The organism is Psychromarinibacter sediminicola (assembly GCF_029168335.1).
Classification (GTDB): Bacteria; Pseudomonadota; Alphaproteobacteria; order Rhodobacterales; family Rhodobacteraceae; genus Psychromarinibacter; species Psychromarinibacter sediminicola.
Map to the genome: position 1 here is coordinate 1 of NZ_JARGYC010000007.1, position 101286 is coordinate 101286.

Below are 101286 nucleotides of genomic sequence, written 5' to 3' on the forward strand. Positions count from 1 at the left end.
TTCTTCGGTTCTTCGGTTCTTCGGTTCTTCGGTTCTTCGGTTCTTCGGTTCTTCGGTTCTTCGGTTCTTCGGTTCTTCGGTTCTTCGGTTCTTCGCGTGGTACTCTACATAGGGCTATGTAGAGATACTGTCAAGGGCGGCATTCCCAGCGAACAAGCGTAGGATGGGTGCTCGCACCCATCACCCTGGCCGGCAAGCGTAGGGTGCGTGCTCCGCACGCACCAAACCTCACAAATCATCCCAAATGGTGCATGACACCACGCCCCCGCCGTCTCGTCCCGGCGATCCGACATCCCCGGCCCGCCCCGTAGGGTGGGCAATCTGCCCACCGCCCCGGACCGGGCGCAGGCCCGGCCGCTCAGCGCCCGAACAGCCCCGGGGCCTTCTTGCCGTTCGGCTCGGGATGCCGCGCCGCGCCGAGCCGGGGCGTGCGGCCCTCCTGCGTGCGCGAGGTGAAGCTGACCGGCTCCTCCTCCTCCGCCGGGGCGTGGCTGGCCGAGCGGAAGGCCGGCAGCGACACCGGCTCGTCCCCGGCCGGCTCCGGCGCCGCGTCGGCCGGCGGGGCGGCGCGGAACGGCACCGGCTCGGGCGGGCGCACCGGCTCCGGCGCGGCCGTCTCCACCGGCTCCGGCGCGGGGGCGGGCGCGGGCGGCTCGGCCACGTGGGCCGCGGCGATGGCGTCGGCCGTGGGGGCCTCGGCCGCCTCCGTCGCCCGGCGGAACACCAGCATGTTCTGGAACACGGTCGTCCGCCCGGTCAGCCCCGAGCGCTCCTCGCAGGGCAGGGTATCGGTGCGCTGGTACTCCCAGCCGTCGGCGCCGTACCGGTTCATCAGCGTGGCCAGCTCGTGCGCGAACCGCGCCTCCGTCCCCTTGACGCCCTTCACCTTCCCGGCCTTCTTCGGCGCGGGCACGACCTTGTATTCATAGCGCGGCATCAACGGCCCCCTCGGATTCGACGCGCTCGACCGTAGCAAACCGCCCCCGAAAGGGGAAGCGCAAGGCTGCCCCCCGGGGCGGGTCTCCGCCGGCGCCGGCCCGGCCCCGTTGGCGCCGGCCCGCCTCCGGGGCAGGGGGCGGCGCGCTGCGGCCTCCGGCCGGGACGGTCAATTCGGCCCGGACACACCCCGGACAGTTACCGCTACCGATAACGAAATCAACGGGTTGGCCCCCCGTCCAACCTCGGACGCTTACAGGCCGAGCTTTGTCTGGACGATCTCGTTGACCGCCTTCGGGTTGGCCTTGCCCCCCGTCGCCTTCATCACCTGGCCCACGAACCAGCCGGCGAGCTTGGGGTTGGCCTGGGCCTTCTCCACCTGCGCCGGGTTGGCCGCGATCACCTCGTCGACGGCGGCCTCGATGGCGCCGGTATCGGTGACCTGCTTCAGCCCCTCCGTCTCGACGATCTCGGCCGGGTCACGGCCCGAGGTATAGGCGATCTCGAAGACCTCCTTGGCGATCTTGCCCGAGATCGCGTCGGCCTGGATCAGCTCGATGATCTGGCCCAGCTGGGCCGCCGAGATCGGGCTCTCGGCGATCGAGTGATCCTCCTTCTTGAGCCGGCCGAAGAGCTCGTTGATGACCCAGTTCGCCGCCAGCTTGCCGTCGCGGCCCCGGGCCACCTCCTCGAAGAAGGCGGCGTTCTCCACCTCCGCCGTCAGGACCGAGGCGTCATATTCGGTCATCCCGTAATCGGCCACGAAGCGGGCCTTCTTCTGGTCGGGCAGCTCGGGCAGGGCGCCGGCGATGTCGTCGACCCAGTCCTGCTCGATCTCCAGCGGCAGGAGGTCGGGGTCGGGGAAGTAGCGGTAGTCGTGCGCCTCTTCCTTCGAGCGCATCGACCGGGTCTCGCCGCGGTCGGGGTCGTAGAGCCGGGTCTCCTGGTCGACGGTGCCGCCGCCCTCCAGGATCTGGATCTGCCGCCGCGCCTCGTAGTCGATGGCCGCCTGGATGAAGCGCATCGAGTTCATGTTCTTGATCTCGCAGCGGGTGCCCAGGACCGAATGATCGCCGGTCTCCTGGTAGCGCTCGTAATCGCCCGGCCGGCAGACCGAGACGTTGACGTCGGCCCTCAGGTTGCCGTTCTGCATGTTTCCGTCGCAGGTGCCGAGGTAGCGCATGATCTGCCGCAGCTTGCCGACATAGGCGGCGGCCTCTTCGGGGCCGCGGATGTCGGGGCGGGACACGATCTCCATCAGGGCGACGCCGGTGCGGTTGAGGTCCACGAAGGTCACGTTGGGGTCCATGTCGTGGATCGACTTGCCGGCATCCTGCTCCATGTGGATGCGCTCGATCCGGACGCGGCGAGCGATGCCCGGGCCCATGTCGACCAGCACCTCGCCCTCGCCGACGAGGGGGTGGTAGAGCTGTGAAATCTGGTAGCCCTGCGGCAGGTCGGGGTAGAAGTAGTTCTTCCGGTCGAAGGCCGAGGTCAGGTTGATCTTCGCCTTCAGGCCGAGGCCCGTCCGGACCGCCTGGGCCACGCAGACCTCGTTGATGACGGGCAGCATGCCGGGCATCGCCGCGTCGACGAAGGCGACGTTGGAGTTCGGCTCGGCCCCGAACTGGGTCGAGGCGCCGGAGAAGAGCTTGGCCTTGGAGGCGACCTGGGCGTGGACCTCCAGCCCGATCACGAGCTCCCAGTCGTGCTTGGCGCCGGGGATGACCTTGGGTTTCGGAGGCTCATAGGTGAGGTCGAGCATGGCGTCTGTCCCGCTGCTTGGATCGGGGTCGTTCTAGGCGAGCGGGCGGGGCGGGGCAAGCGGGTTGCTGGCCGGCCGGACTCCGGGTGTCCGAGGTTGGACGGGGTGGTAAGGTGTTGGTTTTGTTGGCGGTAGCGGTAACAGGCTTGTAGGGTGCGTGATTTCACGCACCGCTGTTGTTTCCGTCGCGACGCTTGCCGTCGTGGTGCGTTTTCCCGCGAAAGGTGCGTGCAAGCACACACCCTACGCCTGGATCCGCACGACGCGACAGACTCGGGCTTGGCGGGGGCGAGCGGAGGGGGCAGGCTGAACCGGACGACAGGCGGAGGGTGCGGATGGGACGGCGATGGTTGGTATGGGGGATGGGGCTGGTCCTGGCGGGGTGCGTGTTCACGGAGCGGCCGGTGCTGGACGAGAGTAACAGCGTGACCATTGAAAACTCCCCGGCGGTGCAGGCCTTTCTGGCGGCGGCCGACGGGTATAGCTGGGGGCCGGACGGGGCCCAGCCGGGGCCGGGGGGTGCGACGCTGTTCTCGGTGACCGACGGCCGGGCGCCCGACGCGATCCGGGTGCGCGAGACCGAGGGCGGCATCGTGCTGGTGCAGGAGACCGCCGCGGGCTGCGGGCTGCCGATGTGTACCGCCTATTACGGGGTGCGGGTGGGGCCCGACGGGACACCGCAGCTGTGCCTGTTCGACGCAAGCGGGCCGTGGGAGGCGGTCGTGGCGCGCGCGGCGCCCTTCGGCGTGACACTGGTGAAACAGGAGGAGACCGAGGGACTCATAGACGTGCCGCCGGTGGTGACGGTGGCGGGGGCGCCCGGCGATATCGCGGCGTTCCTGCTGGCGCATACGGATGAGGAGTTCATGCGGTGCCGGACTCCGCCGGAGCGGTGAGGCCCGGCATGGCGGCCGGAGCCCCCTTCCCCTTGAATGGGCCGCCCGTTTGCGGAATAGAACGGGGCACGGGGCGGGCGATGGCGTCGCCGACGCGGCTTTCGCGTGGCCCCGTTCATCCATCCTGAACGCCGGGATCTTGCTTTTCCGCTGCCGCGGCGAAGGGAGAGGACCGCGCCGCGCCGCACAGACGAGGAGGACCGTTCCGATGGATCGTCCAGACTACTACCGGTTCCACCAGGGCGCGCGCGTCCTGCCGTTCGATGCCGCCGAGTACGACGCCCGCCTGGCCGGCCTACGCGCGCGCATGGCCGAGGCCGGGGTGGAAGCCTGTGTCTTCACCTCGATGCATAGCGTGGCCTATTACTCGGGCTTTCTCTACTGCGCCTTCGGCCGGCCCTATGCGCTGGTGGTGACGCCCGACGACAGCGTCACGATCAGCGCCGGGATCGACGCGGCGCAGCCCTGGCGGCGCTGTCACGGCGACAACATCACCTATACCGACTGGCGGCGGGACAACTTCTGGCGCGCGATCCTGTCGGTGACGGGGCCGGGCCGCGCCATCGGTTACGAGGCCGACCACCTGCCGGTGGCGCAGAAGGCGCTGCTGGAGGCGTTCCTGTCGCCCGCGGCGGTGACCGACATCGCGCCGGCGGCGATGCGGCAGCGGATGCACAAGTCCGCCGCCGAGATCGCGCTGATCCGGCAGGGCGCGGCGGTGGCCGACATAGGGGGCTGCGCCATCCGCGAGGCGATCCGGCCCGGCCTCCGCGAGATCGACGTGGCGATGGCCGGCCGCGACGCGATGGAGCTGGAGATCGCCCGGCGCTTTCCCGAGGCCGAGTACCGCGACACCTGGGTCTGGTTCCAGTCCGGCCCGAACACCGACGGCGCCCACAACCCGGTGACCGCGCGGGTGCTGGAGCGCGGCGATATCCTGAGCCTCAACGCCTTTCCGATGATCTCGGGCTATTACACGGCGCTGGAGCGGACGATGTTCGTGGGCGAGGTCGACGAAGCCTCGCGGGCGATCTGGGAGGCGAACGTGGCGGCGCACGACTACGGCATGCGCCTGCTGAAACCCGGCGCGCGCTGTTCGGAGGTGACCGAGAAGATCAACGCCTTCCTCGCCGCGCGCGACCTGCTGCAGTACCGGACCTTCGGCTATGGCCACTCCTTCGGCGTGCTCAGCCACTATTACGGCCGCGAGGCGGGGCTGGAGCTGCGCGAGGATGTCGACACGGTGCTGGAACCGGGCATGGTGATCTCGATGGAGCCGATGCTGACCATCCCCGAGGGGCAGCCGGGCGCAGGCGGCTACCGCGAGCACGACATCCTGGTGATCACCGAGGACGGCAACGAGGACATCACCGGCTTCCCCTACGGGCCGGGGGCCAACGTGGTCTGACCCGGCACGGCGCCGGGCGCGGCGGTCAGGTCGCGTCCGGCTGTTCCGGCGGCGCGGCCTTGCGGAACGGCTCCAATTCGTCCAGCGCGGCGAAGATGCGCTCGATCGTGGGGTAGGGGGAGCTGTCCACCTTGAAGCGGCGGTTGTTCCAGATCTGGGCGTAGAGGCAGCAGTCGGCGAGGCCGGGCGTGTCGCCGTGGCAGTAGCGCCCGGTCTCGGGGCTGTCCGCCAGCAGGGCCTCCAGCGGGCGAAAGGTCTGGTGAACCCAGTGGTTGAACCAGGCGGCCTTGCCCTGGTCGTCCTGGTCGAACTGCGTGGCGAGGTATTGCAGGACGCGCAGGTTGTTCAGCGGATGCACCTCGCAGGCGATCATGTAGGCCAGCGCGCGGACCCGGGCGCGGCCCCTGGCGTCGGCGGGCAGCAGCGGCGGGTCGGGATATTCCTCTTCGAGATACTCGATGATGGCGAGCGACTGGGACAGGGCGGTGCCGTCGTCGAGCTCCAGCACCGGGACCAGGCCGGCCGGACTCCTTGCCAGGAAATCGGGCGTCTGCGTCTCTTTCTTGAGCAGGGCATAGGCCTTGTAGTCGTAGTCCAGCCCCTTGAGATTCAGCGCCGCGCGCAGCCGCGTCGACGTCGAGGAGCGGAAATAATTGTGCAACGTCAGCATGGTGGCACCTCCTGGGGGCGGAGTGTCGCGCGGCGCGGCGGCGATGGCAACGCGAAAGGCGGGGGTTGGCGGCGACCGGTTCGGGACCTAGGTGGCGTGAGGTCGATCAAAAGGGGCGGCCGCGCCTGCCGGTGGCGGGGCGGACCGGCCGGTCAACACGGAGGTACGTGAGATGAAGCGGATGATGGCCGTTCTGTGCATGGGTGTGGCGCTGCCGGCGGCGGCGCAGGAGAGCGACGGCGTGGTCGCGATGTGCCTGGCGCAGGGCGAAAGCGAAGAGGTCTGCGGCTGCGTGTCCGAGACGCTGATGGACGAGATGGACGACAGCTATGGCGAGTTCGAGGCATTCGGCGCCGCCTATGCCATGAAGGTCGAGGACGAGGGCATGGGCCCGGTGACGGCCTGGGGCGCGGCGCTGGACGAGGTCGGCATGGGCCGGGTGCAGGCGAACCCGATGGGCGACGCCTATCGCAGCGCGGTGGCCTCCTGCGAGTAGTGTCGGGCGCCGCGGGCGCCTGCCATATCTTGTGGACGAGCCCGTAAGCTGCCGGGACGAATGGGGGATTCCCGCCGATGCCGGGCGCGCGGGCTGGACGGTCCGCGCGGAATTTGGCACGGGATTGTCGGCCGGCACGGGCCGGTGCTGCTGAAGAACCTGGGACATGCTGAAATCCGCTTTCTGGGCCGCGGTCGTCGCCGCGGCATTCTCTGCGGCGGGGTGCGCGAGCAAGCCCGCCCCCGACACCGCGCAGGTGCCGCCGATGCGCTGGGACTTCCGGCCGGAGGCGCGCGAGTGGACCCTGTCCACGATGAACGCGCTGGAGACGCATGGCGCGGTGCTGCCGACGCTGACGCCGTCCGACATCGACGAATGGTGCCCGGCCTATCGCACCGCGCCGGTCGACCAGCGCAAGGCGTTCTGGGCGGGGCTGTTCTCGGCGCTGGCCAAGCACGAGAGCCGCTGGACGCCGGACGCCTCGGGCGGCGGCGGGCGCTGGCTGGGCCTGTTGCAGATCGCGCCGGCGACGGCGCGGGGCGTGGGCTGCCGGGCGCAGACGGCGGCGGCGCTGTTCGATGGGTCGGCCAACCTGTCCTGCGGGGTGCGGCTGGCGGCGCACGAGATGCCGCGGAAGAACCGGATCCTGGGCGGGCCGGGCCGCTGGGGCGGCGTGGCGCAGCACTGGGCGCCGTTCCGCTACCCGGACAAGGTGGCCGACATGCGCAACTGGCTGCGGGCGCAGCCGTATTGCGCCGCGAAGTAGCCGGGGCGCGCCCGACGCGGCCGCCGCCGCCCTGACCGGGACGCGGGCCGGCGCGGCGTTCAGTCGTCGCCGAGGATGCGGCCCACCATCTCGGTCGTGTCGCGCGACAGTTCGGGCGTGCGGGCGATCCGCCGCAGCGCGTCGCGCATCAGGTCCTGCCGGTCGGCGTCGTAGCGGCGCCAGGTCTCGAACATCGTGGTCATCCGCGCCGTGGTCTGCGGGTTCACCGGGTCGAGCCGGATCAGCCAGTCGGCCACCAGCTCGTAGGAGGCGCCCGAGGGGTCGTGGAAGCCGGCCGCGTTCATCGCCAGCGCGCCGATCACCGAGCGGAAGCGGTTGGGGTTCTTCCAGTCGAAATCCTTGTGCCGGGTCAGCGCCTGCGCGGTCTCGGCGGCCCGGTGCGGCGCGGCGTGGCTGGTCTGCAGGGCGAACCACTTGTCGATGACCAGCCGGTCGTGTTCCCACTGCCGGTAGAAGCGGCCGACCTCTTCCTGGCCGGCGCCGATGGTCAAGAGCGCGCCGAGCGCGCCCAACTGCTCGGTCATGTTGTCGGCGTCGCGGTACTGCTTGGCCGCCGCCTTGCCGTGATCCAGCCGCGACAGAAGCCCCAGCGCTGTCTGGCGCAGGGCGCGGCAGCCGGCGGCGCGGGCGTCGGGCGCGTAGGGGCCGGGGATGTTCATCGCCTCGTAGAGATCCGGCAGGATTGCCGAGAGATGCTCGGCCATGGCGAGCATCAGCTTCTCGCGCGCGGCGTGGATCGCCAGCGGGTCGGGCGTGACGCCCGCGTCGAACAGCGTCTGGGCCATGTCGTCCTCGGACGGCAGCCGCAGGGCGAGGGCGCGGAACGCCGGGTCGAGCCCGTCGTCGCGCGCCACCCGCTCCAGCGCGTCCAGATAGGCGGGCCCGGGCGCGGCGTTGTCGGTGACCATGCGCGCCAGCACGTCCTTGGCCAGCGCGCGGCCCGCCTCCCACTTGTTGAACGGGTCGGTGTCGTGGGCCAGCAGGAAGGCGCGTTCCTCGGTCGAGGTGGTCCGCTCCAGGATCACCGGGGCGGAGAAATCGCGCAGGATCGACGGCACCGGCCGGGCGGCGAGGTTCTCGAAGGTAAAGCTCTGCTCCGCCTCGGTCATCTCCAGCACCGTGGTCGGCACCACCTCGTCGCCATTGGGGTTCAGCAGGCCCACGGCGATCGGAATGACCTGCGGCGCCTTTGCGGGCTGGCCGGGCGTGGGCGGCGTTTCCTGTTTGATGTGAAGCGTGTAGCACCCGTCCTTGAAGTCTTCGGTGACGTGCAGGCGCGGCGTGCCCGCCTGGGTGTACCAGCGCCCGAACTGGGTCAGGTCGCGGTCGGTGGCGTCCTCGAACACCTTCAGCCAGTCCTCGATGGTGGCGGCGTCGCCGTCATGGCGGCGGAAGTAGAGGTCGAGCGCCCTGGCATAGCCCGCGTCGCCGACGAGGCGCTTGAGCATGCCGATCACCTCGGCGCCCTTCTCGTAGACCGTCGCGGTGTAGAAGTTGTTGATTTCTATGTAGGAGGACGGCCGGACAGGGTGCGCCAGCGGGCCGTTATCCTCGCGGAACTGGCGGGCGCGCAGCGCCAGCACGTCGCCGATGCGCTTCACCGGGGCCGAGCGCATGTCGGAGGAGAACTGCTGATCGCGGAACACGGTCAGCCCCTCCTTCAGGCAAAGCTGGAACCAGTCGCGGCAGGTGATGCGGTTGCCCGTCCAGTTGTGGAAATACTCGTGGGCGATGATGCCCTCGACGTTCTCGTAGTCGCCGTCGGTCGCCGTGTCGGGCGAGGCGAGAACGTATTTGGAGTTGAAAATGTTCAACCCCTTGTTCTCCATCGCGCCCATATTGAAGTCGTCGACGGCCACGATGTTGAAAATGGCCAAGTCGTATTCGCGGCCGTAGACGTCCTCGTCCCATTTCATCGAGCGTTTCAGGGCGTCGAGCGCATAGTCGCATTTGCCCTCGTCGCCGGGGCGGACATAGATGCCGAGTTCCACCTCGCGGCCCGACTTCGTGGTGAAGCGGTCCTTCACCGCGCGCAGATCGCCGGCGACCAGCGCGAAGAGATAGGCGGGCTTGGGCCAGGGGTCGGACCACTCGGCAAACCCGTCGCCCGCCGCGCCGCGATTGCCGTTCGACAAAAGCACCGGCTGGTCGGATTCGATGCGCACGTCGAACGGCGCCATCACGTCGGGGCGGTCGGGGTAGTAGGTGATCTTGCGGAAGCCCTCGGCCTCGCATTGGGTGCAGTACATGCCGTTCGACATGTAGAGACCTTCCAGCGCGGTGTTGCCGGCGGGGTCGATCTCCACCTCGGCCTCCCACAGGAAGGGGCCGTCGGGCAGGCGGTCGGCCGGAATCGTCAGGCCGGTTTCGCTGTGCGCACAGACGCCGTCCTCCAGCGCCGTGCCGGCCACGGCGGCGCGGATCAGCCTGAGCTTCTCGCCGTCGAGGCGCAGCGGCTGTCCGGGCGCGGCGGCGGGGTTGGGGCGGAATTCGATCCGCGACAGGACGCGGGTCGCCGCGGGATCGAGCCGGAAGACGAGCGAGACGCGGTCCACGAGATAGGCGGGCGGCGTGTAGTCGGAGAGGAAGACCGCCTGCGGCGCGCTGTCTTTCATGAAGCTATCCCGGATAAGTAATTGGAACTCGTCGCTCCTGCGGGACGTTAGGCCGCTAAAGGGCGGTGTTCAATGCCCGCCCGAAGGGAAAGGAGCAACGCATGTCCGCGCCGAATACGAATATGGAGCGTCAGAAACGCCACCACTGGGCCCCGCTGGCCGGGATCGCCCTGGTGATCCTGTTCGCCGTGGCGATGGGGGCCTATTACCTGGGCTACCTCGCCGCCGAGGGCAACGACCCCGGCGAGCCGGCCGCGCATATCGACGGCCGGACCGGAGAGGTCGAGCCGGTGGAATAGCATCGTCCCACATTGTGGATCGCGGCAGGCCGCTCCCGAGGGGGCGGCTTTTGTCGTCGGCGCAGCATTCTGCGGCGGATCCGGTTGTCGTTGCGGCCGGTAATGCCTATGCAGGCCCGGGCGCCGGCAGCGGCGATGACGAAAACAAGGGGATCGCATGGGACGGGTTACACGGGCCGGGCTGGATGTTGACCGGGAATTGGCGGAGTTCATCGAGGGCCGCGCGATTCCGGGAACGGGCGTCGAGGTGGATGCATTCTGGGCCGGGCTGTCGCAGCTGATCCACGAATTGGGCCCGCGCAACCGCGAGCTTCTGGACGTGCGCCAGGCGCTGCAGGCGAAGCTCGATTCCTGGTTTGCCGAGCGGAAGGGCGCGCTGCCCGACACCGCCGAGCAGGAGGCCTATCTGCGCGAGATCGGCTATCTCGTCGACGCGGGGCCGGATTTCGAGATCGCCACCACGAATACCGACCCCGAGATCGCGGCGCTGCCGGGGCCGCAGCTCGTGGTGCCGGTCACCAACGCGCGCTATGCGCTGAACGCGGCGAATGCGCGCTGGGGGTCGCTCTACGATGCGCTCTACGGCACGGACGCGCTGGGCGCGGCGCCGCAGGGCGGCGGCTACGATCCCGAGCGCGGCGCGCAGGTGATCGCCTGGGCCAAGGCGCATCTGGACAAGGTGGTGCCGCTGGCGGGCGGCTCCTGGGCCGACGTGTCCGGGCTGAGCGTGCGCGACGGCGTGCTGTTCGTGGCCGCCGAGGGCGGCGAGACCGGGCTGGCCGACCCGGCGCAGTTCGCCGGCCACCGGGAAGAGCCGCGGCTTTTCCTGTTGAAGGCCAACGGTCTGCATATCGAGATCGACGTGAACCCGGGAACTCCGGTCGGCCAGCAGGACCCGGCGGGGATCGCCGACATCCACGTGGAATCGGCGGTCTCGGCGATCATGGACTGCGAGGATTCGGTGGCCTGCGTCGACGGCGAGGACAAGACGCTGGCCTATTCCAACTGGCTGGGCCTGATGAAGGGCGACCTGACCGAGGAGGTCGAGAAGGGCGGCCGCAGCTTCACCCGGCACCTGGCCGGCGACCGGCACTATACCGCGCCGGACGGCAGCGAGCTGGTGCTGAAGGGCCGGGCGCTGATGCTGGTGCGCAATGTCGGTCATCTGATGACCAACCCGGCGATCCTGGACCGCGACGGGGCCGAGGCGTTCGAGGGGCTGATGGATGCGGCGGTCACGACGCTGATCGCGATGCACGATCTGGCTAAGGGCGGCGGGCCGCGCAACTCGGTAGCCGGCTCGGTCTATGTGGTCAAGCCGAAGATGCACGGGCCCGACGAGGTTGCCTTCGCGGACGAGATTTTCACCCGTGTCGAGAAGATGCTGGGGCTGCCGCAATACACCGTGAAGCTGGGGATCATGGACGAGGAGCGCCGGACCAGCGTCAACCTCAAGGAATGCATCCGCGCGGCGCGGCACCGGGTGGCGTTCATCAACACCGGGTTCCTGGACCGCACCGGCGACGAGATCCACACGGCGATGGAAGCGGGCCCGATGATCCGCAAGGGCGCGATGAAGAACGCGGCCTGGATCGCGGCCTACGAGGATCGCAACGTCGATATCGGGCTGGCCTGCGGGCTGAAGGGCCGCGCCCAGATCGGCAAGGGGATGTGGGCCATGCCCGACCTGATGGCCGACATGCTGGCGGCGAAGATCGGGCATCCGCAGGCGGGCGCGACCTGTGCCTGGGTGCCGTCGCCCACCGCGGCGACGCTGCACGCGACGCATTATCATGCGGTCGACGTCTTCGCCCGCCAGGACGAGATCGCGGCCGGCGGGGCGCGCGGGACGCTGGCGGACCTGCTGACGGTGCCGGTGATGGCGGGCGAGACCCTGTCCGACGACGACATCGCCGCCGAGATCGAGAACAACGCGCAGGGCATCCTGGGCTACGTGGTGCGCTGGATCGACCAGGGCGTGGGCTGTTCCAAGGTGCCCGACATCCACGATGTCGGGCTGATGGAGGACCGCGCGACCTGCCGGATCTCCAGCCAGGCGCTGGCCAACTGGCTGCATCACGGGGTGGTCAGCCGCGAGCGGGTGATGGACGCGCTGAAGAAGATGGCCGCCGTGGTCGACCGGCAGAACGCGGGCGACCCCGCGTACCGGCCGATGGCGCCGAAATTCGACGGGATCGCCTTCCAGGCGGCCTGCGACCTGGTGTTCAAGGGCGTGGACCAGCCGTCGGGCTATACCGAGCCGGTGCTGCACCAGCGGCGGCTGCAGCTGAAGGCGGCGGAGTGAGGCAAAATCTTCCAGAAGATTTTGAAGGCGCAGGATTTTCTAGAAAATCCTGAGGGGCACGATCTTCTAGAAGATCGTGTCGGGTCCGGTCGGGGACCGGAGCCGTGGAGAGGCGAGGACAGGAGGCCGGGATGGCAAACATAAGCCTGCGCAAGGCGCGCACGATCATTCGCAAGACGCTCGAAAAGGGCCGGGAGATGGAGCTGAAGCCGCTATCGGTGGTGGTGCTCGACACCGGCGGCCACGTGGTGGCCTTCGAGCGCGCCGACGGCGCCGCGCCGGGCCGCTTCGCGATCGCGCATGGCAAGGCCTACGGCGCCGTCATGCTGGGCATGGCAGGCCGCGCGCAGATGGCGCGGGCCGAGCAGCAGGCCTATTTCATGGCCGCCGTGAACGGCGTCTATGGCGGGCAGGTGGTGCCGGTGCCGGGCGGCATCCTGCTGCGCGACACGCGCGGCGCGCTGGTGGGCGCGATGGGCGTGACCGGCGATACCAGCGACAACGACGCCGAGGCCGGGCTGGCCGGGGCCGCCGCCGCCGGGCTGGAAGGCGAGGCCTGATATCTGCCGCCGCCGTGCCGGAGCGGCGGCGCGCCTGCCCGTTTCGCGGGCATGTGCCGTTCCGAAGGGGCGACTGTGCGGGCGCGCGACTCGACGCAAGCGGCGCGAGGCGCTAGATTCCGGGACGCGCGGAATGGAATGAGCAGGACCGGACCCATGGAACGCCCCATCGTCGGGATCATCGGAAACAGCCACCTGATCAACGACCGCTACCGGGTGCATGGCGGCGGCTATCACAACTCGCAGGCCGTCTCGAAAGTGGCCGGTTGCACGCCGGTGATCATCCCGGCCGATCCCGAGATCGTGGGGATCGAGGAGTTGATGAGCCATTTCGACGGCTTCCTGCTGACCGGCGGCCGCGCCAACGTGCATCCCGAGGAATACGGCCACGAGCCGACCGAGGCGCATGGCGCCTTCGACCGCGAGCGGGACCGCATCACGTTGCCGCTGATCCGGGCGCTGACCGAGCGGGGGCAGCCCTATTTCGGTGTCTGCCGCGGGTTCCAGGAGGTCAACGTGGCCTTCGGCGGCACGCTGCATCCCGAGATCCGCGAATTGCCGGGGCGGATGAACCACCGGATGCCGCCCGACGGGACCGAGGAGCAGATCTTCGAGCTGCGCCAGCGCGTCACCTTCACCGAGGGCGGGCCGTTCCACCGGCTGCTGGGCGACACCGAGGTGATGACCAACACGCTGCACGGGCAGGGGGTCGACCAGCCGGGCGCGCGGATCGTGATCGACGGCTGGGCCGACGACGGCACGCCGGAGGCGCTTTATGTCGACGGGGCGCCGGGCTTCACGCTGTCGGCGCAGTGGCATCCCGAATACAACGCCGCGCACGATCCCGTCAGCCGGGTGCTGTTCGGCGCCTTCGGCGACGCGGTCCGCGACTGGGCCGGCCGGCGCGGGCGGCCGCAGCTGAAGAGCGCCTGAGACGCGTGGTGAGCGTTTGCGACGCCGCCGTGTCCCGGGGCTGTCGGCGCGGCCCGGCGGTCATGGAGCCGGGCGCGGCCCGGCCTTGCGCATAGGCCCCGAGCAAGCCCCCCAAGCAGCCCACATGTTCGACCTGGATCACCCGTTCTTCCGCCCGCTCTGGATTCGCCTCGCCGTGGTGGTCCTGTGCTTCGGCTGGGCCGCGGTGGAGCTGTCGGGCGGCTATACCGGCTGGGCCATGCTGTTCGGCGGGCTCGGCGGCTATTCGGCCTGGCGCTTCTTCGTCACCTTCGACCCCCGCGACCCGGAGGAGTGAGGCCCTCTATTGCCGCGGCATTCCCGGCTGGCGCATGAAGCGGCGCTGCGCGGCGATGCGGAACGGGGCGTTCGGCGCGCCGTAGCCGGCATAGCCGCCCTTGCGCTGGACGATCTCGAAGAAGATGCCGTCGCCGAAGCTGCGCGAGTAGATCTGGAAGAAGGCGCCCTCGGCATCCTCGTCGTAGAGGATGTTGTGCGCCCGCAGCCGGTCGACGAAGGCGTCGTCGAGGCCGAGGCGGGCGGCGAGGTCGTCGTAGTAGTTCTCGGGCATCGGCAGCGCCTGGAACCCGCCGGCCGCCAGCGCCTCGGCGGTGGCGAAGATGTCGTCGGTGGCGAGGGCCACGTGCTGCACCGAAGAGCCGAAGCTGTCGGCGATGAAGCGGCCGGCGAAGGTGCGGTGGGTGTCGGCCCCGTTCAGCGTGACGCGCAGCGCGCCGTCGGGCGACTCGATGGCCTGGCTGCGCACCAGCCCGCCGGGATCGACCACGTCGACGGTGGCGAGCTTGTGCGTGTCGAACAGCGAGAGGTAGAACAGCGACCAGGTCAGCATCTCTTCGTAGTTCATCGTCTGGGCGATATGGTCGATCCGGGTCAGGCCGGCGCCGCGGGCGCCGTCGTCGCCGACCGGCTCGAACTCGATCTCCCAGACCTGGGCAAGGTCGCTCTGCCGGTCGATGAAGTGCAGAAGGCCGCTGCCGACGCCGCGGATCGCGGGGATGTCCAGTTCGCCCGGCCCGACCGGCTGGTGGAACGGCGTGGCGCCGAGCGCCTCGGCGCGCGCGACGGTGGCCGTAGCGCTGTCCACCGTCAGGCCGATATCGCAGACGTTCAGCCCGTGCGCGATATGCGAGGTATGCGCGAAGCCTTCGGGATCGGTGTTCAGCACGATCCGGATGTCGCCCTGGCGCCAGACCGCGACCTGCTTGGAGATATGCTGCCCGGCCTTCTGGAACCCCAGCGCGGTCAGCAGCCTGCCGAGGTCCTCCGCCTCGGCCTCGCTGGCGGCGAATTCGACGAAGGATACCCCTTCGGCGCGGATGCGCGGCGGGATCTCGGGGACGGCGATGGCGATGTCCGGCTCGGCGCGCTTGACCTGGTCCATCAGGTAGACGAGCGAGCGGTGGCCGTCGAGCGCGATGGCCCGGGGCGAGCCGCCGCGGAACTGGTCGTTGAACACCTCCAGGCTGATCGGCCCGTCATAGCCGGTGGCGGCGACGGCGCGCATGAAGCCGGTGACGTCCAGGTCGCCCTCGCCGGGCATGTTGCGGAAGTGGCGCGACCAGTAGAGCAGGTCCATCTCGATCATCGGCGCATCGGCGAGCTGGACGAAGAAGACGCGGTCGCCCGGGATCGCGCGGATCGAGTCGGGGTCGATGCCGCGGCCCAGCGTGTGGAAGCTGTCGAGGATCAGCCCGATGTTGGGGTGGTCGGCGCGGCGCACCACCTCCCAGGCGTCGCGGTGGTCGTTGACATGGCTGCCCCAGGCCAGCGCCTCGTAGCCCACCCGCAGCGCGCGGGCGGCGGCGCGGTCGCCCAGCTCGGCGAAATCCTCGGCCATCCGGTCGATGCCGCCCAGCGCCTTGGGATGGACCGAGGAGCAGACCAGCACCAGGTCCGTGCCCAGCTCCTGCATCAGGTCGAACTTGCGCTCCATCCGGTCGAAGGCGCGAGCGCGCTCGGGCTCGGGCAGGCCCTCGAAGTCGCGGAACGGCTGGAACAGCGAGATCTCCAGCCCGTGGTCGCGCACCATGGCGCCCACTTCGCGCGGGGACGCGTCGAAGGTGATGAAATCCTGCTCGAAAATCTCGATCCCGTCGAAGCCGGCGGCGGCGATGGCGGCGAGCTTTTCCCGCAGGTCCCCGGCGATGCAGACGGTGGCGATGGCGGTCTTCATTGCGTACCTTTCCTTGGCCGGCCCGCGCTCGGTGCGGCGGGCCGGCGGGGCCGTTCCTGGATACGATCCTAGCTAAAGGAGTCGAACGCGTCCTGCATCCGCTGAATGTCCGGCGCGCGGCCGGTGAACAGCTCGAAGGCGCGGACCGCCTGGAACAGCGCCATGCCTGAGCCGGGCAGCACCGCGCAGCCCAGCGCGCGGGCGGTGGCCAGAAGCTCGGTCTCCAGCGGGAAGTAGACGATGTCGGCGACCCAGTGGTCGGGGCGCAGAAGCGCGGCCGGCAGCGGCAGGCCGGGATGCTTCGCCATGCCCACGGGGCTTGCATTGACGATGCCGTCCGCCTCGTGCGCGGCGGTGGCCACCTCCGTCGCGGGCACGGCGCGGCCCGGGCCGTGATGCGCGGCGAGGCTTTCGGCCAGGTTCCGGGCGGTGTTTTCGTCGACGTCGCGGATCAGCAGCCGCTCGACGCCTTCGTCGAGCAGCGCGTGCGCCACGGCGCCCCCCGCGCCGCCGGCGCCCAGCAGCAGCACGCAGCGCCGGGCGGCGCCGGGCAGCCCGCGCCGCAGGCTCTCGCGAAAGCCCCAGTGATCGGTGTTCTCGCCGATCCGGCGGCCGCCGCGGAACTGCACGGTGTTGACGGCGCCGACCTTGCGGGCGGCGTCCGACAGCTCGTCCATCAGCGGCAGCACGGCGCGCTTGTAGGGGTGGGTCACGTTCAGCCCGTCGAAGCCTTCGGCCTGCAGCAGGTCCAGTATCTCGCCGGTGTCCTGCGGCAGGTCGCGCGCCTGCGCGTCGATCAGGCGGTAGTCGTAGGAGATCCCGGCCGCCTCCGCCGCGGCCATATGCATGCGCGGCGTGCGCGAGGCGCCGATTCCATGGCCGAGCAGGCCGATGGTGATCGGGCCGCCGGCGGTCGCGGCCGGCCGGACGGGCGATGGCTGGGCCACGGCCGGGCTCCTTCCCCTGGGCTGGTTCGGGTTCTGGCGCGAAAGGTGTTCCGAACGGTCGGGCCTGTCAACGCCGCGGCGGGCGATCGGCGCGACGGACCGAACGGGATGATTGGAGGCGAGTACCGGAATCGAACCGGTGTACACGGATTTGCAATCCGCTGCGTAACCACTCCGCCAACTCGCCAGAGTGTTGCATTCCTTAGGTTTCGTGCTCGCTGCCGTCAAGCGGTTATCACTCCGGTTATCAGGTTTCTGTTCTGTGCCTGTTCCGTTCACTGCCGCTTCTCCCAGGCTTGCCGTGCGCGCATCATCTGCCGCGCCTCTCCGGCGTACTTTCGGATCATCTCCTTGGAGCTGTGGCCGCTGTAGGAGGCGATCTCATCGTCGTCGCAGCCCGCCCAAGCGAGCTCCATGACGCCGCGGTAGCGCAGCGCGTGGAGGTCATAGGCCATGAGGTCGAGACGCTTGCGCTCCCGCGCCATGACGCGCGACATGTATCGGTAATCCATCGGGGAGCCGTCCGGCCGGGTCAGGATCGTGAGCCCGTTCTTGGATGCCGAGTCGAGCGCGGTTTTCAGCTCGGCCGTACAGGGCAGCCACAGCGACTTGTCGGACTTGCCCTGGACGATCCGCAGGCTCTCGCCGTCGTAGTCGTTCCAGCGAAACAGGGTCCAGTCGCTCGGTCGCTGGACGCTGCCGACTCCGATCTCGAAGATCAGCCGGGGCAGGGGGCTCGCCTCTGCGCGCCACTTCTTCACCGCCCAGTCCGGCCACGGGATATGAGGCTGTGCGCGATCCTGCGGCACGCTCAGGCGCCGAACGCCCTTGGCGGGGTTGTCCTTCATCCAGCCGAGGTCGATGGCGTGCTCGAACAACACAGACATGACCTGCGGCACGTAGTTGGCGAAGCGGGTCCGGTGCCGGTTGGCCTCCATCGCGGCAATCACGTCCTTGCGGATCGTGCGGGTCGCGTCCCGGTTGCCGTTCTTCTCTTCGATGTAGATCAGCACCTTCTCATAGTCGCCGCGCGTCCTCACCTTGAGGCGCGTCCAGCGGTCGGATCTGCGGTAGGAGGCGATCAGCGCACTCCAGGAGGTTTTGCACTCCACCGCGCGGCCGGTGAGGATATCCCAGTACTGGCGATCGAACTCGGAGCTGGGGTAGGGCGCCGTGATGCGGCCGAGGTATTTCCCGCCCTTTCGGACATAGACGAAGCCCGGCTTGGTCTCGATCAGGTATTTCTTGCCGCCCCAACGGTTCACCATGTCATGCCCCCGCCTTCCATCGCGTCGCCGCGGGCGATGCGCTGCAGCTCTTCCACGTCCCACCGCTCAAGCCCGCCGAGGTCGCGCGGACCGGGCAGGTGCCCCGCATCCACCAGCCGACGAAACTCGTCCCGCTTCATGCAGAACAGCTCCGCAGCGGTCTTGTCGTCGGCAAAGAGGGGGGCGGGGCGGGTGGTCATGTCAGCTGCTTGACCCCACGCGATATACTTCATCCAGGACTGCAGATGGATCCAGGCCCAAGCGTGTGCACACCTTGTTGAAGACCTTGGAAACATTCACAGCGATGAATGCCGAAGGATCGCCAGTACCGCCGACATTAACGGCGCTTAGAGGGATTTTCCCGTCCGTGATCGCGACTATTTTTGCTTGTTCGCCAAAGATCAGCATAAACGTTTCACCGTGCTGGTGGTGATACGGCATGGCGATTTTCCGGTCGGGTTCTGCCGGGTCGTCCCATTCCGCGTAGCCGGCCGGCCCTTCACCGAAATGCGCAAACTCTCTGGCCGCCGAGAATGCCTCCTGCGGTGTCGCGATTCCGAGACGCAGTACGGCAGCCGCCACGGCAAACTCCATCAGGTTCTCCCAGGAAAACAGCCTCGCGCGTCCTTTTCCGCCGCCGCCGCTGTGGCCAACGATCAACCCACGCGCCGCCCAGTTCTGAACCGACTTGTGGGTGAGATCGGTCGCGTCTGCGACTTGCTGCGATGTAAATTGCCGCGTGGTGAGCTGCATGTGCGCCTCGCCGTTTTTTATCTCATGGTAAGATATCGCGGCGGCGAGGCGCTTGCAATACAAATCTCACCGAAAGATATTGCTAGCTTCGCGGCTTCGCCCAAAGACCCCGCTTGGCGTCGCGCTCCAGCCCCTCTGTGCCGCTGAGCACCACTTCCATGAGCATCGCGGCCACTTCAAGCGTACGTTCGATTGCGCCGGCGCGCTGATCAGCGTTCACGGATCCATCCATGGGGTCCAGCGCTAGCCGGGCGCATAGAATCAGCCCGTCCACGTCGTAGGCGACCGCGTTCGCCACGTCTCGGCAGTCAGCCTTTACGATGTCGTCCAGCCGTCTCATTCCACCACCTCCGGAAAGTTCACGCTGTCGAGTTCGATGTTGAGGCTGTGCGCCATCTCGGTTGCGACGCCGATCAGCACGGTCTTGCCGCCGGCGCAGGCGGACTCGTTGTCCAGGAAGTCGATGGCCTCCATGATCCCGAACAGCTTCATGGATGTGTTCTGCGCTCTGTTCAGGCGCTCCTTGAGCGAAGACATAGCGGGGCCGTTCCCGCAAACGGGGTCTTTGGTCATTGTCAGGGTCTCCTGATTGGGGTATCAACAGTATATGTTGATAGAGGAACGACGCGGCCCGCGTCAACAGAAAATGTTGATATGACACCAGCACAATGTCGGGCGGCACGCGCGCTCATCGGAATGACACAGCCTGATCTAGCCAAAGCGGCCGAATTCGGTCTGTCCACCATCGTGGACTTCGAAAGGGAAAGGCGGGTGGTTTCTACCGTCGCGCAAGTCAGAATGCGCGAAGCCCTCGAATCCGCCGGCGTCGAGTTCATCGAAGAGAATGGTGGCGGAGCGGGGGTCAGGTTGAGAAAGGAGACCACAGAATGAAGGTCAAACTCATTGAAAGAGGTTCGAGTGATCAGGGCGGGATCGCGGATCTTGAAACCAAGCATCTGCCCTCAGTGGGGGACGAGATTTCCCTCGATTTTGGCGCCGGTCACTCGTCGCACTACGTGGTTACGAAGCGCATATTCCGGGCCTACGCAGAGAAGGGTGACATCGGAACCGCTTTCATTGAGGTGGAGAGGCGACAGGACAGTCCGCACTCGTGGATGGACAATTTGTAGTCTGCTCCTCTTCCCAACATGCCCGGTTGATTTGGAGGTGTCCGCCGCGAACTGCTTGTTTCCGCGACCAGTCGGTAAAGTGGCGCAACTTGCGCCACTTTTTTTCGTGCACGGGAGGTTTCGGGACAAATTGACCCGAAACCCAAAGGGGGGGCGACCAGCCAAGCGCGGCAAAATCGAGTGGTTCAAGTTGAGCCACCCGAAATTGGGTACAAGAAGCCGCCGCAGCCTCCGGAGGTGGCCGAAAGACTCCAAAGCTTCCATTTTGTGGATGTGAAAATTTGACACCCCACGCCGGTTCCCTGATCAAAGCCATGGAGATCAACCCACCCCCTCCGGCTCGGCTGCAAACCGACCTGCTGGTCCCGGTCAACGTCCTTCAAGCGATCCAGGAATGTCCCTGTATCGAGGATCGTTCCCCGGATAATTTCGCGGGCTTCGTCGCAGACCTTGTCGGCTCGGGAGACAGCGCGGTTGATGGTGGTCTTGTTGACGCCAGTTGTCTTCGCCGTATCGCTCGAAAATTCTTTTGGTCGACCTCGCGAACGATTTTCGGTGCAAGTTGCACCACTATTCCGCGCCTCCCACAGTTCCTTGCGCTTGGCAAAGTGAAAGAGGATGGCGCCCGTCCGAAAGTCCAGACGCGGACGGATGCGGCCCGCGAAGCGGGGCCAAGTAGAAAGCTGGCCCCGCTCGAAAACTCACTTATTGGAGCCGGTCCAACCGCCTTCTTGTAGCGCTTGTCCATATGGTTGGTTATCTTTTACGGCATCACTCTGCGCTGGGCCGAACCCGCCTTTCTCCCGGTCTCCGCCTGCAGAGTTTCGCGTGGCGCGTTCTACGCCGATTGGCGCAGCGTTTTCGTTTGGCTGGCCGGCACCATTGTAGGCGACAGCAAATCCGGAGCCGGCCAGGAAAACGGCGACTGAGGTCGCGGTTAGCATGATCTTCATGAGATTCTCCTCCACAAACAAAGCTGCCCGAAGGATAATCCGAATTCCGCCTGCCTCTAGGTCACTTTCGCTCATAAATGTCGTTATATCAAGCCTTTGCTCACAACCCTCTTCCCGAGCGCTAGACCAAGCGGATAATGGAGCCGTCTTCCTGCGCCTCATTGAGCAAGCTGATAAGGTCTATCATCTCCTGCCGCGTTGGACGCTGGTTCCCAATGCTTACGTTGTAGACCGTGCGCGGCGACGTGGGTTGAGCCGCCGCAGCGCCGGAACCTACACCACCGCCGCCACCGCCTGCGGCCTGACCACCGCCGCCACCGATGCTCTGGCTGGAAATGGAGCTGATCAGAGCGCCTGTGCGAGCCAGGGACGCCGCTGTGAAGGCCGCAGCGAGCGGCGGGCCGCCCTTGTCCATACCCTTGGCCCATGCCGCCACGGCGGCGCTGTAGCCGTTCACCACCGCCTCCGCGATGGCCGCCGCCTTCCCGATCTCGAACAGCCTTTTGTTCTCGGTCTGCATCAGGGATGCCAAGTCACCGAACATCCCCGCCAGGTCCTGCAACATCGCAGCGCGGCGCTTTCTCTCCAGCGCCATCATCTTCTCCTGGTGCTCGGCATGGATGCGGCGCTCGGTTTCGTTGAACTCTTCTTCCGTCGCGAGCTTGGCGTTGCGGAACTCCTCCAACTGCTCAAGCTGGCGCTCGTAATTCTCCTGGATGATCTCCTGTTCCGTCGCGAAGTTCTCGCGCAGGCGCTCGAAATCTTCCTCGGTCGGACCGCTACGCCCTCCGCCGCCTTTCCTGCCTGTCGACGGCGGCTTGTTCCCCGTTCCGGGATTGCCCGGTGTCGTAATGCCGGGGATCGGTTCTGCTTCTTCACCGTAGGACCGAACGTTGCCGTTCTCGTCTACATAGAACAGACCGGTATTGCTCGGGTCGCCCTCGCCCGGCCTTGTCTGAACCTCTTCGGGATAATCGCCACCATCCTTTGCCGATGACGTGTCCTTAACGTCCAGACCCATCAGAATTCGCAGCGCCCGATTTGCTGCCCCGGCGGCTGAGGCAACGTCACCAAGAAAGGTGACAAGATCGGTCAGAGCCGGGATCGCGGTATCCGCCACCCACGTCGCGAGCGTGCCGATCTCATCTCCAAGGTCGGACAGAGCCGTGATGACCGACGTTTCGATGGTGCGCCGCGCGTCGTCCAGCGTCTCGTCTAGCTCGCGCGCCTTCCGGATCGTCTCCCGATCCAGAATCCGGCCAGTCTCCTGTGCCTCGTCGCCAAGCTCGCGCATGGCCTGGCCGTTGTTGCGCAGCAGCGGTAGAAGCGCCGTGGCGTCGTTGGCCAGCGCCTCCATATAGAAGGTCATTTGCGCCTGACTGGCACCGGCCTTTTCCAGACTATCGACGTAGAGCTGAAGCGCTTCCGGCCCGGACAGGCGCGCGAACTCATCCGCCGTCACGCCGACCAGAGGCGCGATGTTCTCGAAGAAGTCGGCCATCGGGCCGCCGCCCGTGGCGACAAAATCCCCGATCCGGTCGTTAACGTCCTTGAGAATGTCCGAAAGCTTTTGCTGGTCTATCCCGACCGTGCGCGTGGCTTCGGCCATGCGCTGGAACTCGGTGGTTCCAACCCCCGCAATATTTGCGAGGTTGTCGACCTCCACAGCTGTTTGCGCCGCGCGGCCCGCAAGCGCCACAGTCCCCGCCGTAATGGCGGTGATGGCAGCCGTAACCTTGGTGGCGCTGCGGGCGAAATTCGCCATTGCACGGCTGGAATCTCGCTCGAAACCTCGAACGGATCGCGATCCCTGCCGCATTCCGCGCTGAAGGGGGCTAATGTCAGCCCCGACCGATACCGCGATATCGCCCACAACCTGCGCCATTATTCAGTCTCCCACGGCCTCAACTGCGCCGGCCGGCGCTTCTTGTTTCCTCGGTGATTGGTCAGCGCCTGCTGCGTGATGCGCATCTTGGTGGCCAGGCTGGCAATCGCTCGACCCTCGCGGTCCTGCATCCGGTAGAGCCGGTCCAGCGTGTCCAGATCCAAAGGGTCTTCCGCCTCCGCTGCGTCGATCAACTGCGCCGCGCGGCGGGCAGTGACGATGTGACGGACGTACTGCACCAGCAGCGGCAGGTTGTCGGCCGAGAACCAATCGGCCGGAAGCGCGTCCACGATCCCGGCCCAGATGGACTTCTGTTCCGGCGTCAGCTCGTCGGGCGCGGCGGGGCGCTTTACGCGCTCAACGCTATCCAACTTGACCACTTCAACCGATGATGCGGATTTCCTGCCGCGTTGTTCCATCAATCCTGATCCTTACGATTTAGCGAAAACGGGCTCCCGCCGCCGGTTCCCCTCATCGGTCGCTAGAGACTGCACCACCCCCTCCGGGTGGGCGTGGCCGCCGAGCATGGCAGAGACCCGGCGACCACAAATCACGCGAAGGCAGGGCGCGCGATTAGGTGCTGACCTTCAGCAACTTGATTGCGTTCGGGTCGTAGACGCAGCCACCGATCCGGCGAGCGAAGTAGAACTTCACGAATCCGGGTGCTGTCACGTCGTCGCGAACCATGCGCATTCCGACACGTTCGGCGATTAGGTAGCCGCGTTGCCAGTTCCCGAACGCAATCGGCGTGTTGCCGTTCGAGACCGCCGGCATGTCATTCGCCTCGACCACCGGGAACCCGAGCAGGCTGGCGGGCTGGTCACCAAAACCGTCGCGCCAAAGGTAGTTGCCCTCGCCGTCCTTCAGCTTCCGGACACTCGCAATCGTGTTGCTGGCCATCATCCACGCCACGCCGGGGCCGGTGCGGTATGAGGGCGAAAGTGCGTACAGCGTGTCGATCAGGCTATCGGGCGACAGGCCGCCCGATACGCCAGTAACCACGTGCTGCAACTCGGACGTCGAGCGCGTGTCGTCGTCATCGGTACTGGTCGTGTATTGCAGGAAACCGCGCGGCTTGCCGGCTACCGCATCGCCGTTCACGAAGGCCGCGCCTTCCTGGTAGGCGAACTCTGTCGCAACGTGGTCGGAAAGAAACCTCTCAACGTCGAAACTCGCATCGTCGATGACGTGCGCGCTGACTTTCGGATAGGCGTAGAGTTCCGCGCTCTTCGGCTCGATGGCAATAAGCTGCGGGCTGTCCGTGGTCGTACGGGTCGCCTCCTCAGTCACCCAGCCGGAGCCTTCGCCACGTACGGAAAGCAGAGCTCGGTAATCCTGAGTCTCGGTCTGGACTACACGCGCCACGCGACGCACCGGCGAGAGTTCCTTGACCTGGGTGGTGACGAACTGAGCGATTTGCAGCGGTACCGCATAACCACCGTCCGCGCCGGTAGAGGTGGACATTGCCCGGGTCTCGCCGCGCAGCATCGACCGGAACTCGTCAGCGGCAGCGCCCAGCCGGCCGCTGTGACCTCGCGGCGCCATACGTGCGTCCATCGCGGCCTCGGTTTCGCGGAGACGTTCAGCGCTCGCCACTCGCTCGCCCAGGCTCTCGGCCTCGCCCATGTGTTCCTCAAACTTCTTCTTTTCGTCGGCGGTCATGGACCGACCCTCCGTCTCGGCGGCCTCAACAAGTGCCTTCGCGAGTTCGACCTTTTCGGCGCGTGCCGCCCTTAGCGATCTCATATCCATCGTTTACTGCTCCTTTTCGTCGAGGCGTTGGTGAACACTCCGCTCGATCTCCTTGATGTTGATGATGACGACACCGACCGGCGCCTGTTCTGGAGCGGGTGTCTCGCTCCAATTGTCGTCGCCCTCGTCGGCGAGCGCCGCAAGAATGGTCTGTAGGCTGTCTGATTTCTCGACAGGCACACCACCCGGCGTCAGTCCGGTAATGAATGGCCCGGCTGCCGGAAACGCCCACGCCGTCGGCAACTCATCAAGCTTTGTCATCCAGAACGCCGCCACACGGCGCGCCTCGGCTGCCGACGCGCCACAGTCTTGAAGCGCGCGCGCAGCAAGGAGTTCCACCGCCTGAGAAACGACGTCTGTCGTCGCAAGTGGTCCGTGGCGGAGCAGGTTGTTGACCGTGTGCCGGGTCGTGCCCGTAAGCTCTGCAATCCTAGAACTGCTCATGTCTGTTCTCATGTTCGTGCGGTCTCATGTTACACACCCTTTTTAATCGTGTAAAGCAGCTCAGAGCGGCTAGGGCCGAATTCACCAGCGATGTTCTTGCCGCGTTCATGCCTGCATTAACCTTTCGTTCGTCATCCGTTCGACCGGACGCACTACCGCCACCCGCTACCTGCCCCCGATACACAAGGCAGGTCCCGACGCTTCCCGCTCCGTATCCGCGCGATGCCCTGTGTCGTGGGCCAGACGCCTGCCCGCGGGCTTTGCTCCCGCCCCGCCCATCGCAGCCTTGCTCCGGTGCGGTCCCCGGTCGGTCACGGCGCGTTCTCTGCGCCTCACCCGCCGGTGGGTTTTGGTGTCGCGCTTCTGGCAGGGGCCAGTCGGGACCGCTTCCTGCCGGGCCGGGTGATCTCCCCGGAGCGTGTCCGCCCTTTGGTGGCCGGGAGGGCGGAAAACCGTGGCTGGGGCTTTTCATGGCGCATCGCCTGCGTTATACTATTACGTATCGGAGAGCCCCCGCTTGAACCGATACCAATGCGAGCCCCCGCCTTGTCCCGGCGGGGGTTTCGTTTATCCGTCCTCGATCACCTCCAGGTCGTTGGTCTCGTGGAACAGCTCCGACACGAGGCGGCGCATGATGGCCTCCTGCTTCTGGCTGGGTTTCCAGTGGCGGCGCCGGGACTGGCGGACGATGGATGCAGCGAAACCGCGCGACCAATCGTTCTCGGCCTTGTCCCGGACGGCCGGCATGTGGTGGATCAGTTCTTCGGTGGAGCGGGGGCGGGTCATGCGGCCCTCCCGTGTTCCACGTCGAAGATCGCCGTCTCGGCGGTCGCCATGGCGTCGTCATCATCCAGGCTGCGCAGAGCGGCGTATGCGAGGGCAGCGCGCTCGGCGGGCGACAGGATGATGCGGATGAGGAAGGCGAAGCCGATCCAGGCGTCGAAGTCGCCCAGCGTCAGGGTGTAGCCCAGCAGCTGAGAGGCGCGCTTGTGCGCCGGTTTGGCGAAGCGCGACATGGCGGATTTGCGGTTATCAGGTTCACCAGCCGTTCCGGCTTTGTCCTGATAACGATTTTTGGGGAAGTCTCTGTTTTCTTGGCGGAAACGGCGGGATTTGCAATCCGCTGCGTCACCACTCCGCCAACTCGCCAGAGTGGGGGACGGATTAGGAGCTTTGCCGACCGGCGTCAAGGCGTCATTCCACGCCGCCGGCGCCGGGCCGGCCTTAAGCCAATATTCACGGCTCGGCCCTACGGATACCGCCGAGCATTTTCTCCTGCGGCGCGACGCCGCCCAACGAAGCGGGGCCGAACTTGGGATTCCTCAACAACATCCGGATCACGTCGAAACTGCCGGCGATCATGCTGGGCCTCGTCTGTCTTGCCGTCGCCGTCTTCGGCGTGATCGCCGAGCGGGCCGAGCGGCAGAGCCTGACCGAGGCCGCGGCGCAGCGGGTCGCGGCCGTCCTCGCGTCGGAGGCGCATGCCCTGGAGCGGTCGTTCGAGCGGCGCGCGCTGCAGCTGTCCCGCATCGCGCGCGAGACGACCACGCTGCGCGGCATCAGCGGCATGGCCACGGCCTGGGCGGCCCTGCCGGACGCGCCGGACCGGCTGCGGCAGCTCTATGTCGAGGACAATCCGTTTCCGGCGGGGAACCGCCAGGCCTATGACAATGCCGGCGACCGGTCGCGCTATTCCGCGCTGCACGCGCTGATCCACCGGCACTTCGTCTCGCTGGTCGAGGATTTCGGCTATCACGACATCCTGTTGCTCGATACCGAGGGCAACCTGGTCTACTCGGTCGCGAAAGCGGCGGATTTCGCGACCAACATGGCGCGCGGCCCGTGGCGCGACAGCGGCCTGGCCGATGTCTGGACCCGCGCGATGCAGGCGGCGGAGGGCGAGCAGGTCTTCGCCGATTTCGAAGCCTACGCGCCGCGTCAGGGCGCGCCCGCGGCCTTCCTGGCGCAGCCGGTCTTCCGCGAGGGCGAGCGGATCGGCGCGGTTGTCGTGCAGCTGCGCGACGACCGCGTGTCCGGCGCCGTCGCGCAGGCCGCGTGGCTGGGCGAGACCGGCGAGATATTCCTTGTCGGCCCCGATTACCTGCTGCGGTCGAACCGTCCGTCGGCCGATTCGCCCACGGTTCTGACCGAACGTGCCGAGGGCGCGGCGGTGCGCGCCGCCCTGGCGGACGAGTCGGGCGAGCTGATGACCGAAAACGCCGCCGGCGTCCCGGTGCTGCGCGCCTACCACCCGGTGGAGATATTCGGCACGCGCTGGGCGGCGATCGCCGATGTCGCGCGGTCCGAGGCGCTCGCCGGCGTGGCGGATCTGCGGTGGACGCTCTTCTGGAACAGCCTCGCGGTGATCGGCGTCTGCGCGCTGGTGGCGACCGCCTTCTCGATGTCGCTGTCCCGGCCGCTGGGGCGGGTGACCGACGCCATCGCGCGGATCTCCGGCGGGGCGCTCGACACCGACGTGCCGGAGACGGGCCGCGGCGACGAGATCGGCCAGATCGCCGGCCGGTTGGAGGATTTCCGCGAGAAGCTTTCGGCCGCGGAAGCGGAACAGGTCAAGAGCACGTTCCGCGGCGCCGCCTTCTCGGCCAGCACCGCGGCGATCTTCATGGTCGGCCCGGACGGGCGAATCGACCATGCCAATCGCGCCGCCCGGACCCTGTTCGAGGGCAACGCCGAGGAGTTCCGCGCCGGCAACCCGTCCTATGACGGCGGCGACATCCGCGGCCAGGCGCTCGACGCCGTCCTCCCCCGCGAGGTGGTCGCGCGGCTGCGGACGCTGATCGCCGACGCGGCGCTGCCGGCACGGCTGTCGGTGCCCCTGGGCGAGTTGCGGCTGGAGCTGGATATCGGCGCGGTGCTGACCGGCGACGGCGAGGCCATCGGCCATGTGATCGAGCTGAAGGACGTCACGTCGAGCTTTCTGGGCGAGGCGGTGATGCAGTCGATCGACGCATACCAGCTGCGCGCGGATTTCCTGCCCGGGGGCGGCATCGTGGCGGCGAACGCCGCCTTCTGCAATGCGCTGGAAACGGAGGCCGACGCGCTGCGGGGCCGCGACGTGAAGGAGGTCGTCGCCTCCGACAGGGGGCCGGAGCAGACCGCCGAGATCGTGGCGCATCTGCGGGACGGCAAACCCTATTTCGGCCGCTACCTGCTCCGCGGACCGTCGGGCGCCGAGGCCGTCGCCGAGGGCAGCCTCACGCCGGTGACCGATGCCGAGGGGGCGCTGCTGCGCTATATCATGATCGCCACCGACGTGACCGAGGCGCAGCGCGCCATTCGCGCCTCCGAGACCGAGCGGCGCGAGGCGGCCGCGGCGCAGGAGACGGTGGTCGAGACCCTGCGCGCGGAACTCGGGCGGTTGGCCGGCGGCGACATGACGGCGCGCATCGACCAGGCCTTCGCCGGCGACTACGAGCAGCTGCGGCGCGACTTCAACACGGCCGCCGCGCGGCTCTCCGAAGCGCTGAGCGGCGTGGCCGCGAATGCCGAGGGGATTCGCGGCGGCGCGGCCGAGATCTCGTCGGCCGCCGACGACATGTCGGCCCGCACCGAGCGCCAGGCGGCGACGCTGGAAGAGACCGCGGCCGCGCTCGATCAACTGACGGCCTCGGTGAAATCGGCCGCCGAAGGCGCGGCAGAGGCGAACCGGATCGTGGACGCGGCGCGCAACAACGCCGAGACCTCCGGCGCGGTCGTGCGGGAGGCGGTGAACGCGATGAGCGAAATCGCCGAGTCGTCCAAGCAGATCTCGCGCATCACCGAGATGATCGACGACATCTCCTACCAGACCAACCTCCTGGCGCTCAACGCCGGGGTCGAGGCGGCGCGCGCCGGCGAGGCGGGCCGCGGCTTTGCCGTGGTCGCCTCCGAGGTGCGGGCGCTCGCCCAGCGGTCGTCCGACGCGGCGCAGGAGATCAACGACCTGATCTCCGCTTCCGGGCAGCAGGTCCGGCACGGCGTGGACCTCGTCGGCCAGGCGGGCGACGCGCTGACCCGGATCGCCGAAGGCGTCATCGAGATCTCCCGCCATGTCTCGGAGATCGCGGACTCGTCGCGCAAGCAGAGCACGGGGCTGGCGGAGATCAACGAGGCGGTGGGCGAGCTGGACCAGGTCACCCAGCAGAACGCGGCGATGTTCGAGGAGGCGACCGCCGCCGGCCATGGCCTGACGCGGGAGGCGGAGATGCTCGCCCGCGCGATGGCGCAGTTCCGCACCGGCGCGTCGGTGACGGCCCTGCACCGCGGCAGTGCGACGCCGGGCACGGGGCAGGGGCCCGCGGAGTCCGGGCCGTCTGCGGCGCGGACCGCCCCTGCCGGCGCGCGGGCCGGTGGTGGCGCGGCGCCTGAAAATGGCGGCGCGGCGCCAAAGAGTGGCGGCGTGGCGCCGGAGGGCGATGGCGAGGCCCGTCCCGCCGGCAGCCACGGCTCGAATCGCGGGGGCGCTACCGGCGGACCTGGCTCAGGTCGCGGCGGCGCGGCCGGCAGCGCGGATACGAATCGCGGTGGCGCGGCAGCGGCTGGCGCGCGTGTGACGGCGGCGGGCGCACGCGCCGGGACGGCCGGCCATCACGAGGCGGCAGCCGGCGGGGGCAAGGCGCCGGCGCGCGGCGGTCCCGCCCGCAGCGTCGCGGCACGCCGGACGGAACCGGCGGCGGCGGCCGGCGGGGCCGCTGTCGCGGAGGAGCAGGTGGACTTCGACGACGCGGATGGATGGGCACATTTCTGACACGCAACGCGGCGTTGCGGACCCGCGGGGCGCCTCGCACGCGCGGCGCTCCGCGGTATCCGGCGATTGGCCGACTCGAAGCCGAACGGGGGCGCCCCGCACGTGCGGCGCTCCGCGGCCGCGCACCGGGGGGCGACGTCGCATATGCGTCCGGCCGGATCGGCGATGCGGCCGTCCCGCCTCCCGGCCGGCCCGCCTCCAGGCCGGCCCGCCCGCCCGCTCCCGGCCGGCCCGCCGGCCCGCTCCCGGCCGGCCCGTCGGCCCGTCACGGTCGCGGGCGCGGGCCAGTTGTCGACCGCGTCGAGATGTGGCATCAAACACGGAGAAACTAGACTGAAGAGTTCACTTCCATGACCGACAACGCCGCGCGCCGCAGGATGATGGTGGACACCCAGGTCCGCCCTTCGGACGTCACCAAATACCCGATCATCGAGGCGATGCTGGAGGTCCCGCGCGAGCGGTTCGTGCCCGACGACTGGCGCCCCACGGCCTATGTCGACGGCAATATCCCGCTGGCCCCCGGGCGCTGCGTCCTGGCGCCGCGGACCCTGGCCAAGCTCCTGGATGCGCTGAACATCCGCCCCGACGAGCTGGTGCTCGATCTGGGCTGCGGGCTGGGCTATTCGGCCGCCGTCATGGCGCGGCTGGCCGAGGCGGTGGTCGCCCTGGAAGAGGATGCCGACATGGCCGCCGAGGCCCAGGCGCAGCTGTCCGAAGACGGCGCCGACAACGTGGCCGTGGTCGAGGCGCCGCTGACCGCCGGCGCGCCCAAGCACGGCCCCTACGACGCGATCCTCGTCGAGGGCGCGGTCGAGGAGATCCCCGAGGCCCTGACCGACCAGCTGAAGGACGGCGGCCGCATCGGGCTGATCGTGATGCAGGGGGCGCTCGGCCAGGCGCGGATCGGCGTGAAGGCCGACGGCGTGATGAGCTGGCGCTGGATCTTCGACGGCGGCGCCCCGGTCCTGCCCGGCTTCGAACGCAAGGCGGAGTTCGTGCTGTGACGCGACGAGGCAGCCTGCGCGGCCTGGCCGCGGCCGCGGCCGCCGCGATCTCGCTTTTGGCCGCCGGCGCCGCGGCCCGGGCCGAGACCCTGACCGACGCGCTGATCGCCGCCTACACCAATTCCAACCTGCTGGAGCAGAACCGCGCGCTGCTGCGCGCCGCCGACGAGGATGTGGCCACCGCCATCGCCGCGCTGCGCCCCGTGGTCGAATGGGCGCTGACCTCGCGCTATACCGACACCAACCTGACCGATCCCGACATCACCACGACCCTGTCGCTGTCGGCGCAGATGACGATCTACGACTTCGGGCGCACGCCGCTGGCCGTCGACGTCGCCAAGGAAAGCGTGCTGGCCACCCGCGACGGGCTGCTGCAGGTCGAGCAGAACGTGCTCTTGCAGGCGGTGCGGGCCTATATGGAGGTGATCCGCGCCGCCCGTTTCGTCGATCTGCGCCGCAACAACGTCCGGCTGATCACCAACGAATTGCGCGCTGCGCGCGAGCGGTTCGAGGTGGGCGAGATCACCCGCACCGACGTGTCGCTCGCCGAGGCCGCGCTCGCCGCCGCCCGCGCGGCGCTCTCCGCGGCGGAGGGCGACTACAACGTCGCGCGCGAGGCCTACAAGGCCGCCGTCGGCCACTATCCGAAGAACCTGGTGCGCCCGACCGTCCCGCCGATGACGGCGGACACGCTGGACGCGGCGCGCGCGGTCGCGGTCAAGACCCACCCGCTGATCCACCAGCGCCAGCGCGAGGTGACGATCGCCGAGCTGAACATCGCCCGCGCCCGCGCCGACCTGCGCCCCCGGATCACCGGCGGCGCCTCGGCGAGCATCAACGACGACGAGGTGCGCAGCGGCACGCTGGAACTGCGGCTGGGCCAGACGATCTATTCCGGCGGCGCGCTGGCCTCGGCCCTGCGCCGCGCCGTCGCCCTGGCCGAGGCCGACCGGGCAGAGCTGTTGCAGGCGGTGCTGACGGTCAAGCAGAACGTCGCCGACGCCTGGACGGCCCTGCGCGTCGCCGTCGCCTCGACCGAAGCCAACCAGCGGCAGGTCAACGCCGCGCGCATCGCCTTCAATGGCGTGCGGGAAGAGGCCTCGCTGGGCGCCCGCACCACGCTGGACGTGCTCGACGCGGAACAGGAGCTGCTGGACGCCCGCGCGGCGCTGATCGAGGCCGAGATCAACCAGTTCATCGCGGTCTACTCGCTGTTGTCCACCATGGGGCTGCTGACCGTCCAGCATCTCGACCTGGGGATCGTGACCTACGATCCCTCCGCCTATTACGCGGCGGTCGAATCCGCGCCGGTGCGCCATGTCAGCCCGCAGGGCGAAAAGCTGGACCGGGTGCTTAAAAGCCTGGGGAAATAGGCCGAAAGCGCGTGCAAATTGCGGGTCCACCAGCGACAGTTGTGTGCTACTGTGCAACCGGGTACTATCCCGTCGAGCAGTAAATAAAAGGGTGTCCGCATGCCCGATCCAGTATCGAACGCGGAGATCGAAGACGTCCTGTCGTCGATCCGCCGCCTCGTCTCCGAAGAACCGTCCAGCCTGCGACGCAAGCCCGCCGCCGCATCGGCGCGCGAGCGGCTGGTCCTGACACCGGCCCAGCGCGTCTCGGACGAGAGCGCCGAGGCGTCCGGCGGCGTGGGGGACAGGGCGCCGGAGCCGGAGGAGGCGCCGGAGGCGTCCGGGATCGCGGAGATCGACGCCGGCGACGGCGCAACCGGCGCCGCGACGGCCCGGACGGCGGCGAATGACGGGACGGTCGCGCCCGCGTCTGATGCCCCCGAGGATAGCGGAGAGGACATTGACGACGACTCCGCGGCGCCGGATGCGGCGCCGGCGGCCCGCGCGGCGATCACCCCGGCGATGACGCTCGAGGAACGGATCGCGGGGCTGGAGGCCGCGTTGATGCAGGCGGGCGGCGAATGGGAGCCGGATGGCTCGGAGGACGGCGCCAGCGACGAGACCCGCCCGCTGAGCGCGGATGCGGATTACGATTTCTACGAGGCGTGGCAGCGCGAGACAGAGCGCGCCGAGGCGGAGGACCGTGCCGGCGAGTCGCAGAACCTGGAAGCGTTGATTCTGGAACCCGGCATGGTGGCCGGCCGTGACGCGGAGGAGGGGCCGGACGCGCCGGACGCCGACGCCGCGATCGCCGAGGCCCTCGACCCGGACGGCGCGGAGAGCGATGCGGCGCAGGCGGCGGAGGACGATGCCCCTGAGGCGGAGGCGTCGGAACTGGAACCAGCCGAGGCGGAGGCCGACGCGCCGAGCACCGGAGACGGCGACGAAGCCGAGGGGCCCCAAGATGACGAGTCCCAGGACGAGTCCCAGGGCGATGCGGGGGACACGGCGGCGGCTGTCTTGGAATCGCTGGGGATCGACATCGGGGCCGAGGATGCGGCGGCCGAGGATGCCGCGGACGACGATCATGCGGTGGAGGATGCCGCGGAAGACGATACCGCGGAGGAGGATGACGCGACTCTCGTGGCGCTGGACATCCCCGGGCATGAGATGGCGCCGGACGGGCCGGAGCCGGAAACGGATCGGCAGGATGCGCCCGAGCCGTCGGTCACCGACGACGCGGCAAGCGCCGCGGAGGAGCTGGCGGACACCGGGGCCGCACCGGAGCCGGCGGACGACGATGTGACAGCGGCGGCGGAAGACGCAGCGCCCGAGCCCGCCTTCACGTCCGTCGCGCGGCGCAATTCGGTGTCGGGCGATCCCGACGAACTCGCGGCGACCCTCGACAGGGTCGTGCTGACGGGCTGGTCCCGCTGGCAGGGGAAACCGGACCAACCCGCTGCGGCGCCGGAGGCTGCCGACGCGGCGGAGGCCGGCCTGCCGGCGGACGACCCCTCGGAGGCCGCCGACACGCCGGAACACGCCGCCGAGGCGTGGGAGGATTGGCCCGCGGCGATGCCCGAGGATCCGGGCGACGATCCGGGCGAGGCGCGCGCGGCGGACGCCGAAGAGGCGCCGGCCGGCCTCTTCGGGGCGAACACGAACGTCGCGGCACCGGACGCGGAGGACGACGACGATTTCGACCTCTACGGAGAGGAAGCGTTGATCGACGAGGAGGCGTTGCGCGAAATGGTCGCCGAGCTCGTGCGCGAGGAACTGCAGGGCGTGCTGGGCGAACGCATCACCCGCAATGTCCGCCGCCTGGTCCGGCGCGAGATCGAGCGGGCGCTGGCGCTGCGCGACCTCGGCTGACGGGTCAGCACACCGGCGCCGCCAGCTCCAGCAGCCGGTCGAGGTCCAGCGCGTCGTCGAGATGCGCGGCCAGCGCGTCGAGCGTGGCGTCCAGCCCCGCCTCGTAGGGCGCCTGGCCCGCCGTGCCGCCCAGCCGGTCCAGATAGCGCGCGCGGAAGCCGTCCGCCGCGAACAGCCCGTGCAGATAGCAGCCGCGGACCCGGCCGTCGGCGCTTTCCGCCCCTTCCGGCCGGCCGTCGATCTCCAGCCACGCCCGCGCGCCGTCGGGGCCGGTCGTGTCGCCCAGGTGGATCTCATAGCCCTCGACGGGCTCGCCGCTCGCCCGGTCCCGCGCGCGGGTCAGCGACAGCCGCTTTTCCGGCCGCATCACGGTAGTCACGTCCAGAAGGCCGAGGCCCCGCGTCCGGTCCGGCGGTCCTTCGAGACCCTCCGGGTCGGCGATCTCGCGTCCCAGCATCTGGTAGCCGCCGCACAGCCCCAGCACGTGCCCGCCGCGCCGGACATGGGCGAACAGGTCGACGTCCCAGCCCTGCGCCCGGAAATCGGCCAGATCGGCGATGGTGGACTTGGAGCCGGGGATCAGCACCAGCGCCGCATCGCCGGGCAGGGCGCGGCCGGGCGGCACGATCTCGACGCTGACGCCGGGTTCGGCGTTCAGCGGGTCGAGGTCGTCGAAATTGGCGATCCGGTTCAGCCGCGGCACCGCGATCTTCAGCGCGCCGCCGGGCCTCGAGCGGATGTCCATCACGTCCTCGGCCGGCAGCTTCCAGGCCTGCGCGAAATGCGGCAGCACCCCCAGCGGCGCCCATCCGGTGCGCGCCGCGATGGCGTCCATCCCCTCGGCGAAGAGCGTGGGATCGCCGCGGAACTTGTTGACCGCAAAGCCTTTTATCCGCGCGCGGTCCTCCAGCGGCAGGACCGCATGGGTGCCGACCAGCTGCGCGATGACGCCGCCGCGGTCGATGTCGCCCAAGAGCACAACGGGCACATCCGCCGCCTCGGCGAATCCCATGTTGGCGATGTCGCCCGCGCGCAGGTTTATCTCGGCCGGGCTGCCCGCCCCCTCGACCAGCACCAGGTCGGCCCCGGCGGCCAGGCGGTGGTAACTTTGCAGAACTTTCGGCATCAGAGACGCTTTCTGCTGTCCGTAGTCGCGCGCGCGCAGGGTGGCAAAGCGCTGTCCCTGCACGATCACCTGCGCGCCGGTATCGGTCTCGGGCTTCAGCAGCACCGGGTTCATGTCGACCACCGGATCGCGCCCGGCCGCGCGGGCTTGCAGCGCCTGGGCCCGCCCGATCTCGCCGCCGTCGACGGTGACGGCCGCGTTGTTCGACATGTTCTGCGGCTTGAACGGCGCCACGCGCAGCCCGCGAGCGGCAAAGGCCCGGGCCAGACCCGCCACGACCAGCGACTTGCCGACATTCGAGCCCGCGCCCTGGATCATGATTGCCTTGGCCATGCCTCCGACTATCTCTCGCGGGGCACCGAGGGAAGGGGGATCGCGCGATGGGCGCGGGCATCGGACAGAACAGAGGTCTCCGGGCGGTCGGTGCGGCACTGACCGTGGCCTGGCTCTGGGCCGGGCCGGCCTTTGCGCAATCCGACGGGTTCACCGTATTGGACGGCCGGGTCGCGCCCGGCGTGCTGTGCCCCACGGCGCGGTTCGGCTGCGAGGTCGTGGCCGACCGGGTGCGGCTGACGGTGGACCATGTGGCCGGTGTGGCGGCCGGCATCGGGCTCGCGCGGGTCACCTACGCGCCCTACTCGGACTGCCCGGACTGGGACGTTCTGACCTACATGGAGTTCGCCGGCACCGTCACCGAGGCGGGTCGCGCCGCGGGGCGCGTCGAGTCGCGGACGGTGGTGGAGATGGCGATGCCCGCGGGGGCCGGGTGCATGACCGAGCGGCGCGCGGTTCCCGACAGCGGCACATGGACGCTGGCCTGGGACGCGGACGGCGCGGCGCAGGCCATGGTGGCGTTCCGCTCCGGTGGCGGGGCGGGCACGGCGCTCGACCTGTCGGCGACATGGCAGGCGGAGCCGCCGCCGGACGTCACGGGCGCGGGCTGTGCCATGGACGCGCCCGGGCTGTGCACCCCGGACTTTACCCGGGAGTTCCTCGGGCGCGACTGACCCCGCAGGCCGCACCAAGCATGCGAAAAGGGGCGCCCCGCCTGGCGGTGCGCCCCTTTTTCTTGAGCCTGACGCCTTGGATCAGGCGGCTTCGGCCTGCTGCGCCAGAAGCGCGGCATTGCGGCGTTCCGATTCCTCGCGGCTGAGCGCGACGGAGGTGCGGACGCCTTTCGACACGAACTCCATCAGCCCGGAAACGACCCGTTCGTTGGGGTCGATGCCGGCGCAGCTGAGAACCTCGCGCCCGTCCCGCGACCGGGCCCAGCGGGCGATCTGGTCGGGGCCGTTGCCGTATTTCTTGTCGTCGGCGATCGCATCATCCAGGGCTGCAAGAACCACCGCCGCGAAGAGCTTGCGCGCGCGCTGACCCTGTTCGTAGTTGAATGCGGTCCCGTCAACGAAATCAGTCATACATCGTCCTTTTTATTGCTCTTGTCTTTCGTGGCGTGGCGGCCAATATGGCCTTTTTGCTTCGATTCGGTATTTCCCATTTGGAATGCCTCCCATGCACTGACTGCATGGCTGCACTCCCAGGGCTACCGTATTTAGTCGTCTTGCCTCCCGACAGTCCCGCAGATATAGGGTGCGTCCGAACCCGATCAACCTATTGCCATGGTTTCGCCACATGCCCAAGATCAACGGTAACGAGATTCGCCCCGGCAACGTGCTGGAGCACAACGGCGGCCTTTGGGCGGCCGTGAAAGTCGATCACGTCAAGCCCGGCAAGGGCGGGGCCTTTGCCCAGGTGGAGCTTCGCAACCTTCGCAACGGATCGAAGCTGAACGAACGGTTCCGGTCGGCGGACAAGGTGGAGCGCGTCCGGCTGGAACAGAAGGACCAGCAGTTCCTGTACGAAACCGACGGGATGCTGGTCTTCATGGACAGCGAGACCTTCGAACAAATCGAGCTTCCGGCCGAGATGCTGGGGGAGCGGCGCCCGTTCCTGCAGGACGGCATGGTCGTGCAGATCGAGTATTACGAGTCCGAGCCGCTGAACGCGACGCTGCCGCAGAAGGTGACCTGCAAGGTGGCCGAGACCGAGCCGGTGGTGAAGGGCCAGACGGCGGCGAACTCGTTCAAGCCGGCGGTCCTGGACAACGGGGTGAAGGTCATGGTGCCGCCCTTTGTGGGCCAGGACGAGGATATCGTCGTCAACACGGAAACGATGGAATACGCCGAGCGCGCCTGACGCGGGCGGCTTTCGGACCCGTCGGCGGATAAATGCCGTGAAGTAAATGCCGGATCCGTCCGTCCGACGCATCGGCGGTCAATTGCCGGTCGCGTCCGGACTTATGCGCCGGTCTCCGCCAACAGCCGCTCGACCATCCCGCGATAGCCGCCGCCGAACAGCCGCAGATGCACCAGCGCGGGCCAGAGCTGGTAGATGGGCCGCCGCTCCGCCTCGCCGGGCTCGGCCGGCCCATGGCCGTCGCGGAACCCGTCGCCGAGGCGCCCGAACAGGCCCAGCATCGCCAGGTCCACCTCGGCATGGCCGTGATAGCAGGCCGGGTCGATCACTCCGCTGAACCCCTCCGGCCCCCACAGCACGTTGCCCGACCACAGGTCGCCATGCAGCAGCGCGGCCGGCGGCGCGGCGGGCAGCAGATCGGGCAGCCGCGCGGCCAGCGCCTCGACCCGGCGGGCGAGATCGGCCGGCAGCGCCGCGATATCCGCCGTCAGCCGCCGCTCGGCCCAGAAGGCCGGCCAGTCGGGCCGCGGCGCGTTGCGGATCGTCACCGGGCCGAAGGCATGGTCCCGCGGCCAGCCATAGGCGTCCCCGGCCGCGTCGTGCAGCCGCCGCAGCGCCTCGCCGAACGCGGCCCAGGCCGCCGCGTCCGGCCGTCCGCCATCGGCGAGGCGGGTCATCACCAGCACATCCTCGGCGGCGGCCAGAACCGCGGGGCAGGGGCAGCCGGTCGCCGCGATGGCGCGCAGCATCTCCGCCTCGGCCCCGGCCAGCGGGCCGGTCTTGACCACCACGGCGCGGCCGTCGGCCAGCCGCGCCGCCGCGACCGAGGACAGATCGCCCCCGGACAGCGGAGACAGCTCCTCGACCGCCACCCCGGTCAACCGGGCGACGCTGTCGGCCAGCGCGCTCACGAGGCGAGCGTCACCGGCACGCCGTCCGCCTGCATCTCGCCCGTCGCGCGGTCGAAGCGCAGATAGGCGATCCCGGCGCCGCCGGCCTGGGTATAGAGCGTGCCGGCCGTCTTCTCGCCGGCGGTGATCGCGCTGCCCACCGGCGCCGCGCCGTCGACCGTGACCTTGGCCAGCCCCTTGCGCAGCTCGGTCTTGTGCTTCATCCGGGCGGTGACTTCCTGCCCGACATAGCAGCCCTTCTTGAAATCCACGCCGTTCAGCCGCTCGAACCCGGACTCCAGGATGAAGCTGCCGTCGGGAATCAGCTCCACCCCGCTTTCCGGCACGCAGGCCGCCACCCGCAGCGCGTCCCAGTCCACGCCGGCCGGCTCGGCGTCGAGTTCGCCGTAGTACCGCCAGCCCAGCGACGGATCGCGCGGATCCGCGAAGGCGCCCTCCGGCCCGTCGCCCAGCCCGCGCCAGACGGGCAGGTCGCGCTCTTCCAGCGTCACCTTCGAGCGCAGCTTGTACATCGACAGCCGCTGCATCAGCCCGGCCGCCAGATCCGCCTTCACGTCGATCAGGATCGCGTCCTCGGTTCGCAGCAGGAAGAAGTCGGCCAGGTACTTGCCCTGCGGCGTCAGCAGGGCGGCATAGACCAGCCCGTCCGCCAGCAGCGCCAGGTCGTTGGTCACCAGCCCCTGCAGAAACTCCATCCGGTCCTCGCCGCCGACGGCAAGGATTTGCCGATCGTCGCATCGGTCCGCGCGCATTTTGCATTCCCCCTATGGTCTCGGGCGGTAATATAGGGGTCCAGGCAGCAGACGAAAGAACCCATGCGCGCGCCGGTTTCCGTCATCGTCCCCACGCTCGACGCCGCTCGCGAGGTGCCGGCGACGCTGGCAAGCCTGGGCGAGGGGCTGGAAGAGGGCGTGATCCGCGAGCTGATCCTGAGCGACGGCGGCTCGGCCGACGGCACCGCGCGGATCGCCGATGCGGCGGGGGCGATCCTGGTCACCGGGCCGGCCGGCCGCGGCGGCCAGCTGGCCCGCGGCGCGGCGGAGGCGCAGGCCGAGTGGCTTCTGTTCCTGCACGCCGACACCCAGCTCGGCCCCGGCTGGGCGCCGGCGCTGCTCGGCCACCTGCGGGACCACCCGGACAAGGCCGGCCATTTCCGCCTTGCGTTCCGGGCCGACGGCTCCGCGGCGCGGCTCGTCGCGCGCTGGGCCAACTTCCGGGCGCGGGCCTTCGGGCTGCCCTATGGCGACCAGGGCCTGCTGATCTCGCGCCGGCTCTACGACGCGGTCGGCGGCTATCCCGAGATCCCGCTGATGGAGGATGTGGCGCTGGCCCGCGCGCTCGGGCGCCGCCTCGTGCCGCTGCCCGCCACCGCCTGGACCAGCGCCGAGCGCTACGAGCGCCAGGGCTGGCTGCGCCGCGGCACCCGCAACCTGGTCACGCTCACGCGCTACCTTCTGGGCGCCGACCCGGAGCGCCTCGCCCGCGCCTATTCGCGCTGACCCCGGTCTTCTTCTCGTGAAAAATACGCGCGCCGCAGGCACCGGCCGCAGGCCGGTTCATTCCTCGAACTGCAGCCGGTACAGGTCGGCATAGATTCCGCCGCGCGCGATCAGCGCCTCGTGCGTGCCCTCGTCCACCACCGTGCCCTGGTCCATCACGACGATCTTGTCCGCCTGCCGGATCGTCGCCAGCCGGTGCGCGATGACCAGCGTCGTGCGCCCCTGGCTCAGCCGCTCCAGCGCCTCCTGCACGACCGCCTCGCTGGCGGCGTCCAGCGCCGACGTCGCCTCGTCCAGAAGCAGGATCGGCGCGTCGCGCAGCAGCGCCCGGGCGATCGCCACCCGCTGCCGCTGGCCGCCCGACAGCGCCGAGCCGCGCGGGCCGGCGGGGCTGTCGAGCCCGTCCGCCAGCCGCGGCAGGAAATCCGCCACATGCGCCGCGTGCAGCACCTCGTCCAGCCGCGCCGCGTCGGCGGGTTGCCCGAGCAGGATGTTGTCCCGCACCGACTCGTCGAACAGCTGCGCATCCTGGGTGACCACCGAGAACAGCCCGCGCAGCTCTTCCAGCGACAGCGCCGACACGTCGACACCGCCGACCCGCGCGCTGCCCGATTGCGGCTCCACCAGCCGCGTCAGCACGCGGAAGACGGTCGACTTGCCCGCCCCCGAAGCGCCCACCAGCGCCGTGGTCCTGCCCGCCTCGGCCACGAAGCTCGCGCCGCGGAGCACCGGCAGCTCGCCATAGGCCAGCGACACGTCGTCCAGCCGGACCTCGGCGCGGCGCGCGGGGACGGGCAGGGCGGCCGGCTCTGCCGGCGTGGTGATGGTGGGCTCGGCCTGGAACACCTCGTGCAGCCGCTCCAGGCTGGCCAGCGCCGCCTGCCAGGCGCCCGAGACGTTGCCGATCCGCCTCAGCGGCTCGAAGACCAGCGCCATGGCGGTGAAGAAGGACATGAACTCGCCCACCGTCTTCTCGCCGTCGATGATCTGCGCGCCGCCGTAGAGCAGCACGCCGAAGAAGCCGATGCCGGCGATCACGTCCATCACCGCGGGAATGCCGGCCTGGCCCGCCTCCGAGCGGATCTGCGCGCCGACGAAGCCGCCCAGCTCGCCCGAGAACCGGTCCGCCTCGCGCCCTTCGATGGTGTTCAGCTTGATCGTGTCGATCCCGTGAAAGGTCTCGTCCAGCCGGGTCGACAGCCGCGCCGCCGTCTGGCGCGCGACGCGGGTCGACCGGCGCACCCAGCGCTGCAAGAGCACCATGGGCCCCATCAGCACCGGCGCGCCGGCCACCGCGATCAGCGTCCAGATCCAGTCGATCGACAGCGCCACGGCGAACAGCGAAAGCAGGGCCACGACGTCGCGCCCCAGCGCCGAGAAGACGGTGGACCAGATCGTGCCGGCGGCCAGCGTGTCGCCGCGCACCCGCTCGATCAGCACGCCGGGGGAATGCGCCTGGAACCACGCGCTGTCGAGCCGCAGCATATGCGCCACGAGATCGCCCTGCAGCGCCGCCGAGACCCATTGCCCGACCGCCCGCATCAGCACCCGCTGCCCGAACCCCGCCAGCGCGCGGATCAGGAACACGCCGAAGACCGCGCCGGCGACCCAGGTGATGGCGCCGCGATTGCCGGCCACGAAGACCTGGTCGAACATCGGCTTGATGAGGTAGCTCAGCGCCCCCATCATCCCGCCCTCGATGGCCATCAGCACCACGGCGAGCACGATCACCCAGAGGTGCCGCCGCAGATAGCGCTGCCACAGCCAGCGGGTCAGGTCGCGCGCCTCGCTCACGCCGTCTCCGGCGGGGGCCAGCCCTTCTTGGCATGGAACGAGGCGGTGATCGCGGCCGGGTCGTAGCGGGTGGCGAACCATTCGCGGATCGGGATCGGGTGTTCGGCGCAGTCGGCGGCGTAGACGTCCAGCAGGTGGTCGAGGATGCCGGTCTGCGTGGAGCTCAGGTGGACATAGCGCAGCGACAGCATCCGCCGCGCCGCCGCGAGCGAGGCGCCCTCCTTGTCCATCAGCCACAGCGCCGCGGCGAGACCCGCCCGGTCGGCGCCGGACTTGCAGTGCATCAGGAAGGGCTTTTGCGCCTCCAGCTGGTCGAAGATCTCGAAAAGCTCCAGGAACCGCTCCGCCGGCACCAGCCGGCGCGCATAGATCTTGTGGTCGATCAGCTCGATCCCCAGCTTATCGCAGGCCTCCTTCTCGAACAGGTAGAACGAGAACTTGTCCCGCCCGCGCAGGTTCAGGATCGTGGCGATGCCGCGGCGGCGCACTCGTCTCAGGCGCGCGGGCGAGGGCTGGTTCGACCGCCAGACGCCCGGCGCGATCTCTTCGGAGTTGGTCCACAGCCCGCGCAGGATCCCGTGGTCGGTCAGGTGGAAATGCCACCACGCCGCCCGCCGCCCGGCCGGGGTGTCGATGTCGGTGCCGAAGGATTTCGAGAGACGACGCTCGATCTCGTGGATCCGTCGGAACAGCTGGCGCAGCATGGGCGGTCCTGACCGGGTTGAATGCAGTCCGGGGATGTAACCGCAAACCGCGCGGCGGACAAGGCGCGGCCCGATTGACGCCGCGCGCATGCCGGACTAACCCGATCCGGTCGACGATCGGAGCCCGCCCATGTCCCTTGCCAACGGCCGCGAATACCTCGCCATTCCCGGACCCTCGGTCATGCCCGACCGGGTGCTGCGCGCCATGCACCGCGCCGCGCCGAACATCTACGAGGGCGACATCGTGGACGAGGTCGCCGGCATCTCGCGCGACCTGAAGGCCGTGGCCAAGACGCGCGGCGAGCTGGCGATCTACATCGCCAACGGCCACGGCGCGTGGGAGGCGGCGCTGGCCAACACCCATTCGCGGGGCGAGACCTGCCTGGTGCTGGCCACCGGCCGCTTCGCGCTCGGCTGGTCGCAGCATGCGGCCGGGCTGGGGCTGGAACTCGACGTGATGGATTTCGGCAAGCAGTCCGACGTCGATCTCGACGCGCTCGCCCGGCATCTGGCGGCCGACGCCGACCACAGGATCAAGTCGGTGCTGGTGGTGCAGGTCGACACCGCCACCTCGGTCAAGAACGACATCGCCGGCATCCGCCGCGTGCTGGACGAGACGGGGCACCCGGCGCTGCTGATGGTCGACTGCATCGCCTCGCTGGCCTGCGACCGCTACGAGATGGACGCCTGGGGTGTCGACGTGACCGTCGCGGGCAGCCAGAAGGGGCTGATGACCCCGCCGGGGCTGTCCTTCGTCTTCTTCAACGACAAGGCCGCCGCGGCGCGCGAGACGGCGAACTGCGTGACAACCTACTGGGACTGGCGCCCGCGCTCGCATCCCGAGCATTTCTACCAGTATTTCGGCGGCACCGCGCCGACCCATCACCTCTTCGCCCTGCGCGAGGCGCTGGCGATGATCGCGGAAGAAGGGCTGGAGGCCATCCATACCCGGCACGAGGTGCTGGCCCGCGCCGTCTGGGCCGCCTTCGACGCCTGGGGCGCCGAGGGGCCGCTACGCATGAACATCGCCGATCCGGCAAAGCGCTCGACGGCCGTGACGGCGCTGTCCATCGGGGCGCCCTACGGCAACGAGATCCGCAAATGGGTCGAGGCGAATGCCGGCGTCACGCTGGGCCTCGGCATCGGCATGGTCGACCGCGCCAACCCGGATTCGCACGGCTTCTTCCGGATCGCCCATATGGGCCACGTGAACGCGCATATGGTCCTGGGCGCGCTCGGCGCCATCGAGGCCGGGCTCACGGCGATCGGCGTCCCGCACGGGTCCGGCGCGCTGGAGGCGGCCGCCCGGGTCTGCGCCGGGTCTTCTTCTGGCTGAAAATACTCTCGCCGAAGGCGGCACGAACGTCGAAGCCCGCGCGGCTCGGCGGGGTTTCGCGCCTCAGGGCTGCGGGTCGTGCGGCACCGAATGGGCGGTTTGCTTGCGGCGCAGCATCCAGTCCGCCACCGCCGCGAGGATGATCACCGCCGGCAGGCCCAGCCAGGCCCAGAGCACCAGCAGCACGAGAAAGCACAGCACGCCCGCGACCACGAGAAACGGCATCGTGTAATCCTCCATGAGTCCGGCCCCGGGCAGGGGAGGTCGGCCGTCGCTGTCTCGCCGTTGTGTCATCCGCGCCTCCGTCCGCCCCGCAGGACACCGCACTTGTCCTGACGATAGCACCGCGCCGGCCTCGGGCCAGCCCGGCCCGCTTCACTTTTCGGCGCGCGCCTCCGCCAGCGCCCGGGGCAGGGCGGCGGCGAGAAGGTCCAGATCGGCCTGAGTGCCGGCCGAGATCCGGATGCAGCGGTCCTGCGGCGCGACGAAGGGCATTCGCACGAACACCCCTTGCGCCAGCAGTCCCGCCAGCACCGCGCGCGCGAAATCGCCGTCGGCGCCGCAATCTACGGCCACGAAATTCGTCGCCGAGGGCAGGGCGGACAGGCCGTTGTCGCCTGCGATCCCGGCGATCCGCTCGCGCGCGGCGGCGACGCGGGCGATGGTCTCGGCCAGGAAGGCGCCGTCCTCCAGCGCGGCCAGCGCGCCGGCCTGGGATATCCTGGACATGCCGAAATGGTTGCGCACCTTGTTGAAGGCGGTGATCAGCGGAGCGGCCCCGAGGCCATAGCCCACCCGCGCCCCCGCCATCCCGTAGGCCTTGGAGAAGGTGCGGAACCGGATCGCCCGCGGGTCGTCCACCGCGATCCGCGGCTGCGCGCCCTCGGGCAGGAACTGTGCATAGGCCTCGTCCAGGACCAGCAGCGTGCCCTGCGGCAGCCGCGCCAGCATCGCCTCGATGGCCGCGGGATCGTGCCATGTGCCCATCGGGTTGTCGGGGTTCGACAGGTACAGAAGCTTCGCATCCACCTCCGCCGCCTTGGCCAGCAGGGCGTCGATATCCTCGCGGTCGTCGCGATAGGGCACCTTGTGCAGCACCCCGCCATAGCCCGCCACGTGGTAGTTGAAGGTCGGATAGGCCCCGTCCGAGGTCACCACCGCGTCGCCCGGGGCCACCGTCAGCCGCACCGTGTAGCCCAGCAGCCCGTCGATCCCCTCGCCGACGACGACGTTCTCGGGCGCAACGCCCTCTGCCTCGGCCAGCGCGTGGCGCAGGTCGTGGTTCTCGGGGTCGCCGTACATCCACGCATCGGCCGCGGCGGCGGCCATCGCGGCGGCGGCGCGGGGCGAGGGGCCGAAGACCGACTCGTTCGCCCCGACCCGGGCGCGGAACGGCCGGCCGCGGGCGCGCTCCTGCGCCTCCGGCCCGACGAAGGGGACCGAGGCGGGCAGCGAGGCGGCAAGGTCGGTGAAGCGCGGACCGGTCATGGGGCGCATGCTGAAACGGGGTGGCGTCGCTGGCAAGCCCTATTCTTTCAGGAACTTGCGCCGCGCCTCCTGCGCGATGGCCAGCCGCATGTCCAGCTCTGCCAGATGCGCCATCGCGGCCTTGCGCGCCTCCGGTTTCGCGGTCCGCACGGCCTCCCGCGCGACCGCGACCTTGCGCTTGAGCAGGATTTCCTCGGGCAGCGCGCCCGCCTCGGCCATGATCCTGTGGCCCACCGCGTCGCCCGGCGAGATGAAGGCGTCGCCGGGCCGGTCGGGCAGGGGCTTGCTTGCGCCCGCCAGGTTCGTCAGCTTGCCCTCAGCTTCCGCCTTCCGGATCTGCTGTTCCGTCAGGTTGCGGAAGCGGCGGGTCATCACGCCACCTCGGCCAGCCGCGCCAGCGCGGTGCGCAGCTTCGCCGCCTCGTCCTGGCGGGCGGCGAGGTTGTCCCGCGTCTCCTCGACCACCTCGGCCGGCGCGCTCTCGGCGAATTTCGGGTTCGACAGGCGCTTCTCCAGCCCGCCGATCTCCTTTTCCAGCTTGCCCAGCGTCTTCTCCAGCCGCGCCCGTTCCTCGGCCACGTCGATGATGTCGGCCAGCGGCAGGCCGAACAGCCCGCCCTCGACAGCGACGGTGATCGCGCCCTTGGGCATCTCCGGCACGCCGGTCAGCGAGTCGATCCGCGCCAGCCGCTTGATCAGCGTCTCGTTGCGGGTCCAGGCGGATTGCCCGGCCGCGTCCAGCTCGACCTGCAGCATCGGCACGTGCAGCCCCGCGGGCACGTGCATCTGCGCCCGGGCCGAGCGGACCTCTTCGATCAGTTCGATCACCCAGTTCATCTCGCGGTCGGCATCCGCGTCCAGCAGCTCGGTCGTCGTGTAGCCGGGCCAGTCCGCATGCACGAGCATCTCCTCGCGCGCCGCCGTCTTGCCCCAGAGCTCCTCGGTCACGAAGGGCATGAACGGGTGCAGCAGGATCAGGCACTGGTCCAGAACCCAGCCCATCGTCGCGCGGGTCTCGGCCACCACGGCGGCGTCGTCGCTGTCCAGCAGCGGCTTGGCGAATTCCACGTACCAGTCGCAGACCTTGCCCCACGTAAAGGCGTAAAGCGCGTTCGCCGCGTCGTTGAACCGGAAGGCGTCGAGCGCGGCATCGACCGTCTCGCGCACCCGCGCGGTCTCGCCCAGGATCCAGCGGTTCGCGGTGGCGGTCGCCTCGGGCGGCGTGCGATTTTTCGACGAAAAATCGGCGGCCTCGTACACCCCGTTCATCTCGGCAAAGCGCACCGCGTTCCACAGCTTGGTGGTGAAATTGCGATATCCGGCAATGCGTTGCGGGCTGAGCTTCAAGTCGCGTCCCATCGCCGCCATCGAGGCCAGCGTGAAGCGCACCGCGTCGGCGCCATAGTCGTCGATCAGTTCCAGCGGGTCCAGCACGTTGCCCAGCGACTTCGACATCTTCTTGCCGGTCTCGTCGCGCACCAGCGCGTGGACATAGACGGTGTCGAACGGCCGCTCGCCGACCACGGCGTATTGCATCATCATCATCCGGGCGACCCAGAAGAAGATGATGTCGAAGCCGGTGATCAGCACGCTCGTCGGGAAGTACTTCTGCAGCTCCGGCGTCTGCTCCGGCCAGCCCAGCGTACCGATCGGCCAGAGGCCCGAGGAGAACCAGGTGTCCAGCACGTCCGGGTCGCGCCAGACGGGATAGACCAGGTGCGTCGGGTCCTGGCTGACGCCGTAGTCGCCGAGGCTGGAGGCGATCACGTGCATCGCCTCGTCCCGGTCCGCCACCTCGACCACGCGGGCGTGGTTGAGCGGCGTCGGCAGGGTGCCGAGAACGTCGGCGAACTGCTCGGACACGCGGGCGAAATCGAAGCCGCAGTGGTGCACCTCGTTGCCCTTCAGAAGCGACTGTTCCGACAGCAGGCGGCCCAGCTCCACCTCGTCCAGCGCGCCGTCGCACTCGTCGTCGCGGAAGCCCTCGCCGGACAGGTCGAAGCCGTACCAGACCGGAATCTGGTGGCCCCACCAGAGCTGGCGCGAGATACACCAGGGCTCGATGGTCTCCAGCCAGTGGAAATAGACCTTCTTGTCCTGCTCGGGCAGGATCTCGACCTCGCCGCTGCGCACCGCCTCCAGCGCGGGGCCGACGATCTTCTCGGCGTCGACGAACCACTGGTCGGTCAGCATCGGCTCGATCACCACCTTCGAGCGGTCGCCGTAGGGCTGCATGATCTGTTTCGCCTCGACCAGCGGCACCAGCTCCTGCGCCTCGTCGCGGGCCTCGCCGCCCTCTTCGGGCGCGACCGGCTTCCGCGCCGCCTTGCCCAGCCGCGGGTCGCTGGCGACGGTCATCACCGCCAGCCCCTCGTCGGTGATCTGCCGGACCACCCGCTTGCGCGCCTCGAACCGGTCCAGCCCGCGCAGGTCGTCCGGCACCAGGTTCAGCACGTCGACCTCGGCCGCGGTGAAGGGGGCGCCGGCGGCGTATTCCTGCGCCTGCGCCGCGGCCTCGGCATAGGGGACGCCGTCGTCGCGCATGTGGCCGGAGGTGTCCATCAGCCGGTACATCGGGATGTTGCCGCGGCTGGCCACCGCATAGTCGTTGAAGTCGTGCGCGCCGGTGATCTTCACCGCGCCCGAGCCGAAATCGGGGTCGGGATACTCGTCGGTGATGATCGGGATCAGCCGGCGCTGGTCCTTCGGCCCGACGGGGATTTCGCAGAGTTTCCCGACGATTGGTGCGTAGCGTTTATCCGATGGATGAACTGCCACGGCGCCGTCGCCCAGCATCGTCTCGGGCCGCGTCGTGGCGATCGAGATGTAGTCCCGCTCCTCGCGCAGCACGACGTTGCCGTCCTCGTCGGTCTCGACGTATTCATAGGTCTCGCCGCCGGCCAGCGGGTACTTGAAGTGCCACATGTGGCCGTTCGTCTCGACGTTCTCCACCTCCAGATCCGAGATCGCCGTCTCGAAATGCGGGTCCCAGTTGACCAGCCGCTTGCCGCGATAGATCAGGCCCTTGTCGTACATGTCCACGAAGACCCGGATCACCGCGTCGTGGAAGTTGCCGCCGCGGCCCTCGTCGGGGTCGCCGGGCGCGCCGGACATGGTGAACGCCTCGCGCGACCAGTCGCAGGAGGCGCCCAGCCGCTTCAGCTGCCCGATGATCGTGCCGCGCGACTTGACCTTCTGCTGCCAGACCCGGTCGAGGAACGCCTCGCGGCCCATCTCGGTGCGCGACGGTTCCTGGTTCTCGGCCATCTCGCGCTCGGTCACCATCTGGGTGGCGATGCCGGCGTGGTCGGTCCCCGGCTGCCACAGCGTGTCGTATCCGCGCATCCGGTGCCAGCGCACCAGCACGTCCTGCAGCGTGTTGTTGAAGGCGTGGCCCATATGCAGGCTGCCGGTCACGTTCGGCGGCGGGATCATGATCGAGAAGGTCTCGTCCCGCGAGGCGTTGGCGCCGGCGGCGAAGGCCCCGGCCTCTTCCCACGCCGCGTAGATCCGCGGCTCTGCCTCGTTTGCGTCGAAGGTCTTGTCCATCGCCATCAGAGCGGTCCCCCAGGAACGGTCGCCGTAGAAAATCGCGCTTCCCTTACCGCGCGCGCGGGCGAAGGGGAAGGGGCGGTTCCGGGGCCCGCCGTTTCGCGCTACCCTGCCGCCGGCGCGGCACGGAGGGCGGGCATGGGCGCATATCGCAGACGGCACGACCGGCACCGGCCGCGGGGCTGGTGGAGCCTGTTCATCCGGCTGGGCGGCTGGGTCGGGCTGATCCTGGGCGCGCTGCTGCTCGTCGTCACGACGTTCAGCGCGGGCGCGCTGTTCCTGGCCGACCGGCTCGACCGAAGCGGCGCGCTGGCCTACGCGGTGGTGACCGACACGCGCGAGGCGCCGTCGGCCGAGGGCACCGAGCACTACGTGACCTTCACGTTCAAGGCGAAGGGCGGCGGCGGCCGGACGGTCGAGACCGCGGTGAGCCCGGGCTATTACGCCGATGCCCGGATCGGGGACGAGCGGCCGATCCGTTACCTTCTGGACGATCCCACGCAAGTCGAGGAAGACCTCGGCGCCTATCGCCGCGTCGGCACGCGGCTGCGCTGGATCGGCCTGGCCGTGGGGCTGGCCGGGCTGGCGGCGCTCTGGGTGTTCGGCAAGCGGGCGAATCGTGCGGTGCGCGTGCGGCGCGACGGCCGGCGGGTGCTGGCGGACGTGATGGGCGTACGCGAGCTGCGCGTCACGGTGAACGGCGCGCGGCAGGGCCGGCTGACCTGGCGCGAGCCCGACGGGAAGACGGGCGAGAGCCTGATGCGCCCGGTGGCGTGGCTGCGCGAGACCTACCGCCCCGGCGACCGGATCGTCGTGTACCGGCTCGGCCGCCATGCCTATTGGGAAGGCGATGTCGGGCCGCCGCGCCATGCCCTCGACTCCGGCTGAGCCCGTCGCGCAAGGGCCTTGCAAGGCCCTTGCGCCGGCGGTCCGCCGGACCGCCGGCGCCAAGCCGCTTCGAAGCGGCTTGCTCCCGGGAACTGAAAGGCTAATCTCGCCGGCAAAACGGGATTACGGACAGGGAGCCCCCAGCATGGAAAAGTTCGGAAAGAGCCAGCCGGTCAAGCGCGTCGAGGATCTCCGCCTGCTGACCGGGCATGGCCGCTACGTGGACGACATCGCGCCGGCCGGCTCGCTCGTGGCGCATTTCTTCCGCTCGCCCGTGGCGCATGCCGAGATCACCGGTCTCGACATCTCCGACGCGAAACAGGCCCCCGGCGTCGCCTGCGTGCTGACGGCCGCGGATCTGGAGGCCAACGACATCAACATCGGCATGCAGGCCAGCCAGGCCCCGACCCGCGACGGCGGCAAGGGCGCGGCGCCGATGCGGCCGATGCTGGCCAAGGACCGGGTGCGCTTTGTCGGCGAACCGGTCGTCTGCATCGTGGCCGAGACGCTGGCCCAGGCCAAGGACGCCGCCGAGCTGATCGAGTTCGACTATGACGAGCTGCCGGTGAAGGTCGATCTCGCCGAGGGCGGGACGGAGCTTCACCCCGACGACGCGCCGGGCAACGTGGCCTACGACTTCGCCGACGGCAACGCCGAGGCGGTCGACAAGGCGTTCGCCGACGCCGCGCATGTGGTCAAGCTGGAGGTCGGCGACAACCGGATCATCGTGAACTCGATGGAGCCCCGCGGCGCCTATGCCGAGTGGGAGGGCGACCGCGTACACATCTGCTTCGGCGGGCAGGGCGTCTGGGGGATGAAGGACGAGCTGTCGGCGGCCTACGGCATCGACGCCGCGCAGGTCCGGGTGACCAACCCCGACGTGGGCGGCGGCTTCGGCATGAAGGGCTTTACCTATCCCGAATACTTCTCGCTGCCTCTGGCGTCGAAGCTGACTGGCAAGCCCGTCAAATGGATGTCCGAGCGCACCGAGGCGATGCTGACCGACAATGGCGGCCGCGCGCTGACATCGACGACCGAGATGGCATTCGACAGCGATTACAAGCTGATCGGCTACAAGGTTAAGACGCTGAGCGATCTCGGCGCCTACAACTCCACCTTCGGCCAGATGATCCAGTCCTTCCTGTTCGCCCGCGTGATGATGGGAACCTACGACAACCAGAATACGCTTCTGGAGGTGAAGGGCATCTACACCAACACCGTGCCGGTCGACGCCTATCGCGGCGCCGGGCGGCCCGAGGCGATCTATGCCCTGGAACGCTCGATGGACAACGCGGCGCGCGAGCTGGGCATCGACCCGCTGGAGCTGCGGCGGCGGAACTTCATCAAGCCGGACCAGTTCCCCTACACCTCCGCCACCGGCGAGACCTACGATGTGGGCGACTTCGAGCGCGTCCTGAGCCGGGCCGAGGACGAGGCCGACCTGGCCGGCTTTGCCGCGCGCAAGGCGGCGTCGGAGAAGGACGGCAAGCTGCGCGGCCTCGGCGTCTCCTACTACATCGAGTCGATCCTCGGCGACCCGTCCGAGCATACCCAGGTCGACTTCAACGACGACGGCACCGCCACGATCTATGTCGGCACCCAGTCGAACGGGCAGGGGCACGAGACGGTCTTCGCCGCCTTCCTGTCCGACCAGACCGGCATCCCGGTGGACAAGATCAACTTCGTCCAGGGCGACAGCGACCGGATCGCGGTGGGCGGCGGCACCGGCGGCTCGCGCTCGGTCACCACGCAGAACAACGCGGTGCTGCAGACGGTGACGGTGATGGTCGAGAAGTATTCCGCCTTCCTCGCCGAGGAGAACGGCGTCGACGCGAGCGACGTCTCGTTCGACGACGAGCAGTTCCGGGTCAAGGGCACGAACGTCGCCCCCACCTTCCTGGAGGCCGCCGAGATGGCCCGGGCCAAGGGGCGCACCGACCTTCTGTCGTTCCGCGAGAAGGCGACGATCCCGGGCCGCTCCTATCCCAACGGCGCCCATATCGCCGAGGTCGAGGTCGACCCGGATACCGGCGTGACCGAGGTGGTGAAATACACCGTCGTCGACGATTTCGGCAATCTCATCAACCCGATGCTCGCCGAAGGTCAGGTGCATGGCGGGGTCGCCCAGGGCATCGGCCAGGCGATGCTGGAACACACGGTCTATGACGAGACCGGCCAGCTTCTGACCGCGACCTTCATGGACTACTCGATGCCGCGCGCCACCGACATGCCCTTCATCGTGTTCAATTCCGAACCGGTGCCCTCGACGGCCAACATCATGGGCATGAAGGGCTGCGGCGAGGCCGGGACGGTGGGCGCGCTGGCCGCGGTGACCAACGCCGTGCAGGACGCGCTGTGGGAGAAGGGCGTGCGCCATGTCGACATGCCCTTCACGCCGCTCCGGGTCTGGGAGATGCTGAACGCCGCGTGATGCCATGACCTGCCTGCAGACCTGAACCATGCGTTGGCGCGACCGCATCCTCGGCTGGCTGCGGCTGCGCCAGCGCGAGGAGCACTCGCCCCTCACGCGCGGGCGGGTCGATCACGTGGTGATCCTCGACGGCACGATGTCGTCGCTGGAAGAAGGCCGCGAGAGCAATGCGGGGCTGCTCTACAAGCTGCTGACCGAGGTGGCGGCGGAGCGGCGGCTGTCGCTGCGCTACGAGGCCGGCATCCAGTGGCATTCCTGGCGCAACTCGCTGGACGTGATCGAGGGGCGCGGCATCAACCGCCAGATCCGGCGGGTCTACGGCTTCATCGCCTCGCGCTACCGTCCCGGCGACCGCATCTTCCTGTTCGGCTATTCCCGCGGCGCCTACGCCGTGCGGTCACTGGCCGGGCTGATCGACCGGGTGGGCCTTTTGCGGTCCGAACACGCGACCGAACGCAATATCCGGCTCGCCTATCGCTATTACCAGCGCGACACCGACAGCCCGATGGCGCCGGTCTTCCGCCGGAAATTCTGCCACGACGACGTCGAGATCGAGCTGGTCGGCGTCTGGGACACGGTCAAGGCGCTGGGGCTGCGGCTGCCGGTGATCTGGCAATGGACCGAGAAGCCGCACCTGTTCCACAGCCACGAACTGGGGCCGCATATCCGCCACGGCTTCCACGCGCTTGCGCTGGACGAAACGCGCGAGGTGTTCGATCCGGTCATGTGGGTGACCGACCCCGACCATCCCGGCGCGGTCGAGCAGGTATGGTTCCGCGGCGCGCATGGCGATATCGGCGGGCAGCTGGCCGGGTTCGACCCGGCGCGGCCGCTGGCGAACGTGCCGCTGACCTGGATGCTGTCGAAGGCCGAGGGCTGCGGGCTGCCGCTGCCCGAGGGCTGGGTCGGCCGCTTTCCCTGCGACCCCGCAGCGCCCTCGGTCGGCACCTGGCGCGGCTGGGGCAAGGTCCTCCTGCTGCGCAAGCGGCGCGTGGTCGGCGCGGATCCGTCCGAGTCGCTGCATCCAACCGTCGGACCGCGCGCGTCCGGTCGCCTCCGGGTGCAAGCCCCGCGCCCGTAAAGGCGCGGCCGGGGCTCAGACGCCGAGCCGGTCGCGCAGCGCGTACCATTTCATCGCCAGCGCCATCATCGGCGTCCGGGCGGGCCCGAGCGCGGGCAGGGCCGGGGGCCGCACACGCGCCATGGTGTCGAAGCGCGCCAGGTCGCCGTGTATCGCCTCTGCCAGGATCCGTCCCGCCAGCGTGGCCAGCGCGACCCCGTGCCCGGAATAGCCCGACGCCGACCACAGGCCCGGTGCCGGCCGCGCGAAATCCGGCAGGCGCGAACGGGTGATCGCCAGCGTGCCGCCCCAGGCGTGGTCGATCCGCACGTCGCGCAGCTGTGGATAGATCTTCAGCATCGGCTTGCGCACCTTCGCCGCGATGTCGCGCGGAAAGCGGTCGCCATAGCTCTCGCCGCCGCCGAACAGCAGCCGGCCGTCGTGGCTCAGCCGCCAGTAATCCACCACGAACCGGCTGTCGGCCACGGCGATATCCTTGGCCAGAAGCTCCGCCGCGCGCCGGCCCAGCGGCTCGGTCGCGACGATGAAGTTGTTGATCGGCAGGATGCGGGCCGCCGTCGTCCGCTCCAGCCCGCCCAGATAGCCGTTGCAGGCCAGCACGACCTGGTCCGCCCGGACCGTGCCCTTCGCGGTGCGCACCAGCCCCGGCCCGACCTCCACCGCCTCGCTGCGCTCGAAGATCCGCGCCCCGGACGCGGCCGCGGCCGTGGCGAGCCCGAAGGCGAAGCGCAGCGGATGCATGTGGCCCGAGCCCCAGTCCACCGCACCGCCCCGGAACGCCTCCGAGCCGATCAGCGCGCGGATGCCGTCGCGGTCCAGCGGCTCCGCCTTGTCATAGCCGTAGTCGCGGGCCAGCCGCGCGACATGCGCCCGCGTCTCCGCCGCGCCGCTGTCGGTCCAGTCGGCATGCGCCACCCCGTCGCGCCACTCCGCCGCGATGGCGTGCTCGGCGATCAGCGCGCGGACCAGCGCAACCGCCTCCAGCCCGATCTCCCACAGTTTGCGCGCATCGTCCCGGCCGACAGCGGCCTCCAGGTAATCCTGGTCCTGCCGCTGCCCCACCGAGACCTGCCCGCCGTTTCGCCCCGAGGCGCCGAAGCCGACCCGGTGCGCCTCCACCAGCGCCACGTCATAGCCCAGCCGCGCCGCGTGCAGCGCCGTGGAAAGCCCGGTGTATCCGCCGCCAACCACGACGATATCCGCCCGCACCGCGCCCGCCAGCTCCGGAAACGGCGCCGGCGGCTCGGCCGTGGCGGCATACCAGCTGTCGGGGTAGACGCCCGGCCGGTCATTGGCATGGAGCAGGTTCATAAGCGCAGACCGCGTGCTTCTTCTCGTTCAAAAATACGCAAATCCCGGCGGCGCCATCGGCCTCAGACGTTCAGCAGAAGGTGCTCGCGCTCCCACGGGCTGATCACCTGCAGGTACTCGCCGTATTCCACCCGCTTCACCGCCTCGTAGGTCCGGCAGAACGGCCGGCCCAGCACCTCGCGCATCGCGTCGGCAGTGGCGAACTGATCCAGCGCGTCGCCCAGGATATGCGGCAGGCCGGGATCCTTGTCATAGGCGTTGCCGGTAAAGCGCGGCGCCGGGTCGTGCTTTTCGACCAGGCCGAGATAGCCGCAGGCCAGCGAGGCCGCGATCGCGAGATAGGGGTTGCAGTCCATCCCCGCCAGCCGGTTCTCCACCCGCCGCGCCTCGGGCCCCGAGACCGGCACGCGGATGCCCGTGGTGCGGTTGTCGACGCCCCATTCCAGGTTGATCGGCGCCGCGAAGTCGCGGACATAGCGGCGGTAGCTGTTCACGTAAGGCGCCAGGATCGCGATGACCGAGGGCAGGTGCCGCTGCATCCCGGCGATGAAATGCAGGAATTCCGGCGTCTCCGCCCCGGCAGCGTCGGAGAAGATGTTCCGCCCCGTCGCGCGGTCGACCACCGAGTGATGCATGTGCATCGCCGATCCCGGCTCGTCCTGGATCGGCTTGGCCATGAAGGTGGCGAAACAGTCGTGGCGCAGCGCCGCCTCGCGGATCAGCCGCTTGAAATAGAAGATCTCGTCGGCCAGCTTCACCGGGCTGCCATGGCGCAGGTTCATCTCCACCTGGCCCGAGCCGCCCTCCTGCAGGATGCCGTCGATCTCGAAGCCCTGCGCCTCGGCGAAGTCGTAGATGTCGTCGATCACGGGGCCGTACTCGTCCACCGCCGACATCGAATAGGCCTGCCGCGCCGCCGCCCGGCGGCCCGAGCGGCCCATCGGCGGCTCCACCGGCTGGTTCGGGTCGGTGTTGCGGGCGACGAGGAAGAACTCCATCTCCGGCGCCACGATCGGGCGCCAGCCCTTCGCCTCGTACAGCTCCACCACCCGTTTCAGCACGTTGCGCGGCGCCACCGGGACCGGCACGCCGTCGCGATCCGCAATGTTGTGGATCACCTGCAGCGTCCAGTCGCCGGTCCAGGGCGCCGCCGTCGCCGTGTCGAAGTCGGGCGTCAGGATCATGTCCGGCTCGGTGAAGTCCGAGCCGTCGTCGACCCAGTCGCCGGTGATGGTCTGCAGGAAGATCGAGTTGGGCAGGTAGAAATGGCTCTGCTGCGCGAACTTGGCCGCCGGCATCGCCTTGCCCCGCGCGACCCCGGCGATGTCGGCGACGATGCACTCGACCTCGTCCAGCCGCCGCCCTTCCAGATAGGCCCGCGCCGCCTCCGGGATCGCCTCCATCCAGTCACGCATATCGCCGCTCCTTGAAGAACCGGGCGATCATCTCGGCCAGGCGGGCCTTGTCCACCGGCCGGTCCAGTCCGTCCCGGGCCTGCTGCAGCCTCTCGGGCGGCACCACGCCCTGGCCGCGGAAGTCGATCAGCGCGCCCAGGAAATCGGCATCGAATTCGGGATGCGGCTGCAGCGAGAAGGCGTGCCGGTCATAGACCAGCCCGGCAAAGGGGCTGTGCGGGCCTGTGGCGACGACCTCCGCGTCGGCGGGCTTTGCCACCACCTGGTCCTGGTGCCAGGCATTGGCGTGGACCGTGCCGAGCGCGCCGAAGTCGTAGGGCTGCCGCCCGACGGTCCAGCCGCCGTCGTATTTCTCCACCCGGCCGCCGAGCGCCTGGGCCATGATCTGGTGGCCGAAACAGATCCCCACGACCGGCACGTCGGCGCCGTAGGCGTCGCGGATGAACTGCTCCAGCGGCGCGATCCAGGCGTGATCCTCGTAGGCGCCGTGGCGCGAGCCGGTGATCAGCCAGCCGTCGGCGGCGTGGATCGAGCCGGGCAGCACCATGTCGACGACGGGGTAGGTGTCGAAGGAAAAGCCGTGGCCGTCGAGCAGGCGCTCGAACATGGCGGGGTATTCCGGGTACGAGTCCAACAGCGTGTCGGGCAGGTGCCCGGTCTGCAGTATTCCGATTTTCATGAAGCACCCATGCGGTTTGCGCGAAGCGTATATGGGGGGCCGGAGGGCGGCAAGGGCCGCCGGAGTTTTTGAAAAACTCCGGGCCGGATCGTTTGAAACGATCCGGTTCGTTTTCTTTCCAAGAAAACGGTTGCGGGCGGCTCAGCGCAGGATCTGCGGCTTCAGGCGCATCCGCGGGCGCTGGTCCTGCGGCAGGTGCCGGTTCAACCGCCGGTTCACCAGGCCGAACAGCCCGATCAGCACCAGCGTCAGCAGCACGAAATAGAAGGCTACGATCGGATAAGGGATGAAGGGGTTGAACGTCTTGTCCGCGAAATAGCTCGCGTAATACAGCGCGTCGCCCTTCTGCTGCCACGCCGGAAAGCCCGAGAAGAAGACCAGCGTCGTGGCGTGGAACAGAAAGATCGCCTCGTTGGTGTAGGACGGCCAGCCCAGCCGCAGCATCGTCGGAAAGATCACCCGCCTAAACTTCGTCCACCCGGTCATGCCGTAGGCCTCCGCCGCCTCCACGTCGCCCCTCGGCACTGAGCGCAGCGCGCCATGGAAGATCTCGCCCGAATAGGCCGCGGTGTTGAAGAACAGCACGATCAGCGCGCCCAGCACGGCCGAGGTCAGCGGGTCGAAGACCGGCTGCCACTGCTTCAGCTTGAGAAACAGGAAATAGGCCAGGAAGAACTGGATGAAGAGCGGCGAGCCGCGAAACACGAAGATGAACCATTCCGCGGGCTTGCGGAACAGCGGATTTGCCGCCGCCTTGCCCACCGCCAGCGAGACCGCGAGGAAGAAGCCGAAGCCCAGCGCCAGCGCGCCGTAGTAGACGTTCCAGATCAGGCCGGAGCCGATCAGGGTGAATTGCTGGCAAAGCGTGAAATCCGACCGCGGCAGCAGCCGCTCGCCGAAGCCGAGCGAGCGGAAGGCATAATCCGCGACGGTCTCCCAGCAGCTCATGCCGCCTTCCCCTGCTTGACGCCGCCGAGGGTCGCCTGCCCGTGGCTCAGCCGCTCGGTCAGCCGCCCCAGCACGATCTCGGACAGCCGGGTGAAGGCCAGGTAGAAGACCAGCAGCGCCAGGAAGTACCACAGCCGCCAGTCGCCATGCGGATAGTCGGTGAAGCGCGGATTGGCCGAGCCGCCCAGCTCGCGCGCCCAGTAGACGATGTCCTCGACGCCCAGCAGGAACAGAAGCGGCGTCGCCTTGATCAGGATCATCCACAGGTTCGACAGGCCGGGCAGGGCATAGATCCACATCTGCGGAACCAGAATCCGCCAGAACGCCTGGCGCGGGGTCATGCCATAGGCTTCCGCCGTCTCGATCTGCGCCCGCGGGACCGCGCGCATCGCGCCGAACAGGACATTTGCGGCGAAGGCGCCAAAGACGATGCCGAAGGTGAAGATGGCGAGCGAGGCGTTGTAGACCTCGTGCCAGACCTGCGGCGCGGCGGACAGCGGCAGCTTCGCCTGCGCGCAGACGATGAAATCGCTGCCCTGCCGGATCGGCTGATCCCAGTCGGGGCATTTCCACTTGTGCCGCAGCCATTCCAGCGCCTGGTCCAGCGCGATCACGAAGAACATGAAATAGACGATGTCGGGCACGCCCCGCACCATCGCGATATAGAGCTTGCCGACCCAGCGCAGCGGCGCGATGCGCGACCGCGCCGCGATGGCGCCGCCGAAGCCGAAGGCCAGCGCGACGGGCGCGGTGATGAACAGAAGGATCAGCACCGTCCCGAACGACTGGTAGAACAGGAACTGCTTGCCCGTCGTCAGGTAGCAGGACAGCCAGACGAGGCCGTCGAGCGTGGAGGGGTCTTCGCAGTAGCTGAACATCGGCGTCCGTTCATATCCCGAAGGGCTGCGCGGGCGGCAGCGCGGTCTGCCGCCGCCCTGAGCCTCCCCCTGGCCGGGGGAGGGAAGAAGCTATGCCGTCGGTTCCGCGCCGGACCCGCTGTCGAATGGGGTCCGGCCGGTTCGGCATGGCCGCCGTTATCGCCGGATCCGCCCGGCCTCTGCCAGGCGGGGCCGGGGCGGCATCCGGCGCGTCCGGATCAGAAGGTCGAGGCGACCTCCCATTTCTCGATCAGCGCGTTCAGCGAGCCGTCGTCCTTCATCGACTGGATCGCCGCATCGAACGTCTCCAGCAGCTCGTCGTCGCTTTCGCGCAGGCCCATGCCGACGCCGCCGCCGATCTGCTCCTCGCGCTCCAGCAGCATCAGGTCGTCGTTCTCGGCCGCGGCCGCCGCCAGGTAGGACTTGTCGGCCAGGACCGCATCGGCCTCGCCGTTGCGCACCGCCGCGATGGTCTCCTCGGGCGTCGGGAATTCCACGAGCGTCCAGCCCTGCTCGGCCACGAAGGCGGCCTGGATGGTGTTGGTCTGTGCCGCGATCACGGCATTCTCGACATCCACGTCCATCGACAGCGCGAGATAGGAGGACGGGTCCGGCGGCGTGTAGGCCTGGGTGAAGTCGATCACCTCGTCGCGCTCGTCGGTGATCGACATGCCGGCGATGATGGTGTCGTAGTTGCCCGAGACGAGATTGGGGATGATCGAATCCCACTCGTTGGTCACCCATTCGCATTCCAGCTCGGCGCGGGCGCACAGCTCGTCGCCCAGCTCGCGCTCGAAGCCGTCGACCTCGCCGTCGTCGTTGATGAAGTTCCACGGAGGATAGGCGCCCTCGGTGCCCATCCGCACGACGTCCTGCGCCATCCCCATGCCGGCCGTGACGGCCAGCGCGGCGGCGGAGATCAGTAGCTTTTTCATGGCTTTGCTCCCTGTTGTTGATCCGTTTTCTCAGGCGGCCCGGGAGGCCGACAGGAACTGTTGCAGACGCGCGGTCTGCGGGGTGTCGAAGACGGCCTCTGGCGGGCCTTCTTCCTCGATCCGGCCCTGGTGCAGGAACAGCACGTGGTCGCTGACGTCATGGGCCAGACGCATGTCGTGGGTCACCAGCAGCATCGTGCGGCCCTCCTCGGCCAGCGCCTTGATGACCTTGACGACTTCCTGCTCCAGCTCGGGGTCGAGCGCGGAGGTCGGCTCGTCGAACAACAGCGCGCGCGGCTCCATGCACAGCGCCCGTGCGATGGCGGCGCGCTGCTGCTGGCCGCCCGAAAGCTGCGCCGGCCAGGCGTCGCACTTGTCGCCGATTCCGACCTTGTCGAGATAGCCGCGCGCCGCCGCCTCCACCTCGGCGCGGTCGCGGCCCAGCACCGTGACCGGCGCCTCCATCACGTTCTGCAAGATGGTCATATGCGCCCACAGATTGAACTGCTGGAACACCATGGCCAGGTTGGTGCGGATGCGCAGCACCTGCGCCCGGTCGGCCGGCTGCCGGGCCGGCCCCGTGCCCTTCCAGCGGATCGGCTCGCCCTCGAACCGGATCTCGCCCTGCTGGCTGTCCTCCAGCAGGTTGCAGCAGCGCAGCAGCGTCGACTTGCCGGATCCGGACGATCCGATCAGCGATATGACGTGGCCCCGCGGTGCCGCCATGCTCACACCTTTCAGCACCTCCAGCGAGCCGAAGCTCTTGTGCAGGTCGCTGATTTCTATGACCGGCGGCGTGTCTGTCACGCGGGCCTTGTCCCCCACTTCTCGCATTCAGGGAAGTAGGGCAAAAAACATAAGCAATTGCAACGATCAAAGGCGGTGTGACGTAACGGGACGGTGGCGGGTCAGGCGATTTTCCGGGCGGTTGCCCGCGGAAAGGGCGGCGTGGGGATCGCGTGATAGGCCGCGGCGCCGATCGCGCAGAGCCCGTGCAGGTCCAGCACGGCGCGGTCATCCTCCGGCAGGGCGGCGATGGCCTGCGCCACGGCGGCGCGCATGGCGTCGGGGCTGCGGCCGGCGGCGGTGATCAGAGGCAGGCCGGGCGTCGGCGCGGTGCGGCCCACGTCGCGCAGCGCGTCCGCCACCGCGTCCCAGCGGCGGATCATCCGCCAGGTCTGGGCGTCGATGCAGGCGATGTCGGCACGGCCCTCCGCCACCGCCTCGGCCGAGACGCGATGCGCCCCGGTCAGCAGGATGTCGGTGAATGCGTGCCCCAGCCCGGCCATGTGCGTCTGCGGCGCGGCCCAGCCGGATTGCGAATTGCGGCTGTTGCAGGCCAGCCGCATCGCCGGCCAGTCCGCCGGGTCGTCGCGCGCGTCGTCGGCGCGGATCACGAAGACCGAGTTGTAGTGCCCCGGCGGGCAGCCGGGCAGGCCGTAGTCGGGCGTGCCGATCAGCGTGACCCGTCCGCGCAGACGGTCGCGGAACGGCAGACCGCAAGTCTGGGACAGGACGAGATCCGGCGCCGTCCAGTGCGCCCAGAGATCCGCGGGCTGCGACAGGCGCTCGGGCAGGGGCCGGCAGCCTGCCGGCGCCGCGCGCCAGATCTCCAGCAGACCGGCGCGGATCGCATCCCAGAGACGCGCGTGCGCCCCCCGCGTTTCCGGGCGGTCGTACATCGGCAGCGCCGCGGTCATGCCTGCCGCGATTCCACCCGCTGCCGGGCCAGCGCGCTGTCGCGGTCGTTCACGCCAAGGAGGTTGGCGATCAGGCGCAGAAGCCCCGTCTCCTCCTCGTCGCGATGCCCGTCGGCCAGGACCACGGACCACAGCGCCTCGATCACGCCCTCGCGCTCTTCGTAATCGACGGCGTCCTTGATCGCGCGGGTGAAGCGCACGGTGTCCGGCGCCTCGGATTCCAGCTGTTCCGCCTCGGCGCGCAGCTTCGGCGCCTCGAAGGGCGACAGCGTGTAGCGCGCGGCGAGGATCCGGTCGATCAGCTCCGCCTCCGCCGCGGCATAGTCGCCGTCCGACCGGGCGACCCGCACCAGAAGCGCGGCCAGCGCCCGGCGGGCGTCGGTTTCGGGAAGGGGCGGCGGGTCGGGCTGCGTCAGCCGCTTGAGGAGGTCTGCGAACATGCCGCCAGATATAAGCCCGTCCGCGCCCGGCGGAAAGGCCAATGCCAAGGTCACGTCTGCGCGAACAATCCGGCGGTTACGCGAACAATCCGCCGGGCCGGGCGCGATTGTGCACCTAGCGGTGCGTCATCCGAATCGACATCTTCTGAAGCGCGTCGGTATCCTTCTTCGACAGGATCTCGATTCCGGCAGTCATCACGTCAAGTTCTTCGAAAAGCTGCGCGATTTCGTCGATCTCCACATCCAGGAAGTCGCGGTCGCTCCGCGCGAAGCCGGCGATCGAGCGCGCCCGGTCGTTGTGGATCGACACGGTGAAACCGTAGTTCAGACCGTAGAGCCGGGCCTGTTCCATCACCCCCGACCGGTCGCCCACGGCGAGGTCGCGCCAGCGAATAAATCCAGTGTTTTCAAAGGCCCAGTGGACGGCGGGGTCGCGAATCACGAAGCCGTTTCGGGAATAGGCCTCCATCCAGTTTTCGGGGAAGGTCTGGAACAGGAACGTGGGCGCGTTGTATCGAATGTGGAGCGCGATCGCGAAGCCCAGAGGACAGCGATCGTCCAAATCCGAGAGAATGCCTGCCACGCTCGCTCTTTTGTCCACGGTTTCGATCCGAACTCTCTATAAAGTTGCGTCGTTAGCCAAGTTTGGCGTATCGTCCCTTCAGAAGATAACACCACGATTCCTAAGTCAGTTAGCATAAAATCGCACGAAACGAAAAAGGGCGCGACATATGGGCATGAATATGGGGTTCGAAGTCGACACGGACCTGTTCGCGGCGTTGTCGCCGGCGGGCCATTTTCTGGCGCTCCGCATCGGATTCGCGTTCCCGATTTTCGAGCAGAACCTCCTGCCCGCCGACTGGGTGGAGTGCTATGGCACCCACGGCTATGTGCTGGCCGACCCTGTGATGAACTGGCTCTACGCCTCCACCGGCGCCGTGCGCTGGAGCGAGATCGACATTCCCGATCATCGCGGCGTTCTGGACCACGCGGCGGAGTACGGGCTGGCCTATGGCGTCGCCGTCTGCTGCCGGGACGCGGGCGCGCAGGGGCAGCGCAGCTTCGGCTCGTTTGCCCGGTCGGATCGCGAATTCGAGGACGGTGAAATCGCCGCGCTCCAGCAGACTCTGCAGAGCCTGCATGATTCGCTGGTGCCGCCCAGAAACCTCACCCGAGCCGAACTCGAAGCGCTCGGAATGGTCAAGAACGGTCTGCTGATGAAGGAAATCGCAGACTTACTTAGCGTAAGCGAGGGGGCCGTCAAACAGCGCCTCAAGAACGCAAAATCGAAGCTAAACGCTAAGACTAGTACCCATGCGGCCACCATGGCCACAAGTTATGGTTTGATATAGCACCGTTGCCCGTTTCGCTAAGGTTGCGTAAAATCTTACGAAATTGGTGAATGGTCATTAACAAGCGAAGCCGGACCCGCTTTAATCACTCTCCATAGAGGAGAGTGACCCATGCAGACTATCACGTTCGACTTGTCTTCCCTGCACGAGCACGGCCCGGCCTACTTCCAGTACCTGGCCCTGCGAAAACGGTTCTTCGTGGATACCCTGAAGTGGGATATCCCGCATAACGACCAATACGAGATGGACCAGTACGACAACCCGACGGCCTGGTACTCGTTGTGCGTTCGCGACGGCGAGGTCATCGGCGGCACGCGGGTGATGCCCACCACATCGCGCTGGGGCAAGCATACCTACATGCTGCGCGATGCCCGCGAAGGCACGCTGGACTCGATCCCGCGCGAGGCGATGCCGGCCGACATCGTGTCTCCCTTCGTCTGGGAGATGACGCGGCTGGTTATCTCGCCGGATCTGAAAACCCAGGAGGCGCGGTCCGCCTGCCTTCAGGCGATCGGCAACGGGCTGTACGACATCGCGGCCGCGCAAGGCGTGTCGGAGTATATGGGGATCTCGGCCGTCGCGCTGATCCGCGTGCTGCGGCAGCTGGGCTTCCCGCTGGAGCGCGCCGGCGAGCCGTATCACGACCCGTCCGACCGCCGGAACTATACGGTGATGCGGATGCCGGTGATGTTGCCCGGCCAGCAGCTGATGGCGGCCGAGTGATCGCGCGACACGCCGGGGGGCCGATCCAGCATGGGACGATCCGGCCCCCGGCGCCGTCCGGCCGACCGCGCCGCGCCTGTCGCGCCCGGGGTCACTCGGCGGCGCGACAGGCCGTGGCGCGCGCGTAAGGTGTAGATCGGGTCGGCCTCGGCCCCGCCGCGCGACCGCGGGGTCACAGGTCAGACCAGCCGCGACATGTCCTTCGCCGCCCGCACGAAATCGGCGAAGAGCGGGTGCGGCGCGAAGGGCTTCGATTTCAGCTCCGGGTGGAACTGCACGCCGATGAACCACGGGTGGTCGGTCCATTCCACGATCTCCGGCAAGCGCCCGTCCGGCGACATGCCCGAGAACTTCATGCCCTGGTCCTCCAGCGCCTCGCGGTATTTCACGTCGACCTCGTAGCGGTGCCGGTGCCGCTCGTCGATGGCGACGTTGCCGTAGATCTCCGCGACCTTCGATCCCTCGGCCAGGGTCGCGTCATAGGCGCCCAGCCGCATCGTGCCGCCCTTGTCGTCGCCGACCTTGCGGCTCACCTTGCGGTTGCCCTGCACCCATTCCTTCAGGTGATAGACCACCGGCTCGAACCGCTTCTGCCCGGCCTCGTGGTCGAATTCCTCCGACCCGGCGGTCTTCAGCCCGGCCAGGTTCCGCGCCGCCTCGATCACCGCCATCTGCATGCCGAGGCAGATCCCGAGATACGGCACCTTGTGCTCCCGCGCGAACTGGGCGGCGCGGATCTTGCCCTCGGTGCCGCGCTCGCCGAAGCCGCCGGGCACGAGGATCGCGTGATAGGGTTCCAGATGCGGCGTCGGATCCTCGCGCTCGAAGATCTCCGCGTCGATCCAGTCGGATTTCACCCGCACCCGGTTCGCCATCCCGCCATGGGTCAGCGCCTCGGCGATGGATTTGTAGGCGTCCTCCAGCTGGGTGTACTTGCCGACGATGGCCACCCGCACCTCGCCCTCGGCGTTGTGCAGCCGGTCCTCCACGTCGATCCAGCGCGACAGGTTCGGCTTCGGCGCCGGCGCGATCCCGAAGGCGTCCAGCACCGACTGGTCCAGCCCGACGCGGTGATAGGCCATCGGCGCCTCGTAGATCGACTTCAGGTCGTAGGCCGGGATCACGCTGTCGGGCCGCACGTTGCAGAACAGCGCGATCTTGGCGCGCTCCTTCTCCGGGATCGGCTGCTCGGACCGGCAGACGAGGATATCCGGCTGCAAGCCGATCGACCGCAGCTCCTTGACCGAGTGCTGCGTCGGCTTGGTCTTCAGCTCGCCCGAGGCCGCGAGGAAGGGCAAGAGCGTCAGGTGCATCAGGATGCATTCGCCGCGCGGGCGCTCCTGCCCGAACTGCCGGATCGCTTCGAAGAACGGCAGCCCCTCGATGTCGCCCACCGTGCCGCCGATCTCGCACAGCATGAAATCGACCTCGTCCTCGCCGATGGCGATCCAGCGCTTGATCTCGTCGGTGACGTGCGGAATGACCTGGATCGTCTTGCCCAGATAGTCGCCGCGCCGCTCCTTCTCCAGCACGTTGGAGTAAATCCGCCCCGACGACACGGAATCCGTCGACCGCGCCGCGACGCCGGTGAACCGCTCGTAATGGCCGAGATCCAGGTCGGTCTCGGCCCCGTCGTCGGTCACGAAGACCTCGCCATGCTCGAACGGGCTCATCGTGCCGGGGTCGACGTTGAGGTAGGGGTCCAGCTTGCGCAGCCGCACCGTGAACCCGCGCGCCTGCAACAGCGCCCCCAGCGCGGCCGATGTCAGCCCCTTGCCGAGCGACGAGACGACACCGCCGGTGATGAAGACGAAGCGCGCCATGTGCTGGAAACTCCCGTGAAACTGCTCAGATCGGTGCGAGCGCCGCGTCTTTCGAAACGCATACCCACGGGACTAGAAGGATAACCGATTCCCGCCGCACGCGCAAGTTCAGCCGCAACATGCTGTAGAGGTCGGCACCGCCGCCTCAAGTCTTTGTGGATGTCGGGTCAGTCCGCGCGCGGCGGCGTCAGCGGTTCCTCGCTCGACGGCGGCAGAAGGCCGTCGCCGCCCGGCAGGGACGGGCCGCTGTCCTCATCGACCGGGGCCTCCTCGCTGCCCAGCCGGTCGATGACCGAGCTGTCCTCGGAGGTCCGCGCCGCCACGATGGTCAGGGCGATGGAAGTGCCGATGAAGGCGATGGCCAGCACCCATGTCAGCTTGCCCAGTGCGGTGGCCGCGCCGCGGGCCGACATCACGCCGCCCCCGCCGCCGCCGATGCCCAGGCCGCCGCCCTCGGACCGCTGCAGCAGCACCACGCCGATCAGGCTCAGCGCGAGGATCAGGTGGATGACGAGGATCACGTTTTCCATGGGTCGGCCTTCGGCGTTTGCGAACGGTGGGTATCTAGAGCCTCGCGCCAGCCCCTGCAACCCCGCATCGGCGCCCGCGGGCGCGGCGCCGATCACGCGGGTGCCTACTCCTCGTCGACATCGTCCATGTCGTACTGTCCCGACAGTCGCCGCCGGATGATCGACCAGGACAGCCCCGTGCCCAGCACCAGGCTCAGCGCCACGACGCCGAGCCAGACCATCTGGTCGGGATTGTCCAGCGCCAGCCAGCCGATGTCGATCAGCACCCAGACGATCACCGCCACCAGCGCCACGACCAGGATCACCCCGAACGCCCCGATCGACCGCAGCGTCGCGCGGAAGAAGATCACGTAGCCGACGAACAGGACCAGCCCGAACAGCACCACCAGGCTAAGCCGGGATTCGTAATTCGCCTCGGCCCAGCGGACATAGTTGTACATGGTCGGGTTGTAGGTCGCGACGACCAGGACGAAGGCGAACAGCCAGCGGATCAGCAATGCCATGGGTCAACTCGTTGCGCAGCGGAATGGTTCGCCGATCATTGACCCATCCGGGGCGCCGCTGTCCAGCCCGCACGCGCCCCGAAATACCGGTTTCCCGCCGCCGCGCCAGCCGTTATAGGGGCCCCGGTTTCTCGTCAGCGGAGCGGATACATGGCCAATGTCGTCGTCGTGGGCGCCCAGTGGGGCGACGAGGGGAAGGGCAAGATCGTCGACTGGCTGTCCGAGCGGGCGGACGTGATCTGCCGCTTCCAGGGCGGGCACAATGCCGGCCACACGCTGGTGATCGACGGCACCACCTACAAGCTGCACGCGCTGCCCTCGGGCGTGGTGCGCGGCGGCAAGCTGTCGGTGATCGGCAACGGCGTGGTGCTGGACCCCTGGCATCTGGTGGAGGAAATCGAGACGGTCCGCGCCCAGGGCGTCGAGATCACCCGCGACACGCTGATGATCGCGGAGAACACGCCGCTGATCCTGCCGATCCACGGCGAGCTGGACCGCGCCCGCGAGGAGGCCGCGTCGAAAGGCACCAAGATCGGCACCACCGGCCGCGGCATCGGCCCGGCCTACGAGGACAAGGTCGGCCGCCGCTCGATCCGCGTGGCGGACCTCGCCGACGAGGCGACGCTGCAGGCCCGCGTCGACCGCGCCCTGCAGCACCACGACCCGCTGCGCCGCGGTCTCGGCATCGAGCCGGTCGACCGCGACCGCCTGGTCGACGACCTGCACGAGGTGGCGCCGAAGATCCTCGACTACGCCGGCCCGGTCTGGAAGGTGCTGAACGAACAGCGCAAGGCGGGCCGCCGCATCCTGTTCGAGGGGGCGCAGGGCGCGCTTCTCGACATCGACTTCGGCACCTATCCGTTCGTGACGTCGTCGAACGTCATCGCGGGCCAGGCCGCCACCGGCACCGGCATCGGGCCGGGCGGCATCGACTACGTCCTCGGCATCGTCAAGGCCTACACGACGCGGGTGGGCGAGGGGCCGTTCCCGACGGAACTCCACGACGCTGACGGCCAGCGCCTGGGCGAGCGGGGCCACGAGTTCGGCACCACCACCGGGCGCCAGCGCCGCTGCGGCTGGTTCGACGCGGTGCTGGTGCGCCAGACCTGCGCCACCTCCGGCGTGAACGGCATCTCATTGACCAAGCTCGACGTGCTCGACGGGTTCGACGAGCTGAAGATCTGCACGGGCTACGATCTGGACGGCGAACGCCTCGACTACCTGCCGATCGCGGCCGAGGCGCAGGCCCGCGTCACCCCGGTCTACGAGACGATGCCGGGCTGGTCCGGCTCCACCGCCGGGGCGCGCAGCTGGGCCGACCTGCCGGCCGAGGCGATCAAGTATGTCCGCCGCATCGAAGAGCTGATCCAGTGCCCGGTGGCGCTGCTGTCCACCTCGCCCGAGCGCGAGGACACCATCCTCGTCACCGACCCGTTCGCCGACTGATGCCGATGTCCTACAAAGCCCGCCGCCGCTGGTCGCTGGTCATCCTGCTGATCGGCCTGCCGGCCTATATTGCCCTCGCCTGGTACATCACCAGCCTGTTCGACCGGCCGTCCCTGTGGCTCGAACTCGCGATCTACGTCGTGCTCGGCGTGATCTGGGCGATCCCGCTCAAGGCCGTCTTCAAGGGCGTGGGCCAGGCCGACCCCGACGACGACTGACGCGGGGCCGCCCGGCCTTTCATCTTGGCCCAAATACGCCCGCCGGAGGCGTCCCGGCCGGGCAACCGGCGCACCGTGCAAGTGATGCGTCGCCCCGCCACGCGCGGAGATCGCTTGCGCGGCAGCGCTCCTTCGGATCACGCGCCCGCAAAGATAAAGGGCGGAGCGATGCACGCTCCGCCCGGATCGTCTGTAGGATCGCCGATGCGCCTTCGGGGCAGGCCGGTCAGCCGGCCGCGGACTGTTTGCCGGCCTCGGCGAACCGGCTGGTCGGCGCGATGGTGAAGCGGCCGCGTTCCACGCGCAGGATGCGGGCCTCGCGCAGCAGCACGCCGAAGGCGCGCAGGCCTTCTTCGCGGCTGAAGGCGCCCTCGGGCAGGTGGCGCGCCACCCGGCCCATGATCTGCGGGCGCGTGTTCGAGGGCTCGCCCTCGACCGCGCTGGCATAGGCGGCCGACGCCTCCAGCAGTTCCTGCAGCCCGTCGGGCGCGGTCTGGTCCACGAAGCGGCGGAACCGGTCGTCGGCGCCCAGCGCGGCCGCTTCGGGGGCGGCGGTGGCCGTGGCGTCCAGGTCCTCGCTGCGGATGCGGCGCGGACGGACCGGGGCGCCGTCGGGCGAGGGGCGGTCGATGCGCTGCTCGGAGACCAGCATCAGCGGCGCCATCGGGCGCTTGTGGCGCCGCGGGCGGTCGGTATCGCGCGCCGCCGCCGTCATCTCCGCCCGGCGCGCGGCGGGCGAGGGCCTGGCGGCCGGCGCCTCGTCTTCGGTCTCGGCCCCGGTGTCTTCCGCGTCCCGCTCCGCCGCGTCCGGCGCGGTATCGGTGCGCGCGGTTTCGGGCAGTTCCAGCGGCGCGGCGGCCGCCTCCTCCGCGTCGTCGTCGCTGCGGACGGCGCTGGCGAGGTCGTCGCGGTACTGGCTCAGTGCCTTTTCGGCCTCGGCGTCGCGCCGCCCGGCCGCGGCGTTGCCATCGGCGCGGACCGCGGCGACAGCCGCCTTCAGATGTGCGATGGCAGAGCGGCGCCGCGTGTTCTCGCTGGTGCGCAGCTCGCTGTCGGCCTGGGCCAGCAGCCGGTCTACCGGCACGTCCCGGTCCTCGCCCTCGCTCCGGCGCCGCACTTCGGCGGCGGCCGCGGCGAGGTCGGCGGCGACGGCCTTGCGGCGGTCTTCGTCCCAGTGCGGCGCGTGCGGCTCGGTGTCCGCCGCGTCGGTATCCTCGCTATCCGCCGCGTCGGAGAACTCGAACCGCGGGCCCTGATCGGCGGCGTCGTCCGCGTCATCGTCATCGCGGCCGGCCTGCATCAGCTCCTCGATCAGATCGGCCTCGTCCTCCGGGCTGAGGCCCGTCTCGCCCAGCGCGGCGCGGATTTCCTCGCGGTCCGGCAGGCCGGCCCCGGCCTCCTCAGCTGCGTCCGGCTCGGCCTGCTCTTCGGTCTCGACGCCTTCCGCGGCGGTCTCGGTCTCGGCGGTCTCCGCAGTGGCGGCCTCGGCGTCTTCCAACTCCGAGATGTCGATCTCTTCGGAAACCTCGGCCTGGGCGCTGACCTCGACCTCCGGCTCGGCGTCGTCTTCCGGGCTTTCGACGAAGCGGGCGTCGAATTCCTCGCGCGACATCTTCACCACCCGGACCCGGGCGCGCTGCGTGTCGGAGGTGTCCGCGGTGTCGCCGGCGGCGTCGGGGTCGACCCGGTCCGCCTCGGTCAGCGACAGGGGCGGCAGCCGGTCATCGTCCTTCGCCGCGCCGCCCCCGAGGATTTCCGTCAGGTCGAGTTCGATCTCGGCGATCTCGTCGTCGGCCTCGTCCTCGTACTCGTCTTCAGCGGAGGTTTGCGGCACGGCCGGGTGTCGGGACTCGCGGGAGTCGGACGCCTCGGCCTGGGCCTCGTCCTCCGTCGCGTCGGCGACGACCTCCGCCGCGTCCGCGTCCGCGTCCACGGCCTCTTCGGCCTCGGCCAGTTCCACGGCGTCGGCCTCGATCTCGTCCTCCGTCGCGTCGGCGGCGCTTTCCGCCTCGCCCGTAACCGCGGCCTCTTCCTCGGCGACAGCCTCGGCCTCGTCCTCCGTCCCGTCGGCGGCGGTCTCCGCCGCGTCCATGTCCGCGGCCTCTTCGACCTCGGCCAGTTCCGCGGTGACAGCCTCGGCTTCGGCCTCGTCCTCCGTCACATCGGCGGCGGTTTCTGCCTCTTCGGCCTCCGCGACCTCTTCGACCTCGACCGGTTCCTCGGCGACGGCCTCGACCTGTACCTCGTCTTCCGCGACACCCGACGCGACCTCGGTCACCTCAGCCGTCTCAGCCTCCTCGGCCACGACCGGCTCCGGCTCCTCGTCTTCCGCGCTGTCGGCCCCGGCGGTCTCCGCCTCGGCGTCGACGGTCTCCGCCTCGTCCCATGCGATATCGGTCACCTGCGGCTCGACCGCGTCCTCGGCGACAGGCGTGTCGGCGTCCCGCTCGGGCGCCGCCTGTTCGGCCTCGTCGCTGCCTTGCAGGAAGGCCGAGATGTCCAGGCTTTCCGGCGCGGCGGCCTCGGGGTCGTCCTCGGCCTCGGTCGCCTCGTCCTCGGGCATCGCCAGCGCGTCGCGCGGCTCTTCCGTCTCGGCCAGATCCTCTTCGACGACCTCGGGTTCGAAGTCGGCGGGGCCGGCCTCGGCGGCGGTCACGGCGTCGAGCATGCCCTCGTCGTCGGCCTCCGTGCTCTCGGCCTCGCTCTCGGCCTGCGGCGCCTCCTCGGGCGCGTTATCCTCGGCGAGAAATCCCTCGGGGGCGGGCTGCGGCTCGGGGCTTTCGTCCTCGGCGAATGTCGAGGCGAGCTGCGGTTCGGTCTGGGCGCGGGCGACGGCCGCGCGGATCCGGCGGAGCTTTTCGGCGACGGTCTCGGCCGCGGCGTCGGTGCCGGCGGGCACCGGCTCAGGGGCCGGCTGACGGCGCGGCGCCGGCTCCGGGTCCGGCTGCGGGGCGGGCGTGCGGGGTGCGGCGCTGTCGCCGGAGGGTGCGCGGTTCGGGGCGCGATCCGGGGCGCGGGCCGGGGCGGGGCGCGACGGGGCCGCCGGCGGCTCGGGCATGGCGGGGCCGGCCTCGTCATCGAGGGGGCGCAGCAGGATCCCGTTCTTCTGAACCTTCGCCTCCACCCGGCGGCGGATTTCCTTTTCGGCGATGCGGTGCAGCATCTCGGCATCGGGCTGCGGCGGTTCGGCCCCGAAATATCGGTCGTCCGCCGCAAGGTCCCGGAAATACTCCGCGATCGACTTCATGGTCGAGAAGGGCTCGTCGAACCCCTCGAGCGTGCATGAGAACGTCCCGTAGGACACCGTCAGAATTTTACTGGCGTTAACCATTATATCGTCGCTTTCTCCCCCGATCCAGCGAGGCAACGTTTACCATCTGGTGGTTCCGGATTCGGAACGGAACAGAGGTTATTGCGGTATTTTTTCCAGGCCAGATTGTGACGAATGCCCGAATATCTCATTAATATCGGCATGACTGCCGCATTTGTCCAATCACAGGCTCCGGTCACGCTGCTCGGTGGCGCGCCGGTGGAAACAAAACGCCTGCGCGAAGCGCTGGCGCTGGCGCCGGTGCTGGTGGCCGCCGACAGCGGCGCCGACCGGGCGCTGGCCGTCGGGCTGACGCCGCGCGCGGTGATCGGCGACTTGGACTCGGTCACGGACGAGACGCGCAGCCGGCTGGATCCGGCCACCGTCTGCGAGATCGCCGAGCAGGACAGCACCGATTTTCACAAGGCGCTGAGCAACATAGAGGCGCCCCTGGTGCTGGCGCTGGGCTTCACCGGCGCGCGCACCGATCACGAGCTGGCCGCGTTCAACGTGCTCGCCCGCCGGCCGGGCGGCGCGGTCATCGTGCTGGGGGCCGAGGACCTCGCCTTTCACGCGCCGCCGCAGGTCGCGCTGGACCTGCCGGTGGGCACACGGGTCTCGCTGTTCCCGATGGCGCCGGTCACCGGCGAGAGCACGGGGCTGCGCTGGCCGATCGCGGGGCTCGACTTCGCCCCCGACGGCCGGGTCGGCACCTCGAACGAATCGACCGGCCCGGTGCGGCTGAGCTTCCATGGCCCCGGGATGCTGGTGATCCTGCCGCGGGCGCATCTCACACCGGCGGTCCGGGCGCTTTCACCCGCGCCGCCCGGCTGACCCGCTGCTCGCGCAGGATGACGTAGAGCCCGGCGCCCATCGTCACCGCGATCCCGGCCAGCGCCAGGCCGTTGGGGAAGTCGCGGAAGATCAGCCAGCCGATCAACGTGGCGAAGGGTATCTCCAGATACTGCATCGGTGCGACCGTGGCGGCGGGGGCGAAGCGCAGCGACCAGGTCATCAGGAGATGCGCGCCGGTGCCCAGAAGCCCCAGCCCCACCAGCAGAACCCAGTCCCAGCGGGTGGGTGCCGGCGCCGCCGTCAGCGGCCAGTCCCCCATCAGCCCGCTCAGGTCCAACGGCAAAAGGATCGCCGTCGCCATCAGCCCGCTGACCGCCTGCAGCGTCACCGGCGCCGCGGCGCGCGCGATGGCGCGGGTCACCAGCATGAACAGCGCGAAGACCACCGCCACCAGCAGCGGCAGCAGCGCCGGCGCCCCCACGGCGGCAAAGCTCGGCTGCACCACCATCAGCGTGCCGCCGAACCCCACGACGCAGGCGGCCCAGCGGCGCGGGCCGACCTGCTCGCCCAGCACGGCCCAGCCGAGGATCAGCATCAGGAAGGGCATCACGTAGGCGATGGCGATGGCCTCGGCCACGGGCAGGTGCCGGAGCGCCAGGAACACCAAGGCGATGCCCAGGATGTGCAGCACCGAGCGCACCGCCGTCAGCGCCAGCACCCGCGGCGAAAGCCGCAGGCTGCCCCCGGTCAGTCAGACCAGCGGCACCAGCACCGCCGCCTGGATCGCGAAGCGGACCCAGAGCAGCAGGTCCAGCGGCATCACCTCGCCCAGCAGCTTCGCCACCGAATCGCCCAGCGGCGCCAGCAGGCAGAAGCCGACCATCAGGAGGATGCCGAGAAGGGGACGGTCGGTGCTCATCGCGCCACGCTAGGGTTGGGCCGCGGGGGGCGCAATCCGCGGCGGGCCGGGGGCGACGCACCGGCGACACCGGACCCGGCCGCAAACGGCGTGCCAGAATGCCTGTGCCAACGGTCGCCGCGCCTCAGCAGTTCGGCACGTTCACCGCCAGCCCGCCCAGCGCGGTTTCCTTGTACTTGTGGCTCATGTCGTCGCCGGTCTGCCGTATCGTCTCGATGCAGGCATCGAGCGGGACCATGTGGCTGCCGTCGCCGCGCAGCGACAGCGAGGCGGCGGAGACGGCCTTGATCGCGCCCAGCCCGTTGCGTTCGATGCAGGGCACCTGCACCAGCCCGCGCACCGGGTCGCAGGTCATTCCGAGGTGATGCTCCAGCGCGATCTCGGCGGCGTTCTCGACCTGCTCGGGCGTGCCGCCCAGCACCGCGCAGAGCCCGGCGGCGGCCATCGCCGAGGCGGTGCCGACCTCCGCCTGGCAGCCGCATTCGGCGCCGGAGATCGAGGCGTTGTGCTTGATCAGCCCGCCGATCGCCGCGGCGGTCAGCAGGAAGTCCGGCAGCCGCTTGCGCGAGGCGCCGGGCACGTGGTCCAGCCAGTAGCGGATCACGGCCGGCACCGTGCCGGCGGCGCCGTTGGTGGGCGCGGTGACGACCTGTCCGCCGGCCGCGTTCTCCTCGTTCACGGCCATGGCGTAGACGCTCATCCAGTCGTTGATGACATGCGGCGGCGTCAGGTTGCGCCCGCGCTCGTCCTCCAGTCGCTGCCGGATCGCGCCGGCGCGGCGGCGCACGTTCAGCCCGCCGGGCAGGATGCCGCTCTCGGCCGTCAGCCCACGGTCCATGCAGGCCTTCATCACGTCCCAGATCCGCACGAGCCCGTCGTCCAGCGCGGCCCGCGCGTGCCGCGTCAGCTCGTTGGCGCGCTTCAGTTCGGCGATGCTCTTGCCGTCGCGGGCGCACATCTCCAGCATCTCGGCGGCGGACTTGAACGGGTAGGGGACCGGCGGGCCGTCGTCGGTGTCGCGCCCCGCCGCCAGTTCGGCCTCGGTCAGCACGAAGCCGCCGCCGACCGAGTAATAGGTCTCCTGCAGGATCACGTCGCCCTGCGCGTCGGTGGCCTGAAGCACCATGCCGTTGGCGTGGCCGGGCAGGGCGGGGCCGCGGTCGAGCACGAGGTCGGCGCCCGGGTCGAACCGCATCTCGGGCAGCTTGTCAGGCCTGACGGCCTTCCGCGCCGCGATCTCCGCCAGCGCCGCCTCCGCCGCGTCGCGGTCGTAGCTTTCGGGCCGGAACCCGGCGAGGCCCAGGATCACCGCCCGGTCGCTGGCATGCCCGACCCCGGTGAAGGCCAGCGAGCCGTAGAGCGTCGCCTTCAGCCCGTGCGGCGTGAACCGCGCGCCGCGCAACAATTCCAGAAACCGCGCCGCCGCCACCATCGGCCCCATCGTGTGCGACGAGGACGGCCCGACGCCCAGCTTGAACATGTCGAAGACGGAGATGAACATGCGCGCCCCTTCTGCCTGCCCGGCCGTTCTGCCGCGAAACCCGCCGGGCCGCCTTGCCGGATGCGACATCCGCGGCCCCGGCGGCGCCCCGGCTCAGTTTCGCTCGGCCACGGTGACGAAATGCGTGAGCGAGAAAAAGAACCGCCCCGCCTCGGCCAGCGCCGCCTGCTCGTCGGCCCAGGCCCGCACCTCCGCCTCGGGCAGCAGCTCCTGCGCGATGGCGTAGCGCGTCATCAGGATGATCATCATCCGCACCAGGCTGTCGGGGCGATAATGTCGGTCGGTCAGCGTCACCGGGATCGACTCGCGCACCGTGAAGCCGGCGCGCGCCAGGTCCTCGGGCAGCCGCTCGGGCAGGTCGGGATGCACCAGGTGGCGGTCCCAGGCCGCCTGCATCCGCCGCATCCGGTCGGGATCGTCCGAGCGCCAGGCATAGGTGCCGAAATGCATGTCGCCGATCACCAGCCGCCCGCCGGGGCGCAGCGCGCGGTGCAGCTCGGCCAGCGCGGCGGGCACGTCGTCGACATATTCGAAGACCTGGACCGACACGGCGCCGTCGAGGCTGCCATCCGCCAGCGGCAGCGCCGCGGCCGTGCCCTCGGCCAGGGTCACGTTCTCGCGGCCCGCCAGACGGACCCGCGCCGACTGAAGCATCGCGGCGCTGGGATCGACACCATGCACCCGGCCCGCATCGCCCACCGCGCGCGACAGATCCTCGGTCAGAAGCCCGTTGCCGCAGCCGAGATCGAGCACGGTCTGGCCGGGCTGCGCCGCGAGCGCATCGAAGTTGGCCCGCCGCCGTCGGGTGAAATCGGCCCACTGGTAGGCGTCCTCCAGGATCCGCGCCGTCGAATCGTCGAACTGGAGCATCGGTGCTTTCCTTTGCGTAAAGCTCCAGCCTGCGCCGGATCACGGCGGTAGTGCAAGCCGCGCGGGCGATTGCCGTTTCGGCGCGGGTGCGATCTGGTGGCCGGGCAAAAGGGAGGACAGCCATGATCGCCATCATCTTCGAAGTCGAACCCGCAGAGGGCTGCCGCGACGCCTATCTCGACATCGCAGCCGAGATGCGGCCGCTTCTGGAGGAGATCGACGGCTTTCTCTCGGTCGAGCGGTTCGAGAGCCTGACGACCCCGGGCAAGCTTCTGTCGGTGTCCTTCTTCCGCGACGAGGCGGCGGTGGAGGAGTGGCGCCGGCTGGCGAAACACCGCGCCGCGCAGGAGGCCGGGCGGCAGAGGCTGTTCGCCGACTACCGGCTGCGGGTGGCCGAGGTGCTGCGCGACTACGGCAAGCACGACCGGGCCGAGGCGCCCGCCGACAGCCGCGCGATGCACGAGGGGTCGCACGGCGGATAGGGCGCACGGGGACTGAACGGCTATTCGTCCGGCCGGGTTGCTACGAAGACCGCGGCCGGACCCATGCAGACGGCCTGCACCGCCAGCACCCATCCGGGCAGCCCGGTGACGACCGAGACCAGGAACACCGCCGCCATCGTGCCCACCGCCAGCACCTTGGCCTTGCGGGAAATCGCCCCCGCCTCTTCCCATGCCCGGATATGCGGGCCGAAATGCGCGTGGTCGATCAGCCAGGCCCGCGCCCGCGGCGCGCCCTTGGCGAACAGGAAGGCCGCGAGGATCATGAACGGAACCGTCGGCAGCACCGGCAGCACCACGCCGATCAGGCCCAGCCCGACCGACAGCCACCCCAGTATCACATAGACATGTCGTGCCATTGCGGCGCTCCGTCCCGCGTTCCGCGCCCAACATAAGCGCTGCGGCGCAGGATGCGAGCGTGTCGGCGCGTCGCAGCCCGGGGCCGGGCATTTCCCCCTCGCACCGCAGGCGCATCTTCCCTATAACGCCCGGGACCTTGCCGAGGGAGCTGCCGCAGATGTCCGGAAACCTGTCGCCCATCGACACCGCCAAGTTCGTCGCCGCCAAGCGCGCGGTGGATTTCGTCGAGGACGGCATGCGCGTCGGGCTGGGCACCGGGTCCACCGCCGCGTGGATGGTGCGCTGCCTGGGCGAGCTGGTGCGCGAGGACGGGCTGAGGATCCAGGGCGTGCCGACCTCCACCCGCACCGCGGAACTGGCGCGGAAGGTCGGCATCGAGGTGATCAGCCTGGACGAGGCCAAGTGGCTCGACCTGACGATCGACGGTGCGGACGAGTTCGACTCCGACCTGAACCTGATCAAGGGCGGCGGCGGGGCGCTGTTGCAGGAAAAGATCGTCGCCACCGCCTCGGACCGGATGATCGTCATCACCGACGCAACCAAGCAGGTCGACACGCTGGGCGCCTTCCCGCTGCCGGTGGAGATCATTCCCTTCGGCTGGCAGACCACCAAGGCGCTGATCGAGGAGACGCTGGCGGGCATGGACGTGCTTGGCGAGCAGGCGACGCTGCGCCTGAACGGCGAGGCGCCCTATGTCACCGACGAGGGCAACCACATCGTCGATCTGCACCTGCAGCGCATCGGCAACCCGCGGCACCTGTCGCTGGTTTTGAACCAGATCCCCGGAGTGGTCGAGAACGGGCTGTTCATCGACATCTGCGACATCGTCATCATCGGCCACGGCGACGGCCGGGTCGAGGTGAACGACATCAATGCCGGCACCCATGAAGAGGACCGGATCGAGTTCGCCGAGCCCGACAACCTGTTTTCCGACATCGCGGAGTAATCCATGGCCTTCGACTACGATCTCTTCGTCATCGGCGGCGGGTCCGGCGGCGTGCGGGCGGCGCGCACCACGGCCGAGACCGGCGCCACCGTCGGGCTGGCCGAGGAATACCGCATGGGCGGCACCTGCGTGATCCGCGGCTGCGTGCCCAAGAAGATCATGGTCTTCGCCTCGGAGTTCTCCGAGACGTTCGAGGATGCCCGCGCCTATGGCTGGCAGGTCGAGCACGGCGCCTTCGACTGGCCGCATTTCCGCAAGGCCCTGCATACCGAGCTGGACCGGCTGGAGACGATCTACCGCACCAACCTGGAACGCAGCGGGGTGACGATCCACGACGCCCGCGCCACGCTGAAGGACGCGCATACGGTCGAGCTGTCGAGCGGCGAGACCTTTACCGCCAAGCACATCCTCGTCGCCACCGGCGGCCACCCGGTCCGCCCCGGTATCCCGAATGCCGAGCTGGGGCTGGTGTCCAACGACATCTTCCTGCTGGAAGAGCTGCCGGAATCGGTGCTGATCATCGGCGGCGGCTATATCGCCTGCGAATTTGCCTGCATCCTGAACGGGCTCGGCGTCGAGGTGACGCAGTATTACCGCGGCGCGCAGATCCTGCGCGGCTTCGACGGCGAGGCGCGGGGGCTGGTGGCCGAGATGATGAAGGCCAAGGGCGTCGACCTGCATGTCGGCACCAATATCGTCGAGATGTGCCCGGCCGAGGCCGGCTCGGTCGACCAGGGCACGCAGTCCGACGCGCTTGGCATCGAGGAAAGCGGCGTGCTGGAGGCGAACCCCGACAGCGACACCGCCGCCGAGGCCGCGGGCCGCGTCTGGGTCAAGGCCACCAACGGCACCGAGCGCGAGTTCGACCACGTCTTCTTTGCCACCGGCCGGGCGCCCAACACCGACGGGCTGGGGCTGGAAGAGGCCGGCGTGAAGCTGGGCCGCCGCGGCGAGATCGTCGTCGACGACTACTCGCAGACCTCGGTGCCCTCGATCTACGCCATCGGCGACGTGACCGGGCGGCTGGAACTGACGCCGGTGGCGATCCGCGAGGGCATGGCCTTCACCGAGACCGTGTTCAAGGCGAACCCGACGAAGCCCGACCACGAGCTGGTGCCCTCGGCGATCTTCACCCAGCCCGAGCTGGGCACGGTGGGCCTGTCCGAGGAGGCGGCCGCCGACCAGGGGCCGATCGAGGTCTACTGCACCTCGTTCCGGCCGATGCAGCATTCCTTCGCCGGTCATCACGACCGCGTGCTGATGAAGCTGATCGTCTGCGCCGACACCCGCCGCGTGCTGGGCTGTCACATCGTCGCCGACAATGCGGGCGAGATGATCCAGCTGGCCGGGATCGCGGTGAAGATGGGCGCCACCAAGGAGGATTTCGACCGCGTCTGCGCGGTCCATCCGACCATGGCCGAAGAGCTGGTCACGATGAAGTCACCGGCCCGAACGGCTTGATTTCGACGCCCGATGGGCACAGGTAGCAAGACAGTCTGACAAGACAGGCGACAAGGCAAGCAAGGGAAAGACAGGTACATGTCAAGCAATTCCGGCGGCCCCTGGGGGGGAGGAGGCGGAAGCGGCGGCGGCAACCGCGGCCAGGGAGGCGGCAACGACGACGATCGCCGCCCGGCCGGCGGCAACCGTCCCGGCGACCAGTCTCAGATGCCCGAGATCGACCAGATCGTGAGGAAAGGGCAGGAGCGCCTGCGCGTCCTGATGGGCGGCGGCGGCAACCGCCCGAACGGCCCGAACCGCGGCGGCGGCGGTGGCGGCGGCCCGCGGCTGACCCGCGGCACCGTCGGCATCGGCGTGCTGGTGCTTCTGGGCCTGTGGCTCTTCGCCTCGCTCTACACGGTCCGGCCCGAAGAACAGTCGGTCGAACTGTTCCTGGGCAGCTATTCCGACACCGGCAATCCGGGCCTGAACTTCGCGCCCTGGCCGCTGGTCACCGCCGAGGTCCTCGCCGTCACCCGCGAGCAGACCGAGAATATCGGCACCTCCGGCAGCCGCGGCCAGGATGCGGGCCTGATGCTGACCACCGACGAGAACATCGTCGACCTGGACTTCCAGGTGGTCTGGAACATCAAGGACCCCGCGCAGTTCCTGTTCAACCTGCGCGACCCGGCGATGACCATCCGGGCCGTGTCCGAGGCCGCCATGCGCGAGATCATCGCCGCCTCGGAACTGGCGCCGATCCTCAACCGGGACCGTGCGCTGATCGCCGATACCGCCGAGCAGCTGATCCAGTCGACGCTCGACAGCTACAATGCCGGTGTCAACATCCTGCGGATCAACCTCGACAAGGCCGACCCGCCGGCCGAGGTGATCGACGCTTTCCGCGAGGTGCAGGCCGCCGAGCAGGAGCGCGACCGCCTGGAACGCACCGCCGACGCCTACGCCAACCGGGTGCTCGCCGGGGCCCGCGGTGAAGCCGCGCAGGTCCAGGAAGAGGCCGAGGCGTACCGCGCCCAGGTCGTCAACGAGGCAGAGGGCGAGGCGAGCCGCTTCCTCGCGGTGCTGGAGGAATACCGCAACGCCCCCGAGGTGACGCGCAAGCGTCTCTACATCGAGACGATGGAGCGGGTCCTCGGCGATGTCGACAAGATCATCCTCGACGACTCCGTGACCGGCGGCAATGGCGCGGGGCAGGGCGTGGTGCCCTACCTGCCGCTGAACGAGCTGCGCCGCACCGGCAACACCAATAGCAGCACCCAGGGAGGGAACTGAGCCATGCGCAAGCTGACATTCCTTCTTCCCATCGTGGTCATTCTGATCGCGCTGGTCGGGTCCTCGGTCTTCATCGTCGACGAACGCCAGAAGGCGCTGGTGCTGCAGTTCGGCCAGATCAAGTCGGTCAAGGAAAACCCGGGCCTGGCCTTCAAGATCCCGTTCATCCAGGACGTGGTCCGCTACGACGACCGGATCCTGTCGCTCGACACGCCGCCGACCGAGGTGACGCCGTCGGACGACCGCCGGCTGGTGGTCGACGCCTTCGCCCGCTACCGCATCGCCGACGTGGTGCAGTTCCGGCAGGCGGTGGGCATCGGCGGCATCCGCTCGGCCGAGGACCGGCTGGGCGGCATCCTGAACGCGCAGATTCGCGCCGTGCTGGGCTCCGAGGGCGTGACCTCGAACACCATCCTCTCGGCCGACCGGGCCGCCCTGATGGACCGGATCACCGAGGAGGCGCGCGCCCGCGCCGAACCGCTGGGGATCGAGGTGATCGACGTGCGGCTGAAGCAGACCAACCTGCCCAGCCAGAACCTCGACGCCACCTTCGCCCGGATGCGCGCCGAGCGGGAGCGCGAGGCCGCCGACGAGATCGCCCGCGGTGAAGAGGCCGCGCAGCGGGTCCGCGCCCAGGCCGACCGGACCGTGGTCGAGCTGGTCTCCGAGGCCAACCGCGAATCCGAGATCATCCGAGGCGAGGCCGACGCGGCGCGGAACCGCATCTTCGCCGAGGCCTTCGGCCAGGATCCGGAGTTCTTCGAGTTCTACCGCTCGCTCACGGCCTATACCCGGTCGCTGCAGGGGCAGAACTCGACGCTGGTGATCTCGCCCGACAGCGAGTTCTTCAACTACCTCGACAGCGCCTCGGGCCGCGGCGGCACCTTCCCGCCGCCGGTGCCGGCGCCCGAGTCGTCGGCCGCCGACATGCCCGAGGGCGATGCGCCGGCCGGCGAGGACGCCGCCGCCACGCCGGACGCGGATCCGGCGGCGACGCCGGAGCCCGAGGAGGAAACGACCCCGGCGCCGGAGACGGAGCCGGAGCCGGAGGACGAAGAGGCCGGAGGCTGAGCCGCCCATGGCCGTGATCGTTCTGGCCCTCGGGCTGGTGCTTTGTGTCGAGGGGCTGGTGTTCGCACTGGCCCCTTCGCGTCTGGAGGACCTTCTCCGCACCCTGGCCGAGATGCCGTCCGAGACCCGGCGCATGGTCGGCCTCGGCGCGCTCGCGGCGGGCGTGCTGCTGGTCTGGCTGGCCAAGGTGCTGGGCGCCTGACGCCCGGCGGATCGCTGCCGCCGGGTCATTGCGCGCTGGCCTTGCGCGCCGGCGCGTGTCATGCTCACGCCCACCATCCGCGGGGCTCACATGCAGTTGAGACTTCGCGACGGGGGTTTGTGTTGTGCAATTTCGCTCATACGTAGACATTCCCACGCACAGGACGCCCCCGGCGATTTCCCTGCGGGGGGAGAAAAGCAAACGGAGAGACTTCTTGACACCTCAGGCAATCACCGTCCCCCAGAGATCCGGCGACCCGCGGCTGATCCGCGCCGCCTGGATCTCGCTTCTGGGCCTGGCCTTCCTTGTCGCGCAGGCCCTCACGGCGACCGCGCAGACCCGTCCCGGCAGCTTCGCCGACCTGGCGGAGCGGATCAGCCCGGCCGTGGTGAACATCACCACCGCGACCAGCGTCGCCGGCAACACCAACCCGTCGCCGATGGTGCCCGAAGGCTCGCCCTTCGAGGACTTCTTCCGCGACTTCATGGACCGCAACGACGGCCCCGGCCGGCCGCGCCGCTCGTCGGCGCTGGGCTCGGGCTTCGTGATTTCGGAAGACGGCTATATCGTCACCAACAACCACGTCATCGAGGGCGCCGACGTCGTCAATATCGAGTTCTTCTCGGGCGAGGAGCTGGAAGCCGACGTCGTGGGCACCGACCCCAACACCGACATCGCGCTTCTGAAGGTCTCCTCGGACGAGCCGCTGCCCTATGTCGACTTCGGCGACAGCGACACCGCGCGCGTCGGCGACTGGGTCATGGCCATGGGCAACCCGCTGGGCCAGGGCTTTTCGGTCTCGGTCGGCATCGTCTCGGCCCGCAACCGGGCGCTGTCGGGCACCTATGACGACTACATCCAGACCGACGCGGCCATCAACCGCGGCAACTCGGGCGGCCCGCTGTTCAACATGGACGGCGACGTGATCGGCGTGAACACCGCGATCCTGTCGCCCAACGGCGGCTCGATCGGCATCGGCTTCTCGATGGCCTCGAACGTCGTCACCCGCGTCGTCGACCAGCTGCAGGAATACGGCGAGACCCGCCGCGGCTGGCTGGGTGTGCGCATCCAGGACGTGGACGAGGACATCGCCGAGTCGCTGGGCCTCGAAGAGGCGAACGGCGCGCTGGTCACCGACGTGCCCGAAGGCCCCGCGATGGAGGCCGGCATCGAGGCGGGCGACGTGATCGTCACCTTCGACGGCGTCGATGTCGAGGACACCCGCCAGCTGGTGCGCGTGGTCGGCAACTCGCCGGTCGGCAAGACCGTCCGCGTCGTCGTCTTCCGCGAGGGCCAGACCCAGACCCTGTCGGTGACGCTGGGCCGCCGCGAAGAGGCGGAAAGCGCCGTGCCCGCCTCGGTCGAGCAGGAGGCGGAGCCCGAGGAGAAGGACATCCTCGGCATCACCGTCACCCGGCTCAACGAGGATCTGCGCGAGCAGCTCGGCGTGGCCGAGAACCTCAACGGCCTGGTGGTCACCGCGGTCGACGAGATGAGCGAAGCCTACGAGAAGGGCCTGCGCGCCGGCGACCTGATCACCGAGGCCGGCCAGACCAAGGTGCAGTCCGTGGCCGAGCTGGAAGAGCAGATCGCGGCCGCCCGCGACGCCGGCCGCCGCTCGCTCCTGCTGCTGGTCCGCCGCGAGGGCGAGCCCCGCTTCGTGGCGATCGGCTTGGAAGACGGCTGAGACCGCGCAGACCGACCTGACGAAAGGGGCGCCCCGCGGGGCGCCCCTTTTTCGTTTGGGCCCGGCCTCAGACCGGCCGCAGCCCGTGGGGCGCGAAGGGCAGGTCCGCCAGCTCGCGTTCCGACATCGCTTGAATGTCGGGATGCGACAGCGGATCGCGCCGCCATTGAAGCTCGGGATCGGGCGGGCGCGGCGGGGCCGCGCGCCGAAATGCGGTGCGGAGCGGGGCGACGCGGAGCGGGGATATGCGGAGTGAAGATGTCATGCGCGAAACATGCCACCCGGCGGTTGCCGAGAGAATTGATCTTTGAAGGCGGCGGCTTTAGAAAAGCTAAATGCGTGCGCTCAACACGATCAACCTGTCGGGGCTGCGCGCGGTGGAAGCCATCGGCCGTACCGGCAGCCTCGCCACCGCCGCCGCCGAGTTGGGCGTGACGCCCGGCGCGCTCAGCCAGCGGCTGGCGAAGATCGAGGCCGCGCTCGGCCGGACCCTGTTCGCCAGACGGCCCGGCGGCCTTGTCCCCACGGCCCCCTGCGCCGCTGCGTTGCCGCGGCTGACCCGCGCGCTGCAGGACATGGCCGCCACGGTCGAGGATCTGCGGGCCACCGGCAGCCGGACGCTCACCGTCTCGGTCGCGCCGATCTTTGCCAGCCGCTGGCTGATCTGGCGCATCCACCGCTTCGCCGCGGCGCATCCCGACATCTCGGTGCGGCTCGAACCGACCGTCGCGCTGGTCGACCCGGACGCCTCGGGGGTCGACGCCTGCATCCGCGTCGGCCGCACGCCCGGTCGCGGCGTCGAGGCCACCCGGCTCCTGCAGCAGCGGGTCTTCCCGGTCTGCGCGCCGGCGCTCGGCGCCACGATCGCCACGCCGGCCGACCTGTTCCGCCACCCGGTGATCCGCGAGACCGAGCAGCTCTTCGGCTGGGACGTCTGGCTGGACGGCCACGGCCTGGCGGTGGCCGACATCCCCGCGGGCCCCAGCTATGGCGACGCCTCGCTGTGCCTCGACGCGGCGATGGCGGGGCAGGGCGTATTCATGGCCTGGGAGACGCTCGCCGCCGACCAGGTCGACGGGCAGCGCCTTGTCGCGCCGTTTCCCGACCGTGTGGCGACCGGGGCGAGCTACTGGTTTCTCACCGGCCCGCATTCGGGCCGCCGCCCGGCGCTGCGCAGTTTCCGGACCTGGCTGCAGGCAGAGATGGACCGGTCGGTCGCGGACTGGCGCCGCGCCGCAACACTGCGCTGACCGGGTCGTGCGCGCCGCAAGCCCGCGCCGTTCCTCGCGCCTGTCCCGGCGGCGCACCGGGACCGACCGCCTCGTTTGCGTATTTTGAACGAGAAGAAGACGGGAAGGCGCCCGTATCGGGCCAGGTCGCGTGTTTTCGTCCCGGCCGGAATGCACTAGGTCTGCGGACACGCTCGGGACAACGGCCATGCTTGCGACACTCCGCCACCTCTACGAAGGCCGCAGCGCGGCGGCGCACCGCTTTCGCTATGCCCTGCTCGCCTTCGACCTGGGCACGATCGCCTTCGTGATCGTGACCTCGTTCTTTCCGCATACCCGCCCGGTCGAGATCGCCGACGCGGTGCTGGGCGCGGTGATCCTGGCCGATTTCCTGGCCCGGTTCTCCATCGACCGGCGCAAGGCGCATTTCTTCGTGCGGCCCGCCACCTGGGCCGACGTGGTGGCGATGGTGTCGTTCCTCGCGCCGATCGCCGGGGAGGGGTTCGGCTTTCTGCGGGTTCTCCGGACGCTCAGGCTTCTGCATACCTATCAGCTCCTGCGCCGGCTGCGGCACGACTTCCCGAAGTTCCGCAAATACGAGGAGGTGACGCTGGCCACGATCAACCTCTTCGTCTTCCTCTTCGTGATGACGGGGCTGATCTATGCGCTGCAGCACGAGGTGAACCCCGAGATCGGCAACTATGCCGACGCGCTCTACTTCACGGTCACCACGCTGACGACGACCGGCTTCGGCGACATCACGCTCGACGGCACGGCGGGGCGGATGCTGGCCGTCGCGGTGATGATCTTCGGCGTCACCCTGTTCCTGCGGCTGGCGCAGGTGCTGTTCCGGCCGACCAAGGTGCGCCACGAATGCCCCGAATGCGGCCTGCTGCTGCACGACGCCGACGCGGTGCATTGCAAGCATTGCGGCACGACGATCCGGATCGAGACGGAAGGCTCGGTCTGAGGCGCGGCCGGGCGCTGGGTCCGACGCCGGATCATGCGCGTCAGTCGTGGATGCGCGCGACCTCCACCAGGCCCAGCTGCCGCGCCGCCGCCAGCGACAGGATCGCGCTGTCCAGCCCCTGCGGCTGCTGGTAGGCGCGGATCGCCGCGCGGGTCCGGGCCGTCATCTCGCCGTCGATCGGCCCGCGGTAATGCCCCCGCGCCGCCAGCGCCCGCTGGAGCGACGACACGAATTCCGGCGTCAGCTCTGCCGCGCACAGGGTCTCGAACCACAGCTCGCGCCGTTCCTCGACGATCTGCTGGCGGGTCTCGGTCTTGTAGACCGCCGGATACAGCACCTTGCCGTCGGTCGACACCGAGGGCGGCTGCAGCATCACCTGCTGGGTGACCGTCTCGATCACCGCCGGCGTCGCGTCCTGCCCGTAGCAGCCGTCGGGGTCGGCGCCCGGCGGGCCTTCGCCCCGCATCCGGATCGGCTCGGGTTCGTGAAGCTGGGTCACGTCCGCCAGAGGCGCCTCGCCGCACCCGGCGACGGCAAGCGTGGCGCCAAGCGCCAGTCCCGTGGAAATCCTGATCACTGCTCGCGCCTCTCTCGGGCCGGTTCGCTGCGGATCATAGCCGCTCGTGGCGCCGCTGCCTAGCCGCCTGTCCCGGGGGCCGCCGGGGCGGGGTCCTCCTGCAACAGGCTGTCGAGCAGGTGCGACAGGTCCTCGATCTCCTCGGCGATGATATGGGTGACGCCGCTCTCGCGCTGCACCCGGCCCGTCACCTTCAGAAGCCGCCCCGCGATCACCGCCCGCCGGAAGCGTTCGTAGACCTTGCGCCAGACGATCACGTTGGCCACGCCCGTCTCGTCCTCCAGCGTCACGAAGATCACCCCGTTCGCCGTGCCCGGCCGCTGCCGCACCAGCACCAGGCCCGCCACCGCCACCCGCGCGTTCCCCGGCGGCAGGTCCAGCAGGTCATGCGGGCAGCAGGAGGGCGGGCGGGGCCAGGGATCGGGGCGCGGCTGCATGAGAACGAAAATAGAACATATGGCGCGCCGCGCAAGCCCGTTCCCAAGCCCGTTTCCCCGCGTACCGCGCCCGCCCCGGCACAGAAAGTGACTCGCAAATCCCGGCCCGAGGCCTTATCTCGGCCCGGGAAAGCGCAGGCGACACGAGGACACCGATGGCGAAGATCACCTATATCGAGCACGACGGCACCGAACACACGGTCGACGTGGCCAACGGGCTGACCGTCATGGAAGGCGCACGGGACAACAGCATTCCCGGGATCGAGGCCGATTGCGGCGGCGCCTGCGCCTGTTCGACCTGTCATGTCTACGTGCATCCCGACTGGGTGGCGAAGCTGCCCGACCGCGAGGCGATGGAGGAGGACATGCTCGATTTCGCCTACGAGCCCGACCCCGACCGCTCGCGCCTGACCTGCCAGCTCAAGGTGACGGACGAGTTGGACGGGCTGGTCGTACAGATGCCGGAAAAGCAGATCTGATGCGCGCCGCCGCCGCGTTCGCGCTGTGCCTTCTGGCGGTGCGGGCGGCGGCCTGCGAGATCTCTCCGGCCGACGAGACGGCCTATCCCGGCAGCGTCGTGACCGACGCCGAGACCCGCGGCGCGATCGCCCGGGCCTGGTTCGACGCGCCCGTCGCGCGCTACCGCCACTTCGTGCTGAGCCGCGACAGCGAGCCGGAGGCGCTGTGGGTCGATGCGCCCGGCAATCACGGCAATTGCGGCCACCGGATCGTGCTTGACGACGCGCATGTCTTCGAGGACGTGGCGCCGCGGCTGGTCGATCTGGACGGCGACGGCACGAACGAGGTGATCGTGGTGCGCAGCCATGCGGGGCAGGGCGCGCAGCTGGCCGTCTATCGCTGGACCGGGCGCGACCTGGTGCTCGACGCGGCCACGCCCTATATCGGCCGGCCGCATCGCTGGCTGGCGCCCGTGGGCGCGGCCGATCTGGACGGCGACGGGGCGATGGAGCTGGCCTATGTCGACCGCCCGCACCTGGCCCGGATCCTGCGCGTCTGGCGCTATGCGCCGGGGCGGCTGACCGAGGTGGCCGCGGCCCGGGGGCTGAGCAACCACCGCATCGGCGAGTCTGCGATCACCGGCGGCGTCCGCGATTGCGGCGCCGGGCCGGAAATGGTCACCGCCGATGCGGCATGGGAGCATGTGATCGTGACGCGGCTGGAGGCCGGGCGGCTCGTCTCGCGCCGCGCGGGACCGTTCGACGGCGCCGGGTCGGTTGGGGCGGTGATGGCCTGCAAAACGCGCTGAATGTTGGAAATGTGATATTTTCGGTGAATGATCCGCGATCAATGCGCCGCAGATGTTGCGTTCGTGTCTGTCGTCTGCTCCAGCGCATCCGCCAGCGCCCCCGCGGAGACGCGCGGCAGGCGCTGCCACGGGCGGTAGGACCAGCCCACCAGCGCGCCGATCAGCGTCAGCAGCAGCGCCGGCATCGCGGCGCCGGCCAGCCGGTCGCCGCTGAGCCCGGTGGCGAGCGCCAGGCCGAAGAGCGTCGGGCCGCCGAGCAGCGACACCGCGCCGATTCCGAAAAACGCCAGCCGCCCCCAGCCGTACTCGCCGGTGACGACCGGCAGGTCGGGGCGCGCGCGCAGCACGGCCAATACCAGCCGCCGGAACGTCGCCGCCTCGGGTCCGTCCGGCCAGCCCGCCTCCGGAACGGTCAGGGCCAGGCGGCGGGTCTCGGTGCCGGTGCGCAGATCCAGCCGCACCATGCGATTGCCGCGCGCCCGGTGCGTCACGAAGGCGGAGTCGGTGACCTCCGCCAGGGGCAGCGACCAGCCGTCCTCGGCGGTCAACTGCCCGCCGGACAGCACGTAGCGCCGCGGCGCCCGCAGCGGGGCGGGACGAAAGGCGACGTCCTCGCTCACCGCGCCAGCGCCCGCCAGCCGATGTCTGTCCGATACACGCCGTCGGGCCAGTCGATCCTCTCGATCATCGCGTAGACCCGGTCGCGCGCCGCCGCGAGGTCGTCGCCGCGCGCGGTCACGTTCAGCACCCGGCCCCCGTTCGCGACGATCCGGCCGTCGCGCTCGGCGGTGCCGGCGTGGAACACCATGTGCATCGAATCCTCGGGCAGCGATTCCAGCCCGGCGATCGTGCCGCCCTTCTCGTAGGCGCCCGGATACCCGTTCGCCGCCATCACCACGGTCATCGCGTGATCGTCGGCCCAGTTGACGCGGGCCTCGCCCAGCGCGCCGCGCGCGCAGGCGATCATCAGGTCCAGCGCCTGCGCCCCCAGCCGCATCATCAGCACCTGGCATTCCGGGTCGCCAAAGCGGACGTTGTATTCCACCAGCCGCGGCGCCCCGTCCGCGATCATCAGCCCGGCGTAAAGCACCCCCTGGTAAGGCGTGCCGCGCCGCGCCATCTCGGCGACGCAGGGCTTCACGATCTCGTCCAGCGCCCGGCGCTCCACCTCGGGCGAGAGCACCGGGGCCGGCGAATAAGCGCCCATGCCGCCGGTATTGGGGCCGGTATCGCCCTCGCCGATGCGCTTGTGGTCCTGGGCGGTGCCGATGGGCAGGACGTCCGCGCCGTCGCAGAGGACGAAGAACGAGGCTTCCTCGCCGGTCATGAATTCCTCGATCACCACCTCGGCGCCGGCGTCGCCGAAGGCGCCGCCGAACATCTCGTCGATGGCATCGGTCGCCTGGTCCACCGTCTCGGCCACGATCACCCCCTTGCCGGCGGCCAGCCCGTCGGCCTTGACCACGATGGGCGCGCCCTGCGCCGCGACGTAGTCCTTCGCCGGCTGCGCCGCGTCGAACCGCGCCCAGGCCGCGGTGGGCGCGCCGCAGGCATCGCAGATCTCCTTGGTGAAGCGCTTCGACGCCTCCAGCTCGGCCGCGGCCTTCGACGGGCCGAAGCACAGGATGCCGGCGGCGCGCAGGTCGTCCGCCACGCCGGCCGCGAGCGGCGCCTCCGGCCCCACGATCACGAAATCCACCGAGTTGGCGACGGAGAAATCCACCACCCGCGCGCCGTCCTCGATGTCGAGCCGGGCGCATTCGGCGATCTCGGCGATCCCGGCATTGCCCGGCGCCACGATCAGCCGGTCGCAGGCGGGGTTCTGCATCGCGGCCCAGGCCAGCGCATGCTCGCGCCCGCCGCCGCCGAGGATGAGGATGTTCATGGACCGCTCCCGTTGCCGCTCGGGCGCCTGATTAGGCAAGCGCGCGCGCAGAGGCAAGCGACGGCGGAACCGGCGGGCGGCGCGGCACGTTTGCCCGGCAACACGATCTCAGGACAATCCGGAGGACGAAGATGCCTGGCATTCACGGAAAGCGGGTCGCCATCCTTGCGACCCATGGATTCGAACAGTCGGAACTGGAGGCCCCGCTTCACAAGCTGCGCGACGCGGGCGCGGAGGTGCATGTGATCGCGCCGCAGGCCGGCGAGATCACCGGCTGGGACACCGACGACTGGGGCCGCCCGGTCAAGGTGGACCGCCCGCTGAAGGACGCGAAAGCGGCCGATTACGACGCGCTGGTGCTGCCCGGCGGGCAGATCAACCCCGACCTGCTGCGGGTCGAGCCCGACGCGCTGGCCTTCATCAAGGCGGTCTTCGACGCCGGCAAGGTCGTCGGCGCGATCTGCCACGCGCCCTGGCTGCTGATCGAGACCGGCATCGCGCATGGCCGGGCGATGACCTCGTACCACTCGATCCGCACCGACGTGGAGAATGCGGGCGGGATCTGGGAGGACAGCGCCGTGGTCTGCGAGACCGGCCTCGTCACCAGCCGCAACCCCGGCGATCTGGACCCGTTCTGCGACAAGCTGATCGAGGAGATCGCCGAAGGGCGGCACGAGCGCAAGGCCGCCTGACTTTTCCTTCGCGGCCGGATCGGGCATGGTCGCGGCCATGTCCGACCTGATCGACGATCCGACCCCGGGCGAGAACGCCCACGAATACACCGTCTCGGAGATCTCCGGGGCGGTGAAGCGCGTTCTGGAGGGCGAGTTCGGCCGCGTCCGGGTGAAGGGCGAGGTGGGTCGCGTCTTCGCCGCCCGCTCGGGGCATCTGTATTTCGACATCAAGGACGACCGCAACGTGCTGGCCGCCGTGTCCTGGAAGGGGCAGGTGGCGCGGCTGACGGTGAAGCCCGAGGAAGGCATGGAGGTCGTCGCGACGGGGCGGCTGACCACCTTCGGCTCGCAGTCCAAGTACCAGCTGAACGTCGAGGAGGTGCGCCCCGCCGGGGTCGGCGCGCTGATGGCGATGCTGGAAAAGCGCAAGAAGGCGCTGGCCGCCGAGGGGCTGTTCGAGGAGTCGCGGAAGAAACCGCTGCCGTATCTGCCCGAGGTGATCGGGGTCGTCACCTCGCCGTCGGGCGCGGTGATCCGGGACATCCTGCACCGGCTGCGCGACCGGTTCCCACGCAAGGTGCTGATCTGGCCCGTCGCGGTGCAGGGCGAGCGCTGCGCGCCCGAGGTAACGCGGGCGATCGAGGGGTTCAACGGCCTGACGCCGGGGGGCGCGCTGCCGCGGCCCGACCTGATCATCGTCGCCCGCGGCGGCGGGTCGATCGAGGATCTGTGGGGCTTCAACGAGGAAAGCGTCGCCCGGGCGGCGGCGGCCAGCGCGATCCCGCTGATCTCGGCGGTGGGGCACGAGACCGACACCACGCTGATCGATTACGTGTCGGACCGGCGGGCGCCGACGCCGACCGCGGCGGCGGAGCTGGCGGTGCCGGTGCGGATGGAGCTGATGGCCTGGGCCGACCAGCAGGAGGCCCGGCTGAGCCGCGCGATGACCGAGGCCGTGGGCCGGCGCCGGCAGCGGCTGGGCGACGTGAGCCGCGCGCTGCCGCGGCCCGAGACGCTGGTGGCGCAGGCGCGGCAGCGGCTCGACTGGGCCGGCGACCGGCTGGAGCGGGCGATGGAGACCGGCCGCGAGCGGCGGCGGGCGCGGCTCGCCGAGGCGGCGGTGCATCTGCGGCCCGGTGTGCTGCGCCGGCGGGTCGAGGAGCAGGGCCGCGCGGCGGCGGCCTGCGGGCGGCGGCTGGAGCCGGCGCTGTGGCGGCTGGTGCGGGAAAAGGAGCGGGCGCTGTCGGGGACGGCCGGGCGGCTGCGCGGCTCGGTCCTGCGGCGCGACCTGGCGCGGCAGCGCGAGGCCTTCGGCGCGGCGGTGCGGCGGCTGGCGGCGGCCGGGCGGGCGCAGGTGGCGGGCTGGACCGACCGGCTGGAGGGGCTGGAACGGCTGCGCCAGAGCCTGGGCTACCGGGAGACGCTGAAGCGGGGCTACGCGGTCGTGCGGGGCGAGGGCCGGGTGGTGACCCGGAAGGAGGAGGCCGAGGCGGCGGCGGGGCTGGAGATCGAGTTCATGGACGGCCGGCTGAAGCTCGGCGGGACGGCCGGGCGGCGGTCGAAAGGCGGCGGGGAGCCGCCGGAGCAGGGGGAACTGTTCTGAAGGCGTCCAAGGGTGTCCGAGGTTGGACGGGGGTCTAACTGTCTGTAATTTATACAGATAGCGGTAACAGGGTTTGGTCCGGACGCGCGGCAGGACACGGCCTTTTCGGCTTTTGCCGGATAGCGGCCCCTGGCGAGTGGGACGCCGTGCAGCGCCGACCCGCCGGGGCGCGGTCGAGCCTTGCGATGCCGGAGACATAAGCATCAAGGTCGGACACTTGGCACCGTCCTCGCCAGAAGCGCCGCCCCGGGGGGGCGGGGCGGCGCTGCACGGCGTTCCGCCGCGCGAAGCAGGTGGGGATGCCCCGCGGCTGATCCAGTGTCTTGTCGTGCGGCTTCAGTCACGCTGCACGGCGTCCTCCTACACCCCCACATCCGGCCCGCGACAGACCAGCGGCTCCTCGCTGTTCTCGACCTCGTAGAGCTCGCGGCCGGTCTCGGAGCCCATGAAGACGGCCGAGAGGCGGCCGCCGCTTTCGGTGAAGCGCCAGCATTTCGGGGTGGTGTCGTGTTCGTAGACGAAGCAGATGTTCTCGCCCTCGGCGTACCAGTAGCCGTCCCAGCACTCGTCGCCGAGATAGGCCCAGCGGACCTGGCGGTTGGGCAGGTATTGCTCGATCCCGTAGGCCTCGCCCTGGTCGTGATAGGTCAGGGTGCGGCCGGTGACGTAGGATTCGAACTCTTCGGCGGTCATCGCGTCCTGCGCCGCCGCGGGGGCGGCGAGGGACAGGGCGAGGAGGAAACTGATCGGGCGCATGGGGGCAGGTTGCCAGAAACGCGGGCCGCGGGCCAGTGACATCGCGCCTCATTCGGCGGCGTACTGCGCATCCCCTTTCGGCTGCCAGCGGGCGACGCGGCGGTCCATCACCCGGCGCCAGAGCGCGGGGACGAGCGCGAGCGTCGCCATGGCGGGCAGGCTGCGGGGCAGTATCGGCGCCTCCTGCGCCGAGGGCAGGCGCAGCTCGGGATAGGGGCGCGACGGGTGCGCGTGGTGGTCGGAATGGCGCGGCGCGTTCAGCATCATGTGGCTCGTCAGCCAGTGCGGCGCGTTCCAGCTGTGCTGCGGGCCGACGGGCTCGTAGCGGCCGTCGGGGCGTTTGGCGCGGGTGAGGCCATAGTGCTGGACGTAGTCGGATAGCAGAAGCTGCGCCTGCGCGTAGGCGGCGAGCGCCAGGTGGGCGGCGATGCCGGGCAGCCCGGCGATGGCGCCCGACAGCGCCAGCCAGAAGGCGGCGCCGGTGAGGTAGAGCGCGTAAGGGTTGAGGCGCTTGCCGACGCGGCGGCTGCGCGCGGTCTCGGCCGCGAGGCCGGCGCGGAACGAGCCGATCCAGGCGCGGGGGAGAAAGCGCCAGTAGCTCTCGCCCAGGCGGGCCGAATTCGGGTCGCCCGGCGTGGCGACGTGGACGTGATGCACCAGCGGATGCGCCGAGGCGTGGTGGCCGAAGAGCAGCGAGATATAGACCCACTTGCCCAGCAGCGACAGGCGCCGGTCGCCGCGATGGATCAGCTCGTGCGCGTTGGAGTTGGAGACCTGGCCCATGAAGAGCCCCGCGCCGAGGAACAGCATGAGGCGTTCGAGGACGGTCAGGCCGGGCGTGGCAAGGGCGTGGACGGCGAGGATCAGCAGGGCGAAGTGCGAGATCGCGAGGACGACGGAGAGGCGGTCGTGGGCCGGGAACTCGACGCCTTCCGGGGCGGCGGCGGCGACGATCTCGTCCAGGAGGTAGGCGAGCGCCGTCATGTAGAGGAGCGCGGCCCAGGTGAACGGGGTGCCGCAAAGGGCGGCCCCGGCCAGCAGCGGCACGGGGGCGAGGCTCGCCAGGGTGAAGGCGAGGCCGGGGGTCGTGGTGGCGGTTCGGTCGGGCACGTCGTCGGGGCCTGTTCGGTGGTCCGGTTCGGGCAGGATCTGTCATGCCATTTCGGCGGCATGATGGCGAGGGTGGCGGCATTTCGGGGGCATCCGGCGGCGTCGCTGTGCCCGGGCCTTCCATCCGCCCGCGGAACGGATTACCTCGGGCCGAGAGCAAGGAAAGAAGCGACATGTCCTTTTTCGGCAAGCTGAAAGACCGGCTGTTCAAGTCCTCCTCGAAGCTGGAGGAGGGGCTGGACGCCATCGTGGAGGAAGGCGGCGAGGCGGACGAGGCGCCGGAGCCCGCGCCCGAGCCGGAGCCCGCGCCCGAACCGCGCCCCGAGCCCGAGCCGGCCCCCGTGCCCGACGCGCCCGAGCCGGAACCGGAGCCGGAACCGCAGCCGGTGCCGCCCGAACCGGAGCCGGCGCCCGGCCCGGAACCGGAAGAGGTGCCCGACCCCGAACCGGCCCCCGAACCGGCCCCCGGCCCGGAGCCCGCGCCTGTGCCCGAGCCCGAGCCGGTGCCGCCCGGCCCGTCCGAGGTGCCGCCCGCCGCGCCGCCCGAACAGCCGGTGCAGCCCGAGCCGATCCCGATGGATCTGCCCCAGGAGATGCCGGCGGAGCGGCCGGGGCTTCTCGGCCGGCTGATGGGGCGCGGCAGCAAGCCCGTCGTCCGCCGGGTGCTCGACGACGACATGCTGGAAAGCCTGGAGGATCTGCTGATCACCGCCGATATAGGGGTGGACACCGCGCTGCGCGTCACCTCGAACATGGCCGAGGGGCGGTTCGGGCAGAAGCTCTCGGCCGAAGAGATCAAGCGGCTGCTGGCCAGCGAGATCGGGCGGATCATGGAGACGGTGGCCAAGCCCCTGCCGATCTACCCGAAGAAGCCGCAGGTGGTGCTGGTGGTGGGCGTGAACGGCTCGGGCAAGACCACCACGATCGGCAAGCTGGCGAGCCAGTTCAACGGCGCCGGCAAGTCGGTGGTGATCGCCGCCTGCGACACCTTCCGCGCGGCGGCGGTGGAGCAGCTGCAGGTCTGGGGCGAGCGCGCCGGCGTGCCGGTGCTGACCGCGCCGCAGGGGACGGATCCGGCGAGCCTGGCCTTCGACGCGATGGTCAAGGCCGAGACCGAGGGCGCGGACCTTCTGATGATCGACACCGCCGGGCGGCTGCAGAACCGCGCCGACCTGATGGAGGAGCTGGCCAAGATCGTCCGCGTGATCCGCAAGAAGGACCCCGAGGCGCCGCACAACACGCTGCTGGTGCTGGACGCGACCACGGGGCAGAACGCGCTGAACCAGGTGGAGACGTTCCAGAAGATGGCCGACGTGACCGGGCTGGTGATGACCAAGCTGGACGGCACCGCGAAGGGCGGCGTGCTGGTGGCGCTGGCCGACCGCTTCGGGCTGCCGATCCACGCGATCGGGGTGGGCGAGCAGATCGACGACCTGGCGCCGTTCGACCCGCAGGAATTCGCCGCGGCGCTGACCGGGCTGGAGGCGGAGCGGGCGGCGTGAGCCGGCGGCGGCGCTATCGCGTGCCGATGCCCTTCTCGAAGACGCGCACCAGGAACAGCACGCCGATGGTGATCGCCGTGGCGAGCCCGGCCAGCGGCACCTGGCCCGAGCCGCAGGCCAGCCCGATGGCGCCGGCGAGCCACATCGAGGCACCGGTCGTCACGTGGTGGACCTTGCCGCCGGAGGTGAAGATGATGCCCGCGGCGAGGAAGGCGACGCCGGCGGTCACCGCCTCGATCAGGCGCAGCGGGTCGATGCGCAGCGCGTCGTTCGCGTCGCCGGCGCCGAAGGGCAGGGAGGCGAGCTGCTGCGCCACGAGAATGAACAGGCAGGCGGCCAGCGAGACCAGCATGTGGGTTCGGAGGCCGGCGGGCTTGTGGCGGATCTCGCGCTCCAGGCCCACCGCGCCGGCCAGCAGCAGCGCCGCCACCAGGCGCAGGCCCGAGACCTGCCAGCTGACGGTGGAGAAGCTTCCCGAGAGTTCGTTCCAGATGGCCTCGACCATGGGCGCCCCCTTTGCCGGTCGTCTCGACTGTAACGTTAACATGACGGGCGCCGGTTCCAAGGCGGCCGGCGGGTGAGCGCCTGGCTGATCTCGCTGGAGGGGACCGAGGCGGGGCATGTGCTGGCGCTGGGGCTGGCGCTGTTCGCGGCGTTCCTGCACGCGGTGTTCGGGGCGCTGCAGAAGGGGCGGCACGATCCGTGGCTGTCGCGCGGGGCGATCGACGCGAGCTACGGGCTGATCGCGATGCCGTTCGCGCTGTTCGTGGTGCCGTGGCCCGAGCCGCATATGTGGCCGATCTTCGCGGGCGCCTTCGTGATCCACACCGCCTACAAGCTGGCGCAGGCGGCGGCCTATACCAAGGGCGCCTACACGGTGGTCTATCCGGTGGTGCGGGGGACGGGGCCGCTGTTCACCGTGATCGGGGCCTATCTGCTGTTCGGAGAGATCTTCACGCCCGGCCAGTGGCTGGGGGTCGCGGTGCTGCTGTCGGGGATCTTCGGGCTGGCGCTCTACAACCTGCGCTACCTGGACGCCGAGCGCGAGACGCTGCCGCTGGCGCTGGGCCTGGCGCTGCTGACCGGCGGGTTCGTGGCGGTCTACACGACCTACGACGCCTACGGCATCCGGGCGACGGCGGACCCGTTCACCTTCCTTGCGTGGTTCTTCATGGTCGACGGGGTCGCGATGCCGGTTCTGGCGGCGCTGCGCTGGCGGAGCATGGTGCATCGGCCGGAGGTCGGGCCGCTGGCGGCGCGGGGGATCGTGGGCGGTGTCGTCGCGCTGTTCTCCTTCGGGTCGGTCATGGTCGCGACGCGGCTGGACAAGGTGGGCGAGGCGGCGGTGCTGCGCGAGACCTCGACCGTCTTCGCCGCGGTCATCGGCTGGCTGGTGCTGAAGGAGAGCGTGGGGCCGCGGCGGCTGGGCCTGATGGCGCTGATCGCCGCCGGCGCGGTCATCGTGGAGATAGCGGGGTGAGGCGCGCCCGGAAAAGCGTCCAGTGGACGCTTTTCAGCGCCGAACGCGCGGAGCGCCGAAGGCGGCGTCTCGGAAAGGCGCCAGTGGCGCCTTTCAGCCGCGAACGCGCGGAGCGCCGAATGCGGCGTCCCGGAAAAGCGTCTGGTGGGGGCTCTTCAGCGCCGAACCCGCGGAGCGCCAGAGGCGCCCTCCGGGCCACAGACAACGCCAACGCACATGCGGAGCGCCGGCGACAACTGCCCGACCGCGCCGTCTGGATGTTCCGGGCCACAGCGATTAGGTAGGGGCGCAGACCGAGGAGAGGGCGCGCGCATGGCGGACAAGAAGATCTCGCAGGGCACCAAGCTGGCGCTGGACCTGGGGCCGATCCTGGCCTTCTTCGTGGGCTACCTGCTGTTGCGCGACCGGAGCTTCATTATCGCGGGGGCCGAGTATTCCGGCTTCATCGTCGTGACCGCCTGCTTCATCCCGCTTCTGGCGCTGACCACCTTCGTGCTGTGGCGGCTGACGGGGACGCTGTCGAAGATGCAGATCGTCACGCTGGTGCTGGTGGTCGTGTTCGGCGGGCTGACGGTGTTTCTCAACGACGAGCGGTTCTTCAAGATGAAGCCCACCATCATCTATGCGCTCTTCGCCGCCGTGCTGGGCGTCGGGCTGCTCCGTGGGCGGTCCTACATGCAGCTCGTGATGGACGAGATGCTGCCGATGACCCACGAGGGCTGGATGATCCTGACCAGGCGCGTCACGGGGTTCTTCGTTCTGCTGGCGGTGCTGAACGAAGTGGTCTGGCGGACGATGTCGACGGATGCCTGGGTGAACTTCAAGACCTTCGGGCTGACGATCGGGCTGTTCGCCTTCTTCATGCTGCAGGGCAAGCTGTTCCAGACCTACGGGCTGGAAAAGGAAGGCGACGGCTGACGCCGTTCTCTTGCAAAGAGAACGGGCCGGAAGATTTGTAATCTTCCGGTTCGGAGTTTTTCTAAAACTCCGGTTGCGGGTGGGAAGCGCCGGCGCCTGACCCGGCGCGCGCCGGCCGCAGGCGGGCCCAGCGGGGTTCGGCCGAGGCGGGCAGCGCCCGGCGCAGATGCGGCAGCGACAGGCGGTCGCGGTCGCGCAGAAGCGCGGCGTAGAACAGCAGGAGCCCCGGCCGCAGGTAGGGCGCCCAGTGGCAGACGCGGCGCTTGGGCGGCGGCACGTGGAACCCCAGCCGCTCCAGCGCGCGGCGGGTGGCGGGCGCGTCGATCTGGATGTCGAGCCAGTTGGCCAGCCGCAGCCCCTCGCCCAGCGTCCGATCACCGCGTTCGGGCGGACGCAGGACCCACTCGATCCCGGCATCGAACAGGTCGTTCTCGCGCGTCGTGATGTTCAGCACCTCGGCCGTGCGGCCCGCGGGCGCGGCCATGGCCGTGGCGGCCGTGCCGCGGAACTCGGCCGCGGCCATCAGCACCATCCGCCCGACGCTGCCCGCCGGCGCGCGGCGCAGCGCGGCGAGGCAGACCCGCGCGCCCAGCGAGTGGGCGACCATGTCGACCGGGCCGGAATGGTAGTGCCGCAGCCGCGCGATCGTCTCGGCCAGCGCGATGCCGGCGTCGCGCGCCGCGCCCCAGGCCGACCAGATCGAGCCGCGCGCCTCCCAGCCGAAGGCGATGCATAGCCCCTCGCCGCGCCGGCCGCGACCGAAGCCCAGATGGCGCGGCCAGCTCAGCGTCTTCCAGCAGCCGCGCGGCGGGGCGAGCGAGAAGATGTGCCGGTGCGGGTCGGTGGCGGCGCGGCTCGGCGCGTATTTGTAGCCGTGGACCAGCACGATCACCGGGGCGCCCGGCGGCAGCGCCGCGGCGGCGGCGCGCAGCGCGGCGTCGAGGTCGCCCGCCCCGTGCAAGGCGGGCGCGGCGCCCACGGCATTGACCCTGAGAAGTGGCATTGTTCCGATCCCGCCACTAGGAGCATGTCGCGTTCAATTGTAGTCTCCGGCCGCCCCGAACGCATTCGCTTGCGCGAACGCTGCCTCGGGACGGCCGGAGACTGCGTGAATCGGATCAAACGCGACACGCTCTAGATATGGTGGCTGTCCGATACCCAAGACATAATACAGAGGCATGAAGACTCGGTTACGGCTGCGTGACGCTGCCGTGCGGCCACGGTGCGGGCGGCGACACGCGGCTCTTTCGCGGGCGCGGCGGCGAACGGCTGAAATGCCGGGCAGTTGGCGCCGGAACGGGCACGTGCGCCGGGAATTTCCTTGACCAAGGCCGCCTGCCGCCCTAGTCGGGTTGCCGTGGCGATTTGTTCACCGGATTGCGGGCCACGTTAATCATTCCGCTAAAGAGGTGTCGGACGGTCCAGACCCCCGGCGCTTTGAACGCGGTGGGGGTTTTTTGTTGCGCGACGAAGGAGGCGCAGGGACATGTCGAAGGATTGGAACACCCGCACGAAGCTGGTTCACGAGGGCGTCCGCCGCAGCCAGTACGGCGAAGTCAGCGAGGCGATCTTCCTCACCCAGGGCTTCGTCTACGACAGCGCCGAGCAGGCCGAGGCGCGGTTTCTCGAGGCGGGGCCCGACGAGTTCATCTATGCCCGCTACGGCAACCCGACGGTGCGGATGTTCGAGGAACGCATCGCCGCGCTGGAGGGGGCCGAGGACGCCTTCGCCACGGCCAGCGGCATGGCGGCGGTGAACGCGGCGGTCATGGCGATGCTGAAGGCGGGCGACCACGTGGTCTCGTCGCGGGCGCTGTTCGGGTCGTGCCTGTATATCCTCGAAGAGATCCTGCCGCGCTTCGGCGTGGAGGTGGATTTCGTCGACGGCACAGACCTGGACGCCTGGCAGGCCGCGATCCGCGACGATACGAAACTGGTGTTCTTCGAGACCCTGTCGAACCCGATGCTGGACGTGATCGACGTCAAGGCGGTGACCGAGCTGGCGCATGCCAAGGGCGCGCTGGTCGTGGCGGACAACGTCTTCTCCACCCCGATCTTCAGCCGGGCGATGGAATTCGGCGTGGACCTCGTGGTCTATTCCACCACCAAGCATATCGACGGGCAGGGGCGCTGCCTGGGCGGCGTGGTGCTGGGCTCGAAGGAGCTGATCCGCAAGAAGCTGGAGCCGTATCTCAAGCATACGGGCGGTGCGCTGTCGCCGTTCAACGCCTGGGTCATGCTGAAGGGGATGGACACGCTGGATCTGCGCGTGCGGGCGGCGGCGGACTCGGCGTTGCAGTTGGCGGAAGCGCTGGAGGGGCACGACAGGCTGGCGCGCGTGGTCTATCCGCATCTGCCGTCGCATCCGCAGCACGACCTGGCGACGCGGCAGATGGGGGCGGGCGGCACGGTGCTGTCGCTGGACCTGAATGGCGGCAAGGAGGCCGCGTTCCGGTTCTTGAACGCGCTGGAGATCTGCATCATCTCCAACAATCTCGGGGATTCGAAGTCGATTCTGACGCATCCCGCCACGACGACCCACCAGCGGCTGAGCGAGGACCAGCGCGCCGCACTGGGGATCACCGACGGGCTGGTGCGGATGTCGGTGGGGCTGGAGGATACCGACGACCTGCTGGCCGACCTGCGGCAGGCGCTGGACGCGGCGTAGACCGGGTGCCGGCGCGGGCGGTGAGGGCGGAGGGGGCGCTGCCCCCGCGCGCGTTGCGCGCCCCCCGGAGTATTTCGCGCCAGAAGAAGCCCGGGCGCGGCGTCGGGGGCGGAACGGTGATCCGGGCGGGTCCGGGCCTCGTATGACCTGCAACAGGGTTTGCAAGAGCGGCGGGTCGCCCCTAACTCTTAGGGGGTCCACCCGGGAAGGGAATGAGATGAACGTTCAGACCAGGATCGACGGCGACCGGCCCGACCGGCCCGACCGGGACGAGGCGGAACAGGCGCTTCAGGTACTGCGGCAATGGGCCGGCAGGGCGGCGCCCGAGGAGATCTCCGACCTCGACCCGGCGCTGACCCGGCTGCTCGCGGCCGAGCCGGACGCCTATCCGGCGCTGGCGCGGGCCTATCCGGAGGATTTCGAGGCGGGGCCGAACTATCGCGCGACGCTTCCCGACCTGCAGAACGGGCCGGAAAGCCTGATCCGCGGGGCGAAGCGGCCGATCCAGCATGTCGGCATCTCGAACTTCCGCCTGCCGATCCGCTATCACACGCGCGACAACGGCGATCTGACGCTGGAGACCTCGGTCACCGGCACCGTCAGCCTGGAGGCGGAGAAGAAGGGCATCAACATGTCGCGGCTGATGCGCAGCTTCTACCGGCATGCGGAGAAGACGTTCAGCTTCGACGTGATCCAGCGCGCGCTGGAGGATTACAAGGCGGATCTCGGCAGCTTCGACGCGCGGATCATGATGCGGTTCCGTTTTCCGATGAAGAAGGGCTCGCTGCGTTCGGGGCTGGAGGGCTACCAGTATTACGACATCGCGCTGGAACTGGTGGAAACCGACGGCGTGCAGCGGCGGATCATCCACCTGGACTATGTCTATTCCTCGACCTGCCCCTGTTCGCTGGAGCTCAGCGAGCATGCGCGGGCGCAGCGCGGGCAGCTGGCCACGCCGCATTCGCAGCGCTCGGTGGCGCGGGTCTCGGCGGTGATCGCGCCGGGGCAGGGCTGTCTGTGGTTCGAGGACATGATCGACCTGTGCCGCCGCGCGGTGCCGACGGAGACGCAGGTGATGGTCAAGCGCGAGGACGAGCAGGCCTTTGCCGAGCTGAACGCGGCGCATCCGGTCTTCGTGGAGGACGCGGCGCGGCTGTTCTGCGAGAGCCTGCAGACGGAGCCGCGGGTCGGCGATTTCCGGGTGGTGGCGAGCCACCAGGAGAGCCTGCACAGCCACGACGCCGTCAGCGTCCTGACCGAGGGCGAGACCTTCGAGGCGTCGAGCCTGGACCCCCGCCTCTTCGAATCGTTGTATCACACGGGGTGAGCGCCGGTCCGGCGTAGCCGGCGAAGCGTCCAGTGGACGCTTCGAGGCGCGAACGCGCGGAGCGCCGAATAGCGCCGGTCCGGCGTAGCCGGCG

General features: G+C 69.4%; 100 protein-coding genes, 1 tRNA gene, 1 pseudogene and 1 riboswitch. Of the genes and pseudogenes, 46 read left to right on the forward strand and 56 right to left on the reverse strand.

The window, feature by feature from the left end:
* Positions 1-358: 358 nt before the first annotated feature.
* Positions 359-937, reverse strand: coding sequence for a DUF4177 domain-containing protein (locus P1J78_RS25430; protein ID WP_374213157.1), 579 nt, complete (start codon positions 935-937; stop codon positions 359-361).
* Between the two features lie 252 nt (positions 938-1189).
* Positions 1190-2701, reverse strand: coding sequence for an Asp-tRNA(Asn)/Glu-tRNA(Gln) amidotransferase subunit GatB (gene gatB / locus P1J78_RS04015; protein ID WP_275566039.1), 1512 nt, complete (start codon positions 2699-2701; stop codon positions 1190-1192).
* A gap of 335 nt (positions 2702-3036) precedes the next feature.
* Here gatB and P1J78_RS04020 point away from each other — a divergent pair, with 335 nt between their 5' ends.
* Positions 3037-3597, forward strand: a complete 561-nt coding sequence (locus P1J78_RS04020) for a hypothetical protein (protein WP_275566040.1) — start codon at positions 3037-3039, stop codon at positions 3595-3597.
* A 208-nt stretch (positions 3598-3805) separates the two neighbouring features.
* The gene (locus tag P1J78_RS04025; protein WP_275566041.1) at positions 3806-5005 is read left to right on the forward strand and encodes an aminopeptidase P family protein; all 1200 of its coding nucleotides are present in this window, start codon (positions 3806-3808) and stop codon (positions 5003-5005) included.
* Positions 5006-5030: 25 nt separating this feature from the next.
* Here P1J78_RS04025 and maiA read toward each other — a convergent pair whose 3' ends face one another.
* Entirely contained in the window at positions 5031-5675 is a 645-nt protein-coding gene (gene maiA, locus P1J78_RS04030; protein WP_275566042.1) for a maleylacetoacetate isomerase, read from the reverse strand.
* A gap of 172 nt (positions 5676-5847) precedes the next feature.
* On the opposite strand from maiA, the gene P1J78_RS04035 reads away from it, so the two are divergent.
* A complete protein-coding gene (locus P1J78_RS04035) occupies positions 5848-6171 on the forward strand; it encodes a hypothetical protein (RefSeq protein WP_275566043.1) in 324 nt (107 codons plus the stop codon).
* A 166-nt stretch (positions 6172-6337) separates the two neighbouring features.
* The gene (locus P1J78_RS04040; RefSeq protein WP_275566044.1) at positions 6338-6937 is read left to right on the forward strand and encodes a transglycosylase SLT domain-containing protein; all 600 of its coding nucleotides are present in this window, start codon (positions 6338-6340) and stop codon (positions 6935-6937) included.
* 59 nt (positions 6938-6996) lie between these two features.
* Here the strand turns inward: P1J78_RS04040 and pepN are convergent, their stop codons facing one another.
* Complete coding sequence (gene pepN, locus P1J78_RS04045) at positions 6997-9573, reverse strand: aminopeptidase N (protein ID WP_275566045.1); 2577 nt, start codon at positions 9571-9573, stop codon at positions 6997-6999.
* A 101-nt stretch (positions 9574-9674) separates the two neighbouring features.
* On the opposite strand from pepN, the gene P1J78_RS04050 reads away from it, so the two are divergent.
* The 5 genes from P1J78_RS04050 to P1J78_RS04070 all read left to right on the forward strand — a co-directional run bounded on the left by P1J78_RS04050 (position 9675) and on the right by P1J78_RS04070 (position 13986).
* Positions 9675-9872 carry a hypothetical protein gene (locus P1J78_RS04050; RefSeq protein WP_275566046.1) on the forward strand — a complete coding sequence of 66 codons (198 nt, stop codon included), beginning with the start codon at positions 9675-9677 and terminating at the stop codon, positions 9870-9872.
* A gap of 157 nt (positions 9873-10029) precedes the next feature.
* Positions 10030-12177, forward strand: coding sequence for a malate synthase G (locus P1J78_RS04055; protein WP_275566047.1), 2148 nt, complete (start codon positions 10030-10032; stop codon positions 12175-12177).
* Between the two features lie 131 nt (positions 12178-12308).
* Entirely contained in the window at positions 12309-12737 is a 429-nt protein-coding gene (locus tag P1J78_RS04060; protein ID WP_275566048.1) for a GlcG/HbpS family heme-binding protein, read from the forward strand.
* A 156-nt stretch (positions 12738-12893) separates the two neighbouring features.
* Positions 12894-13670, forward strand: a complete 777-nt coding sequence (locus P1J78_RS04065; RefSeq protein WP_275566049.1) for a gamma-glutamyl-gamma-aminobutyrate hydrolase family protein — start codon at positions 12894-12896, stop codon at positions 13668-13670.
* A 124-nt stretch (positions 13671-13794) separates the two neighbouring features.
* Entirely contained in the window at positions 13795-13986 is a 192-nt protein-coding gene (locus P1J78_RS04070) for a DUF3329 domain-containing protein (RefSeq protein WP_275566050.1), read from the forward strand.
* A gap of 6 nt (positions 13987-13992) precedes the next feature.
* Here the strand turns inward: P1J78_RS04070 and P1J78_RS04075 are convergent, their stop codons facing one another.
* The 8 genes from P1J78_RS04075 to P1J78_RS04110 form a co-directional block, all read right to left on the reverse strand.
* The gene (locus P1J78_RS04075; protein ID WP_275566051.1) at positions 13993-15882 is read right to left on the reverse strand and encodes a bifunctional sugar phosphate isomerase/epimerase/4-hydroxyphenylpyruvate dioxygenase family protein; all 1890 of its coding nucleotides are present in this window, start codon (positions 15880-15882) and stop codon (positions 13993-13995) included.
* A 68-nt stretch (positions 15883-15950) separates the two neighbouring features.
* Complete coding sequence (locus P1J78_RS04080) at positions 15951-16829, reverse strand: shikimate dehydrogenase (protein ID WP_275566052.1); 879 nt, start codon at positions 16827-16829, stop codon at positions 15951-15953.
* A gap of 113 nt (positions 16830-16942) precedes the next feature.
* Positions 16943-17016 (reverse strand) — tRNA-Cys (locus P1J78_RS04085).
* Between the two features lie 88 nt (positions 17017-17104).
* A complete protein-coding gene (locus P1J78_RS04090) occupies positions 17105-18097 on the reverse strand; it encodes a tyrosine-type recombinase/integrase (RefSeq protein ID WP_275566053.1) in 993 nt (330 codons plus the stop codon).
* The gene (locus P1J78_RS04095) at positions 18091-18297 is read right to left on the reverse strand and encodes a hypothetical protein (RefSeq protein ID WP_275566054.1); all 207 of its coding nucleotides are present in this window, start codon (positions 18295-18297) and stop codon (positions 18091-18093) included. The genes P1J78_RS04090 and P1J78_RS04095 overlap by 7 nt, the downstream gene beginning before the upstream one ends.
* A 1-nt stretch (position 18298) precedes the next feature.
* Positions 18299-18850, reverse strand: a complete 552-nt coding sequence (locus P1J78_RS04100) for a hypothetical protein (RefSeq protein ID WP_275566055.1) — start codon at positions 18848-18850, stop codon at positions 18299-18301.
* A gap of 82 nt (positions 18851-18932) precedes the next feature.
* A complete protein-coding gene (locus tag P1J78_RS04105) occupies positions 18933-19190 on the reverse strand; it encodes a hypothetical protein (RefSeq protein ID WP_275566056.1) in 258 nt (85 codons plus the stop codon).
* Positions 19187-19423 (reverse strand): hypothetical protein, encoded by a 237-nt coding sequence (locus tag P1J78_RS04110; protein WP_275566057.1) that lies wholly within the window; start codon positions 19421-19423, stop codon positions 19187-19189. The genes P1J78_RS04105 and P1J78_RS04110 overlap by 4 nt, the downstream gene beginning before the upstream one ends.
* Before the next feature lie 81 nt (positions 19424-19504).
* On the opposite strand from P1J78_RS04110, the gene P1J78_RS04115 reads away from it, so the two are divergent.
* From P1J78_RS04115 to P1J78_RS04125, 3 genes are all read left to right on the forward strand, one after another.
* Positions 19505-19741 (forward strand): helix-turn-helix domain-containing protein, encoded by a 237-nt coding sequence (locus tag P1J78_RS04115; RefSeq protein WP_275566058.1) that lies wholly within the window; start codon positions 19505-19507, stop codon positions 19739-19741.
* Complete coding sequence (locus P1J78_RS04120) at positions 19738-19980, forward strand: hypothetical protein (protein WP_275566059.1); 243 nt, start codon at positions 19738-19740, stop codon at positions 19978-19980. The genes P1J78_RS04115 and P1J78_RS04120 overlap by 4 nt, the downstream gene beginning before the upstream one ends.
* Before the next feature lie 314 nt (positions 19981-20294).
* A complete protein-coding gene (locus P1J78_RS04125) occupies positions 20295-20717 on the forward strand; it encodes a hypothetical protein (RefSeq protein ID WP_275566060.1) in 423 nt (140 codons plus the stop codon).
* Here P1J78_RS04125 and P1J78_RS04130 read toward each other — a convergent pair.
* The 7 genes from P1J78_RS04130 to P1J78_RS04160 all read right to left on the reverse strand — a co-directional run bounded on the left by P1J78_RS04130 (position 20682) and on the right by P1J78_RS04160 (position 26030).
* The gene (locus P1J78_RS04130; protein WP_275566061.1) at positions 20682-20933 is read right to left on the reverse strand and encodes a hypothetical protein; all 252 of its coding nucleotides are present in this window, start codon (positions 20931-20933) and stop codon (positions 20682-20684) included. The genes P1J78_RS04125 and P1J78_RS04130 overlap by 36 nt on opposite strands.
* Before the next feature lie 121 nt (positions 20934-21054).
* Positions 21055-22818: a hypothetical protein gene (locus P1J78_RS04135; protein ID WP_275566062.1), complete on the reverse strand. Its 1764-nt coding sequence runs from the start codon at positions 22816-22818 to the stop codon at positions 21055-21057.
* Positions 22818-23237 carry a hypothetical protein gene (locus P1J78_RS04140; protein ID WP_275566063.1) on the reverse strand — a complete coding sequence of 140 codons (420 nt, stop codon included), beginning with the start codon at positions 23235-23237 and terminating at the stop codon, positions 22818-22820. The genes P1J78_RS04135 and P1J78_RS04140 overlap by 1 nt, the downstream gene beginning before the upstream one ends.
* Positions 23238-23391: 154 nt before the next feature.
* Positions 23392-24570 carry a phage major capsid protein gene (locus P1J78_RS04145; protein WP_309568091.1) on the reverse strand — a complete coding sequence of 393 codons (1179 nt, stop codon included), beginning with the start codon at positions 24568-24570 and terminating at the stop codon, positions 23392-23394.
* A 3-nt stretch (positions 24571-24573) separates the two neighbouring features.
* Positions 24574-25014: a hypothetical protein gene (locus P1J78_RS04150; protein ID WP_275566064.1), complete on the reverse strand. Its 441-nt coding sequence runs from the start codon at positions 25012-25014 to the stop codon at positions 24574-24576.
* Positions 25015-25581: 567 nt separating this feature from the next.
* Complete coding sequence (locus P1J78_RS04155; RefSeq protein ID WP_275566065.1) at positions 25582-25800, reverse strand: hypothetical protein; 219 nt, start codon at positions 25798-25800, stop codon at positions 25582-25584.
* The gene (locus tag P1J78_RS04160) at positions 25797-26030 is read right to left on the reverse strand and encodes a hypothetical protein (protein ID WP_275566066.1); all 234 of its coding nucleotides are present in this window, start codon (positions 26028-26030) and stop codon (positions 25797-25799) included. The genes P1J78_RS04155 and P1J78_RS04160 overlap by 4 nt, the downstream gene beginning before the upstream one ends.
* Before the next feature lie 296 nt (positions 26031-26326).
* Between P1J78_RS04160 and P1J78_RS25350 the strand changes: the two genes are divergently transcribed.
* The 4 genes from P1J78_RS25350 (at position 26327) to P1J78_RS04185 (ending at position 33989) form a co-directional block, all read left to right on the forward strand.
* On the forward strand, positions 26327-29761 hold the full coding sequence (locus tag P1J78_RS25350; RefSeq protein WP_309568092.1) for a methyl-accepting chemotaxis protein: 3435 nt from the start codon (positions 26327-26329) through the stop codon (positions 29759-29761).
* 350 nt (positions 29762-30111) lie between these two features.
* Positions 30112-30765, forward strand: coding sequence for a protein-L-isoaspartate O-methyltransferase family protein (locus tag P1J78_RS04175; protein ID WP_275566067.1), 654 nt, complete (start codon positions 30112-30114; stop codon positions 30763-30765).
* Positions 30762-32138: a TolC family outer membrane protein gene (locus tag P1J78_RS04180; RefSeq protein WP_275566068.1), complete on the forward strand. Its 1377-nt coding sequence runs from the start codon at positions 30762-30764 to the stop codon at positions 32136-32138. The genes P1J78_RS04175 and P1J78_RS04180 overlap by 4 nt, the downstream gene beginning before the upstream one ends.
* A gap of 99 nt (positions 32139-32237) precedes the next feature.
* On the forward strand, positions 32238-33989 hold the full coding sequence (locus P1J78_RS04185) for a hypothetical protein (RefSeq protein WP_275566069.1): 1752 nt from the start codon (positions 32238-32240) through the stop codon (positions 33987-33989).
* A gap of 4 nt (positions 33990-33993) precedes the next feature.
* On the opposite strand, the gene P1J78_RS04190 is transcribed toward P1J78_RS04185, so the two are convergent.
* The gene (locus P1J78_RS04190) at positions 33994-35448 is read right to left on the reverse strand and encodes a cobyric acid synthase (protein WP_275566070.1); all 1455 of its coding nucleotides are present in this window, start codon (positions 35446-35448) and stop codon (positions 33994-33996) included.
* 47 nt (positions 35449-35495) lie between these two features.
* Between P1J78_RS04190 and P1J78_RS04195 the strand changes: the two genes are divergently transcribed.
* On the forward strand, positions 35496-36122 hold the full coding sequence (locus tag P1J78_RS04195; protein ID WP_275566071.1) for a hypothetical protein: 627 nt from the start codon (positions 35496-35498) through the stop codon (positions 36120-36122).
* A gap of 81 nt (positions 36123-36203) precedes the next feature.
* On the opposite strand, the gene P1J78_RS04200 is transcribed toward P1J78_RS04195, so the two are convergent.
* Entirely contained in the window at positions 36204-36533 is a 330-nt protein-coding gene (locus P1J78_RS04200) for a DUF6280 family protein (RefSeq protein WP_275566072.1), read from the reverse strand.
* Between the two features lie 214 nt (positions 36534-36747).
* On the opposite strand from P1J78_RS04200, the gene efp reads away from it, so the two are divergent.
* Complete coding sequence (gene efp, locus P1J78_RS04205) at positions 36748-37311, forward strand: elongation factor P (RefSeq protein ID WP_275566073.1); 564 nt, start codon at positions 36748-36750, stop codon at positions 37309-37311.
* Positions 37312-37412: 101 nt separating this feature from the next.
* Here efp and P1J78_RS04210 read toward each other — a convergent pair whose 3' ends face one another.
* Together P1J78_RS04210 and ygfZ are read right to left on the reverse strand one after the other, a co-directional pair.
* Entirely contained in the window at positions 37413-38222 is an 810-nt protein-coding gene (locus P1J78_RS04210) for a fructosamine kinase family protein (RefSeq protein WP_275566074.1), read from the reverse strand.
* Positions 38219-38974 carry a CAF17-like 4Fe-4S cluster assembly/insertion protein YgfZ gene (ygfZ, locus tag P1J78_RS04215; protein WP_275566075.1) on the reverse strand — a complete coding sequence of 252 codons (756 nt, stop codon included), beginning with the start codon at positions 38972-38974 and terminating at the stop codon, positions 38219-38221. The genes P1J78_RS04210 and ygfZ overlap by 4 nt, the downstream gene beginning before the upstream one ends.
* 63 nt (positions 38975-39037) lie before the next feature.
* Here ygfZ and P1J78_RS04220 point away from each other — a divergent pair, with 63 nt between their 5' ends.
* On the forward strand, positions 39038-39721 hold the full coding sequence (locus P1J78_RS04220) for a TIGR04283 family arsenosugar biosynthesis glycosyltransferase (RefSeq protein ID WP_275566076.1): 684 nt from the start codon (positions 39038-39040) through the stop codon (positions 39719-39721).
* Positions 39722-39778: 57 nt separating this feature from the next.
* Here P1J78_RS04220 and P1J78_RS04225 read toward each other — a convergent pair whose 3' ends face one another.
* Complete coding sequence (locus P1J78_RS04225; protein ID WP_275566077.1) at positions 39779-41515, reverse strand: ABC transporter ATP-binding protein; 1737 nt, start codon at positions 41513-41515, stop codon at positions 39779-39781.
* Positions 41512-42219 carry a fused DSP-PTPase phosphatase/NAD kinase-like protein gene (locus P1J78_RS04230; RefSeq protein WP_275566078.1) on the reverse strand — a complete coding sequence of 236 codons (708 nt, stop codon included), beginning with the start codon at positions 42217-42219 and terminating at the stop codon, positions 41512-41514. The genes P1J78_RS04225 and P1J78_RS04230 overlap by 4 nt, the downstream gene beginning before the upstream one ends.
* Before the next feature lie 130 nt (positions 42220-42349).
* Between P1J78_RS04230 and P1J78_RS04235 the strand changes: the two genes are divergently transcribed.
* Entirely contained in the window at positions 42350-43555 is a 1206-nt protein-coding gene (locus P1J78_RS04235; RefSeq protein ID WP_275566079.1) for a pyridoxal-phosphate-dependent aminotransferase family protein, read from the forward strand.
* Positions 43556-43618: 63 nt separating this feature from the next.
* Here the strand turns inward: P1J78_RS04235 and P1J78_RS04240 are convergent, their stop codons facing one another.
* From P1J78_RS04240 to P1J78_RS04255, 4 genes are all read right to left on the reverse strand, one after another.
* The gene (locus P1J78_RS04240; protein WP_275566080.1) at positions 43619-43849 is read right to left on the reverse strand and encodes a hypothetical protein; all 231 of its coding nucleotides are present in this window, start codon (positions 43847-43849) and stop codon (positions 43619-43621) included.
* Between the two features lie 81 nt (positions 43850-43930).
* Positions 43931-45043: a pyridoxal phosphate-dependent aminotransferase gene (locus P1J78_RS04245; RefSeq protein ID WP_275566081.1), complete on the reverse strand. Its 1113-nt coding sequence runs from the start codon at positions 45041-45043 to the stop codon at positions 43931-43933.
* Between the two features lie 39 nt (positions 45044-45082).
* On the reverse strand, positions 45083-45415 hold the full coding sequence (locus P1J78_RS04250; protein ID WP_275566082.1) for a DnaJ family domain-containing protein: 333 nt from the start codon (positions 45413-45415) through the stop codon (positions 45083-45085).
* Entirely contained in the window at positions 45415-48597 is a 3183-nt protein-coding gene (locus P1J78_RS04255) for a valine--tRNA ligase (RefSeq protein WP_275566083.1), read from the reverse strand. Before P1J78_RS04255 ends, P1J78_RS04250 begins: the two co-directional genes overlap by 1 nt.
* Before the next feature lie 135 nt (positions 48598-48732).
* On the opposite strand from P1J78_RS04255, the gene P1J78_RS04260 reads away from it, so the two are divergent.
* The 3 genes from P1J78_RS04260 (at position 48733) to P1J78_RS04270 (ending at position 52994) form a co-directional block, all read left to right on the forward strand.
* Positions 48733-49482 (forward strand): DUF3592 domain-containing protein, encoded by a 750-nt coding sequence (locus tag P1J78_RS04260; protein ID WP_275566084.1) that lies wholly within the window; start codon positions 48733-48735, stop codon positions 49480-49482.
* Positions 49483-49627: 145 nt separating this feature from the next.
* Positions 49628-51913 (forward strand): xanthine dehydrogenase family protein molybdopterin-binding subunit, encoded by a 2286-nt coding sequence (locus tag P1J78_RS04265; protein ID WP_275566085.1) that lies wholly within the window; start codon positions 49628-49630, stop codon positions 51911-51913.
* Between the two features lie 28 nt (positions 51914-51941).
* Positions 51942-52994, forward strand: a complete 1053-nt coding sequence (locus P1J78_RS04270; protein ID WP_275566086.1) for a T6SS phospholipase effector Tle1-like catalytic domain-containing protein — start codon at positions 51942-51944, stop codon at positions 52992-52994.
* 15 nt (positions 52995-53009) lie between these two features.
* On the opposite strand, the gene P1J78_RS04275 is transcribed toward P1J78_RS04270, so the two are convergent.
* From P1J78_RS04275 to P1J78_RS04320, 10 genes are all read right to left on the reverse strand, one after another.
* The gene (locus P1J78_RS04275) at positions 53010-54305 is read right to left on the reverse strand and encodes an NAD(P)/FAD-dependent oxidoreductase (RefSeq protein WP_275566087.1); all 1296 of its coding nucleotides are present in this window, start codon (positions 54303-54305) and stop codon (positions 53010-53012) included.
* Positions 54306-54367: 62 nt separating this feature from the next.
* A complete protein-coding gene (locus P1J78_RS04280; RefSeq protein WP_275566088.1) occupies positions 54368-55720 on the reverse strand; it encodes a glutamine synthetase family protein in 1353 nt (450 codons plus the stop codon).
* The gene (locus tag P1J78_RS04285) at positions 55713-56399 is read right to left on the reverse strand and encodes a type 1 glutamine amidotransferase (protein WP_275566089.1); all 687 of its coding nucleotides are present in this window, start codon (positions 56397-56399) and stop codon (positions 55713-55715) included. Before P1J78_RS04285 ends, P1J78_RS04280 begins: the two co-directional genes overlap by 8 nt.
* 141 nt (positions 56400-56540) lie before the next feature.
* Complete coding sequence (locus P1J78_RS04290) at positions 56541-57347, reverse strand: ABC transporter permease (protein WP_275566090.1); 807 nt, start codon at positions 57345-57347, stop codon at positions 56541-56543.
* A complete protein-coding gene (locus P1J78_RS04295; protein WP_275566091.1) occupies positions 57344-58225 on the reverse strand; it encodes an ABC transporter permease in 882 nt (293 codons plus the stop codon). Before P1J78_RS04295 ends, P1J78_RS04290 begins: the two co-directional genes overlap by 4 nt.
* Positions 58226-58443: 218 nt before the next feature.
* The gene (locus P1J78_RS04300) at positions 58444-59160 is read right to left on the reverse strand and encodes a transporter substrate-binding domain-containing protein (protein ID WP_275566092.1); all 717 of its coding nucleotides are present in this window, start codon (positions 59158-59160) and stop codon (positions 58444-58446) included.
* Positions 59161-59190: 30 nt separating this feature from the next.
* Positions 59191-59967 carry an ABC transporter ATP-binding protein gene (locus tag P1J78_RS04305; RefSeq protein WP_275566093.1) on the reverse strand — a complete coding sequence of 259 codons (777 nt, stop codon included), beginning with the start codon at positions 59965-59967 and terminating at the stop codon, positions 59191-59193.
* A 101-nt stretch (positions 59968-60068) separates the two neighbouring features.
* On the reverse strand, positions 60069-60860 hold the full coding sequence (locus P1J78_RS04310; protein WP_275566094.1) for a phosphate/phosphite/phosphonate ABC transporter substrate-binding protein: 792 nt from the start codon (positions 60858-60860) through the stop codon (positions 60069-60071).
* Entirely contained in the window at positions 60857-61300 is a 444-nt protein-coding gene (locus P1J78_RS04315; protein ID WP_275566095.1) for a tellurite resistance TerB family protein, read from the reverse strand. Before P1J78_RS04315 ends, P1J78_RS04310 begins: the two co-directional genes overlap by 4 nt.
* Before the next feature lie 115 nt (positions 61301-61415).
* Positions 61416-61883: an autoinducer binding domain-containing protein gene (locus tag P1J78_RS04320; RefSeq protein ID WP_275566096.1), complete on the reverse strand. Its 468-nt coding sequence runs from the start codon at positions 61881-61883 to the stop codon at positions 61416-61418.
* A gap of 148 nt (positions 61884-62031) precedes the next feature.
* On the opposite strand from P1J78_RS04320, the gene P1J78_RS04325 reads away from it, so the two are divergent.
* On the forward strand, positions 62032-62652 hold the full coding sequence (locus tag P1J78_RS04325; protein WP_309568094.1) for a helix-turn-helix transcriptional regulator: 621 nt from the start codon (positions 62032-62034) through the stop codon (positions 62650-62652).
* A 111-nt stretch (positions 62653-62763) separates the two neighbouring features.
* A complete protein-coding gene (locus tag P1J78_RS04330) occupies positions 62764-63375 on the forward strand; it encodes an acyl-homoserine-lactone synthase (RefSeq protein ID WP_275566097.1) in 612 nt (203 codons plus the stop codon).
* A 179-nt stretch (positions 63376-63554) separates the two neighbouring features.
* Here the strand turns inward: P1J78_RS04330 and pyrG are convergent, their stop codons facing one another.
* From pyrG to P1J78_RS04345, 3 genes are all read right to left on the reverse strand, one after another.
* Positions 63555-65198, reverse strand: coding sequence for a CTP synthase (gene pyrG / locus P1J78_RS04335; protein ID WP_275566098.1), 1644 nt, complete (start codon positions 65196-65198; stop codon positions 63555-63557).
* A gap of 167 nt (positions 65199-65365) precedes the next feature.
* Positions 65366-65728 (reverse strand): preprotein translocase subunit SecG, encoded by a 363-nt coding sequence (gene secG / locus P1J78_RS04340; RefSeq protein ID WP_275566099.1) that lies wholly within the window; start codon positions 65726-65728, stop codon positions 65366-65368.
* A 104-nt stretch (positions 65729-65832) separates the two neighbouring features.
* Entirely contained in the window at positions 65833-66231 is a 399-nt protein-coding gene (locus tag P1J78_RS04345) for a DUF6524 family protein (RefSeq protein WP_275566100.1), read from the reverse strand.
* A 150-nt stretch (positions 66232-66381) separates the two neighbouring features.
* Between P1J78_RS04345 and P1J78_RS04350 the strand changes: the two genes are divergently transcribed.
* Positions 66382-67677: an adenylosuccinate synthase gene (locus tag P1J78_RS04350; RefSeq protein WP_275566101.1), complete on the forward strand. Its 1296-nt coding sequence runs from the start codon at positions 66382-66384 to the stop codon at positions 67675-67677.
* Positions 67677-67895, forward strand: a complete 219-nt coding sequence (locus P1J78_RS04355; protein WP_275566102.1) for a DUF2842 domain-containing protein — start codon at positions 67677-67679, stop codon at positions 67893-67895. Before P1J78_RS04350 ends, P1J78_RS04355 begins: the two co-directional genes overlap by 1 nt.
* Before the next feature lie 226 nt (positions 67896-68121).
* Here the strand turns inward: P1J78_RS04355 and P1J78_RS04360 are convergent, their stop codons facing one another.
* The gene (locus P1J78_RS04360) at positions 68122-71199 is read right to left on the reverse strand and encodes a hypothetical protein (RefSeq protein WP_275566103.1); all 3078 of its coding nucleotides are present in this window, start codon (positions 71197-71199) and stop codon (positions 68122-68124) included.
* Positions 71200-71367: 168 nt separating this feature from the next.
* Between P1J78_RS04360 and P1J78_RS04365 the strand changes: the two genes are divergently transcribed.
* Positions 71368-72039 carry a thiamine diphosphokinase gene (locus tag P1J78_RS04365; RefSeq protein WP_275566104.1) on the forward strand — a complete coding sequence of 224 codons (672 nt, stop codon included), beginning with the start codon at positions 71368-71370 and terminating at the stop codon, positions 72037-72039.
* On the opposite strand, the pseudogene P1J78_RS04370 reads toward P1J78_RS04365, so the two are convergent.
* The 3 genes and pseudogenes from P1J78_RS04370 to P1J78_RS04380 form a co-directional block, all read right to left on the reverse strand.
* Positions 71996-72919 (reverse strand): annotated as a pseudogene (locus tag P1J78_RS04370) (DMT family transporter). The gene P1J78_RS04365 and the pseudogene P1J78_RS04370 overlap by 44 nt on opposite strands.
* 124 nt (positions 72920-73043) lie before the next feature.
* The gene (locus P1J78_RS04375; RefSeq protein ID WP_275566105.1) at positions 73044-74420 is read right to left on the reverse strand and encodes an L-serine ammonia-lyase; all 1377 of its coding nucleotides are present in this window, start codon (positions 74418-74420) and stop codon (positions 73044-73046) included.
* 93 nt (positions 74421-74513) lie between these two features.
* On the reverse strand, positions 74514-75290 hold the full coding sequence (locus tag P1J78_RS04380; protein WP_275566106.1) for a methyltransferase domain-containing protein: 777 nt from the start codon (positions 75288-75290) through the stop codon (positions 74514-74516).
* A 122-nt stretch (positions 75291-75412) separates the two neighbouring features.
* Between P1J78_RS04380 and P1J78_RS04385 the strand changes: the two genes are divergently transcribed.
* The gene (locus tag P1J78_RS04385; RefSeq protein ID WP_275566107.1) at positions 75413-75772 is read left to right on the forward strand and encodes an antibiotic biosynthesis monooxygenase family protein; all 360 of its coding nucleotides are present in this window, start codon (positions 75413-75415) and stop codon (positions 75770-75772) included.
* Positions 75773-75792: 20 nt separating this feature from the next.
* On the opposite strand, the gene P1J78_RS04390 is transcribed toward P1J78_RS04385, so the two are convergent.
* Positions 75793-76149, reverse strand: a complete 357-nt coding sequence (locus P1J78_RS04390) for a YbaN family protein (RefSeq protein ID WP_275566108.1) — start codon at positions 76147-76149, stop codon at positions 75793-75795.
* Between the two features lie 158 nt (positions 76150-76307).
* On the opposite strand from P1J78_RS04390, the gene rpiA reads away from it, so the two are divergent.
* From rpiA to P1J78_RS04420, 6 genes are all read left to right on the forward strand, one after another.
* Positions 76308-77096: a ribose-5-phosphate isomerase RpiA gene (rpiA, locus tag P1J78_RS04395; protein ID WP_275566109.1), complete on the forward strand. Its 789-nt coding sequence runs from the start codon at positions 76308-76310 to the stop codon at positions 77094-77096.
* 3 nt (positions 77097-77099) lie between these two features.
* Positions 77100-78557, forward strand: a complete 1458-nt coding sequence (locus tag P1J78_RS04400; protein WP_275566110.1) for an FAD-dependent oxidoreductase — start codon at positions 77100-77102, stop codon at positions 78555-78557.
* A gap of 78 nt (positions 78558-78635) precedes the next feature.
* Positions 78636-79829 (forward strand): FtsH protease activity modulator HflK, encoded by a 1194-nt coding sequence (gene hflK, locus P1J78_RS04405; RefSeq protein WP_275566111.1) that lies wholly within the window; start codon positions 78636-78638, stop codon positions 79827-79829.
* Positions 79830-79832: 3 nt separating this feature from the next.
* Positions 79833-80900 (forward strand): protease modulator HflC, encoded by a 1068-nt coding sequence (gene hflC / locus P1J78_RS04410; protein ID WP_275566112.1) that lies wholly within the window; start codon positions 79833-79835, stop codon positions 80898-80900.
* A gap of 7 nt (positions 80901-80907) precedes the next feature.
* A complete protein-coding gene (locus tag P1J78_RS04415; protein WP_275566113.1) occupies positions 80908-81102 on the forward strand; it encodes a DUF2065 domain-containing protein in 195 nt (64 codons plus the stop codon).
* A gap of 214 nt (positions 81103-81316) precedes the next feature.
* Positions 81317-82789 carry a Do family serine endopeptidase gene (locus P1J78_RS04420; RefSeq protein ID WP_374213163.1) on the forward strand — a complete coding sequence of 491 codons (1473 nt, stop codon included), beginning with the start codon at positions 81317-81319 and terminating at the stop codon, positions 82787-82789.
* A 67-nt stretch (positions 82790-82856) separates the two neighbouring features.
* Here P1J78_RS04420 and P1J78_RS04425 read toward each other — a convergent pair whose 3' ends face one another.
* The gene (locus tag P1J78_RS04425) at positions 82857-83054 is read right to left on the reverse strand and encodes a hypothetical protein (protein WP_275566114.1); all 198 of its coding nucleotides are present in this window, start codon (positions 83052-83054) and stop codon (positions 82857-82859) included.
* Between the two features lie 70 nt (positions 83055-83124).
* Here P1J78_RS04425 and P1J78_RS04430 point away from each other — a divergent pair, with 70 nt between their 5' ends.
* Together P1J78_RS04430 and P1J78_RS04435 are read left to right on the forward strand one after the other, a co-directional pair.
* Positions 83125-84039: a LysR substrate-binding domain-containing protein gene (locus tag P1J78_RS04430; protein WP_275566115.1), complete on the forward strand. Its 915-nt coding sequence runs from the start codon at positions 83125-83127 to the stop codon at positions 84037-84039.
* A gap of 187 nt (positions 84040-84226) precedes the next feature.
* Entirely contained in the window at positions 84227-84988 is a 762-nt protein-coding gene (locus P1J78_RS04435) for an ion transporter (protein ID WP_275566116.1), read from the forward strand.
* A 40-nt stretch (positions 84989-85028) separates the two neighbouring features.
* Here P1J78_RS04435 and P1J78_RS04440 read toward each other — a convergent pair whose 3' ends face one another.
* Together P1J78_RS04440 and P1J78_RS04445 are read right to left on the reverse strand one after the other, a co-directional pair.
* Positions 85029-85565 carry a peptidoglycan-binding domain-containing protein gene (locus tag P1J78_RS04440; RefSeq protein ID WP_275566117.1) on the reverse strand — a complete coding sequence of 179 codons (537 nt, stop codon included), beginning with the start codon at positions 85563-85565 and terminating at the stop codon, positions 85029-85031.
* Between the two features lie 59 nt (positions 85566-85624).
* Positions 85625-86002 carry an OB-fold nucleic acid binding domain-containing protein gene (locus P1J78_RS04445; RefSeq protein ID WP_275566118.1) on the reverse strand — a complete coding sequence of 126 codons (378 nt, stop codon included), beginning with the start codon at positions 86000-86002 and terminating at the stop codon, positions 85625-85627.
* Positions 86003-86157: 155 nt separating this feature from the next.
* Between P1J78_RS04445 and P1J78_RS04450 the strand changes: the two genes are divergently transcribed.
* A complete protein-coding gene (locus P1J78_RS04450) occupies positions 86158-86481 on the forward strand; it encodes a 2Fe-2S iron-sulfur cluster-binding protein (protein ID WP_275566119.1) in 324 nt (107 codons plus the stop codon).
* A complete protein-coding gene (locus P1J78_RS04455) occupies positions 86481-87269 on the forward strand; it encodes an FG-GAP repeat domain-containing protein (protein ID WP_275566120.1) in 789 nt (262 codons plus the stop codon). The genes P1J78_RS04450 and P1J78_RS04455 overlap by 1 nt, the downstream gene beginning before the upstream one ends.
* Positions 87270-87307: 38 nt before the next feature.
* Here P1J78_RS04455 and P1J78_RS04460 read toward each other — a convergent pair whose 3' ends face one another.
* Together P1J78_RS04460 and purD are read right to left on the reverse strand one after the other, a co-directional pair.
* Positions 87308-87889, reverse strand: coding sequence for a hypothetical protein (locus P1J78_RS04460; protein ID WP_275566121.1), 582 nt, complete (start codon positions 87887-87889; stop codon positions 87308-87310).
* The gene (purD, locus tag P1J78_RS04465; protein ID WP_275566122.1) at positions 87886-89154 is read right to left on the reverse strand and encodes a phosphoribosylamine--glycine ligase; all 1269 of its coding nucleotides are present in this window, start codon (positions 89152-89154) and stop codon (positions 87886-87888) included. The genes P1J78_RS04460 and purD overlap by 4 nt, the downstream gene beginning before the upstream one ends.
* Positions 89155-89285: 131 nt before the next feature.
* On the opposite strand from purD, the gene P1J78_RS04470 reads away from it, so the two are divergent.
* Positions 89286-89846 carry a type 1 glutamine amidotransferase domain-containing protein gene (locus tag P1J78_RS04470; RefSeq protein ID WP_275566123.1) on the forward strand — a complete coding sequence of 187 codons (561 nt, stop codon included), beginning with the start codon at positions 89286-89288 and terminating at the stop codon, positions 89844-89846.
* 37 nt (positions 89847-89883) lie between these two features.
* Positions 89884-91431 (forward strand): exodeoxyribonuclease VII large subunit, encoded by a 1548-nt coding sequence (xseA, locus tag P1J78_RS04475; protein WP_275566124.1) that lies wholly within the window; start codon positions 89884-89886, stop codon positions 91429-91431.
* Positions 91432-91791: 360 nt separating this feature from the next.
* On the opposite strand, the gene P1J78_RS04480 is transcribed toward xseA, so the two are convergent.
* On the reverse strand, positions 91792-92187 hold the full coding sequence (locus tag P1J78_RS04480; RefSeq protein ID WP_275566125.1) for a hypothetical protein: 396 nt from the start codon (positions 92185-92187) through the stop codon (positions 91792-91794).
* A gap of 48 nt (positions 92188-92235) precedes the next feature.
* On the reverse strand, positions 92236-93297 hold the full coding sequence (locus tag P1J78_RS04485) for an alkane 1-monooxygenase (protein WP_275566126.1): 1062 nt from the start codon (positions 93295-93297) through the stop codon (positions 92236-92238).
* A 173-nt stretch (positions 93298-93470) separates the two neighbouring features.
* Between P1J78_RS04485 and ftsY the strand changes: the two genes are divergently transcribed.
* On the forward strand, positions 93471-94799 hold the full coding sequence (gene ftsY / locus P1J78_RS04490) for a signal recognition particle-docking protein FtsY (protein ID WP_275566127.1): 1329 nt from the start codon (positions 93471-93473) through the stop codon (positions 94797-94799).
* Between the two features lie 13 nt (positions 94800-94812).
* Here the strand turns inward: ftsY and P1J78_RS04495 are convergent, their stop codons facing one another.
* Positions 94813-95304 carry an MgtC/SapB family protein gene (locus tag P1J78_RS04495; RefSeq protein ID WP_275566128.1) on the reverse strand — a complete coding sequence of 164 codons (492 nt, stop codon included), beginning with the start codon at positions 95302-95304 and terminating at the stop codon, positions 94813-94815.
* 72 nt (positions 95305-95376) lie between these two features.
* Here P1J78_RS04495 and P1J78_RS04500 point away from each other — a divergent pair, with 72 nt between their 5' ends.
* Together P1J78_RS04500 and P1J78_RS04505 are read left to right on the forward strand one after the other, a co-directional pair.
* Complete coding sequence (locus P1J78_RS04500; RefSeq protein WP_275566129.1) at positions 95377-96279, forward strand: EamA family transporter; 903 nt, start codon at positions 95377-95379, stop codon at positions 96277-96279.
* A gap of 312 nt (positions 96280-96591) precedes the next feature.
* On the forward strand, positions 96592-97197 hold the full coding sequence (locus P1J78_RS04505; RefSeq protein WP_275566130.1) for an inner membrane-spanning protein YciB: 606 nt from the start codon (positions 96592-96594) through the stop codon (positions 97195-97197).
* A gap of 61 nt (positions 97198-97258) precedes the next feature.
* On the opposite strand, the gene P1J78_RS04510 is transcribed toward P1J78_RS04505, so the two are convergent.
* Complete coding sequence (locus P1J78_RS04510; protein WP_275566131.1) at positions 97259-98200, reverse strand: lipase family protein; 942 nt, start codon at positions 98198-98200, stop codon at positions 97259-97261.
* Positions 98201-98544: 344 nt separating this feature from the next.
* A riboswitch (SAM riboswitch) is annotated at positions 98545-98623 on the forward strand.
* Positions 98624-98683: 60 nt separating this feature from the next.
* Between P1J78_RS04510 and metZ the strand changes: the two genes are divergently transcribed.
* Positions 98684-99865 (forward strand): O-succinylhomoserine sulfhydrylase, encoded by a 1182-nt coding sequence (gene metZ / locus P1J78_RS04515; RefSeq protein WP_275566132.1) that lies wholly within the window; start codon positions 98684-98686, stop codon positions 99863-99865.
* Positions 99866-100082: 217 nt separating this feature from the next.
* A complete protein-coding gene (gene folE2, locus P1J78_RS04520; protein ID WP_275566133.1) occupies positions 100083-101192 on the forward strand; it encodes a GTP cyclohydrolase FolE2 in 1110 nt (369 codons plus the stop codon).
* Positions 101193-101286 lie beyond the last annotated feature (94 nt).

What these genes read in the sequence shown, in the direction of transcription:
- P1J78_RS25430 (WP_374213157.1), bottom strand. Translation starts at nt 937, where the DNA reads ATGCCGCGCTATGAATACAAGGTCGTGCCCGCGCCGAAGAAGGCCGGG.
- gatB (WP_275566039.1), bottom strand. Translation starts at nt 2,701, where the DNA reads ATGCTCGACCTCACCTATGAGCCTCCGAAACCCAAGGTCATCCCCGGC.
- P1J78_RS04020 (WP_275566040.1), top strand. Translation starts at nt 3,037, where the DNA reads ATGGGACGGCGATGGTTGGTATGGGGGATGGGGCTGGTCCTGGCGGGG.
- P1J78_RS04025 (WP_275566041.1), top strand. Translation starts at nt 3,806, where the DNA reads ATGGATCGTCCAGACTACTACCGGTTCCACCAGGGCGCGCGCGTCCTG.
- maiA (WP_275566042.1), bottom strand. Translation starts at nt 5,675, where the DNA reads ATGCTGACGTTGCACAATTATTTCCGCTCCTCGACGTCGACGCGGCTG.
- P1J78_RS04035 (WP_275566043.1), top strand. Translation starts at nt 5,848, where the DNA reads ATGAAGCGGATGATGGCCGTTCTGTGCATGGGTGTGGCGCTGCCGGCG.
- P1J78_RS04040 (WP_275566044.1), top strand. Translation starts at nt 6,338, where the DNA reads ATGCTGAAATCCGCTTTCTGGGCCGCGGTCGTCGCCGCGGCATTCTCT.
- pepN (WP_275566045.1), bottom strand. Translation starts at nt 9,573, where the DNA reads ATGAAAGACAGCGCGCCGCAGGCGGTCTTCCTCTCCGACTACACGCCG.
- P1J78_RS04050 (WP_275566046.1), top strand. Translation starts at nt 9,675, where the DNA reads ATGTCCGCGCCGAATACGAATATGGAGCGTCAGAAACGCCACCACTGG.
- P1J78_RS04055 (WP_275566047.1), top strand. Translation starts at nt 10,030, where the DNA reads ATGGGACGGGTTACACGGGCCGGGCTGGATGTTGACCGGGAATTGGCG.
- P1J78_RS04060 (WP_275566048.1), top strand. Translation starts at nt 12,309, where the DNA reads ATGGCAAACATAAGCCTGCGCAAGGCGCGCACGATCATTCGCAAGACG.
- P1J78_RS04065 (WP_275566049.1), top strand. Translation starts at nt 12,894, where the DNA reads ATGGAACGCCCCATCGTCGGGATCATCGGAAACAGCCACCTGATCAAC.
- P1J78_RS04070 (WP_275566050.1), top strand. Translation starts at nt 13,795, where the DNA reads ATGTTCGACCTGGATCACCCGTTCTTCCGCCCGCTCTGGATTCGCCTC.
- P1J78_RS04075 (WP_275566051.1), bottom strand. Translation starts at nt 15,882, where the DNA reads ATGAAGACCGCCATCGCCACCGTCTGCATCGCCGGGGACCTGCGGGAA.
- P1J78_RS04090 (WP_275566053.1), bottom strand. Translation starts at nt 18,097, where the DNA reads ATGGTGAACCGTTGGGGCGGCAAGAAATACCTGATCGAGACCAAGCCG.
- P1J78_RS04095 (WP_275566054.1), bottom strand. Translation starts at nt 18,297, where the DNA reads ATGACCACCCGCCCCGCCCCCCTCTTTGCCGACGACAAGACCGCTGCG.
- P1J78_RS04100 (WP_275566055.1), bottom strand. Translation starts at nt 18,850, where the DNA reads ATGCAGCTCACCACGCGGCAATTTACATCGCAGCAAGTCGCAGACGCG.
- P1J78_RS04105 (WP_275566056.1), bottom strand. Translation starts at nt 19,190, where the DNA reads ATGAGACGGCTGGACGACATCGTAAAGGCTGACTGCCGAGACGTGGCG.
- P1J78_RS04110 (WP_275566057.1), bottom strand. Translation starts at nt 19,423, where the DNA reads ATGACCAAAGACCCCGTTTGCGGGAACGGCCCCGCTATGTCTTCGCTC.
- P1J78_RS04115 (WP_275566058.1), top strand. Translation starts at nt 19,505, where the DNA reads ATGACACCAGCACAATGTCGGGCGGCACGCGCGCTCATCGGAATGACA.
- P1J78_RS04120 (WP_275566059.1), top strand. Translation starts at nt 19,738, where the DNA reads ATGAAGGTCAAACTCATTGAAAGAGGTTCGAGTGATCAGGGCGGGATC.
- P1J78_RS04125 (WP_275566060.1), top strand. Translation starts at nt 20,295, where the DNA reads ATGGAGATCAACCCACCCCCTCCGGCTCGGCTGCAAACCGACCTGCTG.
- P1J78_RS04130 (WP_275566061.1), bottom strand. Translation starts at nt 20,933, where the DNA reads ATGAAGATCATGCTAACCGCGACCTCAGTCGCCGTTTTCCTGGCCGGC.
- P1J78_RS04135 (WP_275566062.1), bottom strand. Translation starts at nt 22,818, where the DNA reads ATGGCGCAGGTTGTGGGCGATATCGCGGTATCGGTCGGGGCTGACATT.
- P1J78_RS04140 (WP_275566063.1), bottom strand. Translation starts at nt 23,237, where the DNA reads ATGGAACAACGCGGCAGGAAATCCGCATCATCGGTTGAAGTGGTCAAG.
- P1J78_RS04145 (WP_309568091.1), bottom strand. Translation starts at nt 24,570, where the DNA reads ATGGATATGAGATCGCTAAGGGCGGCACGCGCCGAAAAGGTCGAACTC.
- P1J78_RS04150 (WP_275566064.1), bottom strand. Translation starts at nt 25,014, where the DNA reads ATGAGCAGTTCTAGGATTGCAGAGCTTACGGGCACGACCCGGCACACG.
- P1J78_RS04155 (WP_275566065.1), bottom strand. Translation starts at nt 25,800, where the DNA reads ATGACCCGCCCCCGCTCCACCGAAGAACTGATCCACCACATGCCGGCC.
- P1J78_RS04160 (WP_275566066.1), bottom strand. Translation starts at nt 26,030, where the DNA reads ATGTCGCGCTTCGCCAAACCGGCGCACAAGCGCGCCTCTCAGCTGCTG.
- P1J78_RS04175 (WP_275566067.1), top strand. Translation starts at nt 30,112, where the DNA reads ATGACCGACAACGCCGCGCGCCGCAGGATGATGGTGGACACCCAGGTC.
- P1J78_RS04185 (WP_275566069.1), top strand. Translation starts at nt 32,238, where the DNA reads ATGCCCGATCCAGTATCGAACGCGGAGATCGAAGACGTCCTGTCGTCG.
- P1J78_RS04190 (WP_275566070.1), bottom strand. Translation starts at nt 35,448, where the DNA reads ATGGCCAAGGCAATCATGATCCAGGGCGCGGGCTCGAATGTCGGCAAG.
- P1J78_RS04195 (WP_275566071.1), top strand. Translation starts at nt 35,496, where the DNA reads ATGGGCGCGGGCATCGGACAGAACAGAGGTCTCCGGGCGGTCGGTGCG.
- P1J78_RS04200 (WP_275566072.1), bottom strand. Translation starts at nt 36,533, where the DNA reads ATGACTGATTTCGTTGACGGGACCGCATTCAACTACGAACAGGGTCAG.
- efp (WP_275566073.1), top strand. Translation starts at nt 36,748, where the DNA reads ATGCCCAAGATCAACGGTAACGAGATTCGCCCCGGCAACGTGCTGGAG.
- ygfZ (WP_275566075.1), bottom strand. Translation starts at nt 38,974, where the DNA reads ATGCGCGCGGACCGATGCGACGATCGGCAAATCCTTGCCGTCGGCGGC.
- P1J78_RS04220 (WP_275566076.1), top strand. Translation starts at nt 39,038, where the DNA reads ATGCGCGCGCCGGTTTCCGTCATCGTCCCCACGCTCGACGCCGCTCGC.
- P1J78_RS04230 (WP_275566078.1), bottom strand. Translation starts at nt 42,219, where the DNA reads ATGCTGCGCCAGCTGTTCCGACGGATCCACGAGATCGAGCGTCGTCTC.
- P1J78_RS04235 (WP_275566079.1), top strand. Translation starts at nt 42,350, where the DNA reads ATGTCCCTTGCCAACGGCCGCGAATACCTCGCCATTCCCGGACCCTCG.
- P1J78_RS04240 (WP_275566080.1), bottom strand. Translation starts at nt 43,849, where the DNA reads ATGACACAACGGCGAGACAGCGACGGCCGACCTCCCCTGCCCGGGGCC.
- P1J78_RS04245 (WP_275566081.1), bottom strand. Translation starts at nt 45,043, where the DNA reads ATGACCGGTCCGCGCTTCACCGACCTTGCCGCCTCGCTGCCCGCCTCG.
- P1J78_RS04250 (WP_275566082.1), bottom strand. Translation starts at nt 45,415, where the DNA reads ATGACCCGCCGCTTCCGCAACCTGACGGAACAGCAGATCCGGAAGGCG.
- P1J78_RS04255 (WP_275566083.1), bottom strand. Translation starts at nt 48,597, where the DNA reads ATGGCGATGGACAAGACCTTCGACGCAAACGAGGCAGAGCCGCGGATC.
- P1J78_RS04260 (WP_275566084.1), top strand. Translation starts at nt 48,733, where the DNA reads ATGGGCGCATATCGCAGACGGCACGACCGGCACCGGCCGCGGGGCTGG.
- P1J78_RS04265 (WP_275566085.1), top strand. Translation starts at nt 49,628, where the DNA reads ATGGAAAAGTTCGGAAAGAGCCAGCCGGTCAAGCGCGTCGAGGATCTC.
- P1J78_RS04270 (WP_275566086.1), top strand. Translation starts at nt 51,942, where the DNA reads ATGCGTTGGCGCGACCGCATCCTCGGCTGGCTGCGGCTGCGCCAGCGC.
- P1J78_RS04275 (WP_275566087.1), bottom strand. Translation starts at nt 54,305, where the DNA reads ATGAACCTGCTCCATGCCAATGACCGGCCGGGCGTCTACCCCGACAGC.
- P1J78_RS04280 (WP_275566088.1), bottom strand. Translation starts at nt 55,720, where the DNA reads ATGCGTGACTGGATGGAGGCGATCCCGGAGGCGGCGCGGGCCTATCTG.
- P1J78_RS04285 (WP_275566089.1), bottom strand. Translation starts at nt 56,399, where the DNA reads ATGAAAATCGGAATACTGCAGACCGGGCACCTGCCCGACACGCTGTTG.
- P1J78_RS04290 (WP_275566090.1), bottom strand. Translation starts at nt 57,347, where the DNA reads ATGAGCTGCTGGGAGACCGTCGCGGATTATGCCTTCCGCTCGCTCGGC.
- P1J78_RS04295 (WP_275566091.1), bottom strand. Translation starts at nt 58,225, where the DNA reads ATGTTCAGCTACTGCGAAGACCCCTCCACGCTCGACGGCCTCGTCTGG.
- P1J78_RS04300 (WP_275566092.1), bottom strand. Translation starts at nt 59,160, where the DNA reads ATGAAAAAGCTACTGATCTCCGCCGCCGCGCTGGCCGTCACGGCCGGC.
- P1J78_RS04310 (WP_275566094.1), bottom strand. Translation starts at nt 60,860, where the DNA reads ATGACCGCGGCGCTGCCGATGTACGACCGCCCGGAAACGCGGGGGGCG.
- P1J78_RS04315 (WP_275566095.1), bottom strand. Translation starts at nt 61,300, where the DNA reads ATGTTCGCAGACCTCCTCAAGCGGCTGACGCAGCCCGACCCGCCGCCC.
- P1J78_RS04325 (WP_309568094.1), top strand. Translation starts at nt 62,032, where the DNA reads ATGGGCATGAATATGGGGTTCGAAGTCGACACGGACCTGTTCGCGGCG.
- P1J78_RS04330 (WP_275566097.1), top strand. Translation starts at nt 62,764, where the DNA reads ATGCAGACTATCACGTTCGACTTGTCTTCCCTGCACGAGCACGGCCCG.
- pyrG (WP_275566098.1), bottom strand. Translation starts at nt 65,198, where the DNA reads ATGGCGCGCTTCGTCTTCATCACCGGCGGTGTCGTCTCGTCGCTCGGC.
- secG (WP_275566099.1), bottom strand. Translation starts at nt 65,728, where the DNA reads ATGGAAAACGTGATCCTCGTCATCCACCTGATCCTCGCGCTGAGCCTG.
- P1J78_RS04345 (WP_275566100.1), bottom strand. Translation starts at nt 66,231, where the DNA reads ATGGCATTGCTGATCCGCTGGCTGTTCGCCTTCGTCCTGGTCGTCGCG.
- P1J78_RS04350 (WP_275566101.1), top strand. Translation starts at nt 66,382, where the DNA reads ATGGCCAATGTCGTCGTCGTGGGCGCCCAGTGGGGCGACGAGGGGAAG.
- P1J78_RS04355 (WP_275566102.1), top strand. Translation starts at nt 67,677, where the DNA reads ATGCCGATGTCCTACAAAGCCCGCCGCCGCTGGTCGCTGGTCATCCTG.
- P1J78_RS04365 (WP_275566104.1), top strand. Translation starts at nt 71,368, where the DNA reads ATGACTGCCGCATTTGTCCAATCACAGGCTCCGGTCACGCTGCTCGGT.
- P1J78_RS04375 (WP_275566105.1), bottom strand. Translation starts at nt 74,420, where the DNA reads ATGTTCATCTCCGTCTTCGACATGTTCAAGCTGGGCGTCGGGCCGTCC.
- P1J78_RS04380 (WP_275566106.1), bottom strand. Translation starts at nt 75,290, where the DNA reads ATGCTCCAGTTCGACGATTCGACGGCGCGGATCCTGGAGGACGCCTAC.
- P1J78_RS04385 (WP_275566107.1), top strand. Translation starts at nt 75,413, where the DNA reads ATGATCGCCATCATCTTCGAAGTCGAACCCGCAGAGGGCTGCCGCGAC.
- P1J78_RS04390 (WP_275566108.1), bottom strand. Translation starts at nt 76,149, where the DNA reads ATGGCACGACATGTCTATGTGATACTGGGGTGGCTGTCGGTCGGGCTG.
- rpiA (WP_275566109.1), top strand. Translation starts at nt 76,308, where the DNA reads ATGTCCGGAAACCTGTCGCCCATCGACACCGCCAAGTTCGTCGCCGCC.
- P1J78_RS04400 (WP_275566110.1), top strand. Translation starts at nt 77,100, where the DNA reads ATGGCCTTCGACTACGATCTCTTCGTCATCGGCGGCGGGTCCGGCGGC.
- hflK (WP_275566111.1), top strand. Translation starts at nt 78,636, where the DNA reads ATGTCAAGCAATTCCGGCGGCCCCTGGGGGGGAGGAGGCGGAAGCGGC.
- hflC (WP_275566112.1), top strand. Translation starts at nt 79,833, where the DNA reads ATGCGCAAGCTGACATTCCTTCTTCCCATCGTGGTCATTCTGATCGCG.
- P1J78_RS04415 (WP_275566113.1), top strand. Translation starts at nt 80,908, where the DNA reads ATGGCCGTGATCGTTCTGGCCCTCGGGCTGGTGCTTTGTGTCGAGGGG.
- P1J78_RS04425 (WP_275566114.1), bottom strand. Translation starts at nt 83,054, where the DNA reads ATGACATCTTCACTCCGCATATCCCCGCTCCGCGTCGCCCCGCTCCGC.
- P1J78_RS04430 (WP_275566115.1), top strand. Translation starts at nt 83,125, where the DNA reads ATGCGTGCGCTCAACACGATCAACCTGTCGGGGCTGCGCGCGGTGGAA.
- P1J78_RS04435 (WP_275566116.1), top strand. Translation starts at nt 84,227, where the DNA reads ATGCTTGCGACACTCCGCCACCTCTACGAAGGCCGCAGCGCGGCGGCG.
- P1J78_RS04445 (WP_275566118.1), bottom strand. Translation starts at nt 86,002, where the DNA reads ATGCAGCCGCGCCCCGATCCCTGGCCCCGCCCGCCCTCCTGCTGCCCG.
- P1J78_RS04450 (WP_275566119.1), top strand. Translation starts at nt 86,158, where the DNA reads ATGGCGAAGATCACCTATATCGAGCACGACGGCACCGAACACACGGTC.
- P1J78_RS04455 (WP_275566120.1), top strand. Translation starts at nt 86,481, where the DNA reads ATGCGCGCCGCCGCCGCGTTCGCGCTGTGCCTTCTGGCGGTGCGGGCG.
- purD (WP_275566122.1), bottom strand. Translation starts at nt 89,154, where the DNA reads ATGAACATCCTCATCCTCGGCGGCGGCGGGCGCGAGCATGCGCTGGCC.
- P1J78_RS04470 (WP_275566123.1), top strand. Translation starts at nt 89,286, where the DNA reads ATGCCTGGCATTCACGGAAAGCGGGTCGCCATCCTTGCGACCCATGGA.
- xseA (WP_275566124.1), top strand. Translation starts at nt 89,884, where the DNA reads ATGTCCGACCTGATCGACGATCCGACCCCGGGCGAGAACGCCCACGAA.
- P1J78_RS04480 (WP_275566125.1), bottom strand. Translation starts at nt 92,187, where the DNA reads ATGCGCCCGATCAGTTTCCTCCTCGCCCTGTCCCTCGCCGCCCCCGCG.
- ftsY (WP_275566127.1), top strand. Translation starts at nt 93,471, where the DNA reads ATGTCCTTTTTCGGCAAGCTGAAAGACCGGCTGTTCAAGTCCTCCTCG.
- P1J78_RS04495 (WP_275566128.1), bottom strand. Translation starts at nt 95,304, where the DNA reads ATGGTCGAGGCCATCTGGAACGAACTCTCGGGAAGCTTCTCCACCGTC.
- P1J78_RS04505 (WP_275566130.1), top strand. Translation starts at nt 96,592, where the DNA reads ATGGCGGACAAGAAGATCTCGCAGGGCACCAAGCTGGCGCTGGACCTG.
- P1J78_RS04510 (WP_275566131.1), bottom strand. Translation starts at nt 98,200, where the DNA reads ATGCCACTTCTCAGGGTCAATGCCGTGGGCGCCGCGCCCGCCTTGCAC.
- metZ (WP_275566132.1), top strand. Translation starts at nt 98,684, where the DNA reads ATGTCGAAGGATTGGAACACCCGCACGAAGCTGGTTCACGAGGGCGTC.
- folE2 (WP_275566133.1), top strand. Translation starts at nt 100,083, where the DNA reads ATGAACGTTCAGACCAGGATCGACGGCGACCGGCCCGACCGGCCCGAC.